The organism is Pseudomonas oryzagri (assembly GCF_020831405.1).
Taxonomy (GTDB): domain Bacteria; phylum Pseudomonadota; class Gammaproteobacteria; order Pseudomonadales; family Pseudomonadaceae; genus Geopseudomonas; species Geopseudomonas oryzagri.
The window spans coordinates 164,537-264,143 of the sequence record NZ_JAJHPU010000031.1 but is presented as its reverse complement, the minus strand read 5'-3'; the positions used below and the strand labels follow the sequence as shown (position 1 = coordinate 264,143).

96 protein-coding genes (1 of these 96 only partly in view) are annotated in these 99,607 nt (G+C 69.8%); 52 read left to right on the top strand and 44 right to left on the bottom strand.

The window, feature by feature from the left end:
* Both tssI and LMJ29_RS11880 read right to left on the bottom strand, forming a co-directional pair.
* Window positions 1-1,103: type VI secretion system tip protein TssI/VgrG (gene tssI / locus LMJ29_RS11885; RefSeq protein WP_229605739.1), on the bottom strand; the 1,103-nt coding region annotated here is incomplete at its 3' end.
* A 163-nt stretch (window positions 1,104-1,266) separates the two neighbouring features.
* The gene (locus tag LMJ29_RS11880; RefSeq protein ID WP_229605726.1) at window positions 1,267-1,785 is read right to left on the bottom strand and encodes an Hcp family type VI secretion system effector; all 519 of its coding nucleotides are present in this window, start codon (window positions 1,783-1,785) and stop codon (window positions 1,267-1,269) included.
* Between the two features lie 389 nt (window positions 1,786-2,174).
* On the opposite strand from LMJ29_RS11880, the gene LMJ29_RS11875 reads away from it, so the two are divergent.
* Window positions 2,175-3,062, top strand: a complete 888-nt coding sequence (locus LMJ29_RS11875) for a lysophospholipid acyltransferase (RefSeq protein ID WP_229605725.1) — start codon at window positions 2,175-2,177, stop codon at window positions 3,060-3,062.
* A gap of 191 nt (window positions 3,063-3,253) precedes the next feature.
* Here the strand turns inward: LMJ29_RS11875 and LMJ29_RS11870 are convergent, their stop codons facing one another.
* From LMJ29_RS11870 to def, 6 genes are all read right to left on the bottom strand, one after another.
* Complete coding sequence (locus tag LMJ29_RS11870; protein ID WP_229605724.1) at window positions 3,254-3,574, bottom strand: hypothetical protein; 321 nt, start codon at window positions 3,572-3,574, stop codon at window positions 3,254-3,256.
* 134 nt (window positions 3,575-3,708) lie between these two features.
* The gene (locus LMJ29_RS11865; protein ID WP_229605723.1) at window positions 3,709-5,160 is read right to left on the bottom strand and encodes a TrkH family potassium uptake protein; all 1,452 of its coding nucleotides are present in this window, start codon (window positions 5,158-5,160) and stop codon (window positions 3,709-3,711) included.
* Between the two features lie 64 nt (window positions 5,161-5,224).
* Complete coding sequence (gene trkA / locus LMJ29_RS11860; protein ID WP_229605722.1) at window positions 5,225-6,598, bottom strand: Trk system potassium transporter TrkA; 1,374 nt, start codon at window positions 6,596-6,598, stop codon at window positions 5,225-5,227.
* A gap of 71 nt (window positions 6,599-6,669) precedes the next feature.
* Complete coding sequence (rsmB, locus tag LMJ29_RS11855; RefSeq protein ID WP_229605721.1) at window positions 6,670-7,986, bottom strand: 16S rRNA (cytosine(967)-C(5))-methyltransferase RsmB; 1,317 nt, start codon at window positions 7,984-7,986, stop codon at window positions 6,670-6,672.
* A complete protein-coding gene (gene fmt / locus LMJ29_RS11850) occupies window positions 7,986-8,927 on the bottom strand; it encodes a methionyl-tRNA formyltransferase (RefSeq protein ID WP_229605720.1) in 942 nt (313 codons plus the stop codon). Before fmt ends, rsmB begins: the two co-directional genes overlap by 1 nt.
* Before the next feature lie 49 nt (window positions 8,928-8,976).
* Window positions 8,977-9,486 carry a peptide deformylase gene (gene def, locus LMJ29_RS11845; RefSeq protein ID WP_229605719.1) on the bottom strand — a complete coding sequence of 170 codons (510 nt, stop codon included), beginning with the start codon at window positions 9,484-9,486 and terminating at the stop codon, window positions 8,977-8,979.
* A gap of 142 nt (window positions 9,487-9,628) precedes the next feature.
* Here def and LMJ29_RS11840 point away from each other — a divergent pair, with 142 nt between their 5' ends.
* From LMJ29_RS11840 to LMJ29_RS11830, 3 genes are all read left to right on the top strand, one after another.
* Complete coding sequence (locus tag LMJ29_RS11840; RefSeq protein ID WP_229605718.1) at window positions 9,629-10,660, top strand: LysM peptidoglycan-binding domain-containing protein; 1,032 nt, start codon at window positions 9,629-9,631, stop codon at window positions 10,658-10,660.
* Window positions 10,661-10,765: 105 nt separating this feature from the next.
* Window positions 10,766-11,875, top strand: a complete 1,110-nt coding sequence (dprA, locus tag LMJ29_RS11835) for a DNA-processing protein DprA (RefSeq protein ID WP_229605717.1) — start codon at window positions 10,766-10,768, stop codon at window positions 11,873-11,875.
* Between the two features lie 91 nt (window positions 11,876-11,966).
* Window positions 11,967-12,524, top strand: a complete 558-nt coding sequence (locus tag LMJ29_RS11830) for an L-threonylcarbamoyladenylate synthase (RefSeq protein WP_229605716.1) — start codon at window positions 11,967-11,969, stop codon at window positions 12,522-12,524.
* Between the two features lie 57 nt (window positions 12,525-12,581).
* Here LMJ29_RS11830 and LMJ29_RS11825 read toward each other — a convergent pair whose 3' ends face one another.
* Both LMJ29_RS11825 and LMJ29_RS11820 read right to left on the bottom strand, forming a co-directional pair.
* On the bottom strand, window positions 12,582-12,821 hold the full coding sequence (locus LMJ29_RS11825; protein WP_229605715.1) for a hypothetical protein: 240 nt from the start codon (window positions 12,819-12,821) through the stop codon (window positions 12,582-12,584).
* A 199-nt stretch (window positions 12,822-13,020) separates the two neighbouring features.
* The gene (locus LMJ29_RS11820) at window positions 13,021-13,995 is read right to left on the bottom strand and encodes an NADPH:quinone reductase (RefSeq protein ID WP_229605714.1); all 975 of its coding nucleotides are present in this window, start codon (window positions 13,993-13,995) and stop codon (window positions 13,021-13,023) included.
* Window positions 13,996-14,147: 152 nt separating this feature from the next.
* Between LMJ29_RS11820 and hemF the strand changes: the two genes are divergently transcribed.
* From hemF to LMJ29_RS11805, 3 genes are all read left to right on the top strand, one after another.
* A complete protein-coding gene (hemF, locus tag LMJ29_RS11815) occupies window positions 14,148-15,065 on the top strand; it encodes an oxygen-dependent coproporphyrinogen oxidase (protein ID WP_229605713.1) in 918 nt (305 codons plus the stop codon).
* A 109-nt stretch (window positions 15,066-15,174) separates the two neighbouring features.
* A complete protein-coding gene (gene aroE, locus LMJ29_RS11810; RefSeq protein ID WP_229605712.1) occupies window positions 15,175-15,993 on the top strand; it encodes a shikimate dehydrogenase in 819 nt (272 codons plus the stop codon).
* Between the two features lie 4 nt (window positions 15,994-15,997).
* Window positions 15,998-16,372 carry a DOPA 4,5-dioxygenase family protein gene (locus tag LMJ29_RS11805; protein ID WP_229605711.1) on the top strand — a complete coding sequence of 125 codons (375 nt, stop codon included), beginning with the start codon at window positions 15,998-16,000 and terminating at the stop codon, window positions 16,370-16,372.
* Between the two features lie 142 nt (window positions 16,373-16,514).
* Here LMJ29_RS11805 and LMJ29_RS11800 read toward each other — a convergent pair whose 3' ends face one another.
* Together LMJ29_RS11800 and LMJ29_RS11795 are read right to left on the bottom strand one after the other, a co-directional pair.
* Window positions 16,515-17,738: a CaiB/BaiF CoA transferase family protein gene (locus tag LMJ29_RS11800; protein WP_229605710.1), complete on the bottom strand. Its 1,224-nt coding sequence runs from the start codon at window positions 17,736-17,738 to the stop codon at window positions 16,515-16,517.
* A 95-nt stretch (window positions 17,739-17,833) separates the two neighbouring features.
* Window positions 17,834-19,015 carry an acyl-CoA dehydrogenase gene (locus LMJ29_RS11795; RefSeq protein ID WP_229605709.1) on the bottom strand — a complete coding sequence of 394 codons (1,182 nt, stop codon included), beginning with the start codon at window positions 19,013-19,015 and terminating at the stop codon, window positions 17,834-17,836.
* A 166-nt stretch (window positions 19,016-19,181) separates the two neighbouring features.
* On the opposite strand from LMJ29_RS11795, the gene LMJ29_RS11790 reads away from it, so the two are divergent.
* Both LMJ29_RS11790 and LMJ29_RS11785 read left to right on the top strand, forming a co-directional pair.
* A complete protein-coding gene (locus tag LMJ29_RS11790) occupies window positions 19,182-20,090 on the top strand; it encodes a LysR family transcriptional regulator (RefSeq protein ID WP_229605708.1) in 909 nt (302 codons plus the stop codon).
* 147 nt (window positions 20,091-20,237) lie between these two features.
* Window positions 20,238-20,384, top strand: a complete 147-nt coding sequence (locus LMJ29_RS11785; RefSeq protein ID WP_377655974.1) for a helix-turn-helix domain-containing protein — start codon at window positions 20,238-20,240, stop codon at window positions 20,382-20,384.
* A 62-nt stretch (window positions 20,385-20,446) separates the two neighbouring features.
* Here the strand turns inward: LMJ29_RS11785 and LMJ29_RS11780 are convergent, their stop codons facing one another.
* Window positions 20,447-20,842 (bottom strand): hypothetical protein, encoded by a 396-nt coding sequence (locus LMJ29_RS11780; protein WP_229605707.1) that lies wholly within the window; start codon window positions 20,840-20,842, stop codon window positions 20,447-20,449.
* Window positions 20,843-21,212: 370 nt separating this feature from the next.
* Between LMJ29_RS11780 and LMJ29_RS11775 the strand changes: the two genes are divergently transcribed.
* On the top strand, window positions 21,213-21,524 hold the full coding sequence (locus tag LMJ29_RS11775; RefSeq protein WP_319942219.1) for a gamma-glutamylcyclotransferase family protein: 312 nt from the start codon (window positions 21,213-21,215) through the stop codon (window positions 21,522-21,524).
* A 245-nt stretch (window positions 21,525-21,769) separates the two neighbouring features.
* Here the strand turns inward: LMJ29_RS11775 and LMJ29_RS11770 are convergent, their stop codons facing one another.
* On the bottom strand, window positions 21,770-22,150 hold the full coding sequence (locus LMJ29_RS11770; protein WP_229605705.1) for an NADH:ubiquinone oxidoreductase: 381 nt from the start codon (window positions 22,148-22,150) through the stop codon (window positions 21,770-21,772).
* Window positions 22,151-22,331: 181 nt separating this feature from the next.
* Between LMJ29_RS11770 and LMJ29_RS11765 the strand changes: the two genes are divergently transcribed.
* Window positions 22,332-23,300: a CobW family GTP-binding protein gene (locus LMJ29_RS11765; RefSeq protein ID WP_229605704.1), complete on the top strand. Its 969-nt coding sequence runs from the start codon at window positions 22,332-22,334 to the stop codon at window positions 23,298-23,300.
* A 144-nt stretch (window positions 23,301-23,444) separates the two neighbouring features.
* Here LMJ29_RS11765 and LMJ29_RS11760 read toward each other — a convergent pair whose 3' ends face one another.
* From LMJ29_RS11760 to LMJ29_RS11750, 3 genes are read right to left on the bottom strand one after another with little or no spacing between them, the layout of a single operon-like run.
* Complete coding sequence (locus tag LMJ29_RS11760) at window positions 23,445-23,729, bottom strand: YheV family putative zinc ribbon protein (protein WP_229605703.1); 285 nt, start codon at window positions 23,727-23,729, stop codon at window positions 23,445-23,447.
* Window positions 23,726-25,813, bottom strand: a complete 2,088-nt coding sequence (gene prlC / locus LMJ29_RS11755; protein ID WP_229605702.1) for an oligopeptidase A — start codon at window positions 25,811-25,813, stop codon at window positions 23,726-23,728. Before prlC ends, LMJ29_RS11760 begins: the two co-directional genes overlap by 4 nt.
* 48 nt (window positions 25,814-25,861) lie before the next feature.
* Window positions 25,862-26,920 carry a PA0069 family radical SAM protein gene (locus LMJ29_RS11750; RefSeq protein ID WP_229605701.1) on the bottom strand — a complete coding sequence of 353 codons (1,059 nt, stop codon included), beginning with the start codon at window positions 26,918-26,920 and terminating at the stop codon, window positions 25,862-25,864.
* A 148-nt stretch (window positions 26,921-27,068) separates the two neighbouring features.
* On the opposite strand from LMJ29_RS11750, the gene LMJ29_RS11745 reads away from it, so the two are divergent.
* Window positions 27,069-27,614 (top strand): gamma carbonic anhydrase family protein, encoded by a 546-nt coding sequence (locus LMJ29_RS11745; RefSeq protein ID WP_229605700.1) that lies wholly within the window; start codon window positions 27,069-27,071, stop codon window positions 27,612-27,614.
* A gap of 312 nt (window positions 27,615-27,926) precedes the next feature.
* Here LMJ29_RS11745 and acuI read toward each other — a convergent pair whose 3' ends face one another.
* The 4 genes from acuI to LMJ29_RS11725 all read right to left on the bottom strand — a co-directional run bounded on the left by acuI (window position 27,927) and on the right by LMJ29_RS11725 (window position 32,931).
* A complete protein-coding gene (gene acuI, locus LMJ29_RS11740) occupies window positions 27,927-28,910 on the bottom strand; it encodes an acrylyl-CoA reductase (NADPH) (RefSeq protein WP_229605699.1) in 984 nt (327 codons plus the stop codon).
* A gap of 54 nt (window positions 28,911-28,964) precedes the next feature.
* Window positions 28,965-29,597, bottom strand: coding sequence for an acrylate utilization transcriptional regulator AcuR (gene acuR, locus LMJ29_RS11735; RefSeq protein WP_229605698.1), 633 nt, complete (start codon window positions 29,595-29,597; stop codon window positions 28,965-28,967).
* Between the two features lie 99 nt (window positions 29,598-29,696).
* Complete coding sequence (gene oadA / locus LMJ29_RS11730; protein WP_229605697.1) at window positions 29,697-31,505, bottom strand: sodium-extruding oxaloacetate decarboxylase subunit alpha; 1,809 nt, start codon at window positions 31,503-31,505, stop codon at window positions 29,697-29,699.
* A gap of 10 nt (window positions 31,506-31,515) precedes the next feature.
* Complete coding sequence (locus LMJ29_RS11725; protein WP_229605696.1) at window positions 31,516-32,931, bottom strand: acetyl-CoA carboxylase biotin carboxylase subunit; 1,416 nt, start codon at window positions 32,929-32,931, stop codon at window positions 31,516-31,518.
* Window positions 32,932-33,218: 287 nt separating this feature from the next.
* Here LMJ29_RS11725 and LMJ29_RS11720 point away from each other — a divergent pair, with 287 nt between their 5' ends.
* Window positions 33,219-34,148: a LysR family transcriptional regulator gene (locus LMJ29_RS11720; protein ID WP_319942217.1), complete on the top strand. Its 930-nt coding sequence runs from the start codon at window positions 33,219-33,221 to the stop codon at window positions 34,146-34,148.
* Window positions 34,149-34,287: 139 nt separating this feature from the next.
* Here the strand turns inward: LMJ29_RS11720 and LMJ29_RS11715 are convergent, their stop codons facing one another.
* Window positions 34,288-34,512 carry a PA3496 family putative envelope integrity protein gene (locus tag LMJ29_RS11715; protein WP_229605695.1) on the bottom strand — a complete coding sequence of 75 codons (225 nt, stop codon included), beginning with the start codon at window positions 34,510-34,512 and terminating at the stop codon, window positions 34,288-34,290.
* A gap of 137 nt (window positions 34,513-34,649) precedes the next feature.
* Window positions 34,650-35,531, bottom strand: a complete 882-nt coding sequence (gene hexR, locus LMJ29_RS11710) for a transcriptional regulator HexR (RefSeq protein WP_229605694.1) — start codon at window positions 35,529-35,531, stop codon at window positions 34,650-34,652.
* A 136-nt stretch (window positions 35,532-35,667) separates the two neighbouring features.
* Between hexR and zwf the strand changes: the two genes are divergently transcribed.
* The 6 genes from zwf to LMJ29_RS11680 all read left to right on the top strand — a co-directional run bounded on the left by zwf (window position 35,668) and on the right by LMJ29_RS11680 (window position 41,237).
* Window positions 35,668-37,098 carry a glucose-6-phosphate dehydrogenase gene (gene zwf, locus LMJ29_RS11705; RefSeq protein ID WP_229605736.1) on the top strand — a complete coding sequence of 477 codons (1,431 nt, stop codon included), beginning with the start codon at window positions 35,668-35,670 and terminating at the stop codon, window positions 37,096-37,098.
* Window positions 37,099-37,187: 89 nt separating this feature from the next.
* A complete protein-coding gene (locus tag LMJ29_RS11700; RefSeq protein ID WP_229605693.1) occupies window positions 37,188-38,060 on the top strand; it encodes a universal stress protein in 873 nt (290 codons plus the stop codon).
* 262 nt (window positions 38,061-38,322) lie between these two features.
* A complete protein-coding gene (locus LMJ29_RS11695; RefSeq protein WP_229605692.1) occupies window positions 38,323-38,946 on the top strand; it encodes a CDP-alcohol phosphatidyltransferase family protein in 624 nt (207 codons plus the stop codon).
* A 133-nt stretch (window positions 38,947-39,079) separates the two neighbouring features.
* Complete coding sequence (locus LMJ29_RS11690) at window positions 39,080-39,700, top strand: lysophospholipid acyltransferase family protein (protein WP_229605735.1); 621 nt, start codon at window positions 39,080-39,082, stop codon at window positions 39,698-39,700.
* Between the two features lies 1 nt (window position 39,701).
* Window positions 39,702-40,634, top strand: a complete 933-nt coding sequence (locus LMJ29_RS11685) for a phosphatidate cytidylyltransferase (RefSeq protein WP_229605691.1) — start codon at window positions 39,702-39,704, stop codon at window positions 40,632-40,634.
* Between the two features lie 60 nt (window positions 40,635-40,694).
* Window positions 40,695-41,237: a hypothetical protein gene (locus tag LMJ29_RS11680; RefSeq protein WP_229605690.1), complete on the top strand. Its 543-nt coding sequence runs from the start codon at window positions 40,695-40,697 to the stop codon at window positions 41,235-41,237.
* A 111-nt stretch (window positions 41,238-41,348) separates the two neighbouring features.
* Here LMJ29_RS11680 and LMJ29_RS11675 read toward each other — a convergent pair whose 3' ends face one another.
* On the bottom strand, window positions 41,349-42,242 hold the full coding sequence (locus tag LMJ29_RS11675) for a PA4780 family RIO1-like protein kinase (protein ID WP_229605689.1): 894 nt from the start codon (window positions 42,240-42,242) through the stop codon (window positions 41,349-41,351).
* A 487-nt stretch (window positions 42,243-42,729) separates the two neighbouring features.
* Here LMJ29_RS11675 and LMJ29_RS11670 point away from each other — a divergent pair, with 487 nt between their 5' ends.
* Both LMJ29_RS11670 and LMJ29_RS11665 read left to right on the top strand, forming a co-directional pair.
* Complete coding sequence (locus LMJ29_RS11670) at window positions 42,730-43,134, top strand: hypothetical protein (RefSeq protein ID WP_229605688.1); 405 nt, start codon at window positions 42,730-42,732, stop codon at window positions 43,132-43,134.
* Window positions 43,135-43,160: 26 nt separating this feature from the next.
* Window positions 43,161-43,634: a tetratricopeptide repeat protein gene (locus LMJ29_RS11665; RefSeq protein WP_229605687.1), complete on the top strand. Its 474-nt coding sequence runs from the start codon at window positions 43,161-43,163 to the stop codon at window positions 43,632-43,634.
* Window positions 43,635-43,692: 58 nt separating this feature from the next.
* Here the strand turns inward: LMJ29_RS11665 and LMJ29_RS11660 are convergent, their stop codons facing one another.
* A complete protein-coding gene (locus LMJ29_RS11660) occupies window positions 43,693-44,703 on the bottom strand; it encodes a zinc-dependent alcohol dehydrogenase family protein (protein WP_229605686.1) in 1,011 nt (336 codons plus the stop codon).
* Window positions 44,704-45,021: 318 nt separating this feature from the next.
* On the opposite strand from LMJ29_RS11660, the gene LMJ29_RS11655 reads away from it, so the two are divergent.
* Both LMJ29_RS11655 and LMJ29_RS11650 read left to right on the top strand, forming a co-directional pair.
* The gene (locus LMJ29_RS11655) at window positions 45,022-45,237 is read left to right on the top strand and encodes a YdcH family protein (protein WP_229605685.1); all 216 of its coding nucleotides are present in this window, start codon (window positions 45,022-45,024) and stop codon (window positions 45,235-45,237) included.
* A 182-nt stretch (window positions 45,238-45,419) separates the two neighbouring features.
* Window positions 45,420-45,926, top strand: a complete 507-nt coding sequence (locus LMJ29_RS11650; RefSeq protein WP_229605684.1) for a DUF4124 domain-containing protein — start codon at window positions 45,420-45,422, stop codon at window positions 45,924-45,926.
* Between the two features lie 24 nt (window positions 45,927-45,950).
* Here LMJ29_RS11650 and LMJ29_RS11645 read toward each other — a convergent pair whose 3' ends face one another.
* On the bottom strand, window positions 45,951-46,970 hold the full coding sequence (locus tag LMJ29_RS11645; RefSeq protein WP_229605683.1) for a zinc-dependent alcohol dehydrogenase family protein: 1,020 nt from the start codon (window positions 46,968-46,970) through the stop codon (window positions 45,951-45,953).
* A gap of 169 nt (window positions 46,971-47,139) precedes the next feature.
* On the opposite strand from LMJ29_RS11645, the gene LMJ29_RS11640 reads away from it, so the two are divergent.
* The 5 genes from LMJ29_RS11640 (at window position 47,140) to trhP (ending at window position 55,560) form a co-directional block, all read left to right on the top strand.
* The gene (locus LMJ29_RS11640) at window positions 47,140-48,054 is read left to right on the top strand and encodes a LysR family transcriptional regulator (RefSeq protein ID WP_229605682.1); all 915 of its coding nucleotides are present in this window, start codon (window positions 47,140-47,142) and stop codon (window positions 48,052-48,054) included.
* 133 nt (window positions 48,055-48,187) lie between these two features.
* Complete coding sequence (gene mexE, locus LMJ29_RS11635) at window positions 48,188-49,426, top strand: multidrug efflux RND transporter periplasmic adaptor subunit MexE (RefSeq protein WP_229605681.1); 1,239 nt, start codon at window positions 48,188-48,190, stop codon at window positions 49,424-49,426.
* A gap of 11 nt (window positions 49,427-49,437) precedes the next feature.
* The gene (locus tag LMJ29_RS11630; RefSeq protein ID WP_229605680.1) at window positions 49,438-52,620 is read left to right on the top strand and encodes an efflux RND transporter permease subunit; all 3,183 of its coding nucleotides are present in this window, start codon (window positions 49,438-49,440) and stop codon (window positions 52,618-52,620) included.
* Entirely contained in the window at window positions 52,617-54,017 is a 1,401-nt protein-coding gene (locus tag LMJ29_RS11625; RefSeq protein WP_229605679.1) for an efflux transporter outer membrane subunit, read from the top strand. The genes LMJ29_RS11630 and LMJ29_RS11625 overlap by 4 nt, the downstream gene beginning before the upstream one ends.
* Before the next feature lie 169 nt (window positions 54,018-54,186).
* Complete coding sequence (trhP, locus tag LMJ29_RS11620) at window positions 54,187-55,560, top strand: prephenate-dependent tRNA uridine(34) hydroxylase TrhP (protein WP_229605678.1); 1,374 nt, start codon at window positions 54,187-54,189, stop codon at window positions 55,558-55,560.
* Between the two features lie 199 nt (window positions 55,561-55,759).
* Here the strand turns inward: trhP and LMJ29_RS11615 are convergent, their stop codons facing one another.
* Window positions 55,760-57,922, bottom strand: a complete 2,163-nt coding sequence (locus LMJ29_RS11615) for a putative bifunctional diguanylate cyclase/phosphodiesterase (RefSeq protein ID WP_229605677.1) — start codon at window positions 57,920-57,922, stop codon at window positions 55,760-55,762.
* A 119-nt stretch (window positions 57,923-58,041) separates the two neighbouring features.
* On the opposite strand from LMJ29_RS11615, the gene uvrD reads away from it, so the two are divergent.
* The 15 genes from uvrD to LMJ29_RS11540 all read left to right on the top strand — a co-directional run bounded on the left by uvrD (window position 58,042) and on the right by LMJ29_RS11540 (window position 73,566).
* A complete protein-coding gene (gene uvrD, locus LMJ29_RS11610; RefSeq protein WP_229605676.1) occupies window positions 58,042-60,231 on the top strand; it encodes a DNA helicase II in 2,190 nt (729 codons plus the stop codon).
* A 49-nt stretch (window positions 60,232-60,280) separates the two neighbouring features.
* Window positions 60,281-61,381, top strand: coding sequence for a TRAP transporter substrate-binding protein (locus LMJ29_RS11605; RefSeq protein ID WP_229605675.1), 1,101 nt, complete (start codon window positions 60,281-60,283; stop codon window positions 61,379-61,381).
* Window positions 61,382-61,492: 111 nt separating this feature from the next.
* Window positions 61,493-62,368 (top strand): Tim44 domain-containing protein, encoded by an 876-nt coding sequence (locus LMJ29_RS11600; RefSeq protein ID WP_229605674.1) that lies wholly within the window; start codon window positions 61,493-61,495, stop codon window positions 62,366-62,368.
* A 140-nt stretch (window positions 62,369-62,508) separates the two neighbouring features.
* On the top strand, window positions 62,509-64,491 hold the full coding sequence (locus tag LMJ29_RS11595; RefSeq protein ID WP_229605673.1) for a PhoX family protein: 1,983 nt from the start codon (window positions 62,509-62,511) through the stop codon (window positions 64,489-64,491).
* Window positions 64,492-64,639: 148 nt separating this feature from the next.
* A complete protein-coding gene (locus LMJ29_RS11590) occupies window positions 64,640-65,047 on the top strand; it encodes an SMI1/KNR4 family protein (protein ID WP_229605672.1) in 408 nt (135 codons plus the stop codon).
* Window positions 65,048-65,318: 271 nt separating this feature from the next.
* Window positions 65,319-66,980, top strand: a complete 1,662-nt coding sequence (locus LMJ29_RS11585; RefSeq protein WP_229605671.1) for a SagB family peptide dehydrogenase — start codon at window positions 65,319-65,321, stop codon at window positions 66,978-66,980.
* A gap of 20 nt (window positions 66,981-67,000) precedes the next feature.
* Window positions 67,001-67,795: an ankyrin repeat domain-containing protein gene (locus LMJ29_RS11580; RefSeq protein ID WP_229605670.1), complete on the top strand. Its 795-nt coding sequence runs from the start codon at window positions 67,001-67,003 to the stop codon at window positions 67,793-67,795.
* An 8-nt stretch (window positions 67,796-67,803) separates the two neighbouring features.
* A complete protein-coding gene (locus LMJ29_RS11575; RefSeq protein ID WP_229605669.1) occupies window positions 67,804-68,166 on the top strand; it encodes a NifB/NifX family molybdenum-iron cluster-binding protein in 363 nt (120 codons plus the stop codon).
* On the top strand, window positions 68,163-68,534 hold the full coding sequence (locus LMJ29_RS11570) for a hypothetical protein (RefSeq protein ID WP_229605668.1): 372 nt from the start codon (window positions 68,163-68,165) through the stop codon (window positions 68,532-68,534). Before LMJ29_RS11575 ends, LMJ29_RS11570 begins: the two co-directional genes overlap by 4 nt.
* The gene (locus LMJ29_RS11565; RefSeq protein ID WP_229605667.1) at window positions 68,531-69,169 is read left to right on the top strand and encodes a glutathione S-transferase family protein; all 639 of its coding nucleotides are present in this window, start codon (window positions 68,531-68,533) and stop codon (window positions 69,167-69,169) included. The genes LMJ29_RS11570 and LMJ29_RS11565 overlap by 4 nt, the downstream gene beginning before the upstream one ends.
* A 25-nt stretch (window positions 69,170-69,194) precedes the next feature.
* A complete protein-coding gene (locus LMJ29_RS11560) occupies window positions 69,195-69,875 on the top strand; it encodes a Crp/Fnr family transcriptional regulator (RefSeq protein ID WP_229605666.1) in 681 nt (226 codons plus the stop codon).
* Window positions 69,876-69,957: 82 nt separating this feature from the next.
* Window positions 69,958-70,254, top strand: a complete 297-nt coding sequence (gene cowN, locus LMJ29_RS11555; RefSeq protein WP_229605665.1) for a N(2)-fixation sustaining protein CowN — start codon at window positions 69,958-69,960, stop codon at window positions 70,252-70,254.
* A gap of 157 nt (window positions 70,255-70,411) precedes the next feature.
* Complete coding sequence (gene ybaL / locus LMJ29_RS11550; RefSeq protein ID WP_229605664.1) at window positions 70,412-72,151, top strand: YbaL family putative K(+) efflux transporter; 1,740 nt, start codon at window positions 70,412-70,414, stop codon at window positions 72,149-72,151.
* Between the two features lie 79 nt (window positions 72,152-72,230).
* Window positions 72,231-73,085: an EamA family transporter gene (locus LMJ29_RS11545; protein WP_229605663.1), complete on the top strand. Its 855-nt coding sequence runs from the start codon at window positions 72,231-72,233 to the stop codon at window positions 73,083-73,085.
* Between the two features lie 76 nt (window positions 73,086-73,161).
* Window positions 73,162-73,566: a hypothetical protein gene (locus LMJ29_RS11540; protein ID WP_229605662.1), complete on the top strand. Its 405-nt coding sequence runs from the start codon at window positions 73,162-73,164 to the stop codon at window positions 73,564-73,566.
* Here LMJ29_RS11540 and LMJ29_RS11535 read toward each other — a convergent pair.
* Window positions 73,563-74,660: an FUSC family protein gene (locus LMJ29_RS11535; protein WP_229605661.1), complete on the bottom strand. Its 1,098-nt coding sequence runs from the start codon at window positions 74,658-74,660 to the stop codon at window positions 73,563-73,565. The two genes, LMJ29_RS11540 and LMJ29_RS11535, sit on opposite strands and share 4 nt — an antisense overlap.
* Before the next feature lie 289 nt (window positions 74,661-74,949).
* Here LMJ29_RS11535 and LMJ29_RS11530 point away from each other — a divergent pair, with 289 nt between their 5' ends.
* Window positions 74,950-75,468 (top strand): CAP domain-containing protein, encoded by a 519-nt coding sequence (locus LMJ29_RS11530; protein WP_229605660.1) that lies wholly within the window; start codon window positions 74,950-74,952, stop codon window positions 75,466-75,468.
* A gap of 146 nt (window positions 75,469-75,614) precedes the next feature.
* Here the strand turns inward: LMJ29_RS11530 and LMJ29_RS11525 are convergent, their stop codons facing one another.
* Window positions 75,615-76,520 carry a LysR family transcriptional regulator gene (locus LMJ29_RS11525; RefSeq protein ID WP_229605659.1) on the bottom strand — a complete coding sequence of 302 codons (906 nt, stop codon included), beginning with the start codon at window positions 76,518-76,520 and terminating at the stop codon, window positions 75,615-75,617.
* A gap of 100 nt (window positions 76,521-76,620) precedes the next feature.
* On the opposite strand from LMJ29_RS11525, the gene LMJ29_RS11520 reads away from it, so the two are divergent.
* Both LMJ29_RS11520 and dkgB read left to right on the top strand, forming a co-directional pair.
* A complete protein-coding gene (locus LMJ29_RS11520; protein WP_229605658.1) occupies window positions 76,621-77,829 on the top strand; it encodes an MFS transporter in 1,209 nt (402 codons plus the stop codon).
* Window positions 77,830-77,845: 16 nt separating this feature from the next.
* Window positions 77,846-78,646 carry a 2,5-didehydrogluconate reductase DkgB gene (dkgB, locus tag LMJ29_RS11515; RefSeq protein WP_229605657.1) on the top strand — a complete coding sequence of 267 codons (801 nt, stop codon included), beginning with the start codon at window positions 77,846-77,848 and terminating at the stop codon, window positions 78,644-78,646.
* Between the two features lie 322 nt (window positions 78,647-78,968).
* Here dkgB and LMJ29_RS11510 read toward each other — a convergent pair whose 3' ends face one another.
* Window positions 78,969-79,388, bottom strand: coding sequence for a secondary thiamine-phosphate synthase enzyme YjbQ (locus LMJ29_RS11510; protein WP_229605656.1), 420 nt, complete (start codon window positions 79,386-79,388; stop codon window positions 78,969-78,971).
* A 244-nt stretch (window positions 79,389-79,632) separates the two neighbouring features.
* Here LMJ29_RS11510 and LMJ29_RS11505 point away from each other — a divergent pair, with 244 nt between their 5' ends.
* Together LMJ29_RS11505 and LMJ29_RS11500 are read left to right on the top strand one after the other, a co-directional pair.
* Complete coding sequence (locus LMJ29_RS11505) at window positions 79,633-79,953, top strand: hypothetical protein (protein ID WP_229605655.1); 321 nt, start codon at window positions 79,633-79,635, stop codon at window positions 79,951-79,953.
* Window positions 79,954-80,669: 716 nt separating this feature from the next.
* On the top strand, window positions 80,670-81,863 hold the full coding sequence (locus LMJ29_RS11500) for a DUF6575 domain-containing protein (protein WP_229605654.1): 1,194 nt from the start codon (window positions 80,670-80,672) through the stop codon (window positions 81,861-81,863).
* A 133-nt stretch (window positions 81,864-81,996) separates the two neighbouring features.
* On the opposite strand, the gene trpA is transcribed toward LMJ29_RS11500, so the two are convergent.
* Together trpA and trpB are read right to left on the bottom strand one after the other, a co-directional pair.
* Entirely contained in the window at window positions 81,997-82,806 is an 810-nt protein-coding gene (gene trpA / locus LMJ29_RS11495) for a tryptophan synthase subunit alpha (RefSeq protein ID WP_229605653.1), read from the bottom strand.
* Window positions 82,803-84,032, bottom strand: a complete 1,230-nt coding sequence (trpB, locus tag LMJ29_RS11490) for a tryptophan synthase subunit beta (protein ID WP_229605652.1) — start codon at window positions 84,030-84,032, stop codon at window positions 82,803-82,805. Before trpB ends, trpA begins: the two co-directional genes overlap by 4 nt.
* Window positions 84,033-84,164: 132 nt before the next feature.
* On the opposite strand from trpB, the gene LMJ29_RS11485 reads away from it, so the two are divergent.
* Complete coding sequence (locus LMJ29_RS11485; protein ID WP_229605651.1) at window positions 84,165-85,064, top strand: LysR family transcriptional regulator; 900 nt, start codon at window positions 84,165-84,167, stop codon at window positions 85,062-85,064.
* A gap of 172 nt (window positions 85,065-85,236) precedes the next feature.
* On the opposite strand, the gene LMJ29_RS11480 is transcribed toward LMJ29_RS11485, so the two are convergent.
* Window positions 85,237-85,650 (bottom strand): PA0061/PA0062 family lipoprotein, encoded by a 414-nt coding sequence (locus LMJ29_RS11480; protein ID WP_229605650.1) that lies wholly within the window; start codon window positions 85,648-85,650, stop codon window positions 85,237-85,239.
* Window positions 85,651-86,033: 383 nt separating this feature from the next.
* Between LMJ29_RS11480 and LMJ29_RS11475 the strand changes: the two genes are divergently transcribed.
* The gene (locus tag LMJ29_RS11475) at window positions 86,034-87,098 is read left to right on the top strand and encodes an aminopeptidase (protein WP_229605649.1); all 1,065 of its coding nucleotides are present in this window, start codon (window positions 86,034-86,036) and stop codon (window positions 87,096-87,098) included.
* 37 nt (window positions 87,099-87,135) lie between these two features.
* On the top strand, window positions 87,136-87,351 hold the full coding sequence (locus tag LMJ29_RS11470; protein WP_229605648.1) for a dodecin: 216 nt from the start codon (window positions 87,136-87,138) through the stop codon (window positions 87,349-87,351).
* Between the two features lie 42 nt (window positions 87,352-87,393).
* Here LMJ29_RS11470 and LMJ29_RS11465 read toward each other — a convergent pair whose 3' ends face one another.
* From LMJ29_RS11465 to LMJ29_RS11430, 8 genes are all read right to left on the bottom strand, one after another.
* A complete protein-coding gene (locus tag LMJ29_RS11465; protein ID WP_229605647.1) occupies window positions 87,394-87,822 on the bottom strand; it encodes a PA0061/PA0062 family lipoprotein in 429 nt (142 codons plus the stop codon).
* 303 nt (window positions 87,823-88,125) lie between these two features.
* On the bottom strand, window positions 88,126-89,505 hold the full coding sequence (locus LMJ29_RS11460) for a TolC family outer membrane protein (RefSeq protein WP_229605646.1): 1,380 nt from the start codon (window positions 89,503-89,505) through the stop codon (window positions 88,126-88,128).
* A 3-nt stretch (window positions 89,506-89,508) separates the two neighbouring features.
* Window positions 89,509-90,834 carry an HlyD family type I secretion periplasmic adaptor subunit gene (locus LMJ29_RS11455; RefSeq protein ID WP_229605645.1) on the bottom strand — a complete coding sequence of 442 codons (1,326 nt, stop codon included), beginning with the start codon at window positions 90,832-90,834 and terminating at the stop codon, window positions 89,509-89,511.
* 5 nt (window positions 90,835-90,839) lie between these two features.
* Window positions 90,840-92,570, bottom strand: a complete 1,731-nt coding sequence (locus tag LMJ29_RS11450) for a type I secretion system permease/ATPase (RefSeq protein WP_229605644.1) — start codon at window positions 92,568-92,570, stop codon at window positions 90,840-90,842.
* 164 nt (window positions 92,571-92,734) lie between these two features.
* A complete protein-coding gene (locus tag LMJ29_RS11445; RefSeq protein ID WP_229605643.1) occupies window positions 92,735-93,664 on the bottom strand; it encodes an AEC family transporter in 930 nt (309 codons plus the stop codon).
* Between the two features lie 161 nt (window positions 93,665-93,825).
* On the bottom strand, window positions 93,826-94,821 hold the full coding sequence (locus LMJ29_RS11440; protein ID WP_229605642.1) for an asparaginase: 996 nt from the start codon (window positions 94,819-94,821) through the stop codon (window positions 93,826-93,828).
* 76 nt (window positions 94,822-94,897) lie between these two features.
* A complete protein-coding gene (locus tag LMJ29_RS11435; protein WP_229605641.1) occupies window positions 94,898-95,650 on the bottom strand; it encodes a substrate-binding periplasmic protein in 753 nt (250 codons plus the stop codon).
* Between the two features lie 113 nt (window positions 95,651-95,763).
* Window positions 95,764-97,212 carry an alanine/glycine:cation symporter family protein gene (locus tag LMJ29_RS11430; RefSeq protein WP_229605640.1) on the bottom strand — a complete coding sequence of 483 codons (1,449 nt, stop codon included), beginning with the start codon at window positions 97,210-97,212 and terminating at the stop codon, window positions 95,764-95,766.
* Window positions 97,213-97,374: 162 nt separating this feature from the next.
* Between LMJ29_RS11430 and LMJ29_RS11425 the strand changes: the two genes are divergently transcribed.
* Entirely contained in the window at window positions 97,375-98,193 is an 819-nt protein-coding gene (locus tag LMJ29_RS11425; RefSeq protein ID WP_229605639.1) for a helix-turn-helix domain-containing protein, read from the top strand.
* A gap of 3 nt (window positions 98,194-98,196) precedes the next feature.
* On the opposite strand, the gene LMJ29_RS11420 is transcribed toward LMJ29_RS11425, so the two are convergent.
* The 3 genes in view from LMJ29_RS11420 to LMJ29_RS11410 are tightly spaced (at most 23 nt apart) and all read right to left on the bottom strand, a layout consistent with a single transcriptional unit that may run on beyond the window.
* Entirely contained in the window at window positions 98,197-98,871 is a 675-nt protein-coding gene (locus tag LMJ29_RS11420) for a GNAT family N-acetyltransferase (RefSeq protein WP_229605638.1), read from the bottom strand.
* 13 nt (window positions 98,872-98,884) lie between these two features.
* A complete protein-coding gene (locus tag LMJ29_RS11415) occupies window positions 98,885-99,337 on the bottom strand; it encodes a GNAT family N-acetyltransferase (protein WP_229605637.1) in 453 nt (150 codons plus the stop codon).
* Window positions 99,338-99,360: 23 nt separating this feature from the next.
* Window positions 99,361-99,607: the final stretch of an FMN-binding negative transcriptional regulator gene (locus tag LMJ29_RS11410; RefSeq protein ID WP_229605636.1), read on the bottom strand. Its footprint extends 386 nt past the window's final position; 247 of the gene's 633 nt are visible here — the last part of the coding sequence; its start codon lies off the right edge, out of view — the gene reads right to left on this strand; its stop codon occupies window positions 99,361-99,363.

Sequence of the window (99,607 nt, the reverse complement as noted above, 5' to 3'; positions counted from 1 at the left end):
GGCTTGGGATGCTTCAGCGGGGGGCGGTGCAGGGTGTCCCAGGGCGTGGCGACGAAGCGGTTGCGGTAGCCCTGCTGGAAGCCGTCGCCAGCGGCGGTATCGCTGGTCACTGCCTCTTCGAGCACCTGCGGCTGGCGGCCCTCATGGTGCACGGCGCGGATCAGCCAGAGGTCGTTCCACTCGCGGCGCGGATGCTCGGTGAGCTCCAGGAAGTGGCCGCTGCGCAGGCTCGGCTGGTCGCCGTCGCCCTCGGCCAGCCGGTAGTCGCTGCGATGACGCTCCAGGGCACGACGGGCCAGCTGCTTGCCGCGCGTGCGCTCGGTGAAGCGGCCGGGGTAGTCGTAGTCCTCCAGATCCGGTTCGAACGCGCTGGTGGCGGCGCTTTCCAGCTGCAGGCGCGGCTGCTCGAAGTCGTAGTCGCGGCGGCTCACCCGGCTGGTGCGGGTCTCCAGGCGCACGGCGAAGTGCTTGATCACCGGCTGGTCGGCCACCAGCCCGCTGTCCGGCAGATAGGCGGTGGGACGGCCCAATTTGGGGAACGCGGTCTGGTCGTCGCCGAACACCAGCACATGGCCGTCCGGGCCGTGGCGGAAGTGGTAGTGGATACCTTCCTCCTCGCACAGGCGCTGCACGAAGTGCAGGTCGGACTCGTCGTACTGCACGCAGTAGTCGCGCGCGGGGTAGTCGGCGCCGAGCTGGAAGCGGTGACCGTCGCCTTCGAGGATGCCGTGCTCCTCCAGCACCCGGGCAAGGATCTGCGGCACGGTGAGGTGCTGGAAGATGCGCTGGTTGACCCGGTGGGCGAGGTAGGCCAGACGCGGCACCAGGCTCAGCCGGTAGCGGGTCAGGCGCTGGCCGGAGTCGCCCTGGGCGATGCGGTAGACCAGACCGTGCACGCCGCCGCCGTCCGCGGCGAAGGTCAGCCAGGCCGGGCGGTTGAGCAGGCTTTCGAGGTCGAGGTCGGGTCGTTCGCCGACCAGTTCGAGCTCGAAGCGGTAGGGAGTGTCGAGGGCTTCGTGGCCGTCGAAGGCGAGCACCTGCAGCTCGGTGTCGATACCGTCGATGTGCAGGGAGAAATGGGCGGCGTTGGCCGAGGCGAACATCCGTTGTTCCTCGTCGGGTCTTCCATCCATGGACAGTCGCCGCTTTTACGTCATCCATCCCGGTGAACGCGGGACGCATTCGGCATTTCGGGCGGGAGGCTGCCCGGGAAACGGCATCGGCCAGACAGGCTGGCCGATGCGCGGGCGGTGCGGGACGGGCGGATCAGGCGGCGATCGGCGCGCGCCAGTCGTCGGAGCCGGAGGTGCCGGAGACCTCGTGGGTCCAGACGATCTTGCGGTAGGTGAAGTAGACGTCCTCCAGGTGGGTGAAGTGCGCCATGTTCGGGTCCTGGCAGTTGGGCATGCGCGACTGCACGTCGACGATGATGGCGTCGTGCAGTTCGATGGTGAAGTAGTGCTCCTGGGTGCCGGTGGCGGAGGTGCGGTACCACTCCAGGCGGCACTTGCTCAGGCGCTCGCCCGAGGTCAGGGCGTTGAAGATCAGCGGCGAGGACTTGTCGAACACCTTGGTGATCATCAGCGGCTTGTGCACGCGCTGGCCGGTGGGTTGGCCGGACTGCGGGTCGCGCGGGATGATGACCTGGTGCTGGAAGGCTTCGACCAGGATCTGGTCCTCGTGGCCTTCCTGGTAGATGTTGCCGACCGAGTCCTCGGTGAAGGTGCCTGCGGTGATCAGGCCTTGCTTGGTGCCTTCGAGGGACAGGTACGCGGGGGTTGGCATGGGGCTCTCCTTTGCCGGGATCATGGACCGCAGCGGTCCGGGAGCCATGCCTGTCGCAACTGCCATGCCAGTCATATTTATTCCTTACATAACAATGACTTGGCGAGGTCGGACGGATGGCCGGCGGGCGCGTTGTGACGGTGGTCGCCAAACTCTGCGCCAAATCCTGCGCAGCGCCGGGCAGGATCTTGCGCAAGCCGCGCGAAGCCAGGCGGGGCGAGGGTCCGCACGGATTTCCCGCGCCCGCGCCCGGCGCCGGTGGGCAACGAGTTGCGCAGTCGCCGGCCCGCCCGCCGGCGGCAAACGCGATGGGGCAATGGGCGTCAAGTCGCCTGCTTTGCTGCCCCGACGGGTACAATGGCCGCCCTGTGCAATCGCCGGAGAACCCCGTGGAGAAGATCAAAGGCGCCCTGGTGGTGGGTGCGCTGCGGCTGGTCGCCGCCCTGCCCTGGTCCGCCGTGCAGCGCCTCGGCGCGCTGATCGGCTGGCTGCAATGGAAGCTGCCCAACCGCGCGCGCGAGGTGGTGCGCATCAACCAGGCCAAGTGCTTTCCCGAGCTGAGCGCCGCCGAGCGCGAGGCGCTGCTCCGGCGCACCCTGCGCGACATCGGCAAGACCTTCACCGAGAGCGCCTGCGCGTGGATCTGGCCGCCGCACAAATCGCTGCAGCTGGTCAGGGAGGTCGAGGGCCTCGAGGTGCTGCAGGCGGCGCTGGCCAGCGGCAAGGGCGTGGTCGGCATCACCAGCCACCTGGGCAACTGGGAGGTGCTCAACCACTACTACTGCGACCAGTGCAAGCCGATCATCTTCTACCGGCCGCCCAAGCAGAAGGCGGTCGACGAGCTGCTGCAGCAGCAGCGCGTGCAGATGGGCAACCGGGTGGCGCCGTCGACCAAGGAAGGCATCCTCAGCGTGATCAAGGAAGTGCGCCGCGGCGGCGCGGTGGGCATCCCCGCCGATCCGGAGCCGAGCGAGGGCAGCGGCGTGTTCGTGCCGTTCTTCGCCGTGCAGGCGCTGACCAGCAAGTTCGTCCCCGGCATGCTCGCCGGCCACAAGGCCGAGGGGGTGTTCCTGCACGCCATCCGCCTGGAGGACGGCAGCGGCTTCAAGGTGATCATCGAGGCGGCGCCGGAGGACATGTACAGCAGCGATCCGGCGGTCGGCGTGGCGGCGATGAGCCGGGTGATCGAGGGCTACGTGCGGCGCTGGCCGAGCCAGTACATGTGGAGCATGAAGCGCTTCAAGAAACGTCCGCAGGGCGAGCCGCGCTGGTACTGAAGGGACGTATCGCGCCGGCCGGCGATCCGCGTCGGTCGCTCGGCGTCGCGCAGCCGGGCCTGCCGGATTGCGGCCGCCGGCCTGCCCCGTCCGCCGCGGGAGCGTCAGTCGGCATCCCGGGGAGGAAGGCGGGGACGGCGCTTTTCCTGCGCGCCGGGCAACGGCGGAAAAGCCCGGCGGGTGGGCGAGATTCAGCGCACCGGCTTGTCCAGCTTCCTGAGGAACACCGTCATCTCCTTCTCCGCCTGCTTGTCGCCATGGCGGCGGGCGGCCTCCAGGCCCTGTTGCCAGGCGGCGCGCGCCGCCTCCGGCTCGCCCAGCGCGAGGCGCGCCTTGCCGAGCAGTTTCCAGGCGGCCGAATAGTTGGCATCGAATTCCACGCAGCGCGCGAGGTGCAGCGCCGCGTGTGCGGCATCGCCGGCATCCAGGTAGGCATTGCCCAGGCCGAAGCGCAGCAGGGCGTTGTCGCGGCCGGCGGCCAGCAGTTTTTCCAGGGCGGCGACTGTGGTCATGATTACCTCCGCAAGGTCCGTTGACGCTCCCGCCAGCCAGGCTCAGGCAAGGCAGGAGTGGCCGAGAGGCGCAGTTTAGTGCCCATGCGCCTGCGCAGCCGATCCCGACGCGCCGCGGCGCGTCGGCAGGCTTCTCAGTAGCGCCAGAAGGTCGGCGACAGCAGCACCACCAGCGAGAACACCTCGAGGCGGCCGAGGATCATCGCCAGGCCGAGCAGCAGCTTGGCGCTGTCCGGCAGGGCCGCGTAGTTGGAGCTGGCCGCGCCGAGCGAAGCGCCGAGGTTGTTCATGCACGAGGACAGCGTGGCGAAGGCGGTGACCGGGTCGAGGCCGGTGCCGAGCAGCAGCAGCAGCAGGCCGAAGAAGGTCACCATGTACATGGCGCAGAAGCCCCACACCGACTCGAGCACCCGGTCGGGCACCTTGCGCCGGCCCATCTTCACTCCGAACACGCCGCTGGGGTGCAGCAGGCGCTGGATCTCGCGCTGGCCCTGGCGCACCACCAGCATGGCGCGCATCACCTTCATGCCGCCGCCGGTGGAGCCGGCGCAGGCGCCGATGAAGGTGGTGTAGAGCAACAGGAACGGCAGAAAGCTCGGCCAGGCGCTGAAGTCGTCGACGCCGAAGCCGGTGGTGGTGAACACCGAGACGACGTGGAAGGCGGCGAAGCGCACCGAGTCGAGCGGGTCCTCGTGGTGGCCGTAGACCAGCAGCACCAGGGTGGTGATGATGAACACCGCGGCGAGCAGCTTGAGGTAGGTCATGCACTCCGGGTCGTGCAGGTAGGCCTTCAGCGAGCGGCTGCGCAGGGCGAGGAAATGCAGGGCGAAGTTCATCCCCGAGGCGGCCATGAAGAAGATGCAGATCGCCTCGATCAGCACGCTGTCGAAGAAGGCGATGCTGGCGTCGTGGGTCGACAGGCCGCCGATGGAGATGGTCGCGAAGCTGTGGCCGATGGCATCGAACAGGCTCATGCCGGCCGCCCAGTAGGCCACCGCGCAGGCGACGGTCAGGCCGCAATAGATCAGCCACAGGGTCTTGGCGGTGTCGGCGATACGCGGCGACAGCTTGTTGTCCTTCAGCGGGCCGGGCATCTCGGCGCGGTACAGCTGCATGCCGCCGATGCCGAGCATCGGCATCACCGCCACCGCCAGAACCACGATCCCCATGCCGCCCAGCCACTGCAGCTGCTGGCGGTAGTAGAGGATCGAGCGCGGCATGTCGTCGAGGCCGGTGAGCACGGTGGCGCCGGTGGTGCTGAGGCCGGAGACCGCCTCGAACAGCGCATCCACCGTGGCCATGTGCGGCCGCTCGCCGATCAGGAAGGGGATGGCGCCGAAGGTGCCGAGGACGAACCAGAACAGCGCGGTGATCAGGTAGCCGTCGCGCACGCGCAGCTCGCCGCGCGCCTCGCGGTTGGGGAACCAGATCAGCGCGCCGGTGACCAGGGTGATGGCGAACGACCAGGCGAAGGTGGGCCAGGTGTGGTCGCCGTCGTGCATGCCGAGCAGCATGGGCGGCAGGTGGGTGACGCTGAAGATGGCCAACAGCAGGCCGAGGATCCGGCAGATGACGGCGTAGTGCATGGGTGGGTCCAGACGCTGGGCCGACCGGCCACGCGCCCGAGGCGCGGCCGGTTCGGGGTGAGACTCAGAAGAAGGTCAGGCCGGCCTGGAACAGGCGCTCGACGTCGCGGATGTGCTTCTTGTCGACCAGGAACAGCAGCACGTGGTCGCCCGACTCGATGCGCGTCTCGCCGTGGGCGATCAGCACCTCGTCGTCGCGGATGATGGCGCCGATGGTGGTGCCCGGCGGCAGCGGTACCTCGGCCACCTTGCGGCCGACCACCCGGCTGGACTTGGCGTCGCCGTGGGCGATGGCCTCGATGGCCTCGGCGGCGCCGCGGCGCAGCGAGTGCACGGCGACGATGTCGCCGCGCCGCACGTGGGTCAGCAGGGTGCCGATGGTCGCCTGCTGCGGGCTGATGGCGATGTCGATCTCGCCGCCCTGGATCAGGTCGACGTAGGCCGGGTTGTTGATCAGGCTCATCACCTTGCGCGCACCGAGGCGCTTGGCCAGCAGCGAGGACATGATGTTGGCCTCGTCGTCGTTGGTCAGGGCGAGGAAGATGTCGGCGTCGCTGATGTTCTCCTCGACCAGCAGGTCGCGGTCGGAGGCGCTGCCCTGCAGGACGATGGTGCTTTCCAGGGCGTCGGACAGATAGCGGCAGCGCGCCGCGTTCATCTCGATGATCTTCACCTGGTAGCGGGTCTCGATGGCCTCGGCCAGGCGCTCGCCGATGTGCCCGCCGCCGGCGATCACCACCTTGCGGTAGCTGTCCTCGACCCGGCGCAGCTCGCTCATCACCGCGCGGATGTGGCTGCGCGCGGCGATGAAGAACACCTCGTCGTCGGCCTCGATCACCGTGTCGCCCTGCGGGAGGATCGGTCGGTCGCGGCGGTAGATGGCCGCCACCCGGGTGTCGACGGTCGGCATGTGCTCGCGGATCTGCTTGAGCTGCTGGCCGACCAGCGGACCGCCGTAGTAGGCGCGCACGCCGACCAGCTGGGCCAGGCCGTCGGCGAAGTCGAGCACCTGCAGGGCGCCGGGATACTCGATCAGGCGGCGGATGTAGTTGGTCACCACCTGCTCGGGGCTGATGAGCACGTCGACCGGGATCGCCTCGTTGCTGAACAGGCCGGCGCGGGTCAGGTAGGCCGCCTCGCGCACCCGGGCGATCTTGGTCGGCGTGTTGAACAGGGTGTAGGCGACCTGGCAGGCGATCATGTTGGTCTCGTCGCTGTTGGTCACCGCCACCAGCATGTCGGCGTCGTCGGCGCCGGCCTGGCGCAGCACGGTCGGGTAGGAGCCCTTGCCCTGGATGGTGCGGATGTCCAGGCGGTCGCCGAGATCGCGCAGGCGCTCGCCGTCGGTGTCGACCACGGTGATGTCGTTGGCCTCGCTGGCCAGGTGCTCGGCCAGGCTGCCGCCGACCTGTCCCGCGCCGAGAATGATGATCTTCATCCGACTACTCCTTGAGGGCGGGTCGTGGCCCGTCGCCTTCTTGTTGGGGTCCAGCCCATCCCGCCGATCCGTCAGGCCCGCGGCGTCGCGGCGATCTTGATCAGCTTGGCATAGTAGAAACCGTCGTGGCCGTCGACCTGGGCCAGCAACTGGCGTCCGTACGGCTGCTTCACGCCGAACGGCCCGGGGATGTCCAGCTCGCGCGCACCCGGCGTGCGGGCGAGGAAGGCCTGGATCACTTCGCTGTTCTCGGTCGGCAGGGTCGAGCAGGTGGCGTAGAGCAGCACCCCGCCGACCTCGAGGGTCGGCCACAGGGCGTCGAGCAGCTCGCCCTGCAGGCTGGCCAGCGCGGCGATGTCTTCGGGCTGGCGGGTCAGCTTGATGTCCGGATGGCGGCGGATCACCCCGGTGGCCGAGCAGGGCGCATCGAGGAGGATGCGCTGGAACGGCTGGCCGTTCCACCACTGGTCGACGGCGCGGGCATCGGCGGCGACCAGCTTGGCGTCGAGCTTGAGGCGCGCGAGGTTCTCGCGTACGCGGGTGAGGCGGCTCTCCTCCAGATCGACGGCGGTGACGTCGAGGGTCGGCTCGGCCTCCAGCAGGTGGCAGGTCTTGCCGCCGGGGGCGCAGCAGGCGTCCAGCACGCGCAGCTTCGGCTTGAGCTCGAGCAGGTCGGCGGCCAGCTGGGCGGCTTCGTCCTGCACGCTGACCTGTCCTTCGGCGAAGCCCGGCAGGCTGGTGACGTCGCAGGGGCTGGCCAACTGCACGCCATCCGTGCTGAACGGGCAGGCGTGCGCGGCGATGCCGGCGGCGGCCAGCTCGGCGAGATAGGCGTCGCGGCTGCCGTGGCGGCGGTTGACCCGCAGGGTCAGCGGCGGATGGCTGTTGTTGGCGGCGCAGATCGCTTCCCAGTCCGCCGGCCAGTGCGCCTTGAGCGCCTTCTGCAGCCAGCGCGGATGGGCGGTGCGCGCCGCCGGGTCCTTCTCCAGCGCGGCGAGCAACGCCTCGCCCTCGCGCTGCACGCGGCGCAGCACGGCGTTGAGCAGGCCCTTGGCCGAGGACTTCTTCAGCTTGTCGACGCAACCGACCGTCTCGCCGATCGCCGCGTGGGCGGGAATCCGTGTGTACAGCAGCTGGTAGAGGCCGATCAGCAGCAGCGCCTCGAGGTCCTTGTCGGCGGCCTTGAACGGCTTGTGCAGCAACTGCTCGGCGAGCAGGGCCAGGCGCGGCTGCCAGCGCGCGGCGCCGAAGGCCAGCTCCTGGGTCAGGCCGCGGTCGCGCGGCTCGACCTTGTCCAGCTGCGCCGGCAGCGCGCTGCCCAGCGAGGCCTTGCCGGCGAGCACGGCGCCGAGCGCGCGGGCGGCGGCCAGCCGCGGATCGAGGCTCATCAGGCCAGCACCAGGCCGGCGGCGAACTGCTCGCGGCGGCTGTTGTACAGGTCGGCGAAATCGAGCGGCTTGCCGCCCGGCAGCTGCAGGCGGGTCAGGCGCAGCGCGCCCTCGCCGCAGGCCACGGTGAGGCCGTCGCGGCTGGCGTCGAGAATGGTACCGGGCGCGCCCTGTCCTTCCGCCAGCGCGGCGGCGTAGACCTTGAGCGCCGCCTCGCCGAGCGTGGTGTGGCAGATCGGCCAGGGATTGAAGGCGCGCACCAGGCGCTCCAGCTCCACGGCCGGACGGCTCCAGTCGAGGCGCGCCTCGTCCTTGTTCAGCTTGTGCGCGTAGGTAGCCAGGGCGTCGTCCTGTACTTCGCCCGTCAGGCTGCCGGCAGCCAGCTGCGGAATGGCCTCGACCACCGCGGCGGCGCCCAGTACCGCCAGGCGGTCGTGCAGGCTGCCGCCGGTGTCGCTGGCGGAGATCGGCGTGGTGACCTTGAGCAGCATCGGCCCGGTGTCCAGGCCGGCCTCCATTTGCATCACGGTGACGCCGCTCTCGGCGTCGCCGGCCTGCACCGCGCGCTGGATCGGCGCGGCGCCGCGCCAGCGCGGCAGCAAGGAAGCGTGGCTGTTGATGCAACCGAGATGCGGGATGTCGAGCACCACCTGCGGCAGGATCAGGCCGTAGGCGACCACCACCATCAGGTCGGGCTCGAGAGCCGCCAGTTCGGCCTGGGCGGCCGTATCGCGCAGGGTCTGCGGCTGGTGGACGGCGATGCCGTGGGCGACGGCGAGCTGCTTGACCGGGCTGGCCATCAGCTTCTGGCCGCGGCCGGCCGGACGATCGGGCTGGGTGTACACCGCCACCGGCGTGAGGCCCGCATCGAGCAGGGCCTGGAGGTGAATGGCGGCAAATTCCGGGGTACCGGCGAAGACGATGCGCAGGGGCTGGCTCATGGGGCTCGCTCAAGAAAAAAGGCTTGCCGCGGGCAAGCCTTCCGGTGAATCAGGAGTGTTGCAGGCGATGCTGTTTTTCCAGCTTCTTCTTGATGCGGTCGCGCTTGAGGCTGGACAGGTAGTCGACGAACAGCTTGCCGTTGAGGTGGTCGCACTCGTGCTGGATGCACACGGCGAGCAGGCCCTCGGCGACTTCCTCGAACGGCTGGCCGTCGCGGTCCAGCGCCTTGATGCGCACCGCGAGCGGGCGGTCGACGTTCTCGTAGAAGCCGGGCACCGACAGGCAGCCTTCCTGGTAGGGGCCGAGGTCCTGGGTGAGCGCTTCCAGCTCGGGGTTGATGAACACCCGCGGCGCGCTCTTGTCCTCGGACAGGTCCATTACCACCACGCGCAGGTGCACGTTGACCTGGGTCGCCGCCAGGCCGATGCCGGGCGCGGCGTACATGGTCTCGAACATGTCGTCGATCAGCTGGCGGATGGAGTCGTCCACCGCCGTCACCGGTTTGGCCAGGGTGCGCAGCCGCGGATCGGGGAATTCGAGAATGTTCAGGATCGCCATATGCGTTTGTGATGCACTTGTGGAATCAATCGAAAACCGGCTGATAAGATGGCCGGCAGCCCGAAAACCGGCCTGAAACCGCGTATTTCGCCGGCCTGCGCACTGCGGCGTCTAGTCGGCACATGATAAAGGGATTCACCTCATGAGGAAATCATTAGTCGCCCTGCTGCTGATGGCGGCTGGCAGTCTGGCCCAGGCCGAAGTCCAGCTCAAGGACGGCCATCCGCAAGCCTACACGGTAGTGCGCGGCGATACGCTGTGGGACATTTCCGGCAAGTTCCTGCGTCAGCCGTGGAAATGGCCGGAAATCTGGCAGGCCAACCCGCAGGTACAGAACCCCAACCTGATCTACCCGGGCGACGTACTCAACCTGGTCTACGTCGACGGCCAGCCACGCATCGTGCTCAACCGAGGCGAGTCGCGCGGCACCATCAAGCTGTCGCCGAACGTGCGCAGCACCCCGCTGGCCGAGTCGATCCCGACCATCCCGCTGGAGAAGATCAACAGCTTCCTGCTCAGCAACCGCATCCTCGACAGCGACGTCGAGTTCAGCCAGGCCCCCTACGTGGTGGCCGGCAATGCCGAGCGCGTGATCAGCGGCGCCGGCGACCGTCTGTACGCGCGCGGCGACTTCGTCCACGGCGGCGAGGGCCAGGTCTACGGCATCTTCCGTCAGGGCAAGGCCTACACCGACCCGCAGACCGGCGAGGTCCTCGGTATCAACGCCGACGACATCGGCACCGGCGAGGTGGTCGCCGAGGAAGGCGACATCGCCACCCTGGCGCTCAGCCGCACCACCCAGGAAGTCCGCCTGGGCGACCGTCTGCTGCCCACCGAGGAGCGTTCGATCAGCTCGACCTTCATGCCCAGCGAGCCGGCCAGCCAGATCGACGGTGTGATCCTCGACGTGCCGCGCGGCGTGACCCAGATCGGCCAGCTCGACGTGGTCACCCTCAACAAGGGCCGTCGCGACGGCCTCGAGGAAGGCAACGTGCTGGCGGTGTACAAGACCGGCGAGACCGTGCGCGACCGCATCACCGGCGAGAGCGTGAAGATCCCCGACGAGCGCTCCGGCCTGCTGATGGTGTTCCGCACCTACGACAAGCTCAGCTACGGCCTGGTGCTCAACGCCACCCGTTCGCTGTCGGTACTCGACAAGGTGCGCAATCCGTAACCCGCTATGCTCGACACCAGCGCCCCCACCTGGGGGCGTTGTCTTTTGGGCGGTGAACTCCTAGTCTCCTGAGCTTCCCTTCTTTCCCGATCAAGGATGATCGCCATGCCCTGCCCCGCCGCCCTGTCGCCGGCCGAGACGGAAGCCCGCCTGCGTCTGCACGCCCTGCCGGAGATCGGTCCGCGGCGCTTCCGTCTGCTGCTCTCCGCCTTCGGCTCGGCCGCCGCCGCGCTCAGCGCCCCGGCCAGCGCCTGGCGCGCCCTCGGTCTGCCCGAGGTCGCCGCCGTGGCGCGGCGCAGCGCAGGTGTGCGCGAGCAGGCTGCCACCGCCCTGCGCTGGCTGGAGCAGCCCGCCCGGCACCTGTTGTGCCATGACGATCCGCGTTACCCGGCCCTGCTCGGCGAGCTGGGCGATGCGCCGCCTTTGCTGTTCGTCGCCGGCGCGGCGCAGCTGCTCGAGCGCCCGCAGCTGGCGATGGTCGGCAGCCGCCAGGCCAGCCGGCCGGGGCTGGATACCGCCGCGCGCTTCGCCCGCAGCCTGGCCGGCGGCGGCTTCGTGGTCACCAGCGGCCTGGCCCTGGGCATCGACGGCGCCGCCCACCTCGGCGCCCTGGAGGCCGGCGGCGCCACCGTGGCGGTGCTCGGCACCGGCCTGGAGTGTCTGTATCCCAAGCGGCACAGCGGCCTGGCCCAGCGCATCCTCGCCGAGGGTGGCGCGCTGGTCTCCGAACTGCCGCTCGACGCGCCGCCGCAGGCCGCCAACTTCCCGCGCCGCAACCGCATCATCAGCGGCCTGTCGCTCGGCGTGCTGGTGGTCGAGGCCAGCCCGTCGAGCGGCTCGCTGATTACCGCGCGACTGGCCGCCGAGCAGGGCCGCGAGGTGTTCGCCATCCCCGGCTCGATCCATCACCCCGGTGCGCGCGGCTGCCACCAACTGATCCGCGAGGGCGCGCAACTGGTGGAGACGGTGGAGGACATCCTCGCCGCCCTGCGCGGCTGGCAGCACCAGCCGGCGATGCCGGCGCCGCACCCGGCGGGCGACGCGCCGGGCGCCGAGCACCCGCTGCTCGCCCTGCTGCGCGCCGCCCCGCAGAGCAACGAGGCGCTGGCGGTCAGCAGCGGCCTGGCGCTGCCCGAGCTGCTGGTCCAGCTCACCGAACTGGAGCTGGACGGACGGATCGCGCGCGACAACGGCTGCTGGGTCTGCTGCAGCTGAGGCGGCGCCGGCTGGCCGTCGTCGCGAGGCTCGCCTCTGCACCGCCAGCAGGTAAACTGCGCCGCAGTTTTCCTGGTAGGCGGAGAGGGGCATGGTCGGAGAGTGGCGGGTGCGGCGGGCGGCGCAGGTGGTGCGCCAGGGCGGAGTGATCGCCTATCCCACCGAGGCGGTGTGGGGCGTGGGCTGCGATCCGTGGGATGCCGCGGCGGTGTATCGTCTGCTGGAACTCAAGCAGCGACCGGTGGAAAAGGGCCTGATCCTGGTCGCCGCCGATATCGGCCAGTTCGACTTCCTGCTCGCCGACCTGCCGGCGGCCTGGCAGGCGCAGCTCGCGCGCAGCTGGCCGGGGCCGAACACCTGGCTGGTGCCGCACCAGGGGCGCCTGCCCGAGTGGATCAGCGGGATGCACGACAGCGTGGCCCTGCGCGTCAGCGACCACCCGCTGGTGCGCGCGTTGTGCGCCCACACCGGCCCGCTGGTGTCGACCTCGGCCAACCCGGCCGGCCGCCCGGCGGCGCGTTCACGCCTGCGCGTCGAGCAGTATTTCGGCGACCAGCTGGATGGCGTGCTCGGCGGCGCCGTCGGCGGGCGCAAGAACCCCAGTCTGATCCGCGACCTGCGCAGTGGTCAGGTGATCCGTCCCTCGTAGCCGAGCCTTCGTCCCGGCCGAGCGGCGAAGTCGGCTCGGGCTGCGCCGGCTCGCGCTTCAGTCGTCGGAGCGACGCAGCTTGGTCCAGCCGTGCCGACTGAGGAAACGACCGGTGCTGCCGAACAGGGCGAAGCGGGTCGCGCGCCAGGCCGCCGTCAGCGGACCGCACTCCAGCGAGCGTATCTTGTGGTATGCCCAACTCCAGCGCCTGGCGGAGCGTTGCGCGCTGGCGGGGGTGTGTGGATCGGGCGCAACGGCGGGGCGGGCGCCCTTCGGGGTGCGGATCGAGTCTGCCATGACGAATCACCGAGGTTATGGGCGTGTGGAAGGCCGGTGCGGACTTCCCGGTCCAAAAATGCGAACTCGGTCAAATCTAGCCGTGCGTGCTTTGCAATGCCATGAATTTTGTAAGGCATTTGCTTGAATGGGCGGGCTTGCAAGAGCGGCCATCCGCTGGTCCCCTGCCGGGCTGGCATGGCCCGACAGGGGCGGCCTATCAGGGCAGCAGGATGGTGGAGCCCACGGTCTGCCGCGCGCTCAGGGCGATCTGCGCCTGGGCGGCGTCGGCCAGGGCGTAGCGCTGGCCGATGTCCACCTGCAGGGTGCCATCGGCGATCAGCCCATACAGCTCGGCGGCCATCGCGCGCAGGCGCGCCGGGGTGTCGGCGTAGCCGGCCAGGGTCGGCCGGGTGACGTACAGGCAGCCCTTCTGGGCGAGGATGCCGAGGTTGACCCCGGTGACCGGCCCGGAGGCGTTGCCGAAGCTGACCATGAGACCGCGCTTGGCCACGCAGTCCAGCGAGGTCTCCCAGGTGTCCTTGCCCACCGAGTCGTAGACCACCGGGCATTTCTCGCCATTGGTGAGCTCCAGCACCCGCTGCACCACGTTCTCGCGGCTGTAGTCGATGGTCGCCCAGGCGCCCAGCGCCTCGGCGCGCGCGGCCTTCTCGGCCGAACCCACGGTGCCGATCAGCTTCACCCCGAGCGCCCTGGCCCACTGGCAGGCCAGGCTGCCGACGCCGCCGGCGGCGGCGTGGAACAGCACGGTTTCGCCGCCCTGGAGCTGGCCGATCTGGCGCAGCAGATACTGCACGGTCAGGCCCTTGAGGGTCGCCGCGGCGGCCTGCTCGCAGCTCACCCCGTCGGGCAGCGCCACCAGCACGTCGGCTGGCACGCAGTGCAGTTCGGCGTAGGAGCCCTGCGGGCCGGTGCAGTAGGCCACCCGCTCGCCGACCCGGAACTCGTGAACCTCGGCGCCGACCGCCTCGACCACCCCGGCACCCTCGCTGCCCAAGCCCGCGGGCAGGTTCAGCGGGTACAGGCCGCTGCGGTAGTAGATGTCGATGAAGTTGAGGCCGACGGCCTGGTTGCGCACCAGCACCTCGCGCGGGCCGGGCGCGGCCGGGGTGAAATCGACGTACTCGAGCACTTCGGGGCCGCCGGTGCGGCTGAGCTGAATGCGTTTGGCCATGGCCGGAATCCTCGTGGGAGAGCAAGGCGCCCATCCAACCCGGCGCACCGACCTGCGTCAAGCGCGAGGCGCCGGCGGCGGTGGTATGCTTGCCGCCTGTTTCGCGCCGCAGGCCACGCGCTGCGCGGCCCAGTCTGGATTCGAGGTGACTTGTGACTGATCGTATCGCCGCCGTGAAGGCCTACCTGCTCGACCTGCAAGACCGTATCTGCGCCGCCCTCGAAGCCGAGGACGGCGGCGCGCGCTTTCGCGAGGAAAGCTGGGAGCGTGAGGGCGGCGGTGGCGGCCGCACCCGGGTGCTGGAAAACGGCGCGCTGATCGAGAAGGGCGGGGTCAACTTCTCCCACGTGTTCGGCGACGGTCTGCCGCCGTCGGCCAGCGCCCACCGTCCCGAACTGGCCGGGCGCAGTTTCCAGGCCCTCGGCGTGTCGCTGGTGATCCATCCGGAAAACCCCCACGTGCCCACCTCGCACGCCAACGTGCGGCTGTTCTGCGCCGAGAAGGAAGGCGAGGAGCCGGTGTGGTGGTTCGGCGGCGGCTTCGACCTGACCCCCTACTACGGCGTCGAGGAAGACTGCATCGAGTGGCACCGGGTGGCGCGCGCCGCCTGCGAGCCGTTCGGCGCCGACGTCTATCCGCGCTACAAGGCCTGGTGCGACCGCTACTTCCACCTCAAGCACCGCGGCGAGCCGCGCGGCATCGGCGGCCTGTTCTTCGACGACCTCAACGAGTGGGACTTCGACACCTGCTTTGCCTTCATCCGCGCGGTGGGCGACGCCTACATCGACGCCTACCTGCCGATCGTCCAGAAGCGCAAGGCCACCCCGTTCACCGAGCAGCAGCGCGAGTTCCAGGCCTACCGTCGCGGCCGCTACGTGGAGTTCAACCTGGTGTTCGACCGCGGCACCCTGTTCGGCCTGCAGTCCGGCGGGCGTACCGAGTCGATCCTGATGTCGCTGCCGCCGATCGTGCGCTGGGGCTACGACTGGAAGCCGGAGCCGGGCACCCCGGAGGCGCGCCTGACCGAGTACTTCCTCCAGGACCGCGACTGGCTGGGCGAAAACGCCTGAACCCCGTAGGGTGGAGGACGCGCGCAGCGATCTTCCACCGCAATGCTCCCAGGTGGACAAGGCTGCGCCGTTGTCCACCCGACGGTTTCCGCCTGCTTCGAGGATCTCCATGGACCGCTATTGCGTGTTCGGCAACCCCATCGGCCACAGCAAGTCGCCGCTGATCCATCGCTTGTTCGCCGCGCAGACCGGCGAGCAGCTCAGCTACGAGGCGCTGCTGGCGCCGCTGGAGGATTTCACCGCGTTCGCCCGCGAATTCTTCGTCGAGGGCCGCGGCGCCAACGTCACCGTGCCGTTCAAGGAGGAGGCCTACCGCCTGGTCGACGAGCTGACCGCGCGCGCCGCCCGCGCCGGCGCGGTGAACACCCTGAAGAAGCTGGAGGACGGCCGCCTGCTCGGCGACAACACCGACGGCGCCGGCCTGGTGCGCGACCTCAGGAATGCGGGAATCGAGCTGCGCGGCCGGCGCATCCTGCTGCTCGGCGCCGGCGGCGCGGTGCGCGGCGTGCTCGAGCCCTTCCTCGCCGAGCAGCCGGCCGAGCTGGTGATCGCCAACCGCACGGTGGCCAAGGCCGAGGAGCTGGCGCGCCTGTTCGCCGACCTCGGCCCGGTGATGGCCAGCGGCTTCGACTGGCTCGACGCGCCGGTCGACCTGATCGTCAACGGCACCTCGGCGAGCCTGGCCGGAGAGCTGCCGCCACTGGCGCCGACGCTGATCCAGCCCGGCCACACCCAGTGCTACGACATGATGTACGGCAAGGAGCCGACCGCCTTCAACCGCTGGGCCGCCGGGCAGGGCGCGGCGCGCACCCTGGACGGCCTGGGCATGCTGGTCGAGCAGGCCGCCGAGGCGTTCTTCGTCTGGCGCGGCGTGCGCCCGGACAGCGCGCCGGTGCTGGCCGAGCTGCGCCGCCAGCTGGCGGGCTGAGACGATGGCCGACTATCTGGACAGCGCGCGCATCCGCGGCTGGCACGCCCACGTCTACTTCGACGCCGGCACCCTCGAGCAGGCGCGCGCCCTGTGCGAGGCGGCCGCCGCACGCTTCCCGGGGCTGAAGATGGGCCGCGTGCACGAGAAGCCGGTCGGCCCGCACCCGGACTGGAGCTGCCAGCTGGCCTTGCGCGCCGAGCTGTTCGCCGAGGTATTGCCCTGGCTGACGCTCAATCGCGGCGGGCTCACCGTGTTCGTCCACCCGATCACCGGCGAGGACCTCGTCGACCACCGCGACCGCGCCATCTGGCTCGGCGAGGTGCGTCCGCTGGATCTCTCGGTACTGCCGGAAACCTCGGTGGTCTACGACCTCTGAGGGCTGTCTCCCTCCCTCAGCCCGGTCTGGGGGCGCGCTGATCGCTCGAACGTCGCCAGCCGGCGCTCCCGCCTCTGGTCTGCCCTGAAAAAAACCGGGCCTATGGCCCGGTTGCAGTACCTACCGCGTGAGGTAAACCGCCTCAGATCACCCCGCCGGCGCGCAGCGCGGCAATCGCTTCGCCATCCAGGCTCAGGCGCTCTCTGAGCACCTGCTCAGTGTGTTCGCCGAGCAGCGGCGGCGCGTTGCGGTACTCCACCGGGGTGGCCGACAGGCGCAGCGGGCTGGCCACCCCCGGCGCGGTGCCGCCGAGCGAATGCGGCAGGTCGACCTTGAGGCCGCGGGCCAGCACCTGCGGATCGGCGAACACCTGGGCCAGGTCGTTGATCGGCCCGCATGGCACGCCGGCATCCTCCAGCGCGGCGACCCACTCGGCGGTGGTCTTGAACACCGTGGCCTGGCGGATCAGCGGGATCAGCTCGGCGCGGTGGGCGACCCGCGCGCTGTTGTTGGCAAAGCGCGGATCGTCCGCCCACTCCGGATGCCCGGCGACCTCGCAGAACTTGCGGAACTGGCCGTCGTTGCCGACGGTGAGGATGAAGTCGCCATCCGCCGTCGGAAAATCCTGGTACGGCACGATGTTCGGATGGGCGTTGCCCAGGCGGCGCGGCGCCACGCCGGTGGTCAGGTAGTTGAGCGCCTGGTTGGCCAGGCAGGCCACCTGCACGTCGAGCAGCGCCAGGTCGATATGCTGGCCCTCGCCGCTGGCGTGGCGGTGGTTGAGCGCGGCGAGCACCGCCACGCTGGCGTGCAGGCCGGTGAGGATGTCGGTCAGCGCCACGCCGACCTTCACCGGGCCGGCGCCCTCCTCGCCTTCGCTGCGCCCGGTCAGGCTCATCAGCCCGCCGAGTCCCTGGATCATGAAGTCGTAGCCGGCGCGCTGGGCGTAGGGCCCCTGCTGGCCGAAGCCGGTGATCGAGCAGTAGATCAGCCGCGGGTTGATCGCCTTCAGGCTCGCGTAGTCGAGGCCGTAGGCGGCCAGGCCGCCGACCTTGAAGTTCTCCAGGAGGATGTCCGACTGCGCCGCCAGCTCGCGGATCAGGCGCTGACCTTCCGGCTTGGTGAAGTCGACGGTCAGCGAGCGCTTGTTGCGGTTGGCGCACAGGTAGTAGGCCGCCTCCGCGGTGTCGCGGCCCTCGGCGTCCCTGAGGAACGGCGGGCCCCAGTGGCGGGTGTCGTCGCCCGAGCCCGGGCGCTCCACCTTGATGACGTCGGCGCCGAGGTCGGCGAGCATCTGCCCGGCCCAGGGGCCGGCCAGCACGCGGGACAGGTCGAGGACGCGGAGATTGGCCAGGGCGCCGGACATGGCGGAACTTCCTTGCTGGGGCGGAACAGACCTGCGGTCCGTTGCACCGGAGGGGGATGGAGGGGGGATGGCGCCCGGGCCATCCCCCGTGGCGATCAGTAGAAGGCCTGGATGCCGGTCTGCGCGCGGCCGAGGATCAGTGCGTGGATGTCGTGGGTGCCCTCGTAGGTGTTGACCACCTCGAGGTTGACCAGGTGGCGGGCCACGCCGAACTCGTCGCTGATGCCGTTGCCGCCCAGCATGTCGCGCGCCAGGCGGGCGATGTCCAGCGCCTTGCCGCAGCTGTTGCGCTTCATGATCGAGGTGATCTCCACCGCCGCGGTGCCCTCGTCCTTCATCCGCCCCAGGCGCAGGCAGCCCTGCAGGGCCAGGGTGATCTCGGTCTGCATGTCGGCCAGCTTCTTCTGGATCAGCTGGTTGGCGGCCAGCGGACGGCCGAACTGCTGGCGGTCCAGCACGTACTGGCGGGCGGTGTGCCAGCAGGCCTCGGCGGCACCCAGCGCGCCCCAGGCGATGCCGTAGCGCGCCGAGTTCAGGCAGGTGAACGGACCCTTGAGGCCGCGCACCTCGGGGAAGATGTTCTCTTCCGGCACGAACACGTTGTCCATGACGATCTCGCCGGTGATCGAGGCGCGCAGGCCGACCTTGCCGTGGATCGCCGGGGCGCTGAGGCCCTGCCAGCCCTTCTCCAGCACGAAGCCGCGGATGTCGCCGGCGTCGTCCTTGGCCCAGACCACGAACACGTCGGCGATCGGGCTGTTGGTGATCCACATCTTGCTGCCGGTCAGGCGGTAGCCGCCGTCGACCTTCCTGGCGCGGGTGATCATCGAGCCCGGGTCGGAGCCGTGGTTCGGCTCGGTCAGGCCGAAGCAGCCGATCCACTCGCCGCTGGCCAGCTTGGGCAGGTACTTCTGCTTCTGCGCCTCAGTGCCGAACTCGTTGATCGGCACCATCACCAGCGAGGACTGCACGCTCATCATCGAGCGGTAGCCGGAGTCGATGCGCTCGACCTCGCGGGCGATCAGGCCGTAGCACACGTAGTTGAGGCCGCTGCCGCCGTACTCGACCGGGATGGTCGCGCCGAGCAGGCCGGTCTCGCCCATCTCGCGGAAGATCGCCGGGTCGGTCTGCTCGTGGCGGAACGCTTCCAGCACCCGCGGCGCCAGCTTGTCGGCGGCGAACTTCTGCGCGCTGTCGCGCACCATGCGTTCCTCGGCGGTCAGTTGCTGGTCGAGCAGCAGCGGGTCTTCCCAGTTGAAGCGGGCGTTGGCAGCCATGGGGGCATCCTCGAAATTGTGGTTATGGCGCGCTAGGGCGATGCATTGATCCTAGGCGTCCATAGGACACCCGGCAACCGAGGATTTCGCACGCTGTTGTGCTGTTTGCGCACTCCGAAACTGCTGTAAAGTGAGCTGTACAGCTTATGCAGTGAGTCTGTCGCACATGCGTCGCAAGATCCCCAGCACCGCCGCGCTGGTCGCCTTCGAGTCGGCGGCGCGCCACCAGAGCTTCACCAAGGCCGCCGAGGAGCTGGCGCTGACGCAGAGCGCGGTGTGCCGGCAGATCGCCGCGCTGGAGGCCTTCCTTGGCGTCGAGCTGTTCCGCCGCACCCGCCGCGGCGTGCGTCTGACCGAGGAGGGGCTGTCCTACGGCCGGCGCATCGCCGCCCAGCTCGACGCGGTGGAGCGCGACACCCTGGCGGTGATGGGCCAGCAGGGCAGCACCAGCCTGGAGCTCGCCGTGGTGCCGACCTTCGCCACCCAGTGGCTGCTGCCGCGGCTCAAGGACTTCCAGGGCCGCCACCCCGAGGTCACAGTCAACCTGACCAACCGCACCCGGCCGTTCCTGTTCGCCGACACCGAGTTCGACGCCGCCGTGTACTTCGGCGACGCCGACTGGCCGGGCACCGCCGCCGACTTCCTGATGCGCGAGAACCCGGTGCCGGTGTGCAGCCCGGAGCTGGTCGCTCCGCACAGCAGCCTCGACGCCCGGGCGATCGCCGCCTTGCCGCTGTTGCAGCAGAGCACCCGGCCGTACGCCTGGCGGCAGTGGTTCGGCTCGCTCGGCCTGCAGGTCGAGGGCGATATGCGCGGGCCGCGCTACGAGCTGTTCTCCATGCTCGCCCAGGCCGCCATGCACGGCATGGGCGTGGCGCTGATTCCGCCGCTGTTGATCCAGCGCGAGCTGGCCGAGGGCCGCCTGATCGTGCCCTTGCAGCACGCCTACCTGAGCGACAAGGCCTATTACCTGATCGTCCCCGAGCGCAAGGCAGAATCGGCGGCGCTGCGCGCCTTCCGCGACTGGCTGCTCGACCAGGCGCAAAGCTATCGTGCCGAGATGGGACTGGAGTGAGCCTCCGAGGACATCCGCCTGCTGTTCGCGCAGCTTGCCCGCGAGGCCGCTGCCCGTCACGGCCGCGAGCCGCGTCCGCTGGCCCCCGCCGAACCGGCCGCCTGATTACCTATAGCTGGCCGAACAGCTGAACGCCTTAGAGGCCCTGTGCCTGCCCAGGCGCTGCAGCATGGCCGCGGCAACATCGCCGAGGCCATGACCCTGCTGCAGCTATCGCGGCGCACGCTGAACGAGAAGATGCCGCGGCGTGAGATCAGTCGGGGGAGTTTGTCAGAGATGAAGAGAGCTGAGTGACGCCGTTCAGACTCTCCGGATTGGCGAAAGAGGCCGTTGGCCGGGCAGGTGGTGAGTTCTGTTCATATATGCCCCAACCTTCTGGCTACGACGTAAGTGATGCCGCGCGAGAGCAACAGGCCGGAAATGGTCGGAATAACCAAGATGATAAAGAGGTGGCTCCCGAAGACTCCTGCGATCGACGGGAAGAGCAGAGCGACCAGCAAGACTATGATTAGCGCCGCCACATCGGCGAAAAGGGCCAATAGGATGCCGAATAGCGACAGCCCGCCCATGGTGACCACGAAGAGCAGGATGCTGACTATCCCGGTCGCCAGCATGCTCAGGACGGCGGTCCACTCTCGGCCGGTATGCCAGTAATACATTGGGCTCTTGAATTTTCTGAGCTTTCCAAGCCAGTTATCGTATGGGAGCTGGCTATTCTTTGGGCTATTGGTTTGGTTTTCTGGTGAGTTCATGGCGGCACATCTCCAATGTTGAATATTCGAAGTCTTGTTTGAATTTATTGGCTGGTAACACTGAGGCTGCGCGGGTTGTCGGCCACTTATCTCGGAGGGCTGAGTTGTTCTCAACTCTTCACGATTCACGGCACCCCGAATGGTGCCACCTAGCGAGAGTGCCTGTAGCTAGAAACACTCGCTTTGGCGCAGGGCTCCATCGAGCGGGAGGAAGTATCACTTGCCGGTGCGACACAGCGTGTCGTACGGGAGTGAGATGACGAACCTCTCGCCGGTTCAGGCGGCCACAAGGAACCACAGGCCATGTCATCCATCTCGGCAACTCATCGAGTAGCCGTTTATGGAACCCTGAAGTTTGGCCTCGCTAATCATGGCCTGCTTCGGAATGCCCGCTATCTGGACGAGGCGCTGCTCTAACATCACCCTTTACCATCTCGGCTGGTTCCCGGGGGCCAAGTTGGAGTCATCAGGTGGCATGCTGGCCGAAGTTTATGGTGTGGATGAGAGCACCCTGGCGATACTCGATCACCTGGAAGGCTTTCGGTCGCGAAATCCGGAGCACAGCCTGTTCCTGTGCCAACCGGTGGAAACTCCATTGGGTGAGGCTTGGGTGTATGTCTACCATCACCCGGTTGACGCGTTCGAGTCGATACGCAGCGGCTCTTGGTGGCCGGATCATTGATCGTCTGGATCTCGAGCCGGAGTATCGTGGAGCAGCAGTGTGTTCATGGTCCGCCAATGCCCTCGATTTCCCCCGCTCTCTCCCCGCTCAGCTCAAGCATTTAAACAGCGCCATTGAGCCAGTCGATCGTGTAGTCGCTCAGATTGCCTACCGCTGGCAATTGGTATCCCGGTACTTGATTCAGGGCCGTCGGGCAGGTGCGTGGAGCGTGTCCGGCGCGGGCCTGAGGGGCGCCGTCCGCTCCGTCAGGGCTTGGCGGGTGCGGCGGTCTTCAGCGGCTTCTGCCACTTGCCCTTGCTCTGCTGCTCGCAGAACGGCTGCAGGTAGCGGGCGTCGCTGGCCACGCCGTAGTAGTGGATGTTCTGCCGGTAGGCGGCGTTGCCGGCCTGGGCGCCTTGGCACACGCCGAAGGCGCCGCCCGGGCACTGCTCGACGAACTCCACCTTGACCTCCTGGTCCTTGAGCTTGGGCTGGCAGAAGCCACTGCGGAACAGCTCCTTGGGCAGGCTGACGTTCTCCTGGCAGACCTGCACGGCCACGCCCTGGCCCTGGCTGTGCACCACGCAGGCCTCGGCGAGGGCCGGCAGCGGCAGGGCGGCGAGCAGGAAGGACAGGATCTGGCGCATGGTCGGGCTCCGGGTGGACAGGTTGCAGCTCCGCGCGGAGCCGGCGCGCAGTTTACCCGCCGGCGGCGACGCTGGCGCGGGCGGCCATCGCGCTTTGCCGGTAAGCTGGCGGGAATGACGCTCGCAGGTAGTTGTCCACAGACCCGCACAGCTTACCCCCAGGCTTATCCACAGGAAGGCCATGCTCCAGCAGATTCCCACCCACCTGATCGCCGGCCCGTTGGGCGCCGGCAAGACCACGCTGATCCGCGAGCTGCTGGCGCAGAAGCCGGCGGACGAGCGCTGGGCGGTGCTGATCAACGAGTTCGGCGAGATCGGCCTGGACGCCGCTCTGCTCACCACCGGCGCGGACGGCATCGCCCTCGGCGAGGTGGCCGGCGGCTGCCTGTGCTGCGTCAACGGCGCGCCCTTCCAGGTCGGCCTCGGTCGCCTGCTGCGCCGCGCGCGGCCGCAGCGTCTGTTGATCGAACCGTCCGGTCTCGGCCACCCGGCCGAGCTGCTGCGCCAGCTGGGCGAAGCGCCGTGGCGCGGGGTGCTCGCCGTGCAGCCCGCCGTGCTGGTGCTGGACGCCGCCGCGCTGGCCGCCGATCAGCCGCTGGCGGACGCGCAGCAGGCCGCGCTGGAAGGGGCCGGACTGCTGGTGCTGAACAAGAGCGAGAGCCTCGACGCCGAGGCCCGCGCCCGCCTCGCCGCCCGCCTGCCGGCGCGGCCGCTGGTCTGGACCGAACAGGGGCGCCTGGCCATCGGCGCGTTGCCGGGCGTCGACGCGCGGGCACAGGCGGGCGACGGGCAGGAAAGGTTACCCACAGGTGCTGGCCCACTGCCGGCAGTGTGGAGCGACCCGACGCAGCCGCTCTGCCAGCTCCACGAGGAGGCCGGCGGCTGGAGCATCGGCTGGCGCTGGCATCCCAGCCAGCGCTTCGACCGCGCCAGGGTCGCCGCCTGGCTGGCCGGCCTGCCCTGGCGGCGCGCCAAGCTGGTGCTGCACGGCGCCGACGACGGTTGGCACAGCGCCAACGCGCTGGACGGCGCACCGCTGGAGTGGCGGGCCAGCGAGTGGCGCAAGGATTCGCGGCTGGAGCTGATCTTCGTGACCCCGCAGGACGCCGCGGCGCTGCAGGAAGGATTGGCAGCCTGCCACGCGCGTTGACGGGGCCGTAGGGTGGACAACGGCGCAGCCTTGTCCACCTGGCCGGGCGGCCGTAGAAAACCGCTGCGCGGGTTTTCTACGCTACCGCTGCAACAAAAAAGGCGCCCTGCTCACGCAGGACGCCTCGTTCGGGACCACTCAGCCTTACTCCGGCTTCTTTAGCTTCGGATTGGGGAAGAACTGCACGGTCTGCACTTTGGGGTCGGCGGCCTTGGGTTTCAGCGCGCTGACGTTGACCCGCGTCGGCAGCTCCTTGGGTATCGAGTTGCCGTTGGCGTCGAGGGTGTCGGCGAAGCCGCAGACCACGCAGTGGCGGTGCGGGGTGCCGTCCTCGTCCCACATCTGCACGGTGTCCATGGCCTCGCAGGCCGGGCACACGGCTCCGGCGATGAAACGCTTCACCGGCGCGCCCAGGTTGTACTCGCTCATGCCGCCTCCTCGCTCAGGCCGCTGTGACGCAACAGGGCGTCGATGGAAGGTTCGCGGCCGCGGAAGTCGACGAACAGCTGCATCGCCTCCTGGGAGCCGCCGCGGGCGAGGATCGCCTCGCGGAAGGCGCGGCCGGTGGCCGGGTTGAGCACGCCCTCCTCCTCGAACTTCGAGAAGGCGTCGGCGGACAGCACCTCGGCCCACTTGTAGCTGTAGTAGCCGGCCGCGTAGCCGCCGGCGAAGATGTGCGCGAAGCTGTTGGCGAAGCGGTTCCAGCGCGGCGGTTGCATCACCGAGACCTCGTCGCGGATCGCCTGCAGCACCTCGAGCACGCTGCGGCCGTCGCCGTGGCTGGCGTGCAGCTCGAAGTCGAACAGCGAGAACTCCAGCTGGCGCAGCATCATCAGACCGGACTGGAAGTTCTTCGCCGCCAGCATCTTGTCGAGGACGTCCTGCGGCAGCGCCTCGCCGCTCTCGAAGTGGCCGGAGATCAGCGCCAGGCCTTCCGGTTCCCAGCACCAGTTCTCCATGAACTGGCTGGGCAGCTCCACCGCGTCCCAGGCCACGCCGTTGATGCCGGACACCCCGGCGTAGTCGATGCGGGTCAGCAGGTGGTGCAGGCCGTGGCCGAACTCGTGGAACAGCGTGGTGACCTCGTCGTGGGTCAACAACGCCGGCTGGCCGCTCACCGCAGGGGTGAAGTTGCACACCAGGTTGGCGACCGGGCTGACGCGCTCGCCGGCGGCATTGCGCCAGTGGTCGCGGGCGCCGTCCATCCAGGCGCCGCCGCGCTTGTTGGCGCGCGCGTAGAGGTCGAAGAAGAAGCGCCCGACCTGCTCCCCGTTCTCGCGGATCTCGAACAGGCGCACGTCCGGGTGCCAGCTATCGAAGCCGGACAGCTCCTCGATCTGGATGCCGTACAGGCGCTCGACGATGGCGAACAGCCCGGAGAGCACCTTGTCGATCGGGAAGTAGGCGCGCAGCTGCTCCTGGGAAATGCTGTAGCGGCTCTGGCGCAGCTTCTCGGCGAAGTAGCCGACGTCCCAGCTGGCCAGATCGGTGACGCCCTGCGTGGCGGCGAAGGTGCGCAGCTCGGCCAGGTCCTGCACGGCGAACGGCTTGCTGCGCACCGCCAGATCCCTGAGGAAGCCGAGCACCTGCGTAGTGGATTCGGCCATCTTGGTGGCCAGGCTCAACTCGGCGTAGTGGGCGAAGCCGAGCAGTTGAGCCAGCTCCTGGCGCAGGTCGAGGATCTCGGCCATCAGCGGGCCGTTGTCGTGCTGGCCGGCGTTGGGGCCCTGGTCGGAGGCGCGGGTGCTGTAGGCGGTGTACACCTCCTCGCGCAGCGCGCGGTCGTCGGCGTAGGTCATCACCGCGTAGTAGCTGGGGAACTCCAGGCTCACCAGCCAGCCGTTCTGGCCCTTGGCCTGCGCGGCCTGCTGCATCTGCGCCTTGGCCGACTCCGGCACGCCGGCCAGTTGCGCCTCGTCGGCGATCGCCTTGGTCCACGCCTGGGTGGCGTCGAGCAGCTGGTTGGAGAACTTGCTGGACAGCTCGGCCAGGCGCATCTGGATGGCGCCGTAGCGTTGCTGCTGCTCGGCCGGCAGATCGATGCCGGAGAGGTGGAAGTCGCGCAGGGTGTGCTTGACGATGGTCTGCTGGGCGACCTCGAAGCCGGCCGCCGCGGGGCTTTCGGCCAGGGCGTGCCAGGCGTCGTAGAGCGCGCGGTTCTGTCCCAGCTCGGTGTAGTAGGCGGACAGCTTGGGCAGGCAGGCCTCGTAGGCGGTGCGCAGCTCGGCGCTGTTGCACACCGCGTTGAGATGGCTGACCGGGCTCCAGGTGCGCGCCAGGCGCTCGTTCAGCGCGTCCAGCGCCAGCACCAGGCCGTTCCAGTCGGGATTGGCGCCCTGGCTGGCGAGGATGCGTTCGATGGCGGCGCGGTTGTCGGCCAGCACTTGGTCGACGGCCGGCTCGACGTGTTCCGGGCGGATCGCCGGATAGGGCGGCAGATCGAAGGCTTGCAGCAGCGGGTTGGTGGCGGTCACGGCAGAGTCCCTGGATTCGACGGAGTCACATGCAGCCATGGTAATGAGAAATGGCCGTGGGTGCAGCCGGCAGGCGGTCTTGGTCGTCTAGAACAGCGCGAGCTGCCGCCCCGGCGGGGCGAAGCGCGCGCAATCGAGGGCGGGCAGTTCGCTGCCGCGCTTGAAGCCCAGCCGCCGGTGGGCGACGGCGAAGCGCTGGGCGAGCAGCTCGGCGAACGGCCCCTCGCCGCGCAGGCGCTGGCCGAAGCCGGCGTCGTACAGCTTGCCGCCGCGGCACTGGCGAATCAGGCTGAGTACATGGGCGGCACGCTGCGGCAGGTGGGTTTGCAGCCACTCCTCGAACAGCGGGGCGACCTCGTGGGGCAGGCGCACCAAGGTGTAGGCGGCGCTGTCGGCGCCGGCCGCGCGGGCGGCGGCGAGCAGGCCCTCCAGTTCGGTGTCGTTGACCTGCGGGATGATCGGCGCGCACAGCACGCCGACCGGCACGCCGCTCTCGTGCAGGCGGCGGATCACCCGCAGGCGCGCGGCCGGAGCGGCGGCGCGCGGCTCGAGGATGCGCTTGAGCCCGTCGTCGAGGTTGGTCAGGCTGACGAACACCCGCACCAGATTCTGCGCGGCGAGCGCCTGCAGCAGGTCGAGGTCGCGCAGGATCAGCGCGCCCTTGGTGACGATGGTGACGGGATGGCGATAGCGCAGCAGCACCTTGAGGCAGCCGCGGGTCAGCCGGTACTGGCGCTCGATCGGCTGGTAGGGATCGGTGTTGGCGCCGAGGTTGATCGGCGCGCAGCGGTAGCTGGGATGGCTCAACTGCGCCTCGAGCAGCTCCACCGCGTTGGTTCGCGCGATCAATTTGGTCTCGAAGTCGAGGCCCGGCGACAGGTCCCAGTAGGCGTGGGTCGGCCGCGCGTAGCAGTAGATGCAGCCGTGCTCGCAGCCGCGGTAGGGGTTCAGCGAACGGTCGAAGGGGATGTCCGGCGAAGTGTTGCGGCTGATGATGGTCGTCGAACGCTCCTCCTGGATCTCGGTGGCGATCGAGACCGGCACTTCCTCCTGCCACTGCGCGTCGCTCTCGCTGCGGGTCGGTGCGAAGCGGTTGGCCGGGTTGCTGGCGCTGCCGCGGCCGCGCAGCGGGGCGGTGATCGGCATGGCGGGCTCCTCGATAACTGTATTTGCATACAGTATAACGAGCCTGAAATGGCGCAAGCGGCGGCCGACGCACGGCGGCCTGGAGGTCGCCGGCGCGTGCGGATCGTGCTAATTAGCACGCTTGCTCAAGCCAATCAGAGAGTCCGCCATGACCATCCGTACCTTCCAGGGGCATACCCCGCAGCTCGGCGCGCGCGCCTTCGTCGACCCCAGCGCCGTGGTGCTCGGCGACGTGAGCCTCGGCGACGACTGCTCGGTGTGGCCGCTGGCGGTGATCCGCGGCGACATGCACCGCATCCGCATCGGCGCGCGCACCAGCATCCAGGACGGCAGCGTGCTGCACATCACCCACGCCGGGCCGTTCAACCCGGACGGCTACCCGCTGGAGATCGGCGACGACGTCACCGTCGGCCACAAGGTGACCCTGCATGGCTGCAAGATCGGCAGCCGCGTGCTGGTCGGCATGGGCGCCATCGTCATGGACGGCGCGCTGGTCGAGGACGAGGTGGTGATCGGCGCCGGCAGCCTGGTGCCGCCGGGCAAGCGCCTGGAAAGCGGCTACCTGTACGTCGGCAGCCCGGTCAAGCAGGCGCGCCCGCTCAGCGACAAGGAGCGCGCGTTCTTCACCTACAGCGCGGCCAACTACGTGAAGTTGAAGGACCAGCATCTGGCCGAGGGCTACGCGGCGCAGTGATGGTTGGGAGGACGGGAAATGACCGCAGGTCTTTCCCACCAGCGGTGCGGAGGGTTCGGTAGAAAATTGCTGACGCGAGCTTTCTACCCTGCGCATTGGCGACTCTCACGCGGGAGCCCCGTAGGGTGGAAAACGACCGCAGGTCTTTTCCACCATGGCGGCGCAAGAGCCGGTGGAAAATCGCTGGCGCGAGTTTTCCACCCTACCCACTGGGCGAGGGCTACGCAGGCTGACGCTCCCGTGGCTGGACGCGGAGCGTCCAGGGCTCCGGCGCCCATGCGGCAGCGTGGGCGCCATCAGGTGGATGAGGCTTCAACGATTGACGTCCACCACCACCCGGCCGCGCACCCGGCCGGCGAGCAGTTCGCCGGCCACCGCGATGACCTCTTCGAGACCGATGGTGCGGGTGATCGGCGCCAGCAGTTTCTTGTCCAGATCGCGGGCCAGGCGGCTCCAGGCCTCCAGGCGGTCGGCGCGCGGGCGCATCACGCTGTCGATGCCGGCCAGGGTCACCCCGCGCAGGATGAACGGCGCCACCGTGGCCGGGAACTCCATGCCCTGGGCCAGGCCGCAGGCGGCCACGCAGCCGCCGTAGCGGGTGGACGCGCAGACGTTGGCCAGGGTGTGGCTGCCCACCGAGTCGACGGCTCCGGCCCAGCGCTCGCGGCCCAGCGGACGGCCGGGCTCGGCGAGCGTGGCGCGGAGGATGATCTCGGCGGCGCCCAGCTGCTTGAGGTAGTCGGCCTCCTCGACCCGGCCGGTGGAGGCCACCACCCGGTAGCCGAGCTGCGCCAGCAGGGCGACGGCGAAGCTGCCTACCCCGCCGCTGGCGCCGGTGACCAGCACCTCGCCCTTCTCGGGGCTGACGCCATGGCGCTCCAGGGCCAGCACCGAGAGCATCGCGGTGTAGCCGGCGGTGCCCACCGCCATCGCCTCGGCGGCGGAAAAGCCCTGCGGCAGCGGGATCAGCCAGTCGCCCTTGAGGCGCGCGACCTGCGCCAGGCCGCCCCAGTGGGTCTCGCCGACGCCCCAGCCGTTGAGCAGCACGGCGTCGCCGGCCTTGAAGTCCGGGTGGCTGCTCTCCTCCACCACGCCGGCCAGGTCGACGCCCGGCACCATGGGGAACTGGCGCACCACCGGGCCCTTGCCGGTGATCGCCAGGGCGTCCTTGTAGTTGAGCGTGCTGTGGCTGACGCGTACCCGCACGTCGCCCTCCGGCAGGCGGGCCTCGTCGAGTTCCTGCAGGCTGGCGCGGTAGCCGGAGTCGTCCTTGTCGATCAGGATGGCGCGGAACATGGATCACACCTCTCTGGTTTTAGACCGATCGTCTAGAAATGGGCGATAAAAAACTCAGCGCGGCAGCAGGGCGAGAAAGCCACGGATGAAGGTCGCAAGCGGCGCGTCGTTCTGCACCAGGCGGGCGCGCAGCACGGCGCCCTCCCAGCCGATCCAGAAGAACGCCGCCAGTTCGTCGCAATCCACCGTCGCCGCCAGGCTGCCGTCTTGCTGGGCGGCGCGCAGGCAGGCGGCCAGGCGCGCCTGCCAGTCGCGCAGCACCGCTTCCAGTTGCTCGCGGAAACCTTCCGGCAGCTGGGTCACCTCCTGGCCGAGGTTGCCGACCAGGCAGCCGCGCCGGTAGCCATGGCGCGCCATGCCGGCGCGCGCGTCGGCGACGAAGTCGGTGAGCCGCGCCAGCGGCGGGCGCGACCCGTCGAGCAGCCAGCGGTCCAGCTTGGCGGCGAAGTAGCCGGCGTAGCGCTCCAGCACGGCACGGCCGAAGGCCTCCTTGCTGGGAAAGTAGTGATAGAAGGAGCCCTTGGGCACGCCGACCTCCCTGAGCACGGTGTCGATGCCGGTGCTGAGGAAGCCCTGTTCGGTGAGCAGGCGCATGCCGCAGTGGACCAGCGCGTCGCGGGTCTCGCGGTTGTCGCGGTCGAGCTTGGGCGGGCGGCCGCGGCGCGGCGGGGAGGCGGGAAGGTTCATGAGACGAATATTAGACCGGTCGTCTCTAAAGTCAATCGCGCCCGAAGGCGCGATCGCGGGGAATAAAAAAGGGGAGCCTTGCGGCTCCCCATTCAGGACTTAACTTTCAATCTCGATGAGCACTTCACCGGGATTGACCCTGTCGCCCTTAACCACATGGATGGCGACCACCTTGCCGGCGATCGGCGCCTGCACTTCGGTCTCCATCTTCATCGCTTCGGTGATCAGCACCGCCTGACCGGCCTTGACCACGTCGCCTTCCTTCACCAGTACGTCGACGATGTTGCCCGGCATGGTGGTGCTGACGTCGCCCGGCCCGCGGGCCTGCTTGCGGCCGCCCGAGCCGCCGCCGACGAAGGCGTTGAGCGGCTCGAACACCACCTCTTCGGGCATGCCGTCGATGGCCACGTAGAAGTGGCGTTTGCCGTCGGTCTTGACGCTGACGCCGGTGATGTCGATGCGGTAGCTCTCGCCGTGCACGTCGACCACGAACTCGGTGGGCACGCCTTCCTGGGCGGCGGCCGGGCGGCCGGCGGCGTCCGGTTGCGGCAGCAGCACTTCCGGCTTGAGGGCGCCGGCGGCGCGCTCCTCGAGGAACTTGCGGCCGATGTCCGGGAACATCGCGTAGGTCAGCACGTCCTCTTCGGACTTGGCCAGGCTGCCGATTTCCTCGCGCAGGCGGGCCATTTCCGGCTTGAGCAGGTCGGCCGGACGCACGTCGATGACCTCTTCGCTGCCGATGGCCTGGAAGCGCAGCTTCTCGTTGACCTGGCCCGGCGCGCGGCCGTAGCGGCCCTGCAGGTACAGCTTCACCTCGTTGGTGATGGTCTTGTAGCGCTCGCCGGCCAGCACGTTGAACACCGCCTGGGTGCCGACGATCTGCGAGGTCGGGGTGACCAGGGGCGGGAAGCCGAGGTCCTCGCGCACCCGCGGGATCTCCTCGAACACCTCGTTGATGCGGTGCAGGGCGCCCTGCTCCTTCAGCTGGTTGGCCAGGTTGGACATCATGCCGCCCGGCACCTGGTTGACCTGCACGCGGGTGTCGACGCCGGTGAATTCGCTCTCGAACTGGTGGTACTTCTTGCGGATGTTGTAGAAGTACAGGCCGATCTCCTGCAGCAGCTCGAGGTCCAGGCCGGTGTCGAACGGGGTGCCGCGCAGCGCGGCGACCATCGACTCGGTGCCCGGATGGCTGGTGCCCCAGGCGAAGCTGGAGATGGCGGTGTCGATGTGGTCGGCGCCGGCCTCGATGGCCTTGAGCTGGCACATGGCGCCCATGCCGGCGGTATCGTGCGAGTGCACGAAGATCGGCAGGTCGACCGCGCCCTTGAGCGCCTGGACCAGCTCGGCGGTCGAGTAGGGGGTCAGCAGGCCGGCCATGTCCTTGATGGCGATCGAGTCGACGCCCTTCTCCTGCATGCGCTGGGCCAGCTCCACGAACGCGGCGGTGGTGTGCACCGGGCTGGTGGTGTAGCTGATGGTGCCCTGGGCGTGCTTGCCGGCGGCCTTGACCGCCTCGATGGCCACGCGCAGGTTACGCACGTCGTTCATCGCATCGAAGATGCGGAACACGTCGATGCCGTTGACCGCGGCCTTGGCGACGAAGGCCTTGACCACGTCGTCGCTGTAGTGGCGGTAGCCGAGCAGGTTCTGGCCGCGCAGCAGCATCTGCAGGCGGGTGTTGGGCAGCGCGGCCTTGAGCTGGCGCAGGCGCTCCCACGGGTCTTCCTTGAGGAAGCGCACGCAGGAGTCGAAGGTGGCGCCGCCCCAGACTTCCAGCGACCAGTAGCCGACCTGGTCGAGTTTGGCGCAGATCGGCAGCATGTCCTCGAGGCGCATGCGGGTGGCGATCAGCGACTGGTGGGCATCGCGCAGGATGGTATCGGTGACGGTGATCTTCTTGTTCATGCTCAATTCCTCACAGGCCGGCGTGGGCGGCGATGGCGGCGGCGATGGCCAGGGCCAGCTCTTCGGGCTTGCGCTTGACCGAGTAGTTGATCAGTTCCGGGTGGGCTTCGACGAAGCTGGTGTTGAACACGCCGCTGCGGAACTCCGGATTGCGGAGGATTTCCTGGTAGTAGAGCGCGGTGGTCTTCACCCCCAGCACGCGCATGTCGTCCAGCGCGCGCAGGCCGCGGTCCAGCGCCTCTTCCCAGGTCAGTGCCCAGACGATCAGCTTCAGGCACATCGAGTCGTAGTACGGCGGAATGGTGTAGCCGGTGTAGATCGCCGTGTCGGTGCGCACGCCGGGGCCGCCGGGCGCGTAGTAGCGGGTGATCTTGCCGAAGCTGGGCAGGAAGTTGTTCTTCGGGTCCTCGGCGTTGATGCGGAACTGGATCGCATAGCCGCGGTGGATGATGTCTTCCTGCTTGACCGACAGCGGCAGGCCCGAGGCGATGCGGATCTGCTCGCGGACGATGTCGATCCCGGTGATTTCCTCGGTGATGGTGTGCTCCACCTGCACGCGGGTGTTCATCTCCATGAAGTACACCTCGCCCTCGGCGAGCAGGAACTCCACGGTGCCGGCGTTCTCGTAGCCGACCGCCTTGGCCGCCTTGACCGCCTGCTCGCCGATGTAGGCGCGCTGCTCGGGGGTCAGCTGCGGGCTGGGGGCGATCTCGATCAGCTTCTGGTTGCGGCGCTGGATCGAGCAGTCGCGCTCGAACAGGTGCACGGTGTTGCCGAAGCTGTCGGCGAGGATCTGCGCCTCGATGTGCTTGGGATTGACGATGCACTTCTCGAGGAACACCTCGGCGCTGCCGAAGGCCTTGGTGGCCTCGGAGATGACGCGCGGGAAGTTCTGTTCCAGCTCCTCGGCGCTGTTGCAGCGGCGGATACCGCGGCCGCCGCCGCCGGAGGTGGCCTTGAGCATCACCGGGTAGCCGATGCGCTCGCCTTCACGCAGCGCTTCCTCGAGGTCGGCGACGTTGCCTTCGGTGCCGGGGGTGACCGGCACGCCGGCGGCGATCATCGAGCGGCGCGCCTCGGTCTTGTCGCCCATGCGGCGGATCACCTCGGCCGACGGGCCGATGAACTTGATCCCGCGCTCGGCGCAGATGTCCGCCAGTTCGGCGTTCTCGGACAGGAAGCCGTAGCCCGGGTGCAGGGCGTCGCAGCCGGTTTCCACCGCCAGGTTGACCAGCTTGCGCGGGTTCAGGTAGCCGGCCAGCGGCTCGGGACCGATGTTGTGCGCTTCGTCGGCACGCTTGACGTGCAACGCATGGCGGTCGGCGTCGGAGTAGATGGCCACCGAGCGGATGCCCATCTCGGCGCAAGCCCGCACGATACGCACGGCGATCTCGCCACGGTTGGCGATGAGGATTTTTCTTATCACGGAGGTCTCCCTCGGCTGGACTGGCTGACCCGGCCGGTCAGGCGGCAGGTGCAAACACCCTAGCGCCGAGGGGTGAATTAAGAAAAATGAATATTTGTTAAGTTGAGCATAAACTACAACTTATACTTGGGCGGAAGCCCCGGATTTACTGGGCTCCGGCCGGTCGGTCAGCGGTGGCGGGGCGTGCGTCGCTACATGTTGCCGCCCGACGGGTGGGTGTTGCGTCCGCGTGGCGCCCCGCTCGGCGCCCCGTTCCGCCCCCTGTCAGTCCCCGCGGAGAGCTTTCCATGCGCAAGTCCCTGATGCGCCTTACCCTGCGCCAGCTGCAGGTGTTCCGCGCGGTGTGCGAGACCCGTTCGTACAGCCGCGCGGCCGAGGAGATGGCGCTCACCCAGCCGGCGGTCAGCCTACAGATCCGCCAGCTCGAGGAGCTGGTCGGCCAGCCGCTGTTCGAGTTCGTCGGCAAGAAGCTCTACCTCACCGACGCCGCCGAGGCGCTGCGCCGCGCCGGCGGCGACATCTTCGGCCGCCTGGAGAGCCTCGACATGCAGCTCTCCGACCTGCTCGGCTCGCTGCAGGGGCAGCTCAGCCTGACGGTGGAGTCCAGCGCGCAGTACTTCGTCCCCCACCTGTTCGGCGAATTTCGCCGCCAGCATCCCGAGGTCGGCCTGCAGCTCACCGTCGCCAGCCACGCCCAGGTGCTGCGCCGCCTGGGCGTCAGCCGCGACGAGCTGATGATCCTCTCCCAGGTGCCGACCGGCATGAACCTGGAGTTCAACCCCTTCCTCACCAACCAGATCGTCGCCGTGGCGCCGCCCGAGCATCCGCTGTGCCAGCGCGAGTCGCTGGCCCTGCAGGAGCTGACCGCCTGGCCGCTGCTGCTGCGCGAGCCGGGCTCGGGCACCCGCCAGGCCTGCGAGCGGTTCTGCCACGACAAGCGCGCCCACTTCGCGCAGACCGTGCAGCTCGGTTCGCTGGAGGCGCAGCGCGCCGGCGTGCTGGCCGGCCTCGGCCTCGCCCTGCTGCCGCGCCATGCGGTGAGCCTGGAGCTGGCCAGCGGTCGCCTCCGGGAGCTGCCGGTGGTCGAGCTGCCGCTGCAGCACAGCTGGTGCGTGGTGCATCCGCGCGACCGCCGGCTGAGCCCGGTGGCCAGCGCCTTCGTCGAGTTCATCCGCGCCAACCGCACGGCGGTCAACGCCCTCAATCTGCGCCTGTGAGCGCTGAGATTGCGTAGGGTGGGTAACTCGCGTAGCGAGTACCCACCAGACCGGGGCGGGCACGGGCGCGGTAGAAAATCGCTGCCGCGAATTTTCCATCCTGCCTGCGGGCAGGTAGGCGCAGCGCGAGTCGGCCACCCTACGCCCCGGCCTGGCGGCGCGCCTCGGCACGCAGCGAACGTACGTAATTGACGGCGATCAGTTCGGGAAAGTCGTGGATGTCCTGGTCCAGGCGGCGCTCCTCGTTGTAGCGCTCGATGGCCCGGCGGAAGGTCATGCGGCGCTGGTCCTCCAGCTTGCGGCGGGCCTTGGCATCCAGGTGCGGAATTGCGGTGACGACGTTGACAGCATGGTGGCGGGGCATGGCGTCTCTCCCATCGCGAACGATCCAGGGAGTTCGAGCATGCCGCGCCAAGGGTGACGGCTTGACGGCAGGGCGGTGACGCCGGCGTGACAGCGCGCCGCGCGCTCCCGTGGCGGGAGCGGCGCCGCGGCAGGGGCTCAGGCGCTGCCGTTGCCTTCCTCGGCGGGCTTGGCGGTCTTGGGCGACAGGCGCAGGCTGCGCAGGCTGCGCTTGACGCTTTTCAGGTGGTTGACCAGGTCCGGGCCGCGGGCCATGGCCACGCCCATCGCCAGCACGTCGATCACCACCAGGTGGGCGATCCGCGAGGTCAGCGGGGTATAGATCTCGGTGTCTTCCTGCACGTCGATGGCCAGGTTGACGGTGGCGAGGTCGGCCAGCGGGGTCTGGCTCGGGCACAGGGTGATCAGCGTGGCGCCGCTTTCGCGCACCAGGTTGGCGGTGGTCAGCAGGTCCTTGGAGCGGCCCGACTGCGAGATGCAGATGGCCACGTCGCCGGGCTTGAGGGTCACCGCGCTCATCGCCTGCATGTGCGGGTCGGAGTAGGCGGCGGCGGTCAGCAGCAGGCGGAAGAACTTGTGCTGGGCGTCGGCGGCCACCGCGCCGGAGGCGCCGAAGCCGTAGAACTCGACGCGCGAGGCGTTGGCGATGGCGTTGACGGCGCGCTCCAGCGCCCGCATGTCGAGGTGCTCGCGCACCTCCATGAGGGTGTGCAGGGTGGTGTCGAAGATCTTCAGGCTGAAGTCGGCCAGCGAGTCTTCCTCATGGATGGCGAACTGGCCGAAACTGGCGCCGGCGGCCAGGCTCTGCGCCAGCTTGAGCTTGAGATCCTGGAAGCCGGTGCAGCCGATGGCGCGGCAGAACCGCACGATGGTCGGTTCGCTGATTCCCACCTCGTGGGCGAGGTCGGCCATGGAGCTGTGCATGACGGCGGCCGGGTCGTGCAGCACGTAATCGGCGACCTTCAGTTCGGACTTGCGCAGCAGCGAGCGGGACTGGGAGATATGTTGCAACAGATTCACGGTGCGGACTCGGTTATGATCGGCCAAAGCCGGAGGTAGTGACGTTGTAGTTATACTACAAAAACTGCGCCAGCGCCCAGGCAATCCGTGTCGGAGACTACCCGTGCCGTCATCTTCCCGCGTTCTTCCCTGCGACATGCTGGTGTTCGGCGGCACGGGCGACCTGGCCCTGCACAAGCTGCTGCCGGCGCTCTACCACCTGCACCGCGAGAAGCGTCTGCCCGCCGACCTGCGCATCCTCGCCCTGGCGCGCACCGTCCTCACGCGCGACGCCTACCTGGCGCTGGCCGAGCGCCGCTGCCGCGCGCAGATCGCCCGCGCCGACTTCTCCGCCGAGGTCTGGCAGGCGTTCGCCGCGCGCCTCGACTACCTCAGCATGGACGCCTCGCAGAGCGCCGACTTCGGCCGCCTGGCCCGTCATCTGGGCGATTCGTGCACGCGTGCGCGCATCTACTACCTGGCCACCGCGCCGCAGCTGTTCGCGCCGATCGCCGCGCATCTGGCCACCGCCGGGCTGGCCGGCGACAACACGCGGATCGTCATCGAGAAGCCGATCGGCCACTCGCTGGAGTCGGCGCTGGCGATCACCAGCGCCATCGGCAAGGTGTTCGCCGAGTCGCAGGTGTTCCGCATCGACCACTACCTGGGCAAGGAGACGGTGCAGAACCTGATGGCGCTGCGCTTCGCCAACGCGCTGTTCGAGCCGATCTGGCGCGCCGGGCACATCGACCACGTGCAGATCAGCGTGCTCGAAACCATCGGCGTGGAGAACCGCGGCGCCTACTACGACGAGGCCGGGGCGATGCGCGACATGCTGCAGAACCACCTGCTGCAGCTGCTCTGCCTGGTGGCCATGGAGGCGCCGGTGCGCTTCGACGCCGAGGCGGTGCGCAACGAGAAGGTGAAGATCCTCCAGGCCCTCAAGCCGCTGACCGGCCTCGACGTGCGCGACAAGACCGTGCGCGGCCAGTACACCAGCGGCAGGATCGGCGGCCAGGAGGTGCCGGCCTACTACTTCGAGAAGAACGTCGACAACGACAGCGACACCGAGACCTTCGTCGCCGTGCAGGCGGAAATCGACAACTGGCGCTGGGCCGGGGTGCCCTTCTACCTGCGCACCGGCAAGCGCCTCAAGCGCAAGTGCTCGGAAATCGTCATCCAGTTCAAGCCGGTGCCGCACCGCCTGTTCTCCGGCGCCGCCGAGCAGGCCAACCGCCTGCTGATCCGCCTGCAGCCCGAGGAGCGCATCAGCCTGCAGCTGCTGGCCAAGACCCCGGGCAAGGGCATGACCCTGGAGCCGGTCGAGCTCGACCTCAACCTGGCCGCCGCCTTCTCCCGCCAGCGCCGCTGGGACGCCTACGAGCGCCTGCTGCTCGACGTCATCGAGGGCGATCCGACCCTGTTCATGCGCAGCGACGAGGTGGAAGCCGCCTGGCGCTGGGTCAGCCCGATCCTCGACGGCTGGGGGGGCTACTACCAGAAGCCGCGCCCCTATCCGGCCGGCTCCACCGGCCCGGAGCAGGCGAACAGCCTGCTCGAGCTGTCCGGGCGCGCCTGGCACGACTGAGCCGTGCGGGACGCGGCGCCCGCAGCATGCTGAAATGCCGCAGAGCTGGATGATCTGCCCATGTGCCATGGCCATCAGGAGTGCCATCGATGATCCGCACCATCCTCGCCCCCACCGACCTCTCCGCCCCGGCGCATCGCGCCGCCGAGCGCGCCGCGCTGCTCGCCCGCGCCTGCGCGGCCCAGCTCACCCTGCAGCACGTGGTACCCGTCGGCGCGCTGGAAAGCCTGCGCCAGCTGTTCGCCAGCGCGCCGGCCGACCTGCGCCAGCGCCTGCTCGACGAGGCGGGCGAGGAGCTGCGCGCGCTGGCCGGCGAACTCGCCCGGCATGGCCCGGTGGCGGACCTCCACCTGTCGGCGGGGTCGGTGACCGCGGCGATCGTCGCCCAGGCCAGCGCCCTGGACGCCGGCCTGCTGGTGCTCGGCGCCCGTGGCGCCAGCCTGGTGCGCGACCTGGCCGTCGGCTCGACCACCGAGCGGGTGCTGCGCGAAAGCGCCCGCCCGCTGCTGGTGGTGCGCCAGGCCGCGCACCACGGCTATCGCCGCGTGCTGATCCCGGTGGACTTCTCGCCGCGCGCGCTCAAGGCCATCCGCCTGGCGCTGCTGCTGGCGCCGCACGCCGAACTGGTCCTCCTGCACGCCTTCGAGGTGCCCTTCGAGGGCCGCCTGCGCCACGCCGGGGTCGGCGAGGACGAACTGGCCCTGCTGCGCGCCCGCGCCGCGCGCGAGGCCGGCGAGCAGATGGGCGAGCTGCTCGCCGCCGCCGGCCTGGAGGCCGACAGCGTGCGTACGGTGGTGGTGCACGGCGATGCCAGCCTGCACATCCTCGACCAGACCCAGCTGCAGGGCTGCGAGCTGGTCATCATCGGCAAGCGCGGCCTGGGGCCGTTCGAGGAGCTGCTGCTCGGCAGCGTGACCCGCCACGTCCTCGCCCAGGCGCAGAGCGACGTGCTGGTGGTCTGAGGCACCTCCCTCGCGCAGCTGCCGCTTGCCCGGCGCTGCCGGTGCCGCGGTGGGCTGACGGCGAGCAGGTCCGCGCCCGAGGCTCCCGTGCGGATCCGCCGTCGCCCGCCTCCCCGCCGTCTGCTGGCGCGCTCCGCCCCCGGCGACCCCGGGCCGATCGTGAGCCGCTTCGCGCCCGCCGTGCGCCACGCATGGACGGCGCCCCGCCCGGCCGGCTATCGTGCGGCTAACCCCAAGGACGCCCCCGGCACCGGAACCCGCCATGCCCTCCATCTACCAGCTCAAGCCCCGCTTCCAGGCCCTGCTGCGCCCGCTGGTGCGGCGCCTGCACGCACGCGGCGTCACCGCCAACCAGGTGACCCTGGCCGCCGCCGCCGTCTCCGTGCTGCTCGGCGCGCTGATCGCCGCCTTCGCCGGCTATCTCTGGCTGTTCGCCCTGATCCCGCTGTGGATGCTGCTGCGCATGGCGCTCAACGCCATCGACGGCATGCTGGCCCGCGAGTTCGGCCAGCAGTCGCAGCTCGGCGCCTACCTCAACGAGCTGTGCGACGTCGTCGCCGACAGCGCGCTGTACCTGCCCTTCGCCGTGCTGCCGGAGGTGTCGCCGCTGTGGGTGGTGCTGGCGACCCTGCTGGCGGTGATCGTCGAGTACGCCGGGGCGATGGGCCCGCTGGTCGGCGCCAGCCGCCGCTACGACGGGCCGCTGGGCAAGAGCGACCGCGCCTTCGTGTTCGGCGTGCTCGGCGCCGGCGTGGCCAGCGGCCTGCTGCCGATCGCCTGGCTCGACGGCCTGTTCATGCTGATCGCCGCCCTGCTGGTCTGGACCCTGGTCAACCGCGTGCGCCAGGGCATCGCCGAAGCCGGGCCGCAAACGCCGTCCGCCTGATCGCCCCTCCCCGACCACCGGGAGGGGCCGCGCCGCCTTCTCCCCAGCGCCACGCGCCAGGAGCCCGCCGATGCACGACACCCCGATCGAAGACCTGCCGCCCGCCGCGCCGTCGCCGCGTCCACGCCGCGGCCTGGCGCAACGCCTGCTGGCACGGGCGATCATCGGCTTCGCCCGCCTGCTCACCGGCGCGCGCAGCCTGTGGCGCGGCTGCGCCCCCACCGGCCGGCAACGCATCTACTTCGCCAACCACAGCAGCCACGCCGACTTCGTGCTGCTCTGGTCGTCGCTGCCGCGCGCGCTGCGTGCCCGCACCCGCCCGGTGGCCGGCGCCGACTACTGGCAGCGCGACGCCGCCCGGCGCTTCCTGATCCACCAGGTGTTCCACGGCGTGCTGGTCGACCGCGAGTGCCGCGACGCCCACCACAATCCGCTGCAGCCGCTGCTCGACGCCCTGCACGCCGGCGACTCGCTGATCCTGTTCCCCGAGGGCACGCGCAACCGCGAGGACGGCCTGCTGCCGTTCAAGAGCGGCCTGTACCGCCTCGGCCGGGCCTGCCCGCAGGTCGAGCTGGTGCCGGTGTGGATCGCCAACCTCAACCGGGTGATGCCCAAGGGCCGCGTGTTGCCGCTGCCGCTGCTGTGCACCGTGACCTTCGGCGCGCCCCTGACCGTCGCGGCGGACGAGAGCAAGGAAGCCTTCCTCGCCCGCGCCCGCGATGCCCTGCTCGAACTGGCGGCGGAGGCCGATTGAGATGGACCGTGACACCCTTGCCCTGTTCGCCGGCATCGGCGCCCTGCTGGCGCTGGCCTCCCTGGTCGGCTTCGTGCTCAAGTGGCGCAACCGCGGCGCAGCCAGCCCGGTGATCGACAACCTCAACGCACGGATCAACGCCTGGTGGGTGATGGTCGGCGTGCTCGGCGGCGCCTTCTGGCTCGGCCAGGGCGCGGTGATCCTGCTGTTCGCCGCGATCTCCTTCTTCGCCCTGCGCGAGTTCATCACCCTGGCGCCGACCCGCGGCAGCGACTACCCGGCGCTGGCGGCGGCCTTCTACCTGGTGCTGCCGGTGCAGTACCTGCTGATCGCCTCCGACTGGTACGGGCTGTTCTCGATCTTCATCCCGGTCTATGTGTTCCTGCTGCTGCCGATCCTCGCCTCGTTCGGCGGCGACACCACCGCCTTCCTGGAACGGGCCGCCAAGGTGCAGTGGGGCATGATGCTCGCGGTGTTCTGCATCTCCCACGTGCCGGCGCTGCTGACCCTCGACATCCCCGGTTTCGAGGGTCGCAACCTGCTGCTGATCGCCTGGCTGGTGCTGGTGGTGCAGATCAGCGACGTGCTGCAGTACGTGTGCGGCAAGCTGCTCGGCAAGCGCAAGATCGCCCCGCACCTGTCGCCGTCGAAGACCGTGGAAGGCTTCGCCGGCGGCGTCGCGCTGGCCACCCTGGTCGGCGCCGCGCTCTACTGGATCACCCCGTTCAGCGTCTGGCAGGCGCTGGCCATCGCCCTGCTGGTCACCCTGCTCGGCTTCTTCGGCGGCCTGGTGCTGTCGGCCATCAAGCGCGACCGCGGCGTCAAGGACTGGGGCCACATGATCGAAGGCCACGGCGGCATGCTCGACCGTCTGGACTCGGTGTGCTTCGCCGCGCCGATCTTCTTCCACGTGTTGCGCTATGGATGGACCTGAGGGCGCAGAGACGCGTTGATCCGCCGTCGCCCCGCAAACCTGCTTCAAGGAGGAAGCTCGATGCCCGACCCTTCGCCCAAACCTCCCTTCGCCTGGCTTGGCGACCTGTCCAAACTGCACTGGCGCGAACAGCGCCTGCTGCTGCAGGGCGGCCTGGTGCTGGCGGTCGGCGGGATAGTGCTGGCCTGTGCGCTGAGCCTGTTGCTGTTTGGCCTGGGAGTTAAGGCCGTGGCCTGGTGGCAGCTCAGGGAGTCGCCCTGGCCAGGCATGACGGACCGGGACTTCACCCGCTGCGTGGATCGGGCCGAGGAGCTGCTGGACGCGGCGCAGGCGGTGCGGCATAGCGAGCAGCGCCGTGTCGACACCGGCGATGCCGCCCGGCGTGATTACCAGGGGCTGGCCGAGGTGTTCTCCGCGGCTTGCGGGGAGGAGCGCTGGGGCGCGGTGTTCGCCGCGAGCGGCCAGGCACCGCTGAAGCACCCGGCCGACTGGCTGCCGTTTGCCGGGCTGAGCCGCGACAGCTGGCCGGCGGGCGTGCAGTGGCCGGTGAGCGGTACGGGGTGGCTGTCCGGCCCCGACGCCTTCCGGGGCCCGGGGCGCTGACGGGGACGCAGCGCGGTCCCGGAATCAGGCAGCCGTGCCGAGATGCTGGTTGCGCGCCAGGGCGCGCAATGCGGCGCCATCGCGGCCGGGCCGGGTTTCCCCGCCTGGCGGTCAGCCGCGCAGCCAGGGCGGCGTCGGCTCGGCGTGCTGGGCCGGGGCGTCCGCGGCTTCCAGCGCCGCGCGGCGGCGCGCCTCGTCGGCCAGCGTGGCGTTGATCTCGCGCATCACCGCGTCGAGGTCGGCGGCTTCCTCGGGTTCGTCGAAGGTGCCGGTCAGTTCGCTGCTCGGGGTCAGCTTGCCGGCCTCGTACAGCGCCCACATCTCCTTGGCGTGCTTGCAGGCGAGCAGCTCGGGCGCGAAGTAGCCGAAGTAGGCGTTCATGTTGGCGACGTCGCGCTCGAGCATCTTGAACGCATGGTTGTTGCCGGCGGCGTCCACCGCCTGCGGCAGGTCGATCACCACCGGGCCGTGCGGGCCGAGCAGCACGTTGAACTCGGACAGATCGCCGTGCACCAGGCCGGCGCAGAGCATCAGCACCACCTGGCGGATCATGAAGGCGTGGTATTCGCGCGCCTGCTCGGCGCTCAGCACCACGTCGTTGAGGCGCGGTGCCGCATCGCCGTCAGCATCGGCGACCATCTCCATCAGCAGCACGCCGTCGAGGAAGTCGTAGGGCTTGGGCACGCGCACGCCGGCGCTGTCCAGGCGGTAGAGGGCGGCCACTTCGGCGTTCTGCCAGGCCTCCTCCTGCTCGCGGCGGCCGTACTTGCTGCCCTTGGCCATGGCCCGCGCATCGCGGCTGTTGCGCACCTTGCGCCCTTCCTGGTACTCGGCGGCGTGGCGGAAGCTGCGCTTGCTGGCCTCCTTGTAGACCTTGGCGCAACGCAGCTGGTCGCCACAGCGCACCACGTACACGGCTGCTTCCTTGCCGCTCATCAGCGGACGCAGGACTTCGTCGATCAGGCCGTCCTCGACCAGCGGCTGAAGGCGTTTGGGGGTTTTCATCGTTGCTTGTCTGGCTCGTGCGGTGCGGAAAAGTCCAGCCACCTTATACGGCAATCCGGCGCCGCCGTGCAGCCCGGCGCGACCGGGAGCGAGGTGCACGGCGGTTCCGGCGGATGGCGGTGGGCGTCTTCGCGACAGGCAAGCGGAGCGCGGCGGACCTGCGGCATCGAGGCTCCTGCGCCGAGCAACCGGCGAGCGTACGGGCATCCGACAGACGCCCGCTGGCGAACATCGGGCGTCGGCGGAGAAGGTTCTGCTGCGATACGCGATTCACCCGGAATCCGATCTTCGGATAACGGCGATAGGGATATTTATTGCCCGGAAGTATTAATACTTTGCTGACCAGGACAGTTCTTTGGTTTCGCTGGATTATTATCAGTTTGACAGCGGCCGCTTTGCTCGACAACTTTCCAGACTTGCTATGTAGGCATATATCCCGGTCACAGGCATGTGACCGATCACGGATCGATAAGACAGGAGTCCAGCAATGCTCGGCTATTACGCGCAGTACAGCAGGGAATACATTACGACCCTGATGGTCGTGACGACCCTATTCTTTGCCCTGCCCATCTTTTTCGCCCCCCTCGCCTGGGCCCGCCTGATGCGCTGGGAGGTTCCCGCGCAGCAGCACCTGGCCATCTACTTCGGCCGCTGCCTCGGCGCCTTCATCCTGGTGGTGGAAGCCGCCATGCTGCGCTCCGCCACCACCGGCACCAGTTTCAGCTATGCCTTCGACATCCTCTTCATGGTGTTTGGCCTGATGTTCGTCGTGCATGTATATGGCGCGGTGCGGCGTATCCAGCCGATAACCGAAACTCTGGAAATCGGCTTGTGGGTGACGCTCTTTATATTGAATGTCCTGTTCTATCCGGCGACCACCATCAACTTCTAATAACACTCCCGATCAGTGGTGGACGTATGAATCGCAGACTATTTGCCGCGGCGCTGGCCGTGGCCGCCGCGTGCGCAAGCCTCCCCGCCAGCGCGGACGATCTGAGCTACCAGGGCTTCGTCGACAGCGACAAGCGGATCAAGTGCCTGTACGGCTACGCGGCGAGCAAGACCGGCGACCACGCGGCGGCCCTGAAGATCTTCAACGACTGCATCGAGCGCTGGAACGATGTCTATTCGATGATCTGGCTGGCGCAGATGTACGAGGCGGGCAGCGGCGTGCCCAGGGACCTGGGCAAGGCCGCGGCGATGATCAGGCGGGGCGCCGAGCAGCCCGACGGCACCGCCTACGTCAGCCTGGCGCGCTATCACTGGGGCGTGGCGCTGTGGGAGGGCAACGGCGTCGAGCGCGATCCCGCGCAGGCGCGCCTCTGGCTGGAGCGGGCGGCCGCCGAGGGCGAGACCGATGCCAGCGACTATCTGCGCCAGCACCTCGACTGAGCCGCCCCCCGTGGACGGGTTGCCGGCCGGCCCTTGCGGGGGCGGCCGGCGCGCGGACTCAGAACTCCAGGCAGATCTTGCCGAAGTGCTGGTTGCTTTCCTGGTAGCGGAAGGCCTCGACGATCTCCTCCAGGGCGAAGCGGCGGTCGATCACCGGGCGCAGGCCGTTGGCGTCGATGGCGCGGACCATCGCCTGCTGCTGGGCGCGGCTGCCGACCAGCACGCCCTGCAGGCGCAGCTGCTTGAGCAGCGCCGGCACCAGCGGCAGCTCGCCGGCCACCCCGCTGAGGATGCCGATCACCGCGACGTGTCCGCCGACCCGCGCGGCGGCCATCGACTGGGCGAGGGTGGCCGGGCCGCCGACCTCGATGACGTGGTCGACGCCGCGCCCGCCGGTCAGCCGGCGCGCCGTCTCGCCCCAGGCCGGGTCGCTGCGGTAGTTGATCAGGTGGTCGGCGCCCAGCGCCTCGAGGCGTTCGAGCTTGGCGTCGCTGGAGGAGGTGGCGATCACCGTGGCGCCGGCCAGCTTGGCGAACTGCAGGGCGAAGATCGACACGCCGCCGGTGCCCTGCACCAGCACGGTGTCGCCGGGCTTCAGCGCGCCGTCGGCCATCAGCGCGCGCCAGGCGGTCAGCCCGGCGGTGGTCAGGGTGGCCGCCTCGGCGTGGCTCCAGCCCTGCGGCGCGCGGGTGAAGGCGCTGGCGCGGGTGGTCACCACCTCGCGGGCGTAGCCGTCGACGCCGTCGCCCGGCACCGTGGCGAAGCCCTCGACCAGCGGCGCGCCGTCCAGCCAGTCGGGGAAGAAGGTGCTGACCACGTGGTCGCCGACGGCGAACTCGTCGACCCCGGCGCCCACCGCGATCACCTCGCCGGCGCCGTCGGCCATCGGGATGCGCGGCTCGCTCGGCCCCCACATGCCGCTGACCACCGCGAAGTCGTGGTAGTTGAGCGAGTTGGCGTGCAGGCGCACGGTGATCTCGCCGGGCGCCGGCGCGGCCGCTTCGCAGCTGCCGACGGTGACGTTGGCGTAACCGCCGCCGGGTTGAACGTAGATGGCTTTGCTGTGCATGAAGGCGCTCCTGGCCGGTGGGTGGTGCGAAGGTGCGGAAAGTTCGCATCGTGCGGGATGGCTCGCCGCATTCGGCGAGCGCCCGGACGGCGCGCGGCATGAGGCGACATTACGAGTTTTTGCCTGGCGAACAAGAGGGGGCGGGCCGCGCGGGTGGTTTTTGCCCGCGCCGGGGCGGCATGACGCCGGTCAATGCCGCGCCGCCGGCGCGGGTGCCAGTATGCGATCAGGATGTCCGTCACGCTTTGCCGGACGCTGCCGCCCGCTGTCGGGGGCGGCGAGTGCCGGTCCTTCGCTGCCCATGAACAAGGAGTTCCCATGTTTCCCGAATACCGCGAACTGATCACCCGCCTGAAGAACGAGGATGCGCACTTCACCCGCCTGTTCGACGAGCACAACGAGCTGGACCAGCGCATCAAGAACCTGGAGGCGCGCATCGAGCTGGGCACCGACGCCGAGATCGAGAACCTCAAGAAGGCCAAGCTGTGCCTCAAGGACCAGCTCTACGTGATCCTCAAGGACGCCGCCGCCTGACCCCACTACCCTGCGCCTCCCCGCCGCCCGGCGGGGAGCCTCCTGCTCCCCCGTCCTGGCCGCCCCGGCCAACCCCACCCAAGCCACGCCTCGGCCCGCGCCGCCACTGGTCGGCGCCCTCCACTGGCGTTAGGCTGCCGGTTCGGGCACCCCGCCCGTTCCCTGCTACGAAGGAATCGAGCATGCTGCCAAGGATTGGTATTGCCCTGTTGCTGTTCGTCGCCGGCGCCGCGCTGGCCGGCGAGGTCTACACCTGGAAGGACGCCAACGGCCGCACCCACTTCAGCGACAAGCCGCTGAACCAGGCGGCCCGCGCGCTCACCGTCACGCCGCCGCCGGTCGCGCCCAGGCAGGCGATCGACCTGACCGGCACCTGGCAGTCGCAGGGCGACAAGGATGGCCGCAGCGTGCTGGCGACCGTCACCTTCAAGGCCGACCAGAGCTTCGCCGGCAAGGTGCAGCTCGACGGCCAGGACTTCATGACCACCGAGGGCCAGTGGCGCATCGACGGCGACCAGCTGCTGTGGACCTACACCCAGACCAGCATCCCGCTGCCCGACAGTCTGAAGAAGGACAGCGACACCATCCTCTCGGCCTCCGCCGAGCATCTCGAGCTGCAGTCCGCGCTGAGCGGCGAGGTGCGCCTGTTCAGCCGGGTGGCGCCGGCGGCGGCGAAGCGCGACGGTTGAGCCCGCCGCGGCACCGCATCCGGTCTACCGACCGACCTGCAGCACCACCCGCCCGCGCGGCGGGCAGGTTTCCATCAGGCGGTGCGCCTCGACCACCTGCTCGAAGGGCAGCACCCGGCTGATCTGCGGGCGCAGCTGGCCGGCGACGGTCAGCCGGTCGATGTCCTGCAGGGCGCGGGCCACCGCGGCGCGGTCCTGGGGGATGCCCAGTTCCTCCTTGCCGGTGAAGTTGCCGATGCAGTGGACGAAGAAGCGGATGTTCTTCTGGAACGCGGCGCAGGCCGGGAAGTGGGTGTCGTTGCCGCCCTGCAGGCCGTACAGCACCAGGCGTCCGCGCGGCGCCAGGGCGTCGCCGAGCAGACTCATCTGCGGGCCGCCGAGGGCGTCCATCACCACGTCGACGCCGCGGCCGTCGGTGAGCTGGTTGATGCGGGTGACCAGGTCCTGCTCCTCGGTGAGGATCACCTGGTCGGCGCCCAGTTCGCGCAGGTAGTCGCGGTCCTCGGCCAGCTTGGTGGCGGCGATCACCCGCGCGCCCAGGCCCTTGGCCAGTTGCACCACGCTCGGTCCGCAGCACTGGCTGGCGTCGGTGACCAGCACGCTTTCGCCTGCCGAAAGGCCAGCCAGCTCGACCAGGCCGAACCAGCCGATCAGCGCCGGCAGGTAGTGGCCGCAGGCCTCCAGGGCGCTCAGCTGCGCCGGGTAGCGGTGCAGCGACTGGCGCGGCAGCAGGGCTTCCTCGGCGTAGCCGGGGTAGTGGTTGGCGCTGTGGGCGGGGAAGCTCGCCACCCGGTCGCCGACCGCCAGGTCGTCGACGCCCTCGCCGACCGCCAGCACCACGCCGGCCAGCTCGTGGCCGAGGCCGGCCGGCAGCTGCGCCGGCGTGCAGGCCAGGTTCTGCCGCCAGAGCACGTCGTACCAGCTCACGCCGATCGCCTCGACGCGCACCAGCACCTCGCCGGCGCCCGGCCGCGGGCACGCCTGCTCCTCGAGCTTGAGCACATCGGCCGCGCCGAACTGGTGGAATCGAATGATGCGGGACATCGCCTACCTCGCCTGCAACCTTATGGCCGGGACTTTAGCCGGGCTCGTCCGGCGATACCACCTGCATGCGGACGATAGTCACCATGCCTGGCGCTGATGGAAGCGCGCCGCTCGCATATTGGCGAGGGCGGTATTAGCCTGATGCGGCCCTGTAAGGAATGGATTCAGCATGAACCGCAACGACCTGCGCCGCATCGACCTCAACCTGCTGATCGTCTTCGAGACGCTGATGCACGAGCGCAGCGTGACCCGGGCGGCGGAGAAGCTGTTCCTCGGCCAGCCGGCGATCAGCGCGGCGCTGGCGCGCCTGCGCGGCCTGTTCGACGACCCGCTGTTCGTGCGCAGCGGCCGGCAGATGGAGCCGACCGCGCGCGCCCAGGAGATCTTCGCCCTGCTCACCCCGGCGCTCGACGCCATCTCCACCGCGGTCAGCCGCGCCGCCGACTTCGACCCGGCGACCAGCACGGCGGTGTTTCGCATCGGCCTGTCCGACGACGTCGAGTTCGGCCTGCTGCCGCCCTTGATCAAGCGCCTGCGCGCCGAGGCGCCCGGCGTGGTGCTGGTGATCCGCCGCACCAACTACCTGCTGATGTCCGGCCACCTGGCCTCCGGGGAGATCTCGGTGGGCGTCGGCTACACCGAGGAGCTGCCGGCCAACGCCAAGCGCAAGGTGCTGCGCCGCGCCTGGCCGCGTCTGCTGCGCGCCGACAGCGTGCCGGGGCGCCTGGACCTCGACGAGTTCTGCGCCCGCCCGCACGCGCTGGTGTCCTTCGCCGGCGACCTGGGCGGCTTCATCGACGACGAGCTGGCCAAGCTCGGCCGCCAGCGTAGGGTGGTGCTCGCCGTGCCGCAGTTCAACGGCCTGACCGCGCTGCTCGCCGGCACCGACATCGTCGCCACCGTGCCCGACTACACCGCGGCGGCGCTGACCGCCGCCGGCGGCCTGCGCGCCGAGCCGCTGCCGCTGGAAAGCGGTCCGTTCGAGCTGCACATGGCCTGGCGCGCCGCCCAGGACCATGACCCGGCCGAGCGCTGGCTGCGCTCGCGCATCCAGATGTTCTGCGGCGACCCCGACAGCCTGTAAGCCGCGTCCCAGGGCTCCGCCATCCCCTAATCATCACTGTCGCTGATAGTTGCTTTCGGCCCATTCGATTCGTCGATGGGAGGACCGCGCCGCAGACTTCGCCTATCCACAATTCCGACTGGCGGAGTCACCCATGTCCCTCTTCCCTTCCTCCCGCCGCCTGCCGCTGCTCCTGGTCGCCCTGCTGGCGCTCGGCGCCTGCGGCAAGGCGCCGCAAAACCCGCAGGCGCTGGCGCCGGCCCAGGTCAGCGTCGCCGCCGTCATCGAACAGCCGGTCACCGAGTGGGACGAGTTCACCGGGCGCCTGGAGGCGCCCGAGTCGGTCGAAATCCGCCCCCGCGTCTCCGGCTATATCGACCGGGTGGCCTTCGCCGAGGGCAGCCTGGTGAAGAAGGGCGACCTGCTGTTCCAGATCGACCCGCGGCCCTTCCAGGCCGAGGTCAAGCGCCTGCAGGCGCAGCTGCAGCAGGCCCGCGCCGCGCAGACCCGGCTGGCCGGCGAGGCGCGGCGCGGCGAGCGCCTGCGCGCCAGCAACGCCATCTCCGCCGAGCTGGCCGACGCCCGCGCCAGCGCCGCCGCCGAGGCCCAGGCGGCGGTCGCGGCGACCCAGGCCGAGCTGGACAACGCCCAGCTCAACCTCGCCTTCACCCGCGTCACCGCGCCCATCGACGGCCGCGTCAGCCGCGCCGAGGTCACCGCCGGCAACCTGGTCAACGCCGGGCAGAGCCTGCTGACCAGCGTGGTGTCCACCGACAAGGTCTACGCCTACTTCGACGCCGACGAGCGCGCCTTCCTCAAGTACCAGGCGCTGGCCCGCCAGGCCGGCGGCGACGCCCGCGGCGCCAGCCCGGTTTACCTGGGCCTGAGCGGCGAGGACGGCCATCCGCACGAAGGCCGCCTGGATTTCCTCGACAACCAGGTCAACCCGCGCACCGGCACCATCCGCGGCCGCGCGGTGTTCGACAACCGCGAGGGCCGCTTCACTCCGGGCCTGTACGCACGCCTCAAGCTGGTCGGCAGCGCCAGCTACGCCGCCACCCTGATCCGCGACGAGGCGGTGGGCACCGACCTCGGCAAGAAATTCGCCCTGGTGCTGGGTGAAGGCAATCGCGTGGAGTACCGCGCCATCGAGCTGGGGCCCAAGCTCGAGGGCCTGCGCATCGTGCGCAGCGGCCTGGCCAAGGGCGAGCAGATCGTGGTCAACGGCCTGCAGCGCGCCCGCCCCGGCAGCAGCGTCGCTCCGCAGAGCGTGCCGATGGCCGACGAGGCCACCCTGGCCCAGCTGGCGCGCCTGCGCCGGGCCGTGGAGAGCGCCGGCGCGCCGCGTCTGGTCGAGCAGAACGCCCAACCGGCCAGCGCGCCGCGCGGCTGAGGGAGTACGCGATGAATTTTTCCCAGTTCTTCATCCGCCGGCCGATCTTCGCCGCGGTGCTGTCCCTGCTGATCCTGATCGCCGGCGCCCTGTCGCTGTTCCAGCTGCCGATCAGCGAATACCCGGAAGTGGTGCCGCCCACCGTGGTGGTGCGCGCCAACTTCCCCGGCGCCAACCCCAAGGTGATCGGCGAGACCGTCGCCGCGCCGCTGGAGCAGGCGATCACCGGCGTCGAGGGCATGCTCTACATGTCCTCGCAGGCCACCGCCGACGGCAAGCTGACCCTGACCATCACCTTCGCCCTGGGCACCGACCTGGACAACGCCCAGGTGCAGGTGCAGAACCGCGTGACCCGCACCCAGCCGACCCTGCCCAGCGAGGTGCAGCGCCTGGGCGTGACGGTCGACAAGGCCTCGCCGGACCTGACCCTGGTGGTCCACCTGACCTCGCCGGACAATCGCTACGACATGCTCTACCTGTCCAACTACGCCGCGCTCAACGTCAAGGACGAGCTGGCGCGGCTGGACGGCGTGGGCGATGTGCAGCTGTTCGGCATGGGCAACTACTCGCTGCGCGTGTGGCTCGACCCGCAGCAGGTGGCCTCGCGCGGCCTGACCGCCAGCGACGTGGTCGCCGCGATCCGCGAGCAGAACCGCCAGGTCGCCGCCGGCGCCCTCGGCGCGCCGCCGGCGGGCGCCGACAACAGCTTCCAGCTGTCGATCAACACCCAGGGCCGCCTGGTCAGCGAGGAGGAGTTCGAGAACATCATCGTGCGCGCCGGCGAGCACGGCGAGATCACCCGCCTCAAGGACATCGCGCGCATCGAGCTGGGCTCCAGCCAGTACGCGCTGCGCTCGCTGCTCAACAACCAGCCGGCGGTGGCCATCCCGATCTTCCAGCGCCCCGGCTCCAACGCCATCGCGATCTCCGACGCGGTGCGCGCGCGCATGGCCGAGCTCAAGGAGCAGTTCCCGCAGGGCGTCGACTACCAGATCGTCTACGACCCGACCATCTTCGTGCGCGGCTCGATCGAGGCGGTGGTGCACACCCTGCTCGAGGCCATCGCCCTGGTGGTGCTGGTGGTGATCCTGTTCCTGCAGACCTGGCGCGCCTCGATCATCCCGCTGGTCGCCGTGCCGGTGTCGCTGATCGGCACCTTCGCGGTGATGCACCTGCTCGGCTTCTCGCTCAACGCGCTGTCGCTGTTCGGCCTGGTGCTGGCCATCGGCATCGTGGTCGACGACGCCATCGTGGTGGTGGAGAACGTCGAGCGCAATATCGCCCTGGGCAAGAACCCGGTGGAGGCCACCCGCCAGGCGATGCGCGAGGTGACCGGGCCGATCGTCGCCACCGCGCTGGTGCTGTGCGCGGTGTTCGTGCCGACCGCGTTCATCTCCGGGCTGACCGGGCAGTTCTACCAGCAGTTCGCGCTGACCATCGCCATTTCCACGGTGATCTCGGCGTTCAACTCCCTGACCCTGTCGCCGGCGCTGGCCGCCGTGCTGCTCAAGGACCACCACGCGCCGAAGGATCGCTTCTCGCGGCTGCTCGAACGCCTGCTCGGCGGCTGGCTGTTCGCCCCGTTCAACCGCCTGTTCGAGCGCGCCAGCCACGGCTACGTCGGCGCCGTGCGCCGCGTGCTGCGCGGCGGCTCCATCGCCCTGCTGCTCTACGCCGGGCTGATGGGCCTGACCTGGCTGGGCTTTGCCAGCACGCCGAGCGGCTTCGTGCCGCAGCAGGACAAGCAGTACCTGGTGGCCTTCGCCCAGCTGCCGGACGCCGCCACCCTCGACCGCACCGAGGCGGTGATCAAGAAGATGTCGGAGATCGCCGCCCGGCATCCGGGCGTGGAGAACACCGTGGCCTTCCCGGGCCTGTCGATCAACGGCTTCACCAACAGCCCGAACAGCGGCATCGTGTTCACCCCGCTCAAGCCGTTCGATGAGCGCCGCGATCCGTCGCTGTCGGCCGCCGCCATCGCCGCCGAACTGAACCAGCAGTTCGCCGGCATCCAGGACGCCTACATCGCCATCTTCCCGCCGCCGCCCGTGCAGGGCCTGGGCACCATCGGCGGCTTCCGCCTGCAGGTGGAGGATCGCGGCAACCTGGGTTACGAGGAGCTCTACAAGCAGACCCAGAACGTCATCGCCAAGGCCCGCCAGTTGCCGGAGCTGAACCCGATGTCGGTGTTCACCAGCTACCAGGTCAACGTGCCGCAGGTCGACGCCGACGTCGACCGCGACAAGGCCAAGACTCACGGCGTGGCGATCAGCGACATCTTCGACACCCTGCAGGTCTATCTCGGCTCGCTGTACGCCAACGACTTCAACCGCTTCGGCCGTACCTACCAGGTCAACGTGCAGGCCGACCAGCAGTTCCGCCTGGCGCCCGAGCAGATCGGCCAGCTCAAGGTGCGCAACGACCGCGGCGAGATGATCCCGCTGTCCACCTTCGTCAACGTGCGCGACAGCGCCGGCCCCGACCGGGTGATGCACTACAACGGCTTCCTCACCGCCGAGATCAACGGCGCCGCGGCGCCCGGCTACAGCTCCGGGCAGGCCCAGGCGGCGCTGGAGCGGCTGCTCGCCGAGGAGCTGCCCAACGGCATGAGCTACGAGTGGACCGACCTGACCTACCAGCAGATCCTCGCCGGCAATACCGCGATCTTCGTCTTCCCGCTGTGCGTGCTGCTCGCCTTCCTGGTGCTGGCCGCCCAATACGAGAGCTGGAGCCTGCCGCTGGCGGTGATCCTGATCGTGCCGACGGTGCTGTTCTCGGCGCTGGTCGGGGTGATCCTGACCGGCGGCGACAACAACATCTTCACCCAGATCGGCCTGATCGTGCTGGTCGGCCTGGCCTGCAAGAACGCCATCCTGATCGTCGAGTTCGCCAAGGAGAAGCAGGAGGCGGGCCTCGACCGCGTGCGCGCGGTGCTGGAGGCCTGCCGGCTGCGCCTGCGGCCGATCCTGATGACCTCCATCGCCTTCATCATGGGCGTGGTGCCGCTGGTGCTGTCCTCCGGCGCCGGCGCCGAGATGCGCCACGCGATGGGCGTGGCGGTGTTCTCCGGGATGATCGGCGTGACCCTGTTCGGCCTGCTGCTGACCCCGCTGTTCTACGTGCTGATCCGCGCCTTCGTCGAGAAGCGCGCCGCCCGCCGGGCGCAACCGACCGCTATCGAGGTGCACGCATGAAGCCGCTGATTCCCGCCCTGCTCGCCCTGGCGGCCGCTTTTACGTTGAGCGCGTGCGCCGTCGGGCCGGACTACCGGGCGCCGCAGACCGCCCCGGCCAGCCTGGCCGCCAGCGAGGCCGGCGCCTACGACCGCACGCGCTTCGAGAACGCCTGGTGGCGGCAGTTCGACGACCCGACCCTGAGCCGCCTGGTGCAGCAGGCGCTGGAGGGCAACCGCGAGCTGCGCGTGGCCTTCGCCCGCTTCAAGGCCGCCCGCGCGCTGCGCGACGACGCCGCCAACGACCAGCTGCCGGTGGTCACCGCGCGCGCCGGCGCCGATATCGGCAAGGCCCAGCAGCCGGGCTTCACCGAGCAGCGGGTGAACATCGACCGCTACGACCTGGGCCTGGACATGGCCTGGGAGCTCGACCTGTTCGGCCGCATCCAGCGCCGGATCGAGGCCAGCGAGGCGAACAGCGAGGCCGCCGAGGCCGAGCTGTACCAGCTGCAGGTCAGCCTGGTCGCCGAGCTGGTCGACGCCTACGGCAACCTGCGCGGCGCCCAGCTGCGCGAACGCATCGCCCGCGACAACCTGGCCAACCAGCGCGAATCGCGCGCGCTCACCGCGCAGCTGCGCGACGCCGGGGTCGGCAGCGAGCTGGACGTGCTGCGCAGCGATGCCCGCCTGGCCGCCACCGAGTCCAGCCTGCCGCAGCTGCAGGCCGAGGAGGCGCGCGCCCGCCACCGCATCGCCACCCTGCTCGGCCAGCGTCCCGAGCAGCTCGACGCCGACCTCTCGCCGCAGCCGCTGCCGGTGATCGCCAAGGCCCTGCCGATCGGCGATCCCGCCGAATTGCTGCGCCGCCGCCCGGACGTGCGCGTCGCCGAGCGCCAGCTGGCCGCCGCTACCGCCAACGTCGGGGTGGCCACCGCGGACTTGTTCCCGCGGGTCAGCGTCGCCGGCTTCCTCGGCTTCACCGCCGGGCGCGGCTCGCAGCTGGGCGCCGCGGCGGCCAACGCCTGGAGCGTGGCGCCGACCATCAGCTGGGCGGCCTTCGACCTGGGCAGCGTGCGCGCCCGCCTGCGCGGCGCCGAGGCCGACGCCGAGGGCGCGCTGGCGCAGTACGAGCAGCAGGTGCTGCTGGCGCTGGAGGAGTCGGCCAACGCCTTCAGCGACTACGCCAAGCGCCAGCAGCGCCTGCTCGCCCTGGTGCGCCAGGCCGAGGCCAGCCGCGGCGCCGCCGCGCAGGCGGCGATCCGCTACCGCGAGGGCGCGGCGGACTTCCTGGTGCTGCTCGACGCCGAGCGCGAGCGCCTGGCCGCCGAGGACGCCCAGGCGCAGGCCGAGGTCGAGCTGTACCGCGGCATCGTCGCCATCTACAAGGCGCTCGGCGGCGGCTGGCAGCCGCGCGCCTGATTTTTCCCCCTGGGTCGACGATTGCGGTCGACCATTGCGCAACCCACGGCGCCCCGCGGCCCGTGGGTTTTTTTTCGCCATCCGTCCCAAGGCCGTGCGCGACCGCGCATTCGCCGCCAATCCACAGTAAAATGCTGCGTTTTTACCGACGCCCTGCGAGTCGCGCGCCATGACCACCGCCTTCCGTCCCGAACTGCTCTCTCCCGCCGGCACGCTGAAAAGCATGCGCTACGCCTTCGCCTACGGCGCCGACGCGGTGTACGCCGGGCAGCCGCGCTACAGCCTGCGGGTGCGCAACAACGAGTTCGACCACGCCAACCTCAAGCTCGGCATCGACGAGGCCCACGCGCTGGGCAAGCAGTTCTACGTGGTGGTCAACATCGCCCCGCACAACGCCAAGCTGAAGACCTTCATCAAGGACCTCGAGCCGGTGGTGGCGATGGGCCCGGACGCGCTGATCATGTCCGACCCGGGGCTGATCATGCTGGTGCGCGACCACTTCCCGCAGCAGGTCATCCACCTGTCGGTGCAGGCCAACGCGGTCAACTGGGCGTCGGTGGAGTTCTGGCGGCGCATCGGCGTCAGCCGCATCATCCTCTCGCGCGAGCTGTCGCTGGAGGAGATCGGCGAGATCCGCGAGCAGGTGCCGGGCATCGAGCTGGAGGTGTTCGTCCACGGCGCGCTGTGCATGGCCTACTCCGGGCGCTGCCTGCTGTCGGGTTACCTCAACAAGCGCGATCCCAACCAGGGCACCTGCACCAACGCCTGCCGCTGGGAGTACAAGGTCCACGAGGGCAAGGAGGACGAGCTGGGCAACGTGGTCCACGTCCACGAGCCGATCCCGGTCATGCAGATCGATCCCAATGCGGTGGAGCCGACCCTCGGCATGGGCGCGCCGACCGACCAGGTGATGCTGCTCGAGGAGAGCAACCGTCCCGGCGAGTACATGGAGGCGTTCGAGGACGAGCACGGCACCTACATCATGAACTCCAAGGACCTGCGCGCCGTGCAGCACGTCGAGCGGCTGACCCGGATGGGCGTGCACTCGCTGAAGATCGAGGGGCGCACCAAGAGCCACTACTACGTGGCGCGCACCGCCCAGGTGTACCGCAAGGCGATCGACGACGCGGTGGCCGGCCGGCCGTTCGACATGTCGCTGATGGATACCCTCGAATCGCTGGCCCACCGCGGCTACACCGAGGGCTTCCTGCGCCGCCACGTCCACGACGAGTACCAGAACTACCAGCACGGCTACTCGCTGTCCGAGCGCCAGCAGTTCGTCGGCGAGTTCACCGGGGTACGCCAGGACGGCCTGGCCGAAGTGGCGGTGAAGAACCGCTTCCAGGTCGGCGACCTGCTCGAGGTGATGACCCCGCAGGGCAACCTCAACATCCGCCTCGAGCACATGCTCAACAAGAAGGGCGAGGCCACCGAGGTGGCGCCGGGCGACGGCCACATCGTCTACCTGCCGGTGCCCGAGGGCGTCGAACTCGACTACGCGCTGCTGATGCGCCACCTCGACGGCGGCAGCACCCGCGGCTGAGTGGCGTTTCCGCCGCCGTCGGGGACGCCGTAGGGTAGACAACGGCGTAGCCTTGTCTACCGCCACGGGCCCCGCTGGTGGGCAATCGCTGCGCGAGTTGCCCACCCTACGTTCTCGCCCTCGCGCCTCAGCGCCGTAGGGTGGATGGCCACCCCGTAGAAAACCCGCGCAGCGGTTTTCTACCGGTTTCTGCGCCGTCTCAGGCTGGCACCCCGACTTCCCGGCCCTGCGCGCGCAGCAGCGCGGCGAAGGCGCCGGCCTCCACCGGCCGGCTGATCAGGTAGCCCTGGATCTCGTCGCAGCCGTGGCGGCGCAGGAAGTCCAGCTGCGCCGGCTGCTCGACCCCCTCGGCGACCACCTCGAGGCCCAGGCTGTGGCCCATGGCGATGATCGCCCGGGTGATCGCCGCGTCGCCGCCCTGCTCGCTGCCGTCCAGCTCGCGGATGAAGGTCTTGTCGATCTTCACCACGTCCACCGGCAGGTGCTTGAGGTAGCCGAGCGAGGAATAGCCGGTGCCGAAGTCGTCGATCGCCAGGCGCACGCCCAGCGCGCGCAGGCGGCGGAACTGCGCGGCGACGTCCTCGACGTTGTCCGACAGCTGGGTTTCGGTCAGCTCCAGCTCCAGCAGCGGCGCCGGCAGCTCGGTTTCCGCCAGCACGGCGGCCACCCCGGCGACGAAATCGGCCTGGCGCAGCTGCTGCATGGAGATGTTCACCGACACGCTCAGCTCGGCCAGGCCCTCGCGCTGCCAGGCGCGCGCCTGGGCGCAGGCGCGGCGCAGCACGAAGTCGCCGATGGCGTTGATCTGCCCGGTTTCCTCGGCCAGGGCGATGAAGCTGCCGGGCGCCAGCAGGCCGTAGTCGGGGTGGCGCCAGCGCACCAGCGCCTCGGCGCTGCGCAGGCGCTCCGCGCCCAGGGTCAGGCGCGGCTGGTAGAACACTTCCAGCTGGCCGCGCGCCAGCGCCTTGTCCAGCTGCGCCTCGAGCAGCAGGCGCTCGCGGCTGCCGCCCTGCAGGCTGTCGCGGTAGAACTGCACGCTGTTGCCGCCCAGCTGCTTGGCGTGGCGCATGGCGATGGTCGCCTGGTTGAGCAGGCGGGCCGGATCGCCGCCGGCGCCGGACAGCAGGGCGATGCCCAGCGAGGCGCTGATCACCAGCTCCTGCTCGCCGACCGCCATGCCCTGGCGCAGCAGGGCGAGCAGGTGGCGGGCCAGCGGCTCGAGGCCGTCGCCGTCCGCGTGCACCTCGAGGAGGATGGCGAACTCGTCGACGGCGATGCGCGCGATCAGCTCGGCCTGGTGCAGGCAGCCCTCGATGCGCCGCGCCGTCTCGCGCAGGATGCCGTCGGCGGCGGCCAGGCCCAGGCTGTCGTTGAGACGCTTGAAGCGGTCGAGGTCGAGGTGCAGCAGGGCCACTTCGCGGTCGTGCTGCGGCGGCCGCGTCGCCACTTCCTCCAGGCGCTGCAGCAGCAGGCTGCGGTTGGCCAGCCCGGTCAGCGCGTCGTGGTCGGCCAGGTAGCGGCGCTCGGCCTCCTCCTGGCGCCGCGCCAGTTCGCTGGCGGTCAGCGCGCGGGTGCGCTCGCTGACCCGTTCCTCCAGCGCGCGCTGCGCGGTGCGCAGCTCAGCCTCGACGCGCTGGCGCTGGCGCACCTCGCCGGCCAGCTCGAGGTTCGTCTGTACGCTGGCGCGGCGCGCCTGCTCCTGGTACTCGAGCAGCGCCTGGTTCTGGAAGCGGCGCAGCAGGTTGCGCTGCCAGCCGCGGTTGATCTGCCAGGCGCTGACCGAGAGCGCCGGCAGCAGGATCAGGCCGAGCACCCCCCAGCCCTGCAGCTCGGGATCGCCGTGGCGCAGCAGAAACAGGCTGGAAGGCAGCAGGCCGGGGATGGCGAAGGCCAGGAAGGTACGCAGGCTGGCGGCGTAGGACACGCTGGCGGAGATGATCGCCGCCGCCAGCAGGCCGTAGATCAGCGCCTGCAGGCGCGGTCCGGCCAGCGGCATGAGCAGCACGCCGACCGCCGCCAGGGTCATCCCCGAGGCGGCGGCGCCGAGCAGGAAGGTGTGCCGCCAGTTCGGCGCGGCCTGTTCGGCGGCGCTGGCGCGCTGGAAGGCGACGGTCTGCCACAGGCGCAGCAGCGCCAGCAGGGTCAGCCAGCCGAGCAGGGCGCCGAGCAGGAGATCGTGCGCGTGGCCCCACAGCAGGCCGACGCAGCTCAGACCGCTGAGCAGCATCAGCAAGGTGGGCGGGCCCGAGCCGCGATAGAGCTGGCGGGTCAGCGCCGCCTCGATCTGCGCGGCGTACTCCCGACGCACCGCCGCCGGCTCGAGAGCCGGCGGCTGGACGTCGGGCGAAAAGAGAAAGGTCATGGACGCCTGCGGCCGCTGTCGGAGTGGGCGGAAGGGGTGCTTGCCGGCCTGCCGGGCAGGGCCGGCGGGCGGTGGACGAGAGTTTGCCCCGTCTTCGCGCCGGCCGCTAGAATGCCGCGATGCGCGAAGACCTATCCTTTCTGCTTAGTACTCTCAACGACGCCCAGCGCCAGGCGGTCGCCGCTCCGCTCGGCCGCCAGCTGGTGCTGGCCGGCGCCGGTTCGGGCAAGACCCGCGTGCTGGTGCACCGCATCGCCTGGCTGATCGAGGTGGAGAACGCCGGGCCGCACGCGATCCTCGCCGTCACCTTCACCAACAAGGCCGCCGCCGAGATGCGCGTGCGCATCGAGCAGCTGCTCGGCGTCAGTCCGGCCGGCATGTGGGTGGGCACCTTCCACGGCCTGGCCCACCGCCTGCTGCGCGCCCACTGGCGCGAGGCGGGGCTGGCCGAGAACTTCCAGATCCTCGACTCCGACGACCAGCAGCGCCTGGTGAAACGGGTGATCCGCGAGCTCGGCCTCGACGAGCAGCGCTGGCCGGCGCGCCAGGCGCAGTGGTTCATCAACGGCCAGAAGGACGAGGGCATCCGCCCGCAGCACATCCAGCCGGCCGGCGACCTGTACCTGGCCACCATGCTCAACATCTACAGCGCCTACGAGGCGGCCTGCGCGCGCGCCGGCGTGGTCGACTTCGCCGAGCTGCTGCTGCGCTCGCTGGAGCTGTGGCGCGACACCCCGGGCCTGCTCGAACACTACCGCCAGCGCTTCCGGCACATCCTGGTCGACGAGTTCCAGGACACCAACGCCGTCCAGTACGCGTGGCTGCGCCACCTGGCGGCGCCCTCCGGCACGCCCGGCGCCAGCCTGATGGTGGTCGGCGACGACGACCAGTCGATCTACGGCTGGCGCGGCGCGCGCATCGAGAACATCCAGCAGTTCGGTCGCGACTTCACTGACGCCGAGACCATCCGCCTGGAGCAGAACTACCGCTCCACCGCCAGCATCCTCAAGGCCGCCAACGCGCTGATCGCCAACAATCAGGGGCGCCTGGGCAAGGAGCTGTGGACCGAGGGCCACGAGGGCGATCCCTTGAGCCTGTACGCCGCCTTCAACGAGCACGACGAGGCGCGCTTCGTCGTCGAGCGGATCATCGACGGCGTGCGCAAGGACGGCCTCAAGCGCAGCGAGATCGCCATCCTCTACCGCTCCAACGCGCAGTCGCGGGTGCTCGAGGAAGCGCTGCTGCGCGAGAAGATTCCCTACCGCATCTACGGCGGCCAGCGCTTCTTCGAGCGCGCCGAGATCAAGAACGCCATGGCCTACCTGCGCCTGATCCGCCAGCGCGACGACGACGCCGCGCTGGAGCGGGTGCTCAACCTGCCGCCGCGCGGCATCGGCGAGAAGACCGTCGAGACCCTGCGCGAGGTGGCCCGCGCCCAGCAGCTGTCGCTGTGGCGCGCGCTGCACCAGGCGGTCGGCCAGAAGCTGCTGCCCGGCCGCGCCGCCGGCGCGCTGAACGCCTTCGTCGAGCTGATCGACACGCTCGCCGTGCGCGTCGAGGACATGCCGCTGCACCTGCTGACCCAGACGGTGATCGAGCAGACCGGGCTGATTCCCTTCCACCTCGGCGAGAAGGGCGAGAAGGGCCAGACCCGCGTCGACAACCTCGAGGAGCTGGTCAGCGCCGCGCGCTCGTTCGAGAACGAGGAGGACGAGCTGTCGCCGCTCGCCGCGTTCATCGACCACGCCGCCCTGGAGGCCGGCGACGCCCAGGCCGACGAGGGCGAGGACAGCGTGCAGCTGATGACCCTGCACAGCGCCAAGGGCCTGGAGTTCCCGCTGGTGTTCCTCGCCGGCATGGAGGAGGGCCTGTTCCCGCACAAGATGAGCCTGGAGGAGCCCGGCCGTCTCGAGGAGGAGCGCCGCCTCGCCTACGTCGGCCTGACCCGCGCCATGCAGCGTCTGGTGCTGACCTACGCCGAGACCCGCCGCCTGTACGGCAGCGAGACCTACAACAAGGTGTCGCGCTTCGTCCGCGAGATCCCGCCGGGGCTGGTCCACGAGGTGCGCCTGGCCGGCAGCGTCAGCCGGCCGATGGCCGCGCCGCGCAGCGTGGCCAGTCCGTTCGCCGGGGCCGGCGTGCCGGAGACTGCCTTCGCCCTCGGCCAGCGCGTGCGCCACAGCCTGTTCGGCGAGGGGGTGATCCTCAACTACGAGGGCAGCGGCGCCCAGGCGCGCGTGCAGGTCAACTTCGTCGACGAGGGCAGCAAGTGGCTGATGCTGTCCTATGCCAAGCTGGAAGCCCTGTAACCGCAGCTTGCCCTGGCGCGCCGGGATGGCTCCAGGAGGGAGGTCACCGATGAACCGTCGCCAACTGTTCGGCGCTGCCGCGGCGCTGTGCGCCGCCCTCGCCCTGCCCGGCTGCAAGGACGAGCCCGCCGCGCCGGCGGGCGCGGCCAAGGGCGGCGTGTCGACGCAGACCTTCGCCTGGAAGATGGTCACCTCCTGGCCCAAGGACTACCCGGGCCTGGGCAGCGGCGCCGAAGGCTTCGCCGAGCGGGTCAAGGCGATGAGCGGCGGCCGCCTCACCATCCAGGTCTACGCCGCCGGCGAGCTGGTGCCGGCGCTGGAGGTGTTCGAGGCGGTGTCGCGCGGCTCCGCCGAGCTGGGCCACAGCACGCCCTACTACTGGAAGGGCAAGGTGCCCGCGGCGCAGTTCTTCACCGCCGTGCCGTTCGGCCTGTCCACCACCGAGATGAACGCCTGGCTGCAGCACGGCGGCGGCATGGCGCTGTGGCAGGAAGCCTACGCGCCGCACGGCATCAAGCCGCTGGTGGCGGGCAACACCACCATGCAGATGGGCGGCTGGTTCAACAAGGAGATCAACTCCCTCGACGACCTGCAGGGCCTGCGGATCCGCATCCCCGGCCTCGGCGCCGAGGTCTACAACCGCCTCGGCGCGACCACCGTCAACATGCCCGGCGGCGAGGTGCCCGCCGCCATGCAAAGCGGCGCGATCGACGCCACCGACTGGGTCGGTCCGTACAACGACCTGGCCTCGGCCATCCACAAGACCGCCAAGTACTACTACTACCCGGGCTGGCAGGAGCCGCAGGCGGTGATCGAGCTGATGGTCAATCAAAAGGCTTGGGACGCCCTGCCGGCCGACCTGCAGGCCATCGTCGGCGAGGCGGCGCGCGGCACCACCCAGCTGATGATCGAGGAGTTCGTCTACCACAACGCCCAGGCGCTGATCGAGCTGAAGCGCCAGGGCGTGCAGCTGCGCCACTTCCCCGACCCGGTGCTGGCCGCCATGCGCTACGAGTCCGAGCAGGTGCTCGACCAGCTGGCCCGCCGCAACGACCTCAACGGCCGCATCTGGGCGTCGATGAAGGCCTTCCGCGCCGAGGTCGCCGCGCTGCACGAGCTGTCGGAGAAGGAACTCTACAACTGGCGCTGAGCCGGCGCTTGCGCCGGCGTGCAACAGTCCGAAACACACTGCAACTGGCCGTCGACCCGCCCGTGGGCAAAGATGGCGCGCGTGAACTCCTTACACCGAGAGCCCCTGCACATGCAACGAATCCTCAGCCTGGCCATGGCCCTGTGCCTCAGCCTGACGCTCAGCCTCGACGCCTCCGCCGCCAAGCGCTTCGGCGGCGGCAAGTCGTTCGGCTCCGCCCCGATGCACCAGACCCAACCGCGCCAAACCCAGCAGGCCGCGCCTGCCCCGAGCGCGCCGACCGCCGGCGCCATGGCCGGCGCCGCTGCCAAACCGAGCGGCGCCTCCCGTTGGCTCGGCCCGCTGGCCGGCATCGCCGCCGGCGGCCTGCTCGCCTCGATGTTCATGGGTGACGGCTTCGAGGGCTTCCAGTTCCTCGACTTCCTGATCCTCGGCCTGCTCGCCTTCGTGCTGTTCCGCCTGTTCGCCCGCCGCAAGGCCCAGCACGCGACGCCGTCCTACGCCGGCATGGGCGGCCAGCAGCCCTACCAGGCGCCGACCCAACAGACCTACAGCCCGGCCGCCAACACCGTGTTCGGTGGCGGCGCCGCGCAACCGGCGCGCACCTTCCAGGCGCCGGCCTGGTTCGACGAGCAGCGCTTCCTGGCCGCCGCCCGCGAGCACTTCCTCAGCCTGCAGCAGCACTGGGACGCCAACGAGATGGACAAGATCGGCGAGTTCGTCACCCCGCAGATGCTCGCCTTCCTCAAGCAGGAGCGCGCAGACCTGGGCGAGGGCTTCCAGTCCACCTACGTCGACAACCTGCAGGTGCGCCTGGACGGCATCGAGCAGCAGGCCGGCAAGACCGTCGCCACCCTGACCTTCGACGCCGTGGCCAAGAGCTCGCGCTTCGACCAGGGCGAGGCGTTCAGCGAAAGCTGGCGCATGGAGCGTGCCGACGGCGACAACCAGCCCTGGCTGGTGGCCGGCATCCGCCAGAACGGCTGAGACCGCGCGCGCTGACGAAAAAACCCGGGCTCGTCCCGGGTTTTTTCATGCCTGTCGTCGGCCCGCCGGCGGCTGTCACCGGACCGTCGTCTCACCTCGCTACGGTCGGGCTGACATCGCCCCCACCCGAGGACCGGACCGTGAGCCACGAATCCCAGAACGCCGTGCTGTTTGGCAACGGCGATGAACTGCCCAGCAACCGCTCCGCCAACCCGCATCTGGGCGAGCTGATCGACCAGCGCCGCCGCCAGCTGCTCGCCGGCGGCGCGGCGCTCGGCCTGCTCGGCTTCCTCGGCATCAGCCCGCTGGCGCGCGCCGCGCAGCCGGCCGGCGCGCCGCCGTTCGCCCGCCGCAACGGCCTGCCGTTCGACGCCGTGGCGGTGACCCGCGCCGACACCGTCACCCTGCCCGCCGGCTACCGCGCCACGCCCTTCATTCCCTGGGGCACGCCGATCCTCGGCAGCTACCCGGCGTTCCGCGCCGACGCCGGCAACAGTGCCGCCGAGCAGGCCGAGCAGACCGGCATGCACCACGACGGCATGCATTTCTTCCCGATCGACGGCCAGGGCGGCGGCGGCACGCGCTCCGACCACGGCCTGCTGGTGGTCAACCACGAGTACATCGACGCCCCGCTGCTGCACCCGAGCGGCCCGACCGTGGTCGACGGCAAGCGCACCAGCGCCGAGGAAGTGCGCAAGGAGATCAACGCCCACGGCGTGTCGGTGGTGGAGATCCGCCGCGACGCCCACGGCGACTGGCAGGTGGTGGACAGCCCGCGCAACCGGCGCATCACCGCCGCCACGCCGATGCAGATCGCAGGTCCAGCGCGCGGCAACCCGCTGCTGGTCACCGCCTACAGCCCGGACGGCAGCGCCACCCGCGGCACCCAGAACAACTGCAGCAACGGCTTCACTCCCTGGGGCACCTACCTGACCTGCGAGGAGAACTGGGCCGGCTACTTCGCCTGTCGCGACACCGACCAGCCGCGCGAGCTGAGCCGCTACGGCCTGGCCGCGACCAGCCGCTTCGGCTGGGAGACCCTCGCGGGCGACGAGTTCCGCCGCTTCGACGCCACCCGCACGGCCGCCGGCGCCGCCGGCGACTACCGCAACGAGCCCAACCACTTCGGCTGGATCGTCGAGATCGATCCCTTCGACCCCGAGTCCGTGCCGGTCAAGCGCAGCGCCCTGGGCCGCTTCGCCCACGAAGGGCTGATCTTCGCCAACCCGCAGCCGGGCAAGCCGCTGGTCTGCTACTCCGGCGACGACGCGCGCGGCGAGTACCTGTACAAGTACGTCAGCCGCGACAGGTACACCCCCGGCCGCGCCGACGGCCGCCTGCTCGACGAGGGCACCCTGTACGTCGCGCGCTTCAACGCCGACGGCAGCGGCGACTGGCTGGCGCTGGACCTCGCCGACCCCGCCTTCCAGGACGCCTGCGCCGCCGCCGGGGTGAGCTTCGCCGACCAGGGCGAGCTGCTGATCAACACCCGCAGCGCCGCCGACGTGGCCGGCGCCACCCGGATGGACCGCCCGGAGTGGGGCGCGGTGCACCCGCAGAACAACGAGGTGTACTTCACCCTCACCAACAACACCAACCGCACCCAGGCGGACGCTGCCAACCCGCGGCCCAACAACGCCTACGGCCATATCGTGCGCTGGCGCGAGGACCAGGCCGACAACGCCGGCCGCCGCTTCGCCTGGGACATCTTCCTGCTCGCCGGTCCCGAGTCTGACAGCCGCGGCCCGGACGGCCAGGCGCTGGACGCCGACAATATCCTCGCCAGCCCGGACGGCCTGTGGTTCGACCCGCAGGGCCGGCTGTGGATCCAGACCGACATGAGCGGCAGCCAGCTGAGCGCCGGCCCGTTCGGCAACAACCAGATGCTGGTGGCCGACCCGGCCAGCGGCGAGCTGAAGCGTTTCCTGGTCGGCCCGCTGGGCGCCGAGGTGACCGGCATCGCCGCCACCCCGGACATGCGCACGCTGTTCGTCAACATCCAGCACCCGGGCGAAGGCTCGACCGCGAGCAACCTGCTCGGCACCTGGCCGGACGGCCCGGGCAAGCGGCCACGCTCGGCTACGGTGGTGATCCGCCGCGAGGATAACCAGCCACTGTTGTAAGCATCCCATTGCACCGAGCGCACACAGCCGGGCTTGCCCGGCCGTGTGCTTTCCGGACGGGCGCTTGTGCCGCCGCCGGCGGCAGGGTAAAAGGCGCGCAGCGTTCGGCTACCCTCAAGCCGAACACCGCCCTGCCTGGAGAGCCGCCGTGGAAGAACTCATCGACAAGCTGCACGAACTCAACGAGCCGGTGCCGGTGCCGCTGGAGCTGCCGGACGAGGACACCCTGGTGGAGATCCAGGAGCAGATCCTCATCCACCTGCCCTTCGAGCTGCGCGAGTATCTGCTCAAGGCCAGCGACGTGGTCTACGGCCACCTCGAGCCGGTGACCGCCAGCGATCCGCAGTCGCACACCTACCTGCCCGATGTCGCCGCGCGCGCCTGGGACGAGGGCCTGCCGCGCTACCTGGTGCCGCTGTGCGAGGATGGCGGCCGCTACTACGCGGTCGATCCGGAAGGCGAGGTGCTGCTCTGGGCGGACGGCGAGATCGACGAGGAGCAGACCTGGGACTCGGTGTGGCAGTGGGTCGAGGAGGTCTGGCTGGAGGGCGCGTAAGCGCCCGCCTGCGCCTGGCGGGATTGCCTTCCCCCGCGGCCGCGTCTCCCGCCCCGCGGCCCCCCGGAAAGCGCCGCCCCCGCCGCGTCCCGAGCGTCGCGCCGGCCGCCGCCGCGCCCCGCCGTTGTCGCCCGCCGTCCTGTCGCAAAGCCGACAAAGCCCCGCCCCGTCCATCGCCGCCGCCCGCGCAACCCTTGCCCCGCGCGGCCCCGGCGTTGTGGTATCGCTCTTGCAGTGACTTCCCCCAGGCCTACAGGAGCGTGCCCGTCCCATGTCGACCCAGTCCCAGCCCCAGCCCGACCCCGCCGCCAGCGCCGTGCAGGCGGTGCGCGACTACCACCAGCGCACCAAGCACCGCCTGACCGGCTACGCGCGCAGCCCCGGCAGCCTCGACTGGGACGCCCAGCCGGCGCCGTTCCGCCATTTCGAGGGCGCGCCGCAGCTCGCCCTGCCGCGCCTGGCCGCGCTCGAACCGGGCAGCGCCCTGCATGCGGCGCTCACCCGGCCGTTCGCCGCGCTGCCGGCCCGGACGCCGCTGCCGGCCGATCTGGCCGGTATCGGCGCGTTGCTGCAGCTGTCGCTCGGCCTCACCGCCTGGAAGAGCTACGGCCCGGACCGCTGGGCGCTGCGCGCCAACCCCTCCAGCGGCAACCTGCATCCCGCCGAGGCCTACCTGCTGGTCGGCGGCATCGACGGTCTGGCCGACGGCCTCTACCACTACCGCCCGGAGAACCACGCCCTCGAGCTGCGCGCCAGCCACCCGGCCGCCGGCGCTGGCCCGCGCCTGGCCGTGCTGCTGACCTCGGTGATGTGGCGCGAGGCCTGGAAGTACGGCGAACGCGCCTTCCGCTACTGCCAGCTCGATAGCGGCCACGCCGCCGGCGCCCTGCGCTACGCCGCCGCCGCGCTGGGCTGGACGCTCGCCGAGCAGGCGCAGGTCGGCAGCGCCACCCTCGCCCGCCTCGCCGGCGTCGACCGGCTGGCCGAGTTCCCCGCCCGCAAGCGCGCCGAGACCGAGGTCGAGGAGGCGGAGATCCTTCTCGCCGTCGGCCTGGACGGCACGCCGCCGGTGCCGCTCGAGGTCGCCGCCCTGCGCGCGCTGGCCGAGAGCGCGCAGTGGCACGGCGTGGCCTCGCCCATCGACCGCCAGCCCATGTACAGCTGGCCGGCGATCGGCGCGGTGGCCGAGGCCAGCCGCCGTGCGGACGGCCCGCCGCCGGACGCCGCCGCGCTGCCGGCGCCGCGCCCGCGCGCCCCCGGCGAGGCCGTCCAGGCGGTACGGGAGCTGATCATCGGGCGGCGCAGCGCGCAGCGCTTCGACCATCGCCACACGATGACCCTGACCCAGTTCGCCGCCCTGCTCGCCCGCCTGCAGCCCAGCGCCGGCCTGCCCTGGGATGTGTTCGCCGGCGCGCCGCGCGCCGCCCTGCTGCTGTTCGTCCACCGCGTCGACGGCCTGGTGCCCGGCCTCTACCTGCTGCCGCGCAGCGAGGCGCAGCTGGCCGCCCTGCGCCCGCTGCTGGCCGGGCGCTTCCGCCTCGGGCCGATCCCCGGCGTCGACTCGCTGCTGCAGCTCACCGCCGTCGAGCCGCCGGCGCTGGCGCGCATCGCCCGCGCCCTGCACTGCCACCAGGAACTGGCGTCCACCGCCTGCTTCGCCGTCGGCATGCTCTGCGAGTTCGACGCCGCGCAGGCCGGCGGCGCGGCCGCCTACCGCGCGCTGCACCGCGAGTGCGGCCTGCTCGGCCAGGCGCTCTATCTGGAGGCCGAGGTCCACGGCCTGCGCGGCACCGGCATCGGCTGCTTCTTCGACGACCCGGTGCACGAGCTGCTCGGCCTGTCCGGCACGGCCTGGCAGAGCCTCTACCACTTCACCGTCGGCCGGGCGCTGGACGATGCGCGCATCGAATCCGCCCCGGCCTACCCCGACTGACCCGCCTGCGGAGACAGCCCATGGCCCTCGCCCCCCGCGTTCCCTTCCAATGCCTCTCCGCGGTTGAGGCCGCGGCGCTGATCCGCGCCGAGGCGGACCTCACCCTGTTCGACGTGCGCGACCTGCACAGCTACCAGCAGGAGCACCTCGACGGCGCCATGCACCTGGCCGAGGACCGCGTGCCGCTGTGGGTCGGCCGCCTGGAGAAGAGCGCGCCGGTGCTGGTCTACTGCTACCACGGCAACTCCAGCAAGACCTTCGCGCAGATGTTCAGCGACTTCCGCTTCGCCCGCGTATACAGCGTCGACGGCGGCTACCGGCCGCTGGCCAGCGCGCTGGCCGCGCCGGCCGCCGAGGAAACGCCGAGCGACAGTGCAAGTGCCGCGCTGGCCGGCTTTCTCGCCGACTGGCACTACCCGGCCGGCGAGCTGGACGCCCGCGGCCCGCACGGCCTGACCCCGCTGATGCGCGCCGCCCTGCTCGGCCGCGGCGAGATCGTCCACGAGCTGCTGGCCCTGGGCGCCGACCTGCACGCGCGCAACGACGACGGCAACACCGCGCTGTGGCTGGCCTGCGTGTCGCGCGACGCGGCCCTGGTGCAGGCGCTGATCGACGCCGGCAGCGAGCTGGACAACCGCAACGACGCCGGCGCCACCGCGCTGATGTACACCGCCTCCAGCGACCGCCCGCAGCTGCTCGAACTGTTGCTCGAAGCCGGCGCCGACCCGCAGGTGCGCAACTTCGACGACCTGCGCGCGGTGGAGCTGGCGGCCTCGACGGCCTGCCTGAAACTGCTGCGGCATACCGCGGACTGAGGCGCGCCATGCCCGAGTTCCCGCTCAGGCTGGCGGTGGCCAGCAAGGACGGCCAGGCGATCAGCGAGCACTTCGGCCACGCCACGCGCTTCGCCGTCTACGCGGTCGACCCCGAGGTGTGCCGGCTGCTCGAACAGCGTGAGGTCGAGCACTACTGCCTGGGCAACAGCGCCAGCCAGAGCGCGATGGCCGGCATCCTCGAGACGATCAGGGACTGCCAGGCGGTGTTCGTCGCCAGGATCGGCGACGGTCCCACCGAGAAGCTGCGCGCCATCGGCGTGCAGGCGGTGGCCGGCTACGCCTGGGAGCCCATCGAGGCCGCCCTGCTCGACTACGCGCGGCGCACCGCCGCCGGCGAGGTGCCGACATGAGCGCCGAACAGGTCGCCCGCTGGGTGGCTGCCCACCCGCTGAGCCCCGCCCACGTCGACTGTGCCACCGCGGTGATGCTCAAGATCCTCGACGGCAAGTGCAGGATGCGCCCGACCGAGAAGCGCGTGATGGAACTGCTCTACGACGCGGTCCGCGATTGCCCCGGCGCCCTGCTCGGCGGCGCCGAGCACGCGCTGATCGCCGAGGCGCGCGGTAGCCTCGACGAGGCGATGACGCTGCGCGTCTACGAGCGGCGCGTGCTGGCGGAGACCACGATCTCCCGCCCGGTGATGAAGGGCTTCAAGGCCATGCTGCGCGAGCAGGGCCTGCTCGATCCGCGTCACGACCAGGAGAGCGCCGAGCCATGACCATGCGCTTCTACATGACCCCCGGCTCGTGTAGCACCGGCATCCATATCCTGCTCGAAGAGCTGGAGCTGGTGTTCGAGGCGCATATCGTCGACCTGCTGGCCGGCGACCACCGCAAACCCGCCTACCTGGCGATCAATCCCAACGGCACCATCCCGACCCTGGTGCTGGACGACGGCACGGCGCTGACCGACTTCCAGGCCATCGCCTGGTGGCTGGCGCGCGCCTACCCCGGGCGCCAGCTGATCCCCGCGGACGCCGAGGGACTCGCGCGCGTGCAGACGCTGCTCGACCTGGCCGGCCACGAAATCCACGGCCAGGGCTTCACCCGCATCTTCACCACCGACCGCTATGCCGCCGACCCGGCCGAACAGGCGGCGGTGCAGGCCGAGGGCCGTGCCCGGGTCGCGCGGGGCTTCGCCGCGGTGGCGCCGCTGCTCGCCGGCCGCGACTACGTCACGGAGCGCTTCGGCATCGCCGACGGCGCGCTGTTCTACGTCGAGTTCTGGGCCGAGCGCATCGGCATCCCGCTGCCGGAGCCCTGCCAGGCGCACTACCGGCGCCTGCTCCAGCGCCGCGCGGTGCGCCAGGTGCTGGCCGAGGAAGGCTACGGGGCGATGCTGCGCCGCCTGTAGAGCGCCCGCACCAACAGGAGGCTCCATGTCGCACCCCCACCCCGACCGCCAGCGGGCCCTGCTCGACCAGCTCCCCGAGCTGGCCCGCGCCGCGCTGCTGGAGGGCTTTCGCCCGCGCCGCCTGGTGAAGGGGGAAATGCTCGGCGCCCCGCACGGCCAGCGCGACAGTGTGTTTATCCTGCGCGCGGGGCGGATCCGGGTGTTCCTCGCCTTCGACGACAAGGAGTACACCCTGGCCTTTCTCGAGCCCGGCGACCTGTACAGCACCCACAGCCGCGCCTACCTGCAGGCGGTGGGCGACAGCGAGGTGCTGGTGGCGGAAACCGCCGCGGTGATGGGCCGGCTGACCAGCCTGCCCGGCGCCACCCCGGCGCTGCTGCGCGTCCTGGGCGCGGCGCTCGGCAATTCCATGCGGATCATCGAGGATCTGGCCTTCCGCGACGTCGAAGGCCGCCTGGCGCGCTTTCTCGACGGCATGCTGGCGCGCAAGGGCGTGGCGCAGGGCGGCCAGTGGCACCTGGCGCTGGATCTGACCACCGAGGACATCGCCCACCTGCTCGGCACCACCCGGCAGACGCTGTCCTCGCTGCTCAATCGGCTGGCCCGCGAAGGCATCCTCAGCCGCGCCGGCAACGGTGCCTTCGTCGTCCACCGCATCGACCTGCTGCGCGCGCGCAGCCAGGCGCCGCAGGTGTCGGCCGGCTGACAGACTCCCCCGCCACGGCCTCCTAGCATGGACGCGTCCGGCCGCCGCCATCCCGGCGACGGCACCGCCCGCGAGGAACGCCATGAGCGCCACCATCACCTATCGCAGCATCGTCGGTGCCCGGCAACTGCCCTACATCGACTGCGACCGCTGCATCCGCGCCATCTACGCGCGCATCCGCCACTACCTCGAGCAGGACGCCGGCGACTGCCCGCTGTGCGCCTACTTCCGCGCCAAGCTCGGCAGCCGCGACGGCTCGGAGGCCGACGCGCGCCTGCTGCTGCACGCGCAGGTCAACGTGATCCACGAACTGTTCGCCCGGCATGCCGACAGCGCGGCGCTGGCGCTGCTCGAGCGGGTCGAGGACGACTGCTGTTGAAGCCGGGCGCCGGTGCGTCCGCCCCGCGCCGGCGACCGCTAACATCCTGTACCAATTTCCGGCAACTTTCGCTCGACCCTCGCGCACCCCGCCGCGATCCTGTAGCCCTGCCGACATTTCACCCCGGCCGGGAGGCCGCAGCGTCGAAGGAGCGCCGATGGAGCACAACATACCCCTGATCACCATCCTGGCCGGCGGTTTCGGCCTGGCCCTGGTGTTCGGCTTTCTCGCCGAGAAACTCAAGCTGCCCGCGCTGGTCGGCTACCTGCTGGCCGGCATCCTGATCGGCCCGGCCACCCCGGGTTTCACCGCCGACGTCGGCCTCGCCTCCCAGCTGTCGGAGATCGGCGTGATGCTGCTGATGTTCGGCGTCGGCCTGCACTTCTCCCTCGACGACCTGCTGGCGGTGAAGAAGATCGCCCTGCCCGGCGCCCTGGTGCAGATGACGGTGGCCACCCTGCTGGGCATGGCGGTGGCCTACGGCTGGGACTGGAGCCTGGGCGCCAGTCTGGTATTCGGCCTGTCGCTGTCCTGCGCCAGCACTGTGGTGCTGCTCAAGGCGCTGGAGGCGCGCGGCCTCCTCGAATCGATGAACGGCCGCATCGCCGTCGGCTGGCTGGTGGTCGAAGACCTGGCCACCGTGCTGGTGCTGGTCCTGCTGCCGCCGCTGGCCGGCGTGCTCGGCGGCAAGGCGGCCGCCACCGACACGGTCGAGGTGCCGCTGTGGCTGACCATCGGCGAGACCCTGCTGCAGGTCGGCGCCTTCATCGCGGTGATGCTGGTCGCCGGGCGTCGCGTGCTGCCCTGGCTGCTCTTCCAGGTGGCGCGCACCGGTTCGCGCGAGCTGTTCACCCTGGCGGTGGTCGCCATCGCGATCGGCATCGCCTACGGCGCGGCGGTATTGTTCAACGTGTCCTTCGCCCTCGGCGCGTTCTTCGCCGGCATGGTGATGCGCGAGTCCGACCTCAGCCATCGCGCCGCCGAGGAGTCGCTGCCGCTGCGCGACGCTTTCGCCGTGCTGTTCTTCGTCTCAGTCGGCATGCTGTTCGACCCCAAGGTGCTGGTCGAGGAGCCGCTGCACGTGCTGGCGGTGGTCGCCATCATCGTGTTCGGCAAGACCCTGGCCGCCGCGGTGCTGGTCCTGCTGCTGCGCTACCCGCTGAACACCGCGCTGACCGTCGGCGCGAGCCTGGCGCAGATCGGCGAGTTCTCCTTCATCCTCGCCGGCCTCGGCCTGTCGCTCGGCCTGCTGCCGGAGGAAGGCCTGAGCCTGGTGCTGGCCGGCGCGCTGATTTCCATCGCCCTCAATCCCTTCCTGTTCTCCGCGATCCAGCCGCTGCGCGCGCTGGCGCTGCGCCGCTCGGCCCTGGCGCGCGAGCTGGAAAGCCGCGAGGACTCGCTGGCGGTGCTGCCGACCAGCACCGAACAGCACTATCTGGCCGGCCAGGTGGTGGTGGTCGGCTACGGCCGGGTCGGCCGGCGGGTGACCGGCGCGCTGGCCGAGCGGCAGATCCCCTTCGTGGTGGTCGAGCAGAATCGCGAGCACGTCGAGCAGCTGCGCCGCCAGGGCATCGCCGCGGTGAGCGGCGACTCCGCCGACCCGGGCACGCTGATCCAGGCGCACATCGCCGACGCCGCCATGCTGGTGATCGCCACCTCCCACCCGCGCAACGTGCAGCGCATGGTGGAGATCGCCCGCGCGCTCAATCCGCCCATCGAGATCGTCATCCGCAGCGGCAGCGCCGAGGCGGTGGACGTCTTCCGCCGCGACCAGCTCGGTGCGGTGTTCTTCGACGAGGAGGAGCTGGCGCGCGGCATGCAGGAGCACGTGCTGGCCAAGTTCGCGCCTCCCACCGACAAGGCGCCGGCCGCCGGCGACCAGGGCTCGGCGGCCTGAGGCGAGCGCCGGGCGCTCGCCTCGACGCCCCGTGCCGCGCGGCCTATGATCCGCGGCCGTTCCGTCGCGAGGCGCCGCCATGCCCTACCTGCTCGTCGTCACCCTGCTCTGGGCCTTTTCCTTCAGCCTGATCGGCGAGTACCTGGCCGGCCAGGTGGACAGCGACTTCGCCGTGCTGGCGCGGGTGGTCATCGCCGCCCTGGTGTTCCTGCCGTTCACCGTCTGGCGCGGCCTGCCGCGGCGCCTGCTGGCCGGCCTGTGGCTGGCCGGCGCGCTGCAGTTCGGCGTCACCTACCTGTGCCTGTACCGCAGCTTCACGGTGCTGAGCGTGCCCGAGGTGCTGCTGTTCACCGTGCTCACGCCGATCTACGTGACCCTGCTCGACGACGCCCTGGCGCGGCGCTTCAATCCCTGGGCGCTGCTCGCCGCCGCGGTGGCGGTGGGCGGCGGGGCGATCATCCGCTTCCAGCCGCTGGCGGGCGACTACCTGCTCGGCTTCCTGCTCCTGCAGGTCGCCAACGCCACCTTCGCCGCCGGCCAGGTGCTGTGCCGCCAGCTGCTCGTCCGCTATCCGGTGGCGCAGCCGCTGCCGCGCTACTTCGGCCACTTCTTCCTCGGCGCGCTGCTCCTCGCCCTGCCCTCGTTCCTGCTGTTCGGCAATCCGGCCAGGTTGCCGCAGACCGGCGTGCAGTGGGGCGTGCTGCTGTGGATGGGCCTGTTCGCCACCGCGCTGGGCATGTACTGGTGGGTCAAGGGCAGCACCCGGGTGAGCGCCGGCACCCTGGCGGTGCTCAACGAGCTGCACGTGCCGGCCGGCCTCGTGGTCAACCTGCTGATCTGGAACCGCGACGCCGACCTGCCGCGACTGGCCGCCGGCGGCGCGGTGATCCTCGCCGCCATGGGACTCAACCGGCTGGGACGGCGCCTGGGGTGAGGCGCTGGTTGGTTTGGCGCTGGCCGATGGGATAGTGTCGGCCGCGACGACTCCCAGGCCAGGCAAGGATGCCCCGATGAGCGACGACAACCCCTATCTCTCCCCCGCAACCTCCACGCCCCCACCCGCCGCGGGTGGCCTGGGCGGCTACCTGGACGGCAGCCAGCCGCTGTGGAAGGCCTTCTGGCTGTTCTACTTTCTCGGCTTCAACCTGCTCTGGTTGGCTCTGGCTTTCGGCCTGCCGACAGCCCTGTTTATGGATATCGTCATCGCTCTCAAGCGCGCGACCGGCTTGGGCAGCGAGACCATCATCCGGGCGATATACGCCCCGCCGACCTTCGCCTTCGCGGTGTTGTCCCTGGTGGTGGTCTGGCGCTGCGCGGTCAACACCGGTCTTCGGCTCTGGACCTGGCTGGCGCGGCTGGTCGTGAGCCTGTACGTGCTCTGGGTGGCGAGCAAGTTGCCGCCGCTGTTTCTCTAGTCGCCGCCGCGCCCGAAGCGCGCCGGCACCAGCCGGCGCAGCTGCCCGCCGACCAGCGCGCGAAAGCGTGCGCTGTGCAGGCATACGCCACCGGCGAGGCCGACCAGGCAGCCGAGCAGGGTGTCGTAGAAGCGCGCCTCGATCAGCGCGGCGACCGGGCCCTGGCCGAGGCTGGCGGCCTCGGCGAGGAGGATGGTCATCGGCGTGATGAAGATCACCGCGAAGCCGTAGTGGCGCACCACCGCGGTCTCGACCACGAAGGCCAGCAGCATCATCGCCAGGGTGACGCTCCAGCGATCCAGCGGCAGCAGGAGCAGCCCCCAGGCCAGCAGCAGGCCGATCACGGTGCCGAGCAGGCGGTGCAGCTGGCGGTTCCACACCGCCTGCAGCGAGGCGCCCTGGATCACCGCCAGGCAGCTGACCGGCACCCAGTAGGCCTTCTCCAGCTGCAGGAGCTGGGCGATGGCCAGCGCCAGGCCGACGAACAGGCCGATCACCACCGAGTCGAACACCACGAAGTCGAAGGTCGGCACCGGCAGCGGCGGCGCCGGATCGGGCTCGCGCGAGCGCAGGATATGGGCGCTGTAGAAGAAGGCGATCAGGCAGGCCAGCAGGGCGCCCATCGCCAGCAGGCCGACCATCAGCGGCACCTGCTCCCAGGTCAGCGGCGTGTAGGCGCCGAGCGAGGCGGCCAACACGAAGAACAGGCTGCCCGGCACGCCCAGGCCGTAGAAGCGGCAGGCCATGCTCACCAGCACGGTGACGAACACCAGCGCCGGCACCTTCAGCACCGGCACGAAGTTGCTCAACAGCCCCAGCGCATAGCAGGCGATCATCGCGAAGGCGCAGGTCATCACCGTCAGCATGCGGTGGTAGAGCGGCGTGCGCGGCGTGTAGAGGAACACCAGGCCGCCCAGCGAGGCCACCAGCCCGTAGTCCATGCGCCCGAGCAGCGCGCCGATCAGCAGCGGCAGGCCGCTGGCCAGCGCGGCGGCGAACGGCTTCTGCCACGGCCGGTCGCTGGGGTTGATGGTCACCAGCTGCCGCCACTGGGCCTGCAGCAGTCGTTTCACTTGCGCCCGTTTGCCTTGCATCGCCTGCTCCTGTGCCGATGGACCGCGGGCGCGGCCCCGCTCCGTCCGCCGCGCGCCGCCGCCGTGTAGCTGCTTATCGCGGCAATCGCGGTGCGGGCGCAAGTGCTGCGTGCAGCGGGGCGCGCCGACGCCTGCAGCGGGCCGGTCGCCGGTGGCGGCGGCGGGCGAAAGGCGCGACTGCGCCCGCTTTCCGGCGGGCACTCGTCGGCTCGCGGCGCCGCCCGAGAACGCGGCCCGCGGCGGATGGTCTGTGCTCGGTCCCTCCACCCTGTCACGGGAAAAATCCCCCATGCACCGCCGCCCTGCCCGCCTGCTGTCCTCCTGCCTCGCCGCCCTGCTGCTGTTCGCCTCCGCCGACGCCTTCGCCTCGACCGGCTCGCGCCTCGACCGCGGCGAGGTGCGCACCCTGCTGCAAGAGCACAACCGCGCGCGTGCGCAGGTGCGCGTGCCGCCGCTGCGCTGGTCGCCGCAGGTCGCCACCAGCGCCCAGCGCTGGGCCGACCACCTGGCCGACAGCAGCTGCCGGATGCGCCACAGCCGCGGCTCGCGCTACGGCGAGAACCTGTTCATCGGCACCGCCGGCTACTACGGGGTGGGCGACGCCGCCCAGGCCTGGGCCGCCGAGCGGCGCCGCTATCGCGGCGGCCCGCTGCGTGCGCACAACTGGGCGCCCGCCGGCCACTACACGCAGATGGTCTGGCGCGATACCCGTCAGCTCGGCTGCGGCGTCAGTGCCTGCGACGACAAGGAGATCGTGGTGTGCCACTACGAGCCCAAGGGCAACTACCTGGGCCGCGCGCCGTACTGAGGCGTGCGGCGGCCGGCAAGCTACAGATACCCGCGCTACTCGCGCGCTGACCTCGCGCATGAAGTCCGGGTGGTCGTGGCGCCTGTGCGCTCGCCACGCCGCGCGCGCTGCGGCAGGGCGGCGCGACCCTGTCGGCGGCCGCCCGCTCAGGACTTCGCCCAGTCCTGCCCGGCCAGGCATTCGCTCAGGTAGTCGAGGAAACAGGCGATGCGTGCCGCCAGCGCGGTGTTGCGGTAGTACACGGCGTTGATCGGCTGGCGGGTGTCGGCGCTGTGCGCGGCCAGCACCTCCACCAGCGTGCCGCTGCGCCGATCCTCGGCGGTCATGAAATCCGACAGGCAGACCAGCCCGGCGCCGGCCAGCGCCAGCTGGCGCAGGGTCTCGCCACTGGAGGCCTTGAGCGTCGGCGCGATCGGCAGCTGGTCGCCCTGCTCGTGGCGCAGCGGCCACAGGTTGAGGCTGTCGGGCTGGGTGAAGCCGAGCAGGTCGTGGCCGTCCAGCTCGGCCGGTGTGCGCGGCATGCCGCGCGCGGCCAGGTAGCTCGGGCTGGCCAGCACGCGGACGCGGCTGCGCCCCAGCGGCCGCGCGTGCAGGCTGGAGTCGCGCAGCGCGCCGATGCGGATGGCGAGGTCGGTGCGCTGCTCCAGCAGATCGATGATCTGGTCGTTGCTGTTCAGCTCCAGCTCGATCAGCGGATAGCGCTGACGGAATCCGGCGACCAAGGGTACGAGCACATGCAGCATAAAGGGCGAGGCGGCGTTGACCCGCAGGCGTCCGGCCGGGGCCTGCCGACGCAGGCTCATCTGCTCCTCGGCGTCCTCCACGGCGGCGACGATGCGCCGCGCCTGGGCGAGGAACAGCGCGCCCTCCTCGGTCAGCTCCAGGCGCCGGGTGGTGCGGCGCAGCAGGGTGACGCCGAGCTTCTCCTCGAGACGGCCGAGGGCGCGGCTGATGCCCGAGGCGGTCTGCCCCAGCTGCTCGGCGGCGGCGGTGATCGAGCCGCCGTCCACCACTTGGGTGAAGGCCTGCAGCTCGTCCAGGCTGGTCTTCATTCGTGACTCCTCGGCAAATATCTTTGGCGCACTACCGGGTTTTTCCGCATGAGTCTGCCGTGGAGACTGCACGCCATCCAGTCCCTTGCGGAGCCAATCCATGCCCATCGCCCTGCTCGCGCTCACGCTGAGCGCCTTTGCCATCGGCACGACGGAGTTCGTCATCGTCGGCCTTCTGCCCACCATCGCCGCCGACCTCGGCGTCGACCTGCCCTCGGCGGGCCTCTTGGTCAGCCTCTACGCCCTCGGCGTGGCGGTCGGCGCCCCGCTGCTCACCGCGCTGACCGGCCGGGTGCCGCGCAAGGCCCTGCTGCTCGGCCTGATGGTGCTGTTCACCGCCGGCAACCTGCTGGCCTGGCAGGCGCCCGGCTACGAGTCGCTGATCGCCGCGCGCATCGTCACCGGCCTGGCCCACGGCGTGTTCTTCTCGATCGGCTCGACCATCGCCACCAGCCTGGTGGCCAAGGAGAAGGCGGCCAGCGCCATCGCCATCATGTTCACCGGGCTGACCGTGGCGCTGGTCACCGGTGTGCCGCTGGGCACCTTTATCGGCCAGCACCTGGGTTGGCGGGAGACCTTCCTCGCCGTGTCCGCGCTGGGGGTGATCGCCTTCGTCGGCAGCCTGCTGTTCGTGCCGCGCGACATCCGCCACGCGCCGCCGGCCGCCCTGCTCACCCAGCTGGCGGTGCTCAGGCAGCCGCGCCTGCTGCTGGTCTACGCGATGACCGCGCTGGGCTACGGCGGCACCTTCACCGCCTTCACCTTCCTCGCGCCCATCCTCCAGGAGGTCAGCGGCTTCGACGCCTCGATGGTCGGCGTGGTGTTGCTGGTCTACGGCGTCTCGGTGGCGGTCGGCAACATCTGGGGCGGCAAGCTGGCCGACCGCCGCGGACCGATCGGCGCGCTCAAGCTGATCTTCGCCCTGCTCGCCGCCGTGCTGCTGGCGCTCACCTTCACCGCCGCCAACCCCTGGCTGGCGCTGCTCACCGTGCTGCTGTGGGGCGCCGTGGCCTTCGGCAACGTACCCGGCCTGCAGCTCTACGTGGTGCGCCAGGCGCAGCAGCACGCGCCGCAGGCGGTGGACGTCGCCTCCGGGCTGAACATCGCCGCCTTCAACCTCGGCATCGCCGGCGGCGCCTGGCTCGGCGGGCACATCGTCGCCGGCCTCGGGCTGATCCATACCGCCTGGATCGGCGCGCTGGTGGTGCTCGGCGCCCTGCTCCTGACCGCCTGGGCCGGCCGCCTGGAGCGCCGCGATCCGCCGGCCGAACTTGCTCAAACCCATTCGGCGCTGGTCGCCGGCCACTGATCCAGGAGATATCCCCATGCAGATCCCATCCCTTGGCCTCGGCACCTTCCGTCTCCAGGACCAGATCGTCATCGACTCGCTGCGCAGCGGCCTGGAACTCGGCTACCGGCACATCGACACCGCGCAGATCTACGGCAACGAGGCCGCCGTCGGCCAGGCCATCGCCGACAGCGGCGTGGCCCGTGAAGAGCTGTTCGTCACCACCAAGATCTGGACCGACAACCTCGCCGCCGGAAAACTTATCCCCAGCCTGCGCGAGAGCCTGGAAAAGCTCGGCCTGGAGCGGGTCGACCTCACCCTGATCCACTGGCCCTCGCCCGGCGATGCCGTGCTGGTGGCGCAGTACATGGACGAGCTGCTGGAAGCCAAGCGCCAGGGCCTGACCGCCGCCATCGGCGTATCCAATTTCACCATCGCGCATTTGCGCGAGGCCATCGCCGCGGTCGGCGCCGGCGAGATCGCCACCAACCAGGTGGAGATCCACCCGCTGCTGCAGAACCGCAAGCTGGTCGAGTTCGCCCGAGCGCAGGGCATCCACCTCACCGCCTACATGCCGCTGGCCTACGGCAAGGTGCTGGCCGAGCCGGTGATCCAGCGCATCGCCGCGCAGCATGGCGCTACCCCGGCCCAGGTGGCGCTGGCCTGGCTGCTGCAGCAGGGTTTTGCGGTGATTCCGTCGTCGACCAAACGCGAGAACCTGGCCAGCAACCTGGCGGCGAGTGGGCTGCGCCTGAGCGCCGCAGAGATGGCCGCCATCGCCGAACTGGACCGCGGCGAACGGGTCGCCAACCCGGACTTCGCGCCGGTTTGGGATTGATCTGCGGGAAGTGCGGCGCCGGCTAAGGGCAATTTGCTGGGAAGAATGCCGGCTGAGGCGCTTGGCCCGTAGGGTGGACAACTCGCGCAGCGATTGTCCACCGCCCACCCAAGAGCTGGTGGAAAAGGCTGCGCCGTTTTCCACCCTACAAGTCCGGACCATTGACGGCTCCCACGCGCCTGCGGAGGAGCCGGCCCCCGGACGCTCCGCGTCCAGCCTTGTAGGGTGGACAACTCGCGCAGCGATTGTCCGCCGCCCCCAAGGGCTGGTGGAAAAGGCTGCGCCGTTTTCCACCCTACGAACTCGGCTCCAACCGGGTGGCTCACTCCCCCTGCAAGGTCACTACCAGCGTCCGCGCCCCGCCGTGGTCGCGGTGTTCGCCCAGGTAGATGCCCTGCCAGGTGCCCAGATTCGGCCGGCCGTTGCTGATCGGCACGCTCACGCTATTGCCTAGCAGGCTGGTCTTGATGTGCGCCGGCAGGTCGTCGCTGCCTTCCTCGGTGTGCCGGTAGTACGACTCGTCCTCGCGCACCGCGCGGTTGAACCAGGCCTCGAAGTCGCTGCGCACCGTGGGGTCGGCGTTCTCGTTGATGGTCAGCGAGGCGGAGGTGTGCTGGATGAACACATGCATCAGGCCGACGCGGATCGTGCCGATGGCCAGGCAATGGCTGAGGATTTCCTCCGTCACCAGATGAAAGCCGCGGCGGCGGGGTTTGAGCTGGAAATGGTATTGGTGCCACATGGTCCGGCGCCCTTCATTGTCGAAAAGTGGACAGATCTTACCCGCCTCGGCCCTTGGCTCCGGTGGATAACTTCCTCCCCGCCTGGCGCAGAAAAGCCTGCCCCCGCGCGACAGCCGTCCTCCAAGTGACCTCCGGCAGAAACGGTTAGTTTCTTGCTTGTGATACGGCTGCGACGGTTTTTGGACCTGCTGCTGCGCCGCCCGCTGGGCGCGGCTGACGCAGTGAACTGGGGAGAGGCAAGGCATGGTGAATATCTGGGCGCTGGATAAACATCAGGACATCCGGCACGTGTTGCTGCTACTGACCGCGCAGCTGGGGCCGGATGCCTTCGTGGTGGATACCCAGAGCCAGCAGGACGCGCGGGCGGTCTACCTCCTGCACCCCGGCGATCCGCACCTGCGCATCTGGCTGAACACCCTGGGCCAGCCGCCGGAGCATTACGGGGTGCATGTCGAGCACCTCGACGAGGACACCTTCGACAACTACGAAAGCCTGAGTCTGGTCGCGCTGGTCGATCTGCTTGCGGTGGAGTTGGGGGTGGTGGAGATCAGACAGTTGCCCTGAGGGGCCCGCTGCATGGTTGTGGATAAGCAGTTTTCCACAGCCCATTTTTGATAGCTCCTACGCTCCTGCGTAGGAGCCTGACCTCTGGAGGCTCCCGTCCAGCCGCGAGAGTGGCTTAGAGTGAGCCCCTACGCGGGAGTCTGGGCACGCTCGTAAATTTGTCCTTTTTTTGACGAAAATAGCTAAGATTTACTCTCCTGCACGAAGTCGATGGTCGTGAAAGCGCCGATATAGAGAAAGGGAGTTCAATGGTGAAAGGTAGCTTTACCCGTATTGAAGCAGGCGGTTTTTGGTTAGAGCAGGGGCAGGTTGAGTCATGAGTGCCTGGCCGTCGCATTACCCTCATAGCTGTCCACCGACTCACGCAACACCGGTCTCTGGTCTGGTGTATAGATTTACTAATAGATCAAATCCAAAGCACAAAGATTTCCTCTCGTATTATGATCTTAATCCTGGGCATGATTGGGGGGAGAAGGCGTGCGAAGCCCGAGGGTTATCGGTTTATATAACAGAGGCAGATTGTCTGGCAGCTGCTGCACGGGTTCCGGCGCTAAGAAAGAAACGGCTTGCTAAGGCTTCCTCTTTGCCTCCAGATACAGGCGTTATCGCTCTTACTCAATCAAGAACAACTGCTAATCATCACACTTTTTGGGCTCTTGTAGAGGCTCAAGAGCTTGTTGAGTTTTTCCTTCCTGTTCATCAGGCGGAGGTGGTAAGTGTTTAATCTTCCACAAAGAACCGCTCTTGGTGAGCTGTCGATAACAAATGTTTTTGAATACTTTGATGTGCTTCGGCTTTTCTCTTGTAAAAATAGGTCTGGGGGGCAGTATCTGGCATTATCTGTATTTGATGATTATGAGGTGTTTGAGTGGGTGTATTTGCCAATTTCAACTGGACGGCTTTCGCTATTGGTTTCCAAGTTGATGGATTTAAGAGAGGCTTATACTAGCCCGGAAGATGGATATCTTTTTAAGGTCTCGTCAAGACTGAGCGGTGAGTCATCTGTCGAATATATATTTCCTGAACAATTGTTGGATGACGACTTGCCAAGCGAAGGTGCTTATTTAGAATCCCCTGAAGAGGTTAAATTAGGCTTTGGAGCAGTGGATGCATCTGAGGCTGCTATAAGCTCAAGACGAGAAACTTACAATCTACATTTATATCCTACAGATACGCGACTTCCTGAGCTAGAGATAAGGGGGCTGGGTGCTGTCTTGGTATCGTTTCAGGACCTGGTCGATTCTATTGGGCAGTATTGTAGTGGTGAGCCGACAGTTAGAGGGCCAATTCCTGCGGGTATACTGGAAGCCGTCAAGTTCAAGGCTACTCAAGTTTTTGAAGGGTCTTTTGGTATCCAGTTGAAGTCGGCGGGGGTGAGCGACTTATTCGATAACTCGCTGGCTTCTGATGTTCTGCTCGAATTAACAAATCTTCTTGATGTTAGAGATAATGCGGATTTTTTAAGCAATAAGCTTCATGCTTTTAAAGGGCGCGTGTCCTCTAAGTATAGAGCGTTCCTCCGGGAAATAACAAAGCTAAATTCTCCAATAAATATTCAGTGGGGGTCTCCTAATCCTGGGCGAGGGAGTACTTTAAGTATTTCACGACAGGAGTTAAGGAGGGCCTTTGAGATTGTTAATCAGATCGACATTGATATGTCTGAATCTATTGCTTTTAGGGCTGAGTTGCTAGGTCTGGATGTGCAGACAAAAAGGTACCGCGTAAGAAGTAGCGTTGATGGGGAGAGCTATTCCGGAAGAATTTCTGACGATTCAGTTGGAAAAGTTTCTCACTCAAAAATAAACGGAATTTATGATGTGGTGCTGAAGCGGCTTGTTGAAACAAATTCTTCTTCTGGTGCGGAAGTTGTGAAGTGGGTTCTGGTATCTCTGCAAGCTGTTGAAGAGTAGGTTTTTCAACGGTAGATAAAATTTTATCTTTGTTTTGAAAAGCCGATTTTGCTTGCAGGAGTTTGAGCCAAAATAGTGCCGCCGTTTTCTTCCTGAAGCGGCGGCACTATTTTCTGATTAGCGGCGTACGCGTTTACCCCCGCGCGCCCCGCACCCCCTCCGCCAACTCCCGACACAACCCCAACACCCCACTCACCGCCTCGGCCGGCGACGCCGCCTTGGCGATCTTGTCGATCAGCGCCGAGCCCACCACCGCGCCATCGGCGCGTTTGGCCACTTCGGCGGCGTGTTCGGGGGTGCGGATGCCGAAGCCGATGCACAGCGGCAGGTCGGTGTGGCGGCGCAGGCGGGCTACCGCTTCTTCCACCTGGTCCATGGTCGCCGCGCCGGCGCCGGTGACGCCGGCCACCGAGACGTAGTAGACGAAGCCGGAGCTGCCGTTCAGCACGGTGGGCAGGCGGGCGTCGTCGGTGGTCGGGGTGGTCAGGCGGATAAAGTCGATGCCGGCGGCCTGGGCCGGGTCGCACAGCTCGTCGTTGTGCTCCGGCGGCAGGTCGACCACGATCAGGCCGTCGACGCCGGCCTCTTTCGCATCAGCGATAAAGCGGTCGACGCCGTAGACGAAGATCGGGTTGTAGTAACCCATCAGCACCAGCGGGGTGTCCTGGTTGCCGGTGCGGAACTCGCGGACCATCTGCAGGGTTTTGACCATGTTCTGGCCGCCGCCCAGCGCGCGGATGTTGGCCAGCTGGATCGCCGGGCCGTCGGCCATCGGGTCGGTGAACGGCATGCCCAGCTCGATCACGTCGGCGCCGGCTTCCGGCAGGCCCTTGAGGATCGCCAGCGAAGTGGCGTAGTCCGGGTCGCCGGCGGTGACGAAGGTGACCAGGGCGGCGCGGTTCTCTTGCTTCAGTGCGGCGAAGCGGCTCTGCAGACGGCTCATGCGCGGGTCTCCTCGGCGGCTTTCTCATCAAGTGACAGGTAGTGCATCACGGTCTGCATGTCCTTGTCGCCGCGGCCGGACAGGTTGACCACCATCAGGTGGTCCTTGGGCAGGCTGGGCGCGCGCTTGAAGGCTTCGGCCAGCGCGTGGGACGACTCCAGCGCCGGGATGATGCCTTCCAGGCGGCAGCAGTGCTGGAAGGCCTGCATGGCTTCGTCGTCGGTGATCGGCACGTATTCGACGCGGCCGATGTGGTGCAGCCACGCGTGCTCGGGGCCGACGCCGGGGTAGTCGAGGCCGGCGGAGATCGAGTGGGCGTCGGTGATCTGCCCGTCGGCGTCCTGCAGCAGGAAGGTGCGGTTGCCGTGCAGCACGCCGGGCTTGCCGCCGGCCATGCTGGCGGCGTGCTTGCCGGTGTCGATGCCGTGGCCGGCCGCCTCGACGCCGACGATCTGCACGCTCGGCTCGTCGAGGAACTCGTGGAACAGGCCGATGGCGTTGGAGCCGCCGCCGATGCAGGCGACCACGGAGTCCGGCAGGCGGCCTTCGTGTTCGAGGATCTGCGCGCGGGTCTCGCGGCCGATCACCGCCTGGAAGTCGCGGACCATCGCCGGGTAGGGGTGCGGGCCGGCGGCGGTGCCGATCAGGTAGAAGGTGTTGTCGACGTTGGTCACCCAGTCGCGCAGCGCCTCGTTCATGGCGTCCTTGAGGGTGCCGGTGCCGGCGGTGACCGGGATGACCTTGGCGCCGAGCAGCTTCATGCGGAAGACGTTGGCCTGCTGGCGGTCGATGTCGGTGGTGCCCATGTACACCACGCACTCGAGGCCGAAGCGCGCGGCCACGGTGGCGCTGGCCACGCCGTGCATGCCGGCGCCGGTCTCGGCGATGATGCGCTTCTTGCCCATGCGCTTGGCCAGCAGGATCTGGCCGATGCAGTTGTTGATCTTGTGCGCGCCGGTGTGGTTCAGCTCCTCGCGCTTCAAGTAGATCTTCGCGCCGCCGAAGTGCTCGGACAGGCGCTCGGCGTAGTACAGCGGGCTCGGGCGGCCGATGTAGTCGCGCTGGAAGTAGGCGAGTTCTTCGAGGAACGCCGGATCTTTTTTGGCGGCCTCGTACTCGGCGGCCAGGTCGTTGATCAGCGGCATCAGGGTTTCGGCGACGAACTGGCCGCCGAACGGGCCGAACAGGCCGCGCTCGTCGGGGCCGTGGGAATAGCTCTGGGTCATGGCTGGCTCCAGTGGGGAATGGGGCGACAGGGGCGGGCAGGGCGCGCGCCTGCGGCAGTGGCTACACGGTAGCCAATGGCGGGCGGCGGGAAAAGCGATAAGATCGCCATGACCTGTCAGGAAAACTCACAGATGAGCCAGCCTCGCGACCTTCCTCCGCTGAACGCCCTGCGCGCCTTCGAAGCCACCGCCCGGCTCGGCAGCGTCAGCCGCGCGGCCTCGGAGCTGCACGTCACCCACGGGGCGGTGAGTCGCCAGTTGCGCGCGCTGGAGGAGCACCTCGGCGTGGCGCTATTCAGCAAGGACGGACGCGGCGTGAAACTCACCGATGCCGGCCAGCGGCTGAGCGCGGTCGCAGCTGCAGCTTTCGACGATCTGCGCGGTGTGTGCTTTGAGCTGCGCGAGGGCCGCGAGCAGGCGCCGTTCGTGCTCGGCTGTCCGGGCAGCCTGCTGGCGCGCTGGTTCATCCCGCGACTCGACCGTCTGCAGCGCGACCTGCCGCAATTGCGCCTGCAGCTCTCGGCCAGCGAGGGCGAACTGGACCCGCGCCGGCCGGGGCTGGACGCCACCCTGTGGTTCGCCGCACCGCCGTGGCCGGCGGACATGCAGGTATTCGAGCTGGCCGAGGAGCGTATCGGCCCGGTGCTGTCGTCCCGTCACGTGCGCTACGGCGCGCTGCGCGCGGCGCCGGCCGGCGCGCTGCTCGGCGAGCCGTTGCTGCACACGGTGTCGCGGCCGCAGGCCTGGCCGCAGTGGGCGCGGGCGCAGGGGCTCGATCCGGCCGGGCTGAGCTTGGGCCAGGGTTTCGAACATCTCTACTACCTGCTGGAGGCGGCGGTGGCCGGCCTCGGCGTGGCCATCGCGCCGCAACTGCTAGTCGCCGACGACCTGGCCGCCGGCCGGTTGGAGGCGCCCTGGGGCTTCGTCGCCACGCCGGCGCGCTTGGCGCTATGGGTGCCGGCGCGCGGCGGCGACCGCCGCGCCATCGAGCTGGCCGAATGGCTGCGCGCCGAGCTGGCGGCGAACCTGTAGGGGCGAATTTATTCGCCAAGCAGGCCAGCGGCCTGCCCTTGAGGGTTCCGGGGGCGCTTCGCACCCCTTGGCGAATGAATTCGCCCCTACAGGGAATGCGCGAGGCGGAGCCGCTGGTGGCCTCTTGGGGCCGTCATGTCACCGTCGCGCCCTGGCGCTGGCCGATTGGCTCCTACTGCGGAATGCAGTGCCATTCCTGCCCCTCGGCCAGGCGCTGGCCGTTGGCGTCCTCGAGCCAGGATTCGGTCTGGAACTGCCAGTGGCGGGCGTGCAGGCGGTAGCGCTGGCCGGCGGCGAAGTTGGCGTAGTCCAGGCGCAGGTAGCAGAGCATGTACACCGGGTCGCTGGTGAACAGCGGGCCGATAAACACCTCGAAGCGGTAGGTCACCTCCAGGCGGTGGGCGCCGGGGGCGACCTGGAAGTAGCGGCCGTCGCTCATGCGCCGGTTGTCGACGGTTTCGGCCATCAGCAGCTCGCCGGGCTCGGTGCGGAAGTCGATCCAGGCCTGCTGCGGATCGGGCTGGGGCAGGGGACTGGCGCAGGCGCCGAGCAGCGTCAGCGCGGCGAGCAGGAGGAGGGCGCGCATGGCGGGTTCCGGGGAATGGATTGGATAGGTTCAGGATAGCGCCGCGACGGCGGATTTTTCGCGGCGCAGGTGTCGCTCCGCCGGTCGTGGCTGGAGTAGGGGCGTTGGCCGTTGCGGCAGCGGAGATTTTTTCCATAGAGACCCCCTGATGCGTTGGAGCGGCGGTGGCGGTCTGGGCGTCGCCCCGGCGCGCGAGGGGCCTGCAAGGCTGTGTGGGTCGCGCTTCCAGAATTTCGGGAACGCCCCGGATGAACAACCTGCGGAGAGATCACAGCGAGCCGTCCCGGCGCGCGATGGACGCCGCCCGGCGCCTGCGCCGGCTACCCCTTCATGGCGCGCCAGCGATCGGTTAGTTTGCTCGCAACGCCCCCCGAGTGGACGCCATGTCGTTTCTTCGCCTGCTCCCGCTGCTCGCCTTGCTCACCGGTTGTTCCAGCGTCGGCTACTACGCCCACCTGGCCGACGGGCAATGGCAGCTGCTGCGCGCCCGCCAGCCGGTGGCGGCGCTGCTCGCCGATCCGGCGCAGCCGGCCGAGCTGCGCCAGCGCCTGCAGCACAGCCAGGAGGCGCGCGACTTCGCCAGCACGCAGCTGGCCCTGCCGGACAACCGCAGCTACCGGCTGTATGCCGACCTCAAGCGCCCCTACGTGGTGTGGAACCTGTTCGCCACGCCGGAGTTCTCCCTGGAGGCGCGCAGCCACTGCTTCCCCGTCGCCGGTTGCGTGGCCTATCGCGGCTACTTCGACGAGCAGCGCGCGCGCGGCGCCGCCGCGCTGCTGCACGGCGAGGGGCTGGACACCGAGGTGGCCGGCGTCGAGGCCTATTCCACCCTCGGCTGGTTCGACGACCCGCTGCTCGGCGGCATGCTCGCCTGGAGCGACGAGCGGCTGGCCGCGCTGATCTTCCACGAGTTGGCCCACCAACGCCTGTACCTGCCCGGCGACACCGCCTTCAACGAGTCCTTCGCCCGCTTCGTCGAGGAGGAGGGGCTGCGCCAGTGGCGCCGCGCGCGCGATCTGCCGCCACCGCCGACCCAGCTCGCCCGCCAGCGCGAGCAGTTCGTCGACCTGGTGCTGGCCAGCCGCGCACGCCTGCAGCAGTTGTATGCCCAGCCCTTGCCGGCGGAGGCGATGCGCGCGGCCAAGCGCGCCGAGTTCCAGCGCCTGCGCAGCGAGTATGCGGCGCTGCGCGACGGCGCCTGGCAGGGCGACGGGCGCTTCGACGCCTGGTTCGCCCGCCCGCTGAACAACGCCCGCCTGCTGCCGTTCGGCCTCTACGAGCAGTGGGTGCCGGCGTTCGCCGCGCTGTTCGCCGAGGTCGGCGGCGACTGGCCGCGCTTCTACGCGCGGGCCGCCGAGCTGGCCGCGCTGGGCGAGCAGGCGCGCTGGCAGGCGCTGACGGCGCTGCAGGCGCGCGGCGGGTTTGCCGGTCCGCCGCGGCTTGACTAGCGTTCAGGAGACCCCCCGTCACCTGAGGAGCGTTGTCATGTCGGATCACCACACCTACAAGATGATCGAACTGGTCGGCTCGTCGCGCACCGGCATCGAGGATGCCATCAACAACGCGCTGGCCGAGGCGGCCAAGACCGTGCATCACATGGACTGGTTCGAGGTGCTGGAAACCCGCGGCCATATCCAGGACGGCCTGGTCGGCCACTACCAGGTGACCATCAAGGTGGGCTTTCGCATCGTCGGCAGCTGAGGAGGCGGGCGCCGCGGCGCGGCCGGCCCGGCGTTTTTCCTTTCACCAGGCGCCGCAGCGGCGCATTTCGGCGCGCGCCACGCGCTTGCCGTCGGCCGTCAGCAGACGCCCCATGGCGCGATGGGCGACGGGCCGCACCTCCAGGCGATAGCGCTCCCCGGCGGCGAACTCGGCGTACTTCACCTCGAGGATGCAGGTGCGCCAGATCGGTTCGCTGCTCGGGCCGAGGCCGCCGCCCGGTACCTCGAAGCCGAAGCGTACCTGCAGGCGATGGGCGCCGGGATAGACCTGGAAGTAGCGGCGGTCGGGCCAGTCCACGCCGTCGACTTCGTCGGCGCCGAGCTGGGTATCGGGTTGGGCCTGCATGTCGATCCACGCCTGGCGCGGATCGTGGGGCGGCAGCGGGCTGACGCAGGCGGCGAGCGACAGGGTGGCGGCGAGGAGCGGGACGGACAGGAGCGGCTGGCGCATGGGAGTCTCCGTGACAGGCGGGGCCGGCGGATGTCTGGTCATCGAGTGGCCTGTGCGGTCAGTCGACTGACTCAAGTTCGGATGACCATGGTTCCGAGGCGTGGCAACGCCGTATCGGGGCCATGGGCGCCGAAATTGACCAGCTGAACTAACCAAACAGGCCACCAGTACCTTAGACCGTCGCCGCCGGGTTGGTGCCCGGCTGCGCAGTTCCTGTGACGGCTTCGCGATGCGACGGTTCCTCGCCTGCCTGCTCGCGTGATCGAAGAAGGCGGCGTGGCCGCGAAGCGCTGGCGCGCGAATCTAGCGCGGCCCTTCCGCCACCAGCCACTCGTTGGCCCTGCGGATGTCCTCGTCGACCAGGGTGCCGCTCCAGCGGTGCAGCACCAGCAGGTTGGTGATGAAGTCGTACTGCGCCTTGAGCAGGTCGCGGCGGGCGCGGTACTCCTCCTTGACGCTGTCCAGCACGTCCACGGCGTTCATCACGCCCAGTTCGAAGGCGCGCTCGGCGGCCTGGCGGGCCTTCTCGGCGGAGGTCTGCGCGGTGCGCCCGGCGACGATCCGGCCCAGGCTGGTCTCGGCGCCGTAGTAGGCCTCGCGGGTCTCGCGCACCAGCTGGCGGCGGGCGGCCTCGTAGGTGTGCTCGGCGGCCATCAGCTGTTCGTACATCGAGGAGGTGCGTGCGCTGGTCGAGCCGCCGCTGTAGATCGGCACCTGCACGCCGACGCTGGCCACGTAGGTGTCGGTGCGCGGGTTGCGGCTGTTCTCGTAGCCGATGTCGCTGCGCTGCCCGGAGAGGTTGAGGCTGACCGTCGGCAGGTGGCCGGCGCGCGCCTCGCGCACGCTGGCCTGGGCGGCATCCACCGCCTGTTTCTGCGCCAGCAGGGCGGGATTTGAGGTCAGCGCGGTCTGCACCCAGTGCTCGCTGTCGTGCGGCGGCAGGGTGAAGGCGGGCCTGGGGCCGAGGCGGCGCAGGCGCTCGCCGACCGGCCGGCCGACCAGCTCGGCGAGCGCTTCGCGGCTCACCGTGACCTGGTTGGCCGCCTCGATCTCGTCGGCCTTGAGGGAGTCCACCCGCGCGGAGATCTCCAGCACGTCGGTGATCATCGCCAGCTGGCGCTGGAACAGCGACTGCACGCGCTCCTGGTTGCGCTGGGTGGCGTGCAGCTCGGCGCGGACCAGGGCGAGGACGTCCTCGGCGGCCAGGGCGGCGAAGTAGCGCTCGACCAGGTCGACGCTGGCCTGCTCCAGGGTGTTGCGCGCCTCGGCCTCCTGCTGTCCGGCGAGGGCGCTGAAGCGCCGGTAGCTCTGCCAGGCGGCGGGGTCGTAGAGCACCTGGCGCAGGCCCAGGGCGTAGCGTTCGCCGTTGTAGTAGTCCTGGCTGCCGGCGAAGCTGCCGAAGCTCTCGGTGTCGCTGAAGGTGCGGTTGTAGGTGCCGCTCAGGCCGACCTGCGGGAGCATCTGGCCGAAGGCTTCGCGCTCGGTCCAGGCGGCGCTGCGGCTTTTGGCCTGCGCGGCGAGGATGCGCGGGTCGGCGGCCTGGGCCTCCTGGAACAATTGCCAGAGATCGACCGCCGCGCCGTCGGCGGGCGGCGTGGTCGCGGCCGGCGGCTCAGGGGCGGCGAGCGCGGGGGCGGCGGCCAGGCAGGCCAGCAGCAGGGCGAGGGGACGCAGGGGGCTCACTTTTCAGTCCTCGATCAGCGAGCGGGCGAAGGCGTTGGTCGCCGGTTGCACCAGGTAGCTCAGCAGGGTGCGCTCGCCGGTGTTGAGCAGCACCTCGGCCGGCATGCCGGGCACCAGCAGCAGCTGGCCAAGATCCCGGCGGCCCTGCTCGGTCAGCTCGACCCGGCCCAGGTAGTAGGGCACGCCGGTTTCCTGGTTGACCAGGCGGTCGGCGGACACCTGGGCGAGGCGTCCCTCGATCACCGGAGTGGTCGCGTGGTTGAAGGCGCTGAAGCGGATGTCCGCCAGCTTGCCGGGGGCCACGCGGTCGATGTCGATCGGTGAGATCTGCACCTCGACGACCAGCTCCTCGCTGGCCGGCACGATGTCCAGCAGCGGGGTGGCCGGACTGACCACGCCGCCCACGGTGTGCACCTGCAGGCCGAGCACCATGCCCGCCTCGGGGGCGCGGATGCGCGTGCGGCGGGCGCGGTCCTCGGCCGCCGCCAGGCGCTCGCGCAGGTCGAACACCTTGGTCTGCGCGGTCGCCAGCTGGTCGGCCACCTCGGCGGCGAACTCCTTGTTGAGCTGGAGGATCTGCAGCTGGGTTTCGCCGATCTGCAGACGCGCGCGGGCGATCGAGGAGTGCAGGTCGGCGATCTCCGCGCGCAGTTGCGCCAGGCTGCGCTCCTGCTCGCGCAGGCGCTGCTTGTCGACGAAGCCTTCGCTGAGCAGCGCGCGCAGGTCGCCGACTTCCTCGCCGTAGGACCTGCTCAGCTCCTGCTTGCCGGCGATCACCGCCTGGAAGCCGCGGACCTGCTCCTCGAGCTGGACGATGCGCTTGTTCAGCACGTCGACCTCGCCCAGCCGCGAGCTGCGCCGCGCGCGGAAGATCTGCGCTTCGCCGTCCTGCGCCTCGCGCACCCGGCGGTCGGCCGGCTCGCCCTCGGCGAAGGTCACCGCGTCGCGATCGTCGCGCTCGGCGAGCAGGCGCGCCTCCAGGGCGCGCGCGGCGATCAGCTGGCTGCGCACCATCTCCAGCTCGGCGGCGGCCTGGGTGTCGTCCAGTTCGATCAGCACCTGTCCGGCCGCCACCTGGTCGCCGTCGCGGACGTGCAGGGCGCGGACGATGCCGCCTTCGAGGTGCTGCACGGTCTTGCGGTAGCTCTTCACCGTGACCACGCCGGAGGCGAGGGCGGCGCTGTCCAGCGGCGCGAAGGTCGCCCAGGAGCCGAACAGGCCGAAGGTCACGAACAGGACGGCGTAGCCGATGCGGCGGATCGCCCGGTCGCTGGTCGGCAGGTCGGCGGCGGGCTCCTCGTTGCGGGTGTCGTGCATGCCTGTGCTCATCCTGTTCACCTCGCGCTGCCGACCGGGGAGTGGGGTGCCGTCGGCGTCTGGCCGTTCTGCAGCTCGGCCAGCACCCGGTCGCGTGGACCGTAGAGGGCCTGCAGGCCGTCGCGCAGCACCAGCAGCTTGTCGACGGCGGCCAGCACGCCGGAGCGGTGGGTGATGACGAACAGCGTGGTGCCACTGGCCTTGAGCGCGTACAGGGCGGCGACCAGCGCCCGCTCGCCGACGTCGTCGAGGTTGGAGTTGGGCTCGTCGAGGACGATCAGCTTGGGCTTACCGTAGACCGCGCGGGCCAGGCCGATGCGCTGGCGCTGGCCGCCGGACAGCGCGCCGCCGGTGGCGCCGATGACGGTGTCGTAGCCTTCGGGCAGGCGCAGGATCAGCTCGTGCACGCCGGCCAGACGGGCCGCCTCGACCACCGCGACCGGGTCGAGCGCGCCGAAGCGGGCGATGTTCTCGCCGATGGTGCCCTCGAACAGCTCGATGTCCTGCGGCAGGTAACCGACGTGCGGGCCCAGCTCCTCGCTGCGCCAGGCGAACACGTCGGCGCCGTCCAGGCGCACCTTGCCCTGCGCCGCTGGCCAGATGCCGAGCAGGGCGCGCGCCAGGGTGGACTTGCCGGCGCCGCTGGGGCCGATGATGCCCACCGCCTCGCCGGGGGCGACCTGCAGGTTGAGGCCGCGCAGCACCGGCAGCTGGGAGCCCGGCGGCACCACCGCGAGGTTTTCCAGGGCGACCTCGCCGCGCGGCGCGGGCAGCGGCATGCGCTCCGGTTCGGCGGCGATCTTCGCCAGCAGCTCTTCGAGCCGGCCGTACTGCGCGCGGGCGCCGGAGAAGCCCTTCCACACGCCGATCATCAGGTCGATCGGCGCCAGCGCGCGGCCCAGCAGGATCGAGCCGGCGATCATCAGCCCCGGGCTGAGCTCGCGCTCCAGCACCAGCCAGGCGCCGAGGGCGAGGATCAGCGACTGCACCAAGAGGCGGAAGGTCTTCGACAGCGCGGTGACCGTGCCGGCGCGGTCGCTGGCCAGCGACTGCAGGCGCAGCACCTGGTCGTTCCGGGCCTGCCAGCGGCGGCGCAGCTGCGGCAGCATGCCCATCGAGGCCACCACCTCGGCGTTGCGCAGGTTCTTGCTGGTGAAGGCGGTGGCCGCCAGGTTCTCCTTGTTGGCCTCCTGCAGGGGCCGGTGGGTCAGCCGCTCGTTGGCGTAGGCCAGGGCGACCAGCACCAGGGCGCTGCCCACGCCGAACCAGCCGAACCAGGGGTGGAACAGGAACATCACCGCCAGGTAGATCGGCAGCCAGGGGGCGTCGAAGAAGGCGAACAGGCCGTTGCCGGTAAGGAACTGGCGCAGCCCGGTCAGATCGCTCAGCGGCTGCGCCGAGGCGTGCATGCCGCCGCTGTGCAGCGCCTGCTTGAAGCTGGCGTCGTACAGCTGCGGACCGAGCAGGGTGTCCATGCGCGTGCTGATCCGCACCATGATCCGCGAGCGCACCCACTCGAGGGCGCCCAGGGTGGTCAGCAGCAGCAGGAGGATCAGGGTCAGCATCAGCAGCGTCGACTCGCTGCCCGAGGCGATGACCCGGTCGTAGACCTGCAGCATGTAGAACGCGGGGACCAGCATCAGGAAATTGACGAACAGGCTGAACAAGCCAACCGTCAGGAAGCTGTCCTTGCAGGCCGAGAGTGCGGCCTGGAGGGCGGAACGGGAGGGAGGCGGGGGAGAAGCCATTTGTTAAAGTCCTGCATCCTGCGGGTCGGCGGAGCATACAAAAATGGCCACGACAAAAGCATGCGGTTTCGTCCTTTTGTGGCGTGGCAGCGGCAAGGCCGCGCGTTTCCGCCGGCCTATGGCGCCGCTGGACAAGCTTAGCGCGCGGATCGGCCGGGCGCCTGCTAGTGGCCGAGCAGCACCAGCAGCAGCGACAGGCTGACCAGCGAGCCGAGGGTGGACAGCAGGATGGTTCGCGACACCAGCGCCGCGTCGCGCCGGTAGTACTCGGCGAGCATGAACGGTCCGGTGCCGGTGGGCAGGGCGCTGAGCAGCAGGGCGGCGTGCGCCCACAGCGGCGGCAGGTCGAGCAGCACGAAGGCGATCAGCCAGGTCAGCAGCGGCTGCAGCACCAGCTTGAGCGCCACCAGCGGCAGCGCGCCCGGCCGCGGCGCCGGCTGCGGCTGGGCGAGGAACAGGCCGAGCGAGACCAGCGCGCAGGGTACGGTGGCGCCGCCGAGCAGCTGCAGGAAGCGCTCCAGCGCCGCCGGCAGCGGGACGCCGCCCAGTCCCCAGGCGGCGCCGAGCAGCGGCGCCACCACCAGCGGGTTCTTCAGCAGTGCGAGCAGCACCTGGCGCACCGCGCGGGCGAAGCCGGCGCCGGCCTGCAGGGCGACCTCGATGCACACCAGAGCCAGGCCGAACAGCAGGCAGACCACGATCAGCGAGGCGATCAGCGCCGGCGCCATGCCGTCGTCGCCGAGCACCAGCAGGCACAGCGGGATACCCAGGTAGCCGGTGTTGGCGTAGGCGGCGCTGAGCCCGTCGATGCTGGCGTCGGCCAGCGGCACGCCGGCGCGCCAGCGCCACAGCAGGGTCAGGCCGAACACCGCGAGGGTGCCGGCGGTGAAGGCGAGCAGGAAGCCCGGCTGCCAGATCGCCGCCCAGTCGGCGCGCGCGGTGAGGCCGAACAGCAGCGCCGGCAGGCCCAGCCAGACCACGAAGCGGTTGATCTCCGAGGCGGCGGTCGGCCCCAGGCGGTTGCTGCGCCGGCACAGGTAGCCGGCGAGGATCAGGCCGAAGATCGGCAGCAGGACATTGAGCACGGAGGACATGGCGGCAGACGGGCACGAAACGGAAGGCGGCAGACTGGACGGCGGCGGCGCCGTCGTCCAGTGCTATCTGCGGGCCTCATCCACGCGAAAAGCGTCTGCGCCCGCGGCGCCACTTGCTCGTCCGCGGCGGAACCCTGCAGCTGGCCGGTGGCCGAGGGGCTTCAGCGCTCGGTCAGTTCGCCACACAGGTCGCGGGCGAACCAGTGCTCCACCTCGGCCTGGGTGAGGCCGGCGCCGAGCAGGGCGAACAGCTTGGCCAGCGCCGCCTCGCGGCCCATGCCGCCGCCCGAGACCAGGCCGGTGGCGGCCAGGCGGCTGCCGGCGGCGTAGACGCCGAACTCGACGTGGCCCTCGGCGCACTGGCTGATCGCGCCCAGCACCACGCCGCGCTCATGCGCCTCGCGCAGGGCGGCAAGCAGCGCCGCGTCGTCGGACGGGCCGGTGCCGCTGCCGTAGCACTCCAGCAGCAGACCCTGCACGCCGCTGGCCAGCAGGGCCTGGACCTGTGCGGCCTGCACGCCGGGGAACAGCGGCAGCACGGCGAGCTGCACCGGGCGGCGCGCCTGGCGCCAGGACAGCGCGGCCGGCAGTTCGCCCGCCGCCTCGCCGTGGCGTGGTCGCGCCGGCGCGGCGAAGGCGTCGAAGGCTTCGCTTCTGACCTTGCTGGCGCGCGCTCCGTGCAGCAGGCGGCCATGGAAGTACAGGTGCACGCCGGGGGCGACGCCGCGCGCCAGGGCGGCGAGGGCGCCGAACAGGTTGTCCCAGGCGTCGCCGCCAGCCACCCCCGCCGGCTGCATCGAGCCGGTGAGCAGCACCGGCACATCCAGGCCGAGCAGCAGGAAGGACAGCGCCGCGGCGCTGTAGGCCAGGGTGTCGGTGCCGTGCAGCAGCAGCACGGCGTCGCAGCCGTCTTCCGTCACCGCCGCGACCACCGAGTCGCGCATCGCCAGCCAGTGCGCTTGGGTCATGTTCGCGCTGTCCAGCGGCGGCGAAAGCTCGCGATACACCCAGGCCGGCACCGGCCGCTCGGGATGGGCGGCCTGCTCGGCGCGCAGGCGCGCCTCGAAGCCGGCGGCCGGCGCCAGGCCGTCCGCGCTCATCTGCATGCCGATGGTGCCGCCGGTATAGAGCACCAGCAGCTTGTGGGGGGCGTTCATCGCTTCGGTTCCCGAAAGTCGAGGAGAAAGTTTGGCCGGCATTGTGGCAGCTCGCCTGCTCGGCGGCAGCTAGCCATTAGCAATGCTCGGGATGGGCCGTGCAACTGCTCCAGCCTTCCTTGCGCATCTGCTCGAGGGTCTGCTGCAGGCGCTGCACCAGGGCGTCGGGGGTGTCCTTGTGCAGGGCCAGGTACAGCGGATCGCTGCGCAGGGTCAGCACCTCCTGCAGGCCTTCGGCGCCGGCGCTGCGCGCCAGGTGGCGCCACACCGGCGCGGAGGTGGCCCACAGGTCGATCTGCCCGCTCTGCAGCTTGGCGATGTTGTCCTGGTCGCTGAGGGTGGCCTGGGCGGCGATGCCCTGGCCGGCCAGCAGCTCGCTCACCGCGCCGCTCTTGTAGGCGCCGATGCGGTAGTCGCGCGCCTGCGCGAGGCTCGCCAGCTGGAAGCTTCGGCCGGGCGCGGCGACCAGCACGCTGTCGTAGCTGGCGATCGGGCCGACCCACTTGAACAGCGCCTCGCGCTCGGCCGAGCGGGTGGTGGAGAACACCGCGCTGCCGGGGTGTGCGAGCACGTGGCGGTACACGCGATCCCAGGGGAAGCGCAGGGTCAGGCTGTAGGCGACGCCGGCGCGGCGCAGCAGCTCGCGGACCAGCTCGGTGCTCTGCCCGACGACCTTGGCGTCGCGGGCGTAGTCGTGGCCGTTGGCGGCCATGTTGAACGGCGGGAAGTTCTCGGTCAGCAGTTCGAGGTGCGCGGCGGGCGCTTCGGCGCGCGCGGCGCCGCAGCCCAGCAGCAGGGCGAGCAGCAGCCCGCCAAGGCGTTTCGGCATGGTCGTGGCTCCGGGAAGGGATCAGGCGCCGCCGGCCGCTACGGCGACCGACAGGGACGGGGAACCGACGGCGCCCGAGGGGAGACGGCCGGCAGCGGCTGCCGGCCGGTGGCTTACGCGCGGGCGGCGAGGTCCGCGCCGGCGCTGGCGGTCGACGCGGCCGGCGCGGCGGCGGCCTTCGGCCAGGCGGCCGGGTCGAGGTCGAGATCGGCGAACTGGCGGGCATCGAACACCGGCTGGGCCACGCCGGCGGCGAGCTGGGCGTCGTAGTCGCGCATCAGGCGCAGGCCGACCTTGAGCAGCATGGCCAGGGCGACCAGGTTGACCAGCGCCAGCAGGGTCATGGTGATGTCGGCGAAGGCGAACACGGTGCCCAGGTTCTGCAGCGAGCCCCAGAGGATCAGCGCCAGCACCAGGCCGCGGTAGATCATCAGCGGGCCGCGGCCACGGCCGACGAGGAACTGCAGGGCGTTCTCGCCGAGGTAGTAGTTGTAGAGGATGCAGGTGAACACGAACAGGCTCAGCGCCACGCTGACGAAGATCCGCCCCCAGTCGCCCACCACCGCGGCCAGCGAGTTCTGGGTCAGCACGATGCCGTCGCCCTCGAAGCCCGGGGTGTAGAAGCCCGACAGCAGGATCAGCAGGGCAGTGCAGGTGCAGATCACGAAGGTGTCGAGGAACACGCTGAAGGCCTGCACCACGCCCTGGGCGACCGGGTGCTTGACCGCAGCCACCGCGGCCACGTTCGGCGCGCTGCCCAGGCCCGCCTCGTTGGCGAACACGCCGCGCTTGACGCCCATCACGATGGCGCTGCCGAGCAGGCCGGCGAAGGCCGGTTCGAGGCCGAAGGCGCTCTTCACGATGGTCGCCAGCATGCCCGGCACCAGCTCGATCTGGGTGGCGATCACGTACAGGGTGACGGCGATGTAGGCCAGAGTCTTGACCGGCACCAGCAGGTCGGAAACCGCGGCGATGCGCTTGATGCCGCCGAGGAACACCAGGCCCAGCAGCACGGCCAGGCCCACGCCGGTGTACTGCACCGGTACGCCGAAGGCGTTCTCCAGCGAATGGGTCACGGTGTAGGACTGCAGGCCGTTGAAGGCGAAGCCGTAGGTGACCAGCAGCAGCACGGCGAAGGTCAGCGCCATCCAGCGCAGCTTGAGGCCGTGCTGGATGTAGTAGGCCGGGCCGCCGCGGTACAGGCCGTCGCCGTCGGCGCGCTTGTAGGCCTGCGCCAGGGTGCACTCGAAGAAGCTGCTGGACATGCCGACCAGCGCGGTCACCCACATCCAGAACACCGCGCCCGGGCCGCCGAGGGTCACGGCGACGCCCACCCCGGCGATGTTGCCGGCGCCGACGCGGCCGGCGAGGCTGAGCATCAGCGCCTGGAACGAGCTGAGCTGGCCGGCGCTGCCCTGGATGGACTCCTTGAACACGGCGAACATGTGGCCGAAATGGCGGAACTGGACGCCGCGCGAGCGCAGGGTGAAGTAGCTGCCCAGACCGACGATCAGCACGATCAGCAGTTTTCCGGACAGGAAATCGTTGAGCATTTCCAGCATGGCGAGGGACCTCGATTCTTGTTGTATTCGAGCGGTGCGAGCGGCCTGGGCCGAGGGGCGTATGGTTGGCCAAGGGGCGGGCGGGGACAATTTCGCGGGTCGCGGCGATGTGATGCGAGTCGATGCTAGAATGGCGTCACTCGCATCACCTGGGCGCGCGCCATGTCCGAAGCCATCGGTCCCAATCTCCGCCTGCTGTGCAGCCACTACCGGTCGATCGCCGAGGTGTGCCGCAAGCTCGGCCTCAACCGCGCCCAGTTCAACAAGTACCTGAGCGGGCAGAGCCGGCCGACGCCCTACAACCTCAAGCGCATCTGCGACTTCTTCGGCGTCGAGGAGTACGAGCTGGGCCTGCCGGCCGAGCAGTTCGCCCACCTGGTCGGCGCGCGCGGCGGCGAGAGCGGCCAGCCGGCGGCCGGCGATCCGCTGCTCGAACTGCTGCGGCCGCTGCGCGACCATTCGTCCAGCCTGGCGCGCTACTGCGGCTACTACTTCGAGTACTCCAACTGCATGTCGGTGCCGGGCACCGTGCTGCTGTCGCTGGTGCACCTGTGGGAGGAGGACGGCAACTTCCTGTTCGAGCGCCAGGAGCGCCAGGAGCGCTCGGCCAGCAGCGATGTGCAGGGCGAGGACTGGGTGCGCTGCCGCTACCTGGGCGCGGCCTTCCAGCTGCAGGACCGCCTGTTCCTGATCGACTACGAGTCGCTCACCCTCAACGAGATGAGCCAGACCATCCTCATCCCCAGCTACAAGAGCCGCATCACCCGCCTCAACGGCCTGAAGACCGGCGTGTCCAGTGGCGACCGCCGCAACCCGGCGTGCACCCGCGTGGTGTGGGAGTACCTGGGCAGCGAGATCAACCGCATCAGCGCCTACCGCCAGGTGCGCCTGTACCGCCCGGACGACCCGCGCATCGACGCCGACATCCGCCAGCGCCTGGCCGTGGCGCCGCTGCGCGACGGGCTGTTCGAGATCGAGTGACGCTCACTCGTCGCGCAGCTCCGCCAGGCCGCGCCGCTGGCGGCCCTCGGCGTCGAAGTTGTCCGCCGCCAGCCAGCGCTCGAACGCGGCGCGGCAGCGCGGCCAGTCGCCGTCGAGCAGGGCGTACCAGGCGGTGTCGCGGTTGCGACCCTTGACCACCAGGTGCTGGCGGAACAGCCCCTCGGCGACGAAGCCCAGGCGCTCGGCGGCGCGTCGCGAGCGCGTGTTGTCGGCGTCGCACTTCCACTCCAGGCGCCGGTAGCCCAGCGCGAACACCAGTCGCGCCAGCAGGTAGATCGCCTCGCTGGCGCCCGGCGTGCGCTGCAGGGGCGGGGCGAACAGCACGTGGCCGATCTCCACGCAGCCGTGGGCGGGCGTGATGCGCATCAGGGCGAGCTGGCCGACCACGTTGCCGCTGGCGTGGTCGCGCACGGCGAAGAACAGCGGGTCGCTGCCGACGGCGACGCCGGCCAGCCAGGCGTCGAACTCGGCGCGCGCGGCGAACGGCCCGTAGGCCATGTACTGCCACTGCTGCGGGTCGGCGGGCGGAGCCTGCAGTGCCGTCCACAGCTGGTCGGCGTGGCGCGCCGGATCGAGCGGTTCGAGGCTGACGAAGCGCCCGGCCAGCGGGGCGTGCGGCGGCAGCGGGCAGCTCTGCCAGTGGGCGAGGTCGGTCACGGGCGTTTCTCCTTCACAGCAGCTGGCGGTACTGGATGAAGCCGGAGCGCTCGGCCAGGCGGTCGTAGAGCTGGCGGCCGGCGTAGTTGGCTTCCTGGGTCAGCCAGTGCACGCGACTGGCGCCGGCGGCGACGGCCTGGGCGCGCACGTGCTCGATCAGCGCGCGGCCGATGCCACCGCCGCGCCGGCCCTCGGCCACGTACAGGTCCTGCAGGTAACAGTAGTCGCCCACCGTCCAGCAGGAGCGGTGGAAGATCCAGTGCACCAGGCCCACCGCCGCGCTGTCGCGCCAGGCCAGGGCGGCGTGCATGGGCTCGGCCGGGTCGAGGAAGCGCTGCCAGGTGACGGCGCTGGTCGCGGCGGGGATCTCGGCCTCGTAGAAGCGCTGGTAGGCCTGCCAGAGCGGCAGCCAGGCGGCGTGGTCGGCGGCGCCGACCGGGCGGATTTCGAGCGGTGGGTGAGACATGCGGGTTCCTTTCCGTGAGTGGATCAGTCGATGACGCTCATGCGCGCGGCCAGCTCGCGGTTGCGCGGATCGCCCGAGGCGGCCAGGCCCGCGCGCACCCCGTCCCGGTCGGCGGCCGGGCGGTTCTGCGAGAGCTTCCACTTGCCCTCCAGGCGGCGGATCGGCAGGGCGAAGCCGACGATGGCGCGCAGCATGCCGTCGATGTAGTCGCGGGGCGCCTCGTCGAGCGACCAGGGCTGCGCCCGGCCGACCTCGTGGCGGTCGCTCAGG

Excerpts from the sequence above, each read along its gene's own strand:
- LMJ29_RS11665 (WP_229605687.1), top strand. The coding sequence starts at position 43,161 with ATGAATCGCAGACTATTTGCCGCGGCGCTGGCCGTGGCCGCCGCGTGC.
- LMJ29_RS11560 (WP_229605666.1), top strand. The coding sequence starts at position 69,195 with ATGTCGCACCCCCACCCCGACCGCCAGCGGGCCCTGCTCGACCAGCTC.
- LMJ29_RS11680 (WP_229605690.1), top strand. The coding sequence starts at position 40,695 with ATGCCCGACCCTTCGCCCAAACCTCCCTTCGCCTGGCTTGGCGACCTG.
- LMJ29_RS11580 (WP_229605670.1), top strand. The coding sequence starts at position 67,001 with ATGGCCCTCGCCCCCCGCGTTCCCTTCCAATGCCTCTCCGCGGTTGAG.
- ybaL (WP_229605664.1), top strand. The coding sequence starts at position 70,412 with ATGGAGCACAACATACCCCTGATCACCATCCTGGCCGGCGGTTTCGGC.
- LMJ29_RS11640 (WP_229605682.1), top strand. The coding sequence starts at position 47,140 with ATGAACCGCAACGACCTGCGCCGCATCGACCTCAACCTGCTGATCGTC.
- LMJ29_RS11440 (WP_229605642.1), bottom strand. The coding sequence starts at position 94,821 with ATGAACGCCCCCCACAAGCTGCTGGTGCTCTATACCGGCGGCACCATC.
- LMJ29_RS11450 (WP_229605644.1), bottom strand. The coding sequence starts at position 92,570 with ATGGCTTCTCCCCCGCCTCCCTCCCGTTCCGCCCTCCAGGCCGCACTC.
- LMJ29_RS11750 (WP_229605701.1), bottom strand. The coding sequence starts at position 26,920 with ATGCCGATCACCGCCCCGCTGCGCGGCCGCGGCAGCGCCAGCAACCCG.
- aroE (WP_229605712.1), top strand. The coding sequence starts at position 15,175 with ATGGACCGCTATTGCGTGTTCGGCAACCCCATCGGCCACAGCAAGTCG.
- LMJ29_RS11510 (WP_229605656.1), bottom strand. The coding sequence starts at position 79,388 with ATGTGGCACCAATACCATTTCCAGCTCAAACCCCGCCGCCGCGGCTTT.
- LMJ29_RS11435 (WP_229605641.1), bottom strand. The coding sequence starts at position 95,650 with ATGCCGAAACGCCTTGGCGGGCTGCTGCTCGCCCTGCTGCTGGGCTGC.
- LMJ29_RS11675 (WP_229605689.1), bottom strand. The coding sequence starts at position 42,242 with ATGAAAACCCCCAAACGCCTTCAGCCGCTGGTCGAGGACGGCCTGATC.
- LMJ29_RS11650 (WP_229605684.1), top strand. The coding sequence starts at position 45,420 with ATGCTGCCAAGGATTGGTATTGCCCTGTTGCTGTTCGTCGCCGGCGCC.
- mexE (WP_229605681.1), top strand. The coding sequence starts at position 48,188 with ATGTCCCTCTTCCCTTCCTCCCGCCGCCTGCCGCTGCTCCTGGTCGCC.
- LMJ29_RS11775 (WP_319942219.1), top strand. The coding sequence starts at position 21,213 with ATGGCCTGCTTCGGAATGCCCGCTATCTGGACGAGGCGCTGCTCTAAC.
- LMJ29_RS11805 (WP_229605711.1), top strand. The coding sequence starts at position 15,998 with ATGGCCGACTATCTGGACAGCGCGCGCATCCGCGGCTGGCACGCCCAC.
- LMJ29_RS11485 (WP_229605651.1), top strand. The coding sequence starts at position 84,165 with ATGAGCCAGCCTCGCGACCTTCCTCCGCTGAACGCCCTGCGCGCCTTC.
- LMJ29_RS11425 (WP_229605639.1), top strand. The coding sequence starts at position 97,375 with ATGTCCGAAGCCATCGGTCCCAATCTCCGCCTGCTGTGCAGCCACTAC.
- LMJ29_RS11475 (WP_229605649.1), top strand. The coding sequence starts at position 86,034 with ATGTCGTTTCTTCGCCTGCTCCCGCTGCTCGCCTTGCTCACCGGTTGT.
- LMJ29_RS11545 (WP_229605663.1), top strand. The coding sequence starts at position 72,231 with ATGCCCTACCTGCTCGTCGTCACCCTGCTCTGGGCCTTTTCCTTCAGC.
- cowN (WP_229605665.1), top strand. The coding sequence starts at position 69,958 with ATGAGCGCCACCATCACCTATCGCAGCATCGTCGGTGCCCGGCAACTG.
- LMJ29_RS11615 (WP_229605677.1), bottom strand. The coding sequence starts at position 57,922 with ATGACCTTTCTCTTTTCGCCCGACGTCCAGCCGCCGGCTCTCGAGCCG.
- LMJ29_RS11745 (WP_229605700.1), top strand. The coding sequence starts at position 27,069 with ATGACCATCCGTACCTTCCAGGGGCATACCCCGCAGCTCGGCGCGCGC.
- def (WP_229605719.1), bottom strand. The coding sequence starts at position 9,486 with ATGGCGATCCTGAACATTCTCGAATTCCCCGATCCGCGGCTGCGCACC.
- rsmB (WP_229605721.1), bottom strand. The coding sequence starts at position 7,986 with ATGAGCCTCGATCCGCGGCTGGCCGCCGCCCGCGCGCTCGGCGCCGTG.
- LMJ29_RS11480 (WP_229605650.1), bottom strand. The coding sequence starts at position 85,650 with ATGCGCGCCCTCCTCCTGCTCGCCGCGCTGACGCTGCTCGGCGCCTGC.
- trkA (WP_229605722.1), bottom strand. The coding sequence starts at position 6,598 with ATGAAGATCATCATTCTCGGCGCGGGACAGGTCGGCGGCAGCCTGGCC.
- acuR (WP_229605698.1), bottom strand. The coding sequence starts at position 29,597 with ATGAACCTTCCCGCCTCCCCGCCGCGCCGCGGCCGCCCGCCCAAGCTC.
- trhP (WP_229605678.1), top strand. The coding sequence starts at position 54,187 with ATGACCACCGCCTTCCGTCCCGAACTGCTCTCTCCCGCCGGCACGCTG.
- LMJ29_RS11600 (WP_229605674.1), top strand. The coding sequence starts at position 61,493 with ATGCAACGAATCCTCAGCCTGGCCATGGCCCTGTGCCTCAGCCTGACG.
- LMJ29_RS11700 (WP_229605693.1), top strand. The coding sequence starts at position 37,188 with ATGATCCGCACCATCCTCGCCCCCACCGACCTCTCCGCCCCGGCGCAT.
- LMJ29_RS11820 (WP_229605714.1), bottom strand. The coding sequence starts at position 13,995 with ATGGCCAAACGCATTCAGCTCAGCCGCACCGGCGGCCCCGAAGTGCTC.
- trpB (WP_229605652.1), bottom strand. The coding sequence starts at position 84,032 with ATGACCCAGAGCTATTCCCACGGCCCCGACGAGCGCGGCCTGTTCGGC.
- LMJ29_RS11525 (WP_229605659.1), bottom strand. The coding sequence starts at position 76,520 with ATGAAGACCAGCCTGGACGAGCTGCAGGCCTTCACCCAAGTGGTGGAC.
- dkgB (WP_229605657.1), top strand. The coding sequence starts at position 77,846 with ATGCAGATCCCATCCCTTGGCCTCGGCACCTTCCGTCTCCAGGACCAG.
- LMJ29_RS11870 (WP_229605724.1), bottom strand. The coding sequence starts at position 3,574 with ATGACCACAGTCGCCGCCCTGGAAAAACTGCTGGCCGCCGGCCGCGAC.
- LMJ29_RS11570 (WP_229605668.1), top strand. The coding sequence starts at position 68,163 with ATGAGCGCCGAACAGGTCGCCCGCTGGGTGGCTGCCCACCCGCTGAGC.
- zwf (WP_229605736.1), top strand. The coding sequence starts at position 35,668 with ATGCTGGTGTTCGGCGGCACGGGCGACCTGGCCCTGCACAAGCTGCTG.
- LMJ29_RS11645 (WP_229605683.1), bottom strand. The coding sequence starts at position 46,970 with ATGTCCCGCATCATTCGATTCCACCAGTTCGGCGCGGCCGATGTGCTC.
- LMJ29_RS11760 (WP_229605703.1), bottom strand. The coding sequence starts at position 23,729 with ATGAGCGAGTACAACCTGGGCGCGCCGGTGAAGCGTTTCATCGCCGGA.
- LMJ29_RS11630 (WP_229605680.1), top strand. The coding sequence starts at position 49,438 with ATGAATTTTTCCCAGTTCTTCATCCGCCGGCCGATCTTCGCCGCGGTG.
- LMJ29_RS11430 (WP_229605640.1), bottom strand. The coding sequence starts at position 97,212 with ATGCTGGAAATGCTCAACGATTTCCTGTCCGGAAAACTGCTGATCGTG.
- LMJ29_RS11800 (WP_229605710.1), bottom strand. The coding sequence starts at position 17,738 with ATGTCCGGCGCCCTGGCCAATCTCCGCGTCCTCGACCTGTCCCGCGTG.
- LMJ29_RS11465 (WP_229605647.1), bottom strand. The coding sequence starts at position 87,822 with ATGCGCCAGCCGCTCCTGTCCGTCCCGCTCCTCGCCGCCACCCTGTCG.
- LMJ29_RS11585 (WP_229605671.1), top strand. The coding sequence starts at position 65,319 with ATGTCGACCCAGTCCCAGCCCCAGCCCGACCCCGCCGCCAGCGCCGTG.
- LMJ29_RS11505 (WP_229605655.1), top strand. The coding sequence starts at position 79,633 with ATGGTGAATATCTGGGCGCTGGATAAACATCAGGACATCCGGCACGTG.
- LMJ29_RS11415 (WP_229605637.1), bottom strand. The coding sequence starts at position 99,337 with ATGTCTCACCCACCGCTCGAAATCCGCCCGGTCGGCGCCGCCGACCAC.
- LMJ29_RS11685 (WP_229605691.1), top strand. The coding sequence starts at position 39,702 with ATGGACCGTGACACCCTTGCCCTGTTCGCCGGCATCGGCGCCCTGCTG.
- LMJ29_RS11795 (WP_229605709.1), bottom strand. The coding sequence starts at position 19,015 with ATGGCTGCCAACGCCCGCTTCAACTGGGAAGACCCGCTGCTGCTCGAC.
- LMJ29_RS11670 (WP_229605688.1), top strand. The coding sequence starts at position 42,730 with ATGCTCGGCTATTACGCGCAGTACAGCAGGGAATACATTACGACCCTG.
- trpA (WP_229605653.1), bottom strand. The coding sequence starts at position 82,806 with ATGAGCCGTCTGCAGAGCCGCTTCGCCGCACTGAAGCAAGAGAACCGC.
- LMJ29_RS11605 (WP_229605675.1), top strand. The coding sequence starts at position 60,281 with ATGAACCGTCGCCAACTGTTCGGCGCTGCCGCGGCGCTGTGCGCCGCC.
- LMJ29_RS11790 (WP_229605708.1), top strand. The coding sequence starts at position 19,182 with ATGCGTCGCAAGATCCCCAGCACCGCCGCGCTGGTCGCCTTCGAGTCG.
- LMJ29_RS11455 (WP_229605645.1), bottom strand. The coding sequence starts at position 90,834 with ATGAGCACAGGCATGCACGACACCCGCAACGAGGAGCCCGCCGCCGAC.
- LMJ29_RS11535 (WP_229605661.1), bottom strand. The coding sequence starts at position 74,660 with ATGCAAGGCAAACGGGCGCAAGTGAAACGACTGCTGCAGGCCCAGTGG.
- LMJ29_RS11765 (WP_229605704.1), top strand. The coding sequence starts at position 22,332 with ATGCTCCAGCAGATTCCCACCCACCTGATCGCCGGCCCGTTGGGCGCC.
- LMJ29_RS11780 (WP_229605707.1), bottom strand. The coding sequence starts at position 20,842 with ATGAACTCACCAGAAAACCAAACCAATAGCCCAAAGAATAGCCAGCTC.
- LMJ29_RS11830 (WP_229605716.1), top strand. The coding sequence starts at position 11,967 with ATGGTCGGAGAGTGGCGGGTGCGGCGGGCGGCGCAGGTGGTGCGCCAG.
- LMJ29_RS11715 (WP_229605695.1), bottom strand. The coding sequence starts at position 34,512 with ATGCCCCGCCACCATGCTGTCAACGTCGTCACCGCAATTCCGCACCTG.
- acuI (WP_229605699.1), bottom strand. The coding sequence starts at position 28,910 with ATGTTCCGCGCCATCCTGATCGACAAGGACGACTCCGGCTACCGCGCC.
- LMJ29_RS11880 (WP_229605726.1), bottom strand. The coding sequence starts at position 1,785 with ATGCCAACCCCCGCGTACCTGTCCCTCGAAGGCACCAAGCAAGGCCTG.
- LMJ29_RS11540 (WP_229605662.1), top strand. The coding sequence starts at position 73,162 with ATGAGCGACGACAACCCCTATCTCTCCCCCGCAACCTCCACGCCCCCA.
- LMJ29_RS11530 (WP_229605660.1), top strand. The coding sequence starts at position 74,950 with ATGCACCGCCGCCCTGCCCGCCTGCTGTCCTCCTGCCTCGCCGCCCTG.
- LMJ29_RS11695 (WP_229605692.1), top strand. The coding sequence starts at position 38,323 with ATGCCCTCCATCTACCAGCTCAAGCCCCGCTTCCAGGCCCTGCTGCGC.
- LMJ29_RS11770 (WP_229605705.1), bottom strand. The coding sequence starts at position 22,150 with ATGCGCCAGATCCTGTCCTTCCTGCTCGCCGCCCTGCCGCTGCCGGCC.
- LMJ29_RS11565 (WP_229605667.1), top strand. The coding sequence starts at position 68,531 with ATGACCATGCGCTTCTACATGACCCCCGGCTCGTGTAGCACCGGCATC.
- LMJ29_RS11720 (WP_319942217.1), top strand. The coding sequence starts at position 33,219 with ATGCGCAAGTCCCTGATGCGCCTTACCCTGCGCCAGCTGCAGGTGTTC.
- uvrD (WP_229605676.1), top strand. The coding sequence starts at position 58,042 with ATGCGCGAAGACCTATCCTTTCTGCTTAGTACTCTCAACGACGCCCAG.
- LMJ29_RS11865 (WP_229605723.1), bottom strand. The coding sequence starts at position 5,160 with ATGCACTACGCCGTCATCTGCCGGATCCTCGGCCTGCTGTTGGCCATC.
- LMJ29_RS11470 (WP_229605648.1), top strand. The coding sequence starts at position 87,136 with ATGTCGGATCACCACACCTACAAGATGATCGAACTGGTCGGCTCGTCG.
- LMJ29_RS11840 (WP_229605718.1), top strand. The coding sequence starts at position 9,629 with ATGAGGAAATCATTAGTCGCCCTGCTGCTGATGGCGGCTGGCAGTCTG.
- fmt (WP_229605720.1), bottom strand. The coding sequence starts at position 8,927 with ATGAGCCAGCCCCTGCGCATCGTCTTCGCCGGTACCCCGGAATTTGCC.
- LMJ29_RS11445 (WP_229605643.1), bottom strand. The coding sequence starts at position 93,664 with ATGTCCTCCGTGCTCAATGTCCTGCTGCCGATCTTCGGCCTGATCCTC.
- prlC (WP_229605702.1), bottom strand. The coding sequence starts at position 25,813 with ATGGCTGCATGTGACTCCGTCGAATCCAGGGACTCTGCCGTGACCGCC.
- LMJ29_RS11520 (WP_229605658.1), top strand. The coding sequence starts at position 76,621 with ATGCCCATCGCCCTGCTCGCGCTCACGCTGAGCGCCTTTGCCATCGGC.
- oadA (WP_229605697.1), bottom strand. The coding sequence starts at position 31,505 with ATGAACAAGAAGATCACCGTCACCGATACCATCCTGCGCGATGCCCAC.
- LMJ29_RS11825 (WP_229605715.1), bottom strand. The coding sequence starts at position 12,821 with ATGGCAGACTCGATCCGCACCCCGAAGGGCGCCCGCCCCGCCGTTGCG.
- dprA (WP_229605717.1), top strand. The coding sequence starts at position 10,766 with ATGCCCTGCCCCGCCGCCCTGTCGCCGGCCGAGACGGAAGCCCGCCTG.
- LMJ29_RS11655 (WP_229605685.1), top strand. The coding sequence starts at position 45,022 with ATGTTTCCCGAATACCGCGAACTGATCACCCGCCTGAAGAACGAGGAT.
- LMJ29_RS11660 (WP_229605686.1), bottom strand. The coding sequence starts at position 44,703 with ATGCACAGCAAAGCCATCTACGTTCAACCCGGCGGCGGTTACGCCAAC.
- LMJ29_RS11575 (WP_229605669.1), top strand. The coding sequence starts at position 67,804 with ATGCCCGAGTTCCCGCTCAGGCTGGCGGTGGCCAGCAAGGACGGCCAG.
- LMJ29_RS11625 (WP_229605679.1), top strand. The coding sequence starts at position 52,617 with ATGAAGCCGCTGATTCCCGCCCTGCTCGCCCTGGCGGCCGCTTTTACG.